The organism is Halopseudomonas salina (genome assembly GCF_008641105.1).
This window is the reverse complement of sequence record NZ_VTTI01000002.1, coordinates 281,721-367,140: the sequence shown is the minus strand read 5'-3', so window position 1 is coordinate 367,140 and position 85,420 is coordinate 281,721. Positions and strand designations below refer to the sequence as shown.

Sequence of the window (85,420 nt, the reverse complement as noted above, 5' to 3'; positions counted from 1 at the left end):
CGATGGTCAGACTGCTCGGCGCACGTTGAATCTGCGGGCGGTCACTGCGCATTGCGTAGGGCGGCGTGTAGATCTCGAAGCTCGGATCACGGCCGTCATAGGGGGCCAGTCCCAGGCCCTGCAGGTCCACAAAGGTCAGGTAGGCGGTGTTGATCGGCGAGTGACCGGCAACCATTACACGACCGTCTTCCATGAGCACGGCTGTGTTGTGATAGGTGCGGGCCCGGTGACCAGTGGCCATCTCTGTCCATGTACCGGTTTCTGGGTCGAAGCGCTCTGCGGTACGGATAGGACCCTCCAGCCCTGGGCCTACTACACCGTCCCGGTCGCCGCCGCTGAATACGGTAACGCTGCCGTCAGGCATTAGCACATTGGTGCCGTACCAGCGTGGCTGATTCAGAGGGCCTGTGAGACGGGACTCATAGTCGATCTGATCACCATTGGTGCTGATGCGATCGATACGACTCTGGGCAGTGGGCAGATAACCGCCCGGGTTGGTCAAAACACCATAACTGGGCACCCCTCCCGCGGTGAGCAGTTCGATGTCGGTGTATTCCCCGTTGGCATTGGGCTTGAGCGGCAGCATGGTGGACGAGGTTGACCCACGCATGCCTCCGGCAATAGCCATCTGCAAGCTTTCGTCAGACACGCCGAGATCCAGACCGTTTTCTATGAGCGTCTCGGGGGCGGAGAGCACATCGCCGAGGAAGGAGGTTGCCTGCGAAAGGGACAGGTTGCTGATGTTCAAGGTGCTGCCGAGCTGGCCCAGGCCGACCTCGTCCAGCCGAAGCGGCAGTCCGGCATAGCCAATGTCCGTCCAGCGCTGCGTGGCGGGGTTATAGCTGGCGGTGATATTCCACAGCGCCTGGTCGTAGCCTTGACCAAAGGGATTGAAGGCCTGGCCGCCGGCGTTGTAGAACACGTGGCCGTTGGGTAGCAGGTGCATCCGTGGATACAGCGGAAACGATCGGTCTGCGGTTGTCGGGTTCAGCGTCCAGGTCCGGGTACACGGATTGTACGTTTCGGTTTGAACGACGTTGCGCCCGCTGTTGATCGGATCTTCCGGGTAGACCGGTTTGAGCAGCTTGGTTACGCCGCTGGCAACGAACACGTTGCCATTGCCCAGTGTCACCAGTGAGGGGTACCAGCGACCGAAGTGCATGTCACCGCTTTGAGTCCAGGTGTTGGTTTCAGGATCAAAAATGCGCGAGTTTTTTATGCCCTCTAGCTCTGCCGCGCCCAGGGGCAGGCCGTCAATGCCTGGCTCTGAATAGTAGTCGGTGCCGCCGACCGCCATGACGTTGCCGTTTGCCAGTCCGATCACGTCGGAGCAGAACAGAGCACCATCGTTGTCGCTGGTGTTGTCAGCGGTATCTATCAGACCGTCAAGAAAGGTGCCGTTTAGCAGGGTGGTGCTGTCGTTTCCATCCGGGTTGGCTCCGGCATCCAGCGGAGAGGGCTTGAGCCAGGAGGGGGTATCGTTATCGTCGAGCGACAGGACGCGGGTCTGGTCATTGACTGACACTTCGCCAAACTCGGCCACGATTGAAAGCTCGACGTTCTCGGTGCCTTCCAGGGCATTGAGATACAACAACCGTCCGTCCTTGAGCAGTGCCATGGTGCCGGCAGCCGGTTTGCATTCATCCATACCATCATTGCGTGTAATACACTTTTCATCCGTTTCGATGACCTGTCCATCCACAATGATGGTCGGCTCGGCAAAGGGGAGGCTGAAGCTACCCTTGGCGCTTGATGCTGCCGGTGTGGTGGACGTGCTGTTGGTGGAATCACTGGATGTGCCCAGAAGGCCGCCAAGCAGGCCGGCACTGACTGCTGCAGGTAGGGCTGCAAGTACCAGCAATGAACCTGTTGCGGTTACTAACCGTCTCGATAGATGGGACATTTGCTTCTCCTGATTTTGTTTTTGTTTGATGCTGTCCGCTGGAGAGGGCGGATCAGGCCCTGCTTCACCAGAGCGGCAAACCGTCTCGCTGTTCGCAACTGTCTCGGACATAAGCCATTACGGGCCGGACGCAGAAAAAGATGCACCGCGGAATAAACGCAATGTATCTTGGCGCTTATGGCGCCTTTTATATGTGTTGATAAGACGATTTATGGGCCATAAGGGATGGCTTGATGGCCTGACGAAGACAGTTGCGTGGAATGATCACTCCCATGTCATGTGGTTTGTAGATACTGAGGATATTTCCCACTTGGGCCTTGCCAGGAGGAAACCATGACAGCATGCAGATCAGGTGTAGCGATTCTGTTGGCGGGCTTATGTGTATTACCGGGTTGTGCCACTCATATCCGGGATCGGGATAGTGTCAACGACCTGAGTCAGCGGCACGCTGGTGTTCAGCTGGGCCCACGTCCGGCCTGGCTGGTGGACGACATGGATGAAGGCCCCCTCAAGGAAAGGCTCGAGCGCTGTGAGGGGAAGGGCCTGAATCGTTCGGATTTTTCCATCGGGCACAGGGGGGCGCCGCTGCAGTTTCCGGAGCACACCATGGAGTCCTATGTGGCAGCTGCTCGGATGGGTGCTGGCATTGTGGAATGCGACGTGGCGTTTACCGCCGACCGCGAGCTGGTCTGCCGCCATGCCCAGAATGACCTGCATACCACTACCAATATTGTCACCATCCCCGAATTGAACGCCAAGTGCACCCAGCCCTTTGTACCCGCGGATCCAGCATCCGGCCTGCCTGCCAAGGCTGAGTGCCGTACCAGTGACATCACTCTGGAGGAGTTCAAATCGCTGGAAGGCAAGATGGACGCCTCCAATGCCATGGCGACCACGCCCGAGGAGTACGTGGGTGGCACCGCCAACTGGCGTACCGATCTTTACGCCAGCCGGGGCAGGCTGTTGAGCCACCGGGAAAGTATCGAACTGTTCAAGACGTTGGGGGTGAAGATGACACCGGAGCTGAAGACGCCGGTGGTCGACATGCCCTACGAGGGCGATTACACGCAGCAGGATTATGCTCGCCAGATGATTCAGGACTATATCGATGCCGACGTCACGCCACGGGACGTGTGGCCGCAGTCGTTTCTGCTGGACGACGTGCTGTTCTGGGTGAACGAGACGCCTGAGTTCGGCCGCCAGGCAGTGTTTCTGGACCAGGAGGCCATTACCCCGGAAACCTCCTCGCTGGCCTATATGGAGAGTCTCAAGGCCCAGGGTGTGAGAATCATCGCCCCGGCCATCTGGAAGCTGCTTACCCTCAATGACCAGCAGGAGATGGTGCCTTCAGAGTACGCCCGGAACGCCCGTGCCGCCGGCCTGGACATGATCGCCTGGACCGTAGAGCGCAGTGGTCCGCTGGAGGAGGGTGGCGGCTGGTACTACCAGAGTGTGACCGACGCCATCAATAATGACGGTGATGTGATGAACGTGATTGACGTTCTGGCTCGGGAGGTGGGTGTGATCGGCATTTTCTCTGACTGGCCGGCTACGACTAGCTATTACGCCAACTGTATGGGTATTCATTAAGCCATACAGAAAACCGTATTTTATCGGGCCTTTACCCTTGTACCACTGCTTCAGGATGCAGCCGTTTGAGTAAATCGATACTTTTGCGATACTGCGAAAAAGCGGGTTCCAGTTCGCGGTAATACAAATGTATGGCGTCCTCGAAACGGTTGCTTTCAGCCGCCTCGAACACAGGTTTTAGCCCTTTCTCGGTTAAAGCCTGCAGGTCAGTGACGACAGTGTTGAGCAATAGCCGCTCTTGGTCGGTCACGGCAGAAGCTGAATAGGCGGTTGTAATCTCATTCAGCTCCTGCAGGTTGCGCTCGAGCTGCGGACGAAGGGATGAAAAGGGTTCGGTAATAAATTGCGCTTCCGAGTTGCTCGGATTGTATTGCACCGCAGCCCGGGCGAGCTCCCGATTCCGATTGGCGAGGTCAAGGAGCTTGTCGATTTGCAAGCGGGGGTCATGGTGCTCCTGACTAACAGAATCTGCCACCGAGCTGCTTGGACGCGCGACGTTCAGCCAGATCAGGCTGATGCCTATTATGCAGACAGCTAAAATCAGCAAAGAGAGTATCAGGCGCTTGTTGAAAGAAGTGTCTGTCGGGGTCATGGTCGGTGCTCGAAATAATGGGCTGATTGCGCCGAGTAGCACTCTGGCTACGTGTAATTGCGGCAGTCTATAAGCGTGGTCTTTGAAAAACCAACACCCAAAAGGGTGACCGGTTTGGGCTCATTACTGTTTTTCCTGGAATAACGAAATCGGTGGGCAAAATCGGGGGGCAGATTGAACATTGATGACGCATGAATTGTCTGCATAGGGTCTTTGACTGAATTTCAGTATCACTCCGCATTGATACATTGCCATTTCCTTCATGGATAGGCGTCAGGTCTTCAGGATAGCTGTCTAGCTCGCGGGCCAGACAGCTCGGCCGCTGCGCTGTTTTGTCACGCATTGGGGAAATATGACCCGTGAGTCAGACTCAAAAATTCTGTGCGGCAACGGCCCCGTTATGTGGATACACTAGCGAGCTTGGTGGGCGAGTAATATCGGCGCGCGATTACAGTCCGCGTCTACTAATAACAACGTACTTAGAAAGGAATTATCCATGAGAGGCACCACTGCCGGAGTAGGGGGAGCCCAAGGCCACTTGGTCGGCTACGGCTCCAAGTCGTACCGCAATTATGTGCTTTTTGCGCTGACACTTATCTATATCTTGAATTTCGTCGACCGCGCCCTGCTAGCGGTTGTAGGCCCCGATCTGGTGCCGGACCTCGGGATTACCGACACTCAGTTTGGCCTTCTCACTGGCTTCGGTTTCGCCTTGCTCTATACCGCCGTGGGCATTCCGCTAGCGCGCTTTGCTGACGTCGCCAATCGTGTGTGGATCATGACCGTCTGCGTGGCCTTGTGGTCGCTGATGACGGCGCTCTGCGGCCTGGCGACGGAAGTCACCATCGGCTCGGTAACCATCGGCGCGTTCTGGATCCTGCTGATGTGTCGCGTCGGCGTGGGTATCGGCGAGGCGGGCTGCACGCCGCCAGCCAACTCCCTGATCGCTGACTATTTTATCCCGCGTGAACGATCCCAGGCGCTGGGCTTCTACGCCATGGGCGTAACACTTGGCACCATGTTCGCCAACCTGATTGGCGGCTGGGTTACCGACATGTTCGACTGGCGCACCGCCTTTTTCGTCGTCGGTTTGCCGGGCTTGCTGGTCGCCCTTGTTTTCAAATTGACGGTCAAGGAGCCGCCACGCGGCTACACCGATCCGGCGCAAGCCGAGCAGAAAGAGCGCGCAAGCCTGGGCGAGGCTATCCACGAGCTGATGGGCAAGCCTGCTTTCTGGCTGATGACCGCCGGCGCCACCATTGCCGCGTTCTGCGGTTACGGTATCTCTTCGTTCCAGTCGCTCTTTCTGGTTCGCACCTACGAGATCACTGCTGGTCAGGCGGCGATATGGATCAACACCCCGGTAGCCCTGTCCGCGGCGGTAGGCACCTTCGCCACCGGTTGGCTAGCGACCAGGATCTACAAGAAGCACCCGGGCGCCATCGCCTGGGTACCGGCGATGGGCCTGACACTGTCGGTTCCTTTCTACATTTTCGCCTTCACCACTGACAACCTGCTCTACGCTGCAATCGGCCTGGTCATCGGCGGCTTTGTGAAGTACGGCTACCTGGCCGCTCAGTACACGATCGGCCAAGGTGTGGTCAGCATGCGCGTGCGCGCCATGGCCACGGCAGTGATGCTGCTTCTCGTCAACCTGCTTGGCTATGGCTTCGGCCCGCTGTTCATTGGTGCCGTCTCCGACATCTTCTTCAACTCCGGCGTCGCAGAGCTCGGGGTCGCGGCTGGCGAACTGGCGCGCAATCAGTGTCACCCCGCCGTGCTAGGTCAGCTCGACCAGAACCTGCAGGACGTTTGTGGCCAGGTCTACGCGCAAAGCCTGCAAACCTCCATGGTCATAATGGCCTGCCTGTATGCTGCCAGCGGTCTGTGCTTCCTGCTGACCTGGACCCGACTGGGCAAGGATATGGTGGACAGACAGGATGTAAAACCGGTCACTCCATAAGTGGCTAACCAGAGGGCGCATCGCGCCCTCTTTTTTTGCGCTCAGGAAAGTTGCGCGGCTGATTAATAGCGCTCTGCCCGTTGCTGGCGAATACCGCTACCGTAGTTACGGTGCTGATCGTTCCGCGGATCCCTTTGATGCTGCTGTTGCCTGGAATTGTCGAGCATGCGGTCGCGGTTACGCTCCCAATTCTCACGCTCCCGGTTACGCTGCTCCTTGTACCGCTCCTGTTGAGCGCGATAATCCGGGCGTTGGTACTGGTCATTACGCCGTTGATCGGGGCGCTGGTGCTGCGACCAGCGATCATTGTGTTGGTCGTACTTGTTGCGATCACGGTGCTGGTTGTACTTGTCGTGCCTGTCGTACCTGTCATGTCGGGGCTGCTGGCCGTGCCTGGGGTGTTGATATTGCTGCGACCACTGCTGAGAGTGCCTCGGCTGCTGACGCTGTGTGCCAGGGTAGTAGTCGTATTGCTGCACTTGACCCTGCTGGCTGTAGATGCGCGACGATTGGCCATAGGCTTGCCGGTTTGGCTGCACGACTATCACCCGTGGCTGCGCGGGGTATACCTGAGCATGTTGCGGGTGCAGGGAGTCGTTCGGGCTGGCATAGGGGTTGTTGGCACAGCCACCAAGCAACAGGCTTGAAATGCCCACAAGGGCGATACTACGAAGTATGTTCATTTGAATTGTCTCGCCTTGGGCAGACCGCATACATACCAGCGTCGGGTGCATCCTGCAGCGCGGGGATTACTCATCAGACAGTAAAATGAACATAAAAACTGCATTGTAAAGGTATCTTTACATACATTTACGCTAGCCATGCCGGTGGCTGGTTGCAGTTTCGAGTGCGGGTCGCAAGACAATACTGGCCCCCGTGTTCAGGGCCGACCGGTCTTGCGGCCGTAAATGTAAATAGCCATCGCGATGATGCCGCCGATGATCATGACGTATCCGGCGCCGCCTCCCATACCGTTCTGATTGCCGCTTGAAGCAAATGTGATGATGGCACCGAGCACTATGCTGATGATACTCATGACAAAAAGCACGATCAGACTCTTGCGTGGCTCTTTTTTTACAACTGTTTTTGGATCTTCCATATCGTCCTCACTCTTTTGCAGTTTCTCAGTCATCCACATCGCTGGGGCGCAGATGCTGTTTAGATGCCGTATTACGACTATTACCCTACTTTAGAGTGGGATTGGCTTGTGGAGTTTCTGGTTGCTGGAAATTTCCATGCCTGGGCGATTGAGTTGCAGCTTTCACTGTTTGCATTAAGATCGACGGCCTGGATTAAGCAAGGTGTCATCAGATCGTCAATCAGCCAAAGTCCATTCTTTTCCCGTCCGAGGTGATCCATGACTGAAGCAAGAATTGCCATTATTGGCGGGGGCCTGGCGGGGCTTTATGCTGCTTACCGTCTGGACCGGCTGGGTGTGGCTTTTGATCTTTTTGAAGCGCGTAATCGGCTTGGCGGTCGCATCCTTGCTACTGAATCGGGTGGCTTTGATCTTGGTCCGTCCTGGTTCTGGCCGGATTTTCAACCACGTATGCACGCCCTGGTGACTGAGTTGGGTTTGCCGGTGTTTGAGCAATACACTGCAGGAGCGACGATGCTGGAGGACCGTGCCGTCGGGGTGGTTCGGCGCGCAGGCTATTTGTCCGGCAATACGTCAATGCGTGTCGAGGGTGGCACCTGTGAACTGGTGGCTGCACTCACGGACCTGTTACCGCCGGCACATCTGCATCTGAGCGCTGCACTGAAGGCCGCGAGTCTGGACGGGCAGGCAATACGCCTCGTGTTTGCTGATACCCCGGACCCATCACAGACATACACGCATATATGGCTGGCGCTGCCGCCTCGGCTGGCAGCCGGTATCCAGTTCAGCCCCTCTCTGCCTGAGCGTGATTTGCAGATGCTTATGGCGGTTCCGACCTGGATGGCTGCTCACGCCAAATATGTTGCTCACTATGGCAAGCCGTTTTGGCGTGAGGCTGGGCTATCGGGTGACGCTTTCAGTCGCATAGGTCCCTTGACCGAGATTCATGATGCCGGAAACGAAAAGGGCGCTGCCTTGTTCGGATTTTTCGGGATCAATGCGGCTCAACGGACAGGCCTGACAGCGTCTGAGGTTAAAGCTGCCTGTCGTGCGCAACTGATGCGGTTATTTGGTGAGCAGGCAGCAGATCCTGTTGAAGATGCTTTTTATGACTGGGCGGCCGACCCCTATACAGCGACCGATCAGGACCGGGTCTCATCTGGCGAGCATGGTGCCCTGGATGCCGGCTTTGTGTTTGCCGCGTTGTGGAGAGACAAGATGCGTTTGATTGGTAGTGAGGCTGCGGTTGAGCAGGGCGGTTATATGGAGGGCGCCTTGGCGGCGGTAGACAGAGTGCTTGCGGAGATGAACCTGGCGGCAGTGGATCAGCCGAGGTAAGACTGCCGAACACTCCGAGGCGTATTATTTACCTTTTGGCCAGATCATCCGCATCAAGGCCCGCCGTCTCGGATCAGGAAAGATGATCGTATTCTCCGATTGCTGTATCGCCAGCACTTCGTCCAGTGATTGGAACAGCTTCAGGTGATCCTGAATGCACCGTGGAATCATTTCATCCCGGAGAAATCCGAGATAGGCATCCAGGCTCTGCTGATCCGTTTGCCCGGCGGCTGTAAAGCCATGCCGATGCAGAGCCTTGACGGCAATGGATTGCCACTCATCCCGGTGGCTCGTTTCAAGTCTTTCGGGGTAGGTGTACAGGTCCTGGATTTCTTTCTCGATGCTGACCACCATCTGGTCAGGCGGAAAGGAAAGCCGCATTGCCAGCAGGTCACGGATGTCGTTTAGATGCAGTTCCACCGATTGTCTGACCAACTCGACTCTGTTCATTGCTGCTCGCTGCCGGAGGCGGTTTTTCGAGCGGCTTTCTGGTCATACATTACCCGGTCGGCGCGCGCCAGCAGTTGGTTGCCGGACTCGTTAGGCAAGGCACTGACTACGCCTATGCTGGGTCCTGCGTAGTCCAGTTCAATGTCTTCGATTTTGAAACGGCCCTGCGTCAGCGATCTCAGGCGATCAGTTATTGCCTGACGCTGGCTTTCACTACTGCCTTGGGCTGTAGCGCAAAAGAACACGAATTCATCACCACCGTAGCGGGCAACAAAGTCACCTTCCCGCAGCCTGTTTGTCAGATTGGCGCTGATTTCAAGCAGAAAGCGGTCGCCGAAATCATGTCCGTAACGGTCGTTGATGGCTTTGAAATCATCCAGATCGATAAAGGCAAGGTGGGTTTGCAGTTGGTTGCGTGAGGCATTTGCCAGAGTGCGGGTGAGCTCCTGCTCCATGGCCCGGCGATTGGGTATTCTGGTCAATGGATCTTGCAGGGCGGCTTTACTGAACCGCTGATTCTCCACTTGCAGCTGGGCTATCAGGCGTTCGCGCTCTATCTGCTGGATCAGTAATCGGCCAAACATGGACAGTAATCGACGACTCCTGCTACTGATCTTGCGCTGTGAACTGCTCGCCCCGCATAGGGTGCCGTAGAGCTCACCGTCGCTGGTGCATAGTGGCTCGCTCAGGTAAGTGACAATCCCCAGCTCTCGACCGATGGCGTTGTCAGGCCATAGCTGATGCGCCGCGTCGGTGTGAATGACGCCATCATCCATGGCCCTTTTGCACAGGGTATCGCACCAGGGATTGATGCGCCCTTCAGGAATCTGCAGGCTGCTGGTGTTGTGGGTGTAAACCAGTGTCAGCTCATTTCGCTGGAGATCGACCGACGTCAGAAAAGTCGACTCCAGGTCGGTAATTTCCTGCAGTATCGCCAAAAGAGGGCGCGCAAGGCTCTCCAGGTCCTGGCTGTCAGTGATTGTAGTCGCGAGCTTATCGAGAAAATTGTCGTGCATCGTATGTCCGCTGCCTTTAAGCACTTGTCTACTATATCCAGTAGGCCAGCTTGCCAGAAATAGCGTGATGTTTATCGTATTTAAAGAATAGATTTAGTTTCGAAAAGAGATAGCAAAAATGCTGCCTCCGTGAGAGGTGGGGTCATAGCTTAGATAGCGCATCCGTGCCTGAGACTGCGTCAAGCGTCGCACGATGTTGTTCCGCCTGTCTGTCAGTTACACCTTTCTTTGACCCTCGATCCCTGATTTCGTTTACTGTATGCATATACAGCATACGTGAAAGGTTATTGAGTATGAGCACCGTCACCATTTTAGGCCCTGTGGGCATCTCCGAGAGTGAGCTGCCTTTTTTTTCCGCTCGCGTTCCGGCCGGCTTCCCGTCCCCGGCCCAGGACCATATGGAGCAGACCCTGTCACTGGATGAGCTGCTGGATATCGATGCACCGCACACCTATCTTGTGCGTGCCGATGGAGACAGCATGACGGGGGCAGGCATTCTGGATGGGGATGTGTTGGTGGTGAGTCGGGCGTTGTCCGGCCGCCATGGCGACGTGGTCATTGCAGCGATCAATGGCGAGACCTTCGTCAAGCGATTAGCCCTGCGCGGGGAGGAGGTCATTCTGCTCTCGGAGAACCCCAAATACCCTCCACGCTATGTACTAGAGGGCGATGACCTGCTGATCTGGGGCGTAGTCACCGACAGCATCCGGAGGCACCGTAGCCATGGTTGAGCAGGTTTTTGCGCTGATTGATTGCAACTCCTTCTACGCGTCCTGCGAGCGAGTATTCCGGCCGGACCTGAATCGGGTACCAATCGTGGTGCTAAGCAACAATGACGGCTGCGTTATTGCGAGGAGTGCAGATGCCAAGCCCTTTGTGAAGATGGGAGAGCCCTATCATCAGATCAAGGGTGCGTTGCAGCGCAACGGTGTTCTGGCCTTCAGTAGCAATTACGCCCTTTATGGCGATATCAGCGAGCGCGTAATGACCGTGATCGAAAGTCTTGTGCCGGCGCTCGAGGTTTATTCGATTGATGAAGCTTTTGCCGATCTGACAGGAATTGATCAGCGGGAGAAGCTGGGCCGTGAGATCCGCGCGCAGGTATTGAAGTTGACGGGTATCCCCACCGGAGTGGGCATTGCGCAAACGAAAACACTGGCCAAGCTGGCGAATGCCGGTGCCAAGCGCTGGCAAAAACAGAATGGCGGTGTGCTGGATATCTGTGATCCGCAGCGGCGCGACAAGCTGTTGAAGGTGATGCCGGTTGACGAAGTATGGGGTGTGGGCCGGCGGATGAATGAGCATTTGACTGCCATGGGGATCAAGACTGCGTGGGATCTGGCGCAGGCGGACGCCTGGTTGCTACGCAAGCAGTTCTCTGTGGTGATCGAAAAGACCGCCAGGGAGCTACGGGGTACGCCGTGCCTGGCGCTGGAAGAAGCTGCGCCCGCCAAGCAGGAAATCTGCAGCAGCCGGGCTTTCGGTCAGCGTTTATACGAAATAGAGCCTATCAGGGAGGCGGTCGCTACCTACGCTGCACGGGCCTGCGAGAAGCTGCGGGCCCAAGGATCGCTGTGTAAGCGGATTCGGGTAGCGATTCGCACCGGCATGTTCAATCCCGAGGAAGCCAAGTTTGCCAGGGGCATTGTCTGTGAATTGCCATACCCCTCCGACGATACCCGGCTGATTGTTCGCGCTGCACTGCAGGGGCTGGACGCGATCTTTCGCGCGGGTCACGCCTACGCCAAGGCCGAGATCATGCTTCTGGACTTGAGACAGCGGGGGGAGTTTACCGATGACCTCTTTGCTGAAGTGCAGCCTGTCGCCGCCGCAAAGGTCATGAGTGTGCTGGATGAAATCAACGGCCGATGGGGCAGGGGCACGCTGCGTCCGGCTCGGGTACCGATCGCGCCAGGCTGGGGTATGAAGCGGGAACTGAAAAGCCCCAGTTACACCACCAGGTGGGACCAGTTATGGTGTGCCAGCTGCAGATGATTGGTGGCTGCGCTCACTAGCCGTTGGCCATCAAGATCTCCGGCGCGTTACTCTGGGCTCTCTGCCCCTTAGGAGCCAAGCCAGTCCATGTCTGATATCCGCGACCCAAAACGCTTTGACCATGCGCAATTCGCTGGTGATACCCGTTCCAACTTGAACATGCTGGCACGAGAGACTATCAAGCATTATCAGCAGAATGCCGAAGACTTTCGCGAGGGTACCAGGGATCACGATGTGAGCCAGAACATTGATGCATTGCTGCGCAATATTCACACACCTGCACCGCTGCAGATTCTGGATTTGGGCTGTGGGCCTGGGCGGGATCTGCGTATTTTCAAGGCGATGGGGCACGTGCCGGTTGGGCTGGATGGTTGCGAGCGCTTCGTCGAGATGGCACGGCAGGACACTGGCTGCGAAGTATGGCTGCAGGATTTTCTTGCTCTGGACCTGCCAGTGCAGTGGTTTGACGGAATTTTCGCGAACGCAACACTATTTCATATTCCCAGCAGGATTTTGCCGGCTGCATTACGCCAGTTACACCAGGCCCTGAAGCCCGGCGGGGTGCTGTTCTGCTCCAACCCTCGGGGCGATGATCAGGAAGGCTGGACGGGGGATAGGTATGCCGCCTATTACCGGCTGGACACCTGGAGGGCATTTTTGCAGGCCGCGGGCTTTATCGAGATTGAGCATTACTACCGGCCGGCTGGCTTGCCGCGCGATCAGCAACCGTGGCTGGCGACGGTCTGGCGGCGCGACTCAGCCTGACAACAGCGTTCCGAGCTCGCTTCACAGGTCGGTTGGGATAAGCAACCCTTTGCGCCGGTACGCATCAATATCAATGCCGAATGCGCCGCTGCTGTGTACTTCCTTGATTCGGCAAGACTTTCCTCCGCTGTCGGTTGTGGTCAGTGCCAGGTCGATGACCACTTCCTTGCAGAGTTCCTTTTTGGTGTTGAGTACGCGTAGTATTTTCGGTCTGAGTTTGTTGCCGGGTGCGCAGCCTATGATGATGCCGACTTCACCATTTGCCAGCTCGACAATTTCGCCCGGCGGGTAGATGCCCATCAGGCGAATGAAGTGGCCGACAATGCCCTCATCGAAATGGCTGTTGGCTGAGTCATGCAGTATTCTCAGTGATTCCAGATTGGACCGTCCCTTGCTGTAGATCCGGTCACTGTTGATGGCGTCGTAAGCGTCAACGACGGCAATGATTTTGGCGAAGTAGGGAATCTTGCCGGCATCCAGGCCGCGCGGATAACCTCTGCCATCCAGGCGTTCATGGTGAGAGTAGGCGACATCGACAGTGGCGGGCGTAATCTGTTCGTTGCTCATCAACAGTCTACGGCCCTCGATGGCGTGGCTTTGCATCACACGCAGCTCTTCGGCGGTGAGGGCGCCGGGCTTGTTGAGTATTTCGCTAGGTACCTTGAGTTTGCCCACATCATGCAGCATGCCGCAGACGCCTATCTGCTCCAACTGATAAGAGGCCAGGCCCAGTTCCTTGCCGAGAGCAATGGCGAGCATGGCAACTCTCAGGGAGTGCTCGGCAGTGTAGTGATCGCTGTTCTTGATGCGGGCCAGCCATAGCATCGCTGCGGGATTGCGCAGAATGCTGTCTACGCATTCCTTGACCACGGCCTTGACCGCCGTGACGTCCAGCTCCTGGCCCAGCCTGACTGATTCGAGGATGCGTAAAGATTCCTCCCGCGCTGTATTCCAGGCGGGTGAGGCCTGTTCAATTTCGTGGCTAAAACTGATTTTGCTAATGATGGGCTGTGTGTCTACGGACTGGGCATGACTTTCGATTGTCTGCTTTTTAACGCCACGGATCCGCCTGGAATCCACCCACACGTATTTGCATATCTGCTGGAGTAAGCGAATTTCTTGCTGCTGACGAATACGGAAACCTTGGAACAGAAAACTGGTCTCTGTCCAGGGACGATCAAGCTCGACCACATACATGCCTATAGTCAGCTCGGCTACGTCGATTTTCATGCGGTCCGTTGGTGCATTATCGGACATCGGTTTTCCTGATCAGCGGCAATAGGTGCTTTTGTTATTATTAGTGATCCGGCCAAATCAGTCCCAACAGGCATTGCTCTGTAGGCGCCGGTTGTACGATTGTATTGTTTGCGCGCTGGATCGCCAAGACCTCTTCCAGGCTCTGAAACAGTTTGTTGTCGAGTTCGACAGAATGAGGGGCCGTTGTCCTCTTGAGCAACTCGGGTCAGGTCTCGGGAATTGCTTGTGCGATCTATCCATGCGCGAACAAAAATAGAGCTGTATTTATATTTGCAAATATAAAAAACCAGAACTAGTATCTGTGAGTACATTTATTTATCGAGTTATTCCATGCAAGCAGCTCCAGCTTTAAACCCCGACAAGACAGCATCGGCCACGGGTCTGCGCACCGCTGTTGCTATCCTCGACAGATGGGGCGCAACCGGGGAGCAGGGTGAGGCAATATTGCGGGTGTCGCATAGCACCTACGCGCGGGCCAAGCGCAAGGATGGCCTGGCGTCCATCAGTCTGGACCGTGACCAACTGACCCGTGTGAGCTTTGTGCTCAACATTCACGCAGCGCTGCGCACGATCTTCGACAACCCCGACAACCTCTACGGTTTTATGCGGATGCCGAACGACAATGCGTTCTTTCTGGGCCGCTCGCCACTGGAAGTCATGGGCGGGGGAGATATTGTCGCTGTATATGAAACCTTCCGCCGCATTGACGTGCTGCGTGGTAGTCAGTGGTAGCGGTACGGGATCTGCCAGTCCTGCCAGCGGGGCTGGTGCGTGGTTATCGCCTGGTGAATTCGAAGTTTCCGCCCATCGCGATATTTGATGATGTGGCCAGCGCCGATGAGTTCGAGGAGCTTTACGCGCTGCAGGCCCTGACCAATCCGCGCCTGGCGAACCAGGCAGGGCGGTTGGAGTTGATCCCCAGGGCCGACATTCCTTTTGGTATTCAGGGCTGCTCCTACGCTGCTGCGCCTTTTACCCATGTAAATCCTGATGGGTCGCGTTTCAGTGATGGATCTTTCGGTGTGCTGTATCTGGCCGACTGCATGGAAACCGCGATAGCCGAGGTGCGTTATCACCAGCAGGTCTATTGGGCGAATGTGCCGGCCCTGCGCTATGAGCGCTTTGTTTTCAGGGGGCTGACCGCGCGGTTTGACGAGGCCGGTACTCTGGATGCGCTGAGTGTTCCGTACACGGATCCGGTGTATTCGCCAACCGCCTACGACGCTGCCCGTATGCTGGGCCGCAGCGCCTTTGCCGCGGGCGCGACCGGCATTCGGTATCACTCGGTCAGGCAGGCTGGCGGCGTGTGCTGGGGTTTGCTGACCCCCAGACAGGTCTCATCTGTGGTGCAAACCGCGCATTACGAAATGATATGGAACGGGGATGTTGTCGGGGTGCACAAATTGTCGACCCGCGTAGGGTAGGCAACAGCCGGCACATTAGCCGGCTGCAGGTTGCTTGTCAGTCCTGTTCTTCGATCTCTATCTCTGAGTTGTCATCCGGGTAATCGCCGCTGTCTTCCTCTGGGCGATCTTCATCACGAACCTCCTCACGCTCGTCACGGATATTGTCCAGACCTGCGCGGTCCTCTTCGGGCTCAAGCAAGTCCCGGGAGTAGCTCTGGGCTTCTGCTTCCGTCATGTTCTCATCCTCTGCAAAGGCCGGTGATGCTATCAGCAGTGCCAGGGCCAATGCCGCAGTGGACAGTAAAGGTGTCGCTGTTTTCATGATGTGACCTCTCTTGAATACATATGAACCAGGGTTGCTGTTCTTCTTGGACAGCTCATCGGCCCGGCAAGTTCGACAAGATGCTTGACCCTAAAGTTGTCTTTAAGGTTATGGTGTAGATGTTGACCTCCAGATAGGAGAAGGATTGATGAAAACATTCAGCATCGGCGAGCTTGCGACTGCCAGCGGAGTGGCGACGCAAACTATCCGTTTCTACGAGCAGCAGGGCTTGATGCCGGAGCCGCGGCGAACCGAATCCAACTATCGGCGCTATCCCCATGAGGCTGCTGATCGCTTGCAGTTCATCGTGCATGCCAAGCAATGGGGTTTCACCCTGGATGAGGTACGTGAGCTGCTGACGCTGCAGGATGCCAACGGTGATCGCGCCGAGGCCAAGCGTATTGCCGCGGAGAAATTGCAGAAGATTCGGAGTCAGATTCAGAGCCTGCGCCGCATAGAAGCGGTGCTGGCAAAAACCGTTGATGAGTGTTCCGGCGAAGGCGCGGTTGCGGGTTGCCCGATTGTCGAAGCCATTGCAGACAATGCCTGATTACGTAGGTGGGAGTTTTTATGAGTGAGAGTATCGAAATCGGCATCAACGGCATGTCCTGCGGCTCGTGTGTGGGCCGCGTGGAACGCGCACTGGCCAGCGAGCCTGGCGTCACCAGCGCCCAGGTTAACCTGGCAACAGCAAAGGCCCAGGTGACTTTTGACGGGCAAACCGATGCGGCGGCAGTGATCCGGGCAATTGAGGGCGCGGGCTACACGCCGGTCACCCAGAGCGTGGATCTCATGGTGCAGGGTATGTCCTGTGGTTCCTGCGTGTCACGGGTCGAGAAGGCCATAGGCCAACTGGCTGGCGTGCTGCAGGCAAGCGTCAATCTCACCACCCAGAAGGCTTCGGTGACCTTTCTGCCCGAGATGGTCACGCTGCATCAATTGCACCAGGCGATACGTGGTGCGGGTTATGAGCCGCAGCAGGCCGAAACGACCGGCTCTGTGGTGGATACCCAGGATCACGAAGGCCGGGAGCTGCGTAACCGGATGCTGTTTGCTGCAGCGTTGACCATCCCCATTGTATTTATCTCCATGGGCAAGATGTTGCCTGGGCTGGATACCTTCTTTACTAGCATCATGTCCCATCGCGGCTGGATGGGGATCGAGTGGCTGTTGACCACGCCGGTGCTCTTTTATGCTGGCGCACGCTTCTTCCGCAGCGGTTTTGCCGAGCTCAAGCATTTCAATCCGGGTATGAACAGCCTGGTAATGATTGGCTCGAGCGCGGCGTATTTCTATTCCGTTGTTGCCTTTCTGGCGCCGGGTATATTCCCGGCCGGCACCGCGGGCAGCTATTTCGAAGCAGCCGCAGTGATCGTGACCCTGATTCTCTTGGGCCGCTATTTCGAGCATATAGCCAAGGGGCGTACTTCCCAAGCCATCAAGAAATTGCTCAGCCTGCAGGCCAAGACAGCCCGGGTAATACGCGACGGTGAGCCGGTGGAAATCGCGATCGAGAGCGTTGTGGCAGGGGATCGGATTCAGGTTCGGCCGGGCGATCGAATCCCGGTAGACGGGGAGGTGGAGGAAGGTCAGTCCTACGTCGATGAATCGATGATCAGTGGTGAGCCGGTGCCCGTATCCAAGGAAGTTGGCTCCGAGGTAGTGGGCGGTACCATCAACAAGAACGGTTCCCTGGTGTTCAGAGTGACGCGGATAGGCGGCGATACCGTCTTGTCGCAGATAGTGAAGATGGTCGAGCAGGCTCAGGCTGACAAGCCACCGATCCAGCAACTGGCTGACAAGATAGCCGGTATTTTTGTACCCATAGTCATCCTGATCGCAATCATCACCTTTGCGGTCTGGTACCTGTTTGGCCCCGAGCCAACGTTGTCGTTTGCCTTTGTGACCGGTGTGAGTGTTCTGCTGATCGCCTGCCCCTGCGCAATGGGGCTGGCAACGCCCACGGCAATTATGGTCAGCACCGGCAAGGGTGCGGAGATGGGTGTGCTGTTCCGACGGGGCGCCGCTCTGGAAACCCTGGCGAAGATGGATACGGTGGTGCTCGATAAAACCGGCACCCTGACCCAGGGACGCCCGGAGCTTACTGATTTCGTAGTGATGGAGGGCGATCACAATGAAGTGCTGAGCTGGGTGGCGGCTGTGGAGGCACAAAGCGAACATCCGATTGGCGAAGCCATTGTCAGCGCTGCGAAGGCTGGCGGCCTGACGCTGCCCAGCGTCTCCGGCTTCAACAACGAGCCGGGCTATGGCATCGAGGCACAGGTGGCCGGACGCCAGATTCATATTGGCGCAGATCGCTATATGGAGCGCCTGGGCATTGGCCTGGCAGCTGCCGAGGAGCAGGCAAGGGCGCTTGCACAACAGGGTAAAACGCCTTTTTATGCAGCAGTGGATCACAGTCTGGCGGTTATCATCGCGGTGGCGGATCCGCTCAAGGAGGGCTCGGTCGAGGCTGTGGCGGAACTCAAGTCCATGGGGCTGGAGGTTGCCATGCTGACGGGCGATAACCGGATTACCGCGGAGGCGATAGCGCGTCAGGTAGGTATCGAGCGTGTGCTCGCCGAAGTGTTGCCCCAGGAAAAAGCGGAGGAAGTGAAGCGTTTGCAGGAACAGGGTAAGCGTGTGGCCTTTGTGGGGGATGGCATCAACGATGCGCCCGCGCTGGCGCAGGCCAATGTGGGGATCGCCATAGGCACGGGTACTGATGTGGCTATCGAGGCGGGTGACGTAGTCCTGATGCGTGGTGATCTGCGCGGCATCGTCAATGCTGCCGCGTTATCGCGACGGACTCGCAGCACCATTCTGGGCAATTTTTTCTGGGCGTACGGCTATAACCTCGCGTTGATACCGGTCGCTGCGGGCGTGCTCTATCCGGTAGCCGGTTTTCTGCTGAATCCGATGCTGGCGGCTGGCGCAATGAGTCTTTCAAGCATCTTCGTGTTGACCAATTCGTTACGTTTGCGGCGATTCAAGCTGGATCAATAAAGTGCAATCGTGCGTCGAACCTTCGAGCGACGTTGGCGTCCCAGATATGCGCTTGAAGATCACTTTCCAGGGGGGGTGAGCTATGAACTGTATCCCCGTTGAAGGTTGTGTTCCTCTTGGGTCAATGGCTAAATTCCAGTATTTGGCTCGCTTGGTATAGATACGGTAGGCGAATGACGGATACACCAAAGGAAGATAAAGCGCAGCCGCCTTCTCCGGGTATTCAGGCTGTAACGGAAGCTGTTTCGGATGCAGGCCCGCAACTGGACCTCTGGAAAGAACTGTCTAGTGGGCGGGGCGAATATCGTCTTCGCAGGGCGTTGGATGTAGAAGCGATTGGTGTCATTTATTTCGACATGAGCGGTCGCATAATCGATGCCAATAATGCGTTTCTGGCGATGTCCCGTTACACCCGTGATGAGCTTCTCGCCGGCGACCTCACCTGGCAGCGTCTTACGCCGTCGGAGTGGATGCTCGATTCAAACAGGGCCTTTGCCGAACTCAAGGCGCGCGGCGAAACCACGCCCTACGAAAAACAATACATTCGTAAGGATGGCACCCGGTGGTGGGCGCTGTTTGCTGCGAAGAAGCTTAATGAAGACCTGGCTTTCGAATTTGTAATCAACGTTTCGGAACGCAAAGTAGCGGAAGAAGCTCTGGGCCAGAGCGAGCGCAGACTCCGTTCTCTTATCGATGCGATTCCCCAGCTGGTCTGGCGCTCTGCTGCACGCGGTAACTGGACCTGGGCCAGCGGCCAGTGGCTGGAGCACACTCAACTTACCCCGGAAAGCAGTATGGGACTGGGTTGGCTGGACGCTTTGCACCCGGATGATCGCAAGGTAGCCATGGAGGGTTGGGGCCATGCCGCATCGGACGGTGCTATCAGTTTTGATTGCCGTGTCTGGAACCCCAGTGATAACTGTTATGAATGGTTTCAAGCACGCGCCACCCCGGTGGAGGGAGATGGCGAGCATCTGATCGAGTGGGTAGGTACTTTTACCAATATCAACGAACAGATACTTGTCCGTGAGGCTTTGAGGCGGGGGCAAACCGAGCTGGAGCAGCGGGTAGCAGAGAGAACAATCGAACTGCAGCAGGCCGTCGAGGCGCTGAATACCGAAGCCTCGGATCGCCGCAAGGCCGAGGAACAGTTACTACAAAGCGAAAAGCTCAAGGCGGTGGGACAGCTCACAGGCGGTATCGCCCACGATTTCAACAATCTTTTGGCGGGTATCAGTGGCAGCCTTGAGGTGATTCACATGCGGGTCAGTTCAGGTCGCACTGAAGGGCTCGAGCGATACAGTGAAATGGCCCTGTCGTCAGTGAAACGGGCTGCGGCATTAACCCATCGGCTGCTGGCTTTTTCCAGGCAACAGTCATTGGCACCGCGCATCATTCAGCCAGCCAGAACCGTAGCCGAGCTGGAGGACCTGATAAGTCGTACTGTGGGTCCGAGTATTCATCTTGAATGTCGCCTGGGGTGCGAGGATACGATTCTTTGTGATCCAGGCCAGTTGGAAAATGCCGTGGTTAATCTGGCGATCAATGCCCGGGATGCGATGCCTGGGGGAGGTGACCTGGTCATCGAGATCAGCCATCACGTCATTGATGGCGAGCTGGCGTTGTTGCGCGATCTTCCGCCAGGCGACTATATCGGGGTTTCGGTTACCGATAACGGTGAAGGCATGGCGCCTGATGTGGCGGCCAGGGCTTTCGACCCGTTTTTTACGACAAAGAACATCAGCGAGGGAACCGGCCTGGGTCTTTCCATGGTCTACGGTTTTACCCAGCAATCTGGGGGGCAGGCAAGAATCCACAGTAAACCTGGGCTTGGCACCACAGTTACTTTGTATTTTCCACGCCAGGCGGGCAAGGAGACGGTGATTGAAGGCAAGCCGGATACCCATGAAACGCCCACGGCCCAGGGGGAAAGCATTCTGGTGGTCGATGATGAGCAGTCAGTGCGGGAACTGATGGTTGAGGTTCTGGAAGACCTGGGATATCAGGTGATAGCAGCCGTTGATGGTGCTGATGGCTTGGCACAGGCGCTGAGCATGGAATCTCTGGACGTGCTGGTAACAGACGTGGGTCTGCCCGGTTCGATGAGTGGCCGTGACCTGGCGGAAAAGCTGCGTTCCCGATTGCCTGAACTCAAGGTATTATTCGTCACCGGGTTTGCTGCGGACAAGAGCCTGGAGCAAGCTACCCGACAACCCCATACCCGTCTGTTGACCAAACCCTTCAGCCTGGATGAACTGAGCCGCCGCGTGCGACTACTTCTGGATCAGAAACACAATCTCTCCTGACCGCCCCCAATCGAGGCCTGTATGGTCGCAAAGCTTTCAGACAACAGCCAGGGCATAGCCTACGGCGTGGGTGCGTACACGATTTGGGGCTGCTTCCCCCTGTTCTTCGCCTTGTTCGAAGGGGTGCCGGCCTTTGAAGTGCTGATCCATCGCATCATCTGGTCCTGCGTATTCCTTGCCGTGGTCATCACCCTCATGCGCCGCTGGCAGCCCGTCAGAGAAGCGCTGTCCCGGCCGGGTCGGTTGGGCCGAGTGCTGGGCTGCGCTGTGCTGATTGCGATCAACTGGGGCGTCTACATCTATGCGGTGGAGACCCACCATGTACTACAGGCCAGCCTGGGTTATTTCCTGACTCCTCTGGTGAACGTCGCCCTTGGCATGCTGATACTGCGCGAGCGAATGGAGCCATTGCAGGGTGTGGCTGTTCTGCTTGCGGGAGCAGCCATACTGCTGCAGCTTGTCGTGCTGGGTACCATGCCCTGGATCAGTCTGATTCTGGCGTTGAGCTTTGGTACCTACGGCCTGCTGCGCAAACAGATACTGCTTGATGGTCTGTCGGGGCTGTTTGTGGAAACGCTGTTATTGCTGCCTTTGGCGTTGCTGGTGCTGGCGGGAATGTTTCAGATGGGGCAGTCGAGCATGGATGGCGATGTGCGCACCACTATGTTGCTGATGGCCAGTGGGGTGATTACCGCGATACCGCTTTTGGCTTTTGCCGGAGCAGCCCGGCGGTTACGGCTGGCAACTGTCGGATTTCTGATGTACATCAATCCGAGCATGCAGTTTCTGATTGCGTTGTTGGTGTTCGGGGAGTCGATTACCGGAATTCAGATAGCCAGTTTTGCGCTGATCTGGCTGGCACTGGGTCTTTACTCCTGGTCAACCTGGCGCACCCTGCAAACGAGCAGGAAGCGCCAGGCTGCTTTATAGGGCTGCCTGGCGTCGAATGAAGTCTGCAGTCACATCTGGTTGGGTAATCGGCAACATATGCCCGCCATCGATCAGCTCCAGCGCGGCATTGGGCGCTGCCGCTGCCATGGCCTCACCCTGCTCGCGGTAGTCCAGGATACGGTCCTGGCGACCATAAAGAACGGCCACCGGCAACGTCATGGTTGCGTATTGCTGCTGCATCATCGGCAGGGCATCGGGCAGGGCGTTCATGTCTTCCGAGGCGGAGATGAATTGGCTCGGACGCAAACCCAGCAAGCCGCCGCCACGTACCGGAAAGTCCTTGGGCACGCTCTCGGGGCCAAAAACAATATCCAGTACCTTTTCCCGCTGCAGGATCGACATCGGTGTGGCCAGCGTCCAGGCCACCAGACGGCGCAGCCAGGGCCAGGTGATAGCCAGCGCAGCAAAAGCCTTTGAGGTCTCCGTTGGCATGTGGGTCAAGGGTGCAACCAGTGCCAGTCGGGAAACCTTTTCGGGATGCCGCAATGCGGTGGCCAGGGCGACTGCGCCGCCAAGTGAATGACCAACAATCAACGGCTTGTCGAGCTTCAGGGCGTCGATCAGACCTGCCACCACGTCAGCCTGGACGGCCAGGGAGGCGGATGACTGTGGATGCCGTACCGAGTAACCACTGCCCGGACGGTCAATGGCAATAACCCGGTGGGTCTTGGCCATCTGACCCATGACGCTGTAGCTGAAGTTCTGCGCTACCCCGCCAAGGCCATGGATCATGAGTATGGGCTGGCCCTTGCCTTGCTCTAGGTAGTGCATGCGGTTGCCCATGATGGTGACAAAGCGGCCCTCCGGAGGAAGACCCATGCGCACACGCATGGCTACAAATAGTGTGAAGAGAAATAATCCACCTAGAAACAGAAAGAGGCAGATCAGGATAAAGCTGAATAGATAATTCACCGTTTAAGTCCTTTCCGAGGTGCAGATGTCAGGGGGCAGAGGGTCATCAGACCTTCTGCGTGGCAAGCCCTGGCAACAAACGCCAGTAGTTGACGGGCATTATGCGTTCAAGCCATGACAGTACTCTTGCGTCGTTACCAACCACCACGCGGGGTTTGTCGCGCTCAATCCCGCGCAGGATGATTTCCGCGGCCTTGGCCGGTGGCATGCGCAGCAGTTTTTCCGCCTGTTTGAGCTTGCGTGCATGCTCGGCCTGATCAACACCCTCAGGTGGGCGTGCACTGGTGGCAATGGCCGTGGCTACACCGCCGGGGTGTACCACTGTCACACCCACAGGGCCAGCCTGCAGCTCCAGGCGCAGGGCATTGGAGAAACCACGTACCGCAAACTTGCTGGCACAATAGGCGGTCTGGCCTGCGGGGGTAATAAAGCCGAACAGGCTGGAAATGTTGACGATACGGGCGGCTGGCCGCTGTTTGAGCAGGGGCAGAAAGGCGCGGGTCATGCACACCACTCCGTCAAAATTGATGCCCATGAGCCAGTCGAAGTCCTCGGTTTTGACTTCGTCAAAATTACCACCCAGGGCGACCCCGGCGTTGTTGATAATCAGGTCTACTTTGCCGTGCTCGGCCATCACCGCCTGGGGCAGGGCGGCCACAGACGCGCGATTGGCGACATCGAGCGGATGTTCACTGACCTTGACGCCGATCGCTCTTGCCTGGGAAGCGGTCTCGGCCAGGGCGGTAGCGTTTACATCGGCCAGGGCCAGATGGCAGCCGCGCTGGGCGAGGGCGATGGCCAGAGCCCGGCCTATTCCACTGCCAGCGCCGGTAAGTACTGCAACACAATCATTAACTTGCATGGCTTTTATTATCCTTTTTATTGGAACTGCATGACGCCGTCGTCAACCCGGCCGTACTGAATAGTGAGCTTGTCCTGGAAGTAATTCTGATGCACCTGCCAGGGCTTGCGGTCACCCTGTTTGGGTAGCATGCCCTCTGCGCGCTGAACATAACCGGAGGTGAAGTTGAGGAAGGGAGCGTCCTGCACATCTGCGCCACGGCGCGGCACGGCCATCTTGTAGCCATGGCGATCCATGTACTGCAGCAGGCGGCAGGTGTAGTTGGAAGTCAGTTCCGCCTTGAGTGTCCAGGAGGCATTGGTATAGCCGAAGGTCAGGATCAGATTGGGAATGTCACTGAGCATCATGCCTTTGTAAGCTGTGTGTTCACCAAAGGCAACGGGCTCGCCGTCCACGCTCACCTGTACATCACCAAGTGCATTCAGCTTGAGGCCGGTGGCAGTAATGATGATGTCGGCCTTGAGTTCCTCACCTGATGCCAGGCGGATGCCGTCCGGAGTAAAGGTGTCGATGGTGTCAGTTACCACCGAGGCGCGCCCAGCGCGAATATCATGGAACAGGTCGCCGTCTGGCACGGCGCAGACCCTCTGGTCCCAGGGCTTATAGGACGGGGTAAAGTGCTTCATATCGAGCTCTGGGCCAACCTGGGTCTTGACCATGTGCAGTAGACGCTGCTTGAACATTTCCGGCTTGTTGCGAGCGATCCGGTAAAAGAATGAGCCCAGCAATACGTTTTTCCAACGGGTCAGGGCGTGTGCCGCGGGCATGGGCACCCATTTCTGCAGGCCGCGGGCAAAGCCGTCTTCCAGCGGACGGGATACAACGTAGCTGGGTGAACGCTGCAGCATGGTGACATGGGCGGCGGTCTGGGCCAGCGCTGGTACCAGGGTTACCGCCGTGGCACCGCTACCGATAACGACCACGCGCTTGCCACTGTAATCCAGGTTTTCAGGCCAGAATTGTGGGTGAATGATCTGGCCCTTGAAGTCGGCCTCATTGGGGAAGTCCGGGCGATAGCCTTCGTCATAGCTGTAATAACCAGCACAGACCGAGAGCAGGCGCGCTTTCACCACTTCCTCATGTTCCTCACCCTGCTGGTCTGTGGCCAGGGCAGTGATGGTCCAGAGTGCTTCATCGCTGGACCAGGCGGCAGAGAGGACCTTGCGCTGGAAGCGGATATTGTTGGTGATACCCGACTCTTCGGCGATCTCTTCAATGTAGCGCTTGATGTCCGGACCATCGGCAATCGACTTGCGGTGGGTCCAGGGTTTATAGCTGTAGCTCAGCGTATACATATCCGAGTCAGAGCGGATGCCGGGGTAGCGGAACAGGTCCCAAGTGCCGCCCATGGCGGCACGGCGCTCGAGGATCTGATAGCGCTTGTCCGGGCATTGATCAGTCAAGGCGCGGGCGGCGCCGATGCCGGAGAGGCCGGCCCCGATGATAAGGACGTCCAGTGGCGAGGGCTGGAATTTTTGTTGTTGTGCTGTGCTCATGGGAATATCCCGACAATGGGTGGTGGTGACAATCTAAATTGTCATATAAGATTTGGCAATCCCTGTTGTCAGAATTCAGTTCATGAATATAACCACAAACCCAGCGCCGGCTGAAAAAAAACCTGAGCCGAAGAGACGCTATCGCGGCTCGGCTGTAGAACAGCGCAAGGCGCAGCGACGCCAACAGCTGATCGATGCGGCCATACGGGTATATGGAGAGAACGGTTACCGCCATTCGGGTGTAAAGCAGGTGTGTGATGCGGCCGGCCTGACCCAGCGTTACTTCTACGAGTCCTTCGCCCATAGCGATGAGCTGCTGATTGCAAGCTACGAGCAAGCCGCACGTTGGATGCGTGAAGACAATATGGCGGCTGCCGAAGCCGCCGGTGCAGATCCTGTGGTACGCAGCAGAGCGATGCTGTTGGCGTATTTTCAGCGGTTGAAGGAAAACCCGACCATTGCACGGTTGCTACTGATCGAGATCCGCGGCATCAGTCCCGCGGTGGACGAGGCAATTGAAAAAGCACTGGAGGCGACCAGCGATGACATCGCCCGCTTACTCGCCCGGCCCGGTCAGCGTTTTAACGGATTGTTGCAGGCGGGCATTCTGGGGGGTGTGATTCATATTGCACTGCACTGGATGGCCAACGGCTACCGCACCCCCGTAGACGTGGTCACCGACACCGCACTCAAGCTGGGCGTCTCTCTACTCGATCAGGGCCGCTAGATTCCGGACCCGGATTTGTCCAGGAACCCTGTGGTTCGTCGTGAAATACGGAGCGGCAGGTCCCAGTCTCTACAGGGTCTGGATTCGTGTGGTGGGCATAGTCTCACTGCTCTGGGTTTCAACGTTTTCATCGTTGAGCATGAGTGCTTTTTGTTGCTGGATGTACTGACGTATCAGGGCTTCGCCCAAGACTCCCGAGACCTCCAATAGCTCACGATTGATTTCAGGCTGCATCTGAATGAGCGCTTTCCCGCCGTTACTCTCAGCGAATACCAGGATCTCGGTAATTTCATCGGCATTCATCTGGCGCATCAATGCTTCATCATCAAATGGTTCGCCTGCCAACTCGGCCTGCAAAAGAGCTTGAAAGAAACGTTGTACACCGTCGTTGGCTGAAAGTTTCTCGAGCTCGACCAGTTGTGAGTAGCTGAGATGGCGCGCGTAGACCTCTGCGAACACCTGTTCGAAATATTCATCGTTGACGCCGGCAAAGGCTCGCTGTGCCAGCTCAGCCATGCCGGGCTCCTCCCTGGCTCGGGTGGCAAGGTCTTCGGCAAGACCTATCAGAGCCAGGTCGCCTGCGCCAATGTTGTGAAGAAAGCCTTTCGCAGCATTGATGTGATTCGGACTTTGCACCTCTCCACCCACCCTCATCGGGTTGTCCAGCTGAATCTGGACGGGTACCGGGGTGCTGCAGGCGGATACGAAAAGAAGGGTAAGAGCACAGATAACGGCAGCTGCAAAGGGGTGCGGCATGGATGAGTCCTTTCGCATGTTAGTCGGAGCAGGCGGTTTATCGGACATCCATGCCGCAAGGGAGGGTGTAGACAAGCGAGCGCGCTATCGCCAAATAATGCCGCAGTTCTGCATAACTGCCAAGAGCCTGGAAGGGGATAACAGGTGCCTCGAGCAAGTGGGTCGAGGTGGCCCTCGACCCTTCCGGATCAGCTCTAGGCCAGCTCAGCCCAGAGGTCGTATTCGTCGGCATCGAATACGGTGACGCTGACAATATCGCCGGGCTGCAGGGTTTGTTCGGTGTTGATATAGACATTGCCGTCGATTTCCGGCGCGTCGGCCATCGAGCGGCCAATGGGACCTTCTTCGTCCACTTCGTCGATCAGCACCTGAATGGTCTTACCGATCTTCTGTTGCAGGCGCTCGGCGCTGATCACCTGTTGGTGAGCCATGAATCGCTCCCAGCGGTCCTCTTTCACCTCTTCCGGCACGGCATCAGGCAGCGCGTTGGCTTGAGCACCTTCAACGTCGGAATACTTGAAGCAGCCCACACGATCGAGCTGGGCTTCGGTCAGCCAGTCGAGCAGATACTGGAAGTCTTCTTCGGTCTCGCCGGGGAAGCCAACGATGAAGGTGGAGCGGATGGTCAGCTCTGGACAGATCTCGCGCCATTTCTTGATGCGCACCAAGGTCTTGTCTTCAAACGCAGGACGTTTCATCGCCTTGAGAATCTTCGGACTGGCGTGCTGGAAGGGGATATCCAGGTACGGCAGGATCTTGCCCTCGGCCATCAGAGGAATCAGTTCATCCACGTGTGGGTAGGGGTAGACGTAATGCAGACGGACCCAGATGCCCAGCTCGCTGAGTGCTTCACACATTTCGGTCATGCGCGATTTGACCGGACGGCCATTCCAGAAGCCGGTGCGGTACTTGATATCCACGCCGTAGGCGCTGGTGTCCTGGGAAATAACCAATAGCTCACGCACGCCGGCCTTGGCCAGGCCTTGCGCTTCGTTGAGCACATCGCCCACCGGGCGACTCACCAGCTTGCCGCGCATGCCGGGGATGATGCAGAAGCTGCAGCTGTGGTTGCAGCCTTCGGAGATTTTCAAATAGGCGTAGTGGCGCGGAGTGAGCTTGACGCCCTGGGGCGGTACCAGATCAAGCAGCGGGTTGTGGTCGGTGCGCGGTGGAATCACTTCATGCACCGCGTTAACTACCTGCTCGTACTGCTGCGGGCCGGTAACTGCCATGACGCTGGGGTGCACATCGCGGATAGCACTTTCCTCTACACCCATGCAGCCTGTGACGATGACCCGGCCGTTGGCGGCGATAGCTTCACCAATCGCATCCAGAGATTCGGCCTTGGCGCTGTCGATAAAGCCGCAGGTGTTGACCACCACTACGTCAGCGTCCTCATAGGTGGGGACCACCTGGTAACCCTCAGTGCGCAGTTGGGTGAGAATGCGTTCGGAGTCTACCAGGGCCTTTGGGCATCCAAGACTGATAAAACCGACTTTGGGACTGGTCGAGGGGACCTGGGACATGCTGAACCTCATGGCTGCGCGGCGTGGGCCGGATACGAAAGCGGAAAGCGGCGTATTCTAGCCGCCTGGGTGGCAGCATGCCATAGCTGAAACCTGCCGCTGGTCTTGCTGTGCCGAGCAGTTTTCAGGCGGAGGCGACCCGCCGGACCGCTGGAGCGGGTCGTCCGAAATAATAACCCTGATAGAAAAGGCAGCCCAGCTGCAGAAGTCGATCGCGCTGCGCCTCGGTTTCCACCCCCTCTGCGATTACCCGCAGATCCAGGCTGTTACCCAAGGCGACGATGGTGCTGACAATGGCCATGTCGTTTGGATCGGTCAACACATCCCTGACAAAGGACTGGTCTATCTTCAGCTGGAATAACGGCAGGCGCTTGAGATACCCGAGTGAGGCGTAGCCGGTACCGAAATCATCCAGAGAAAAGCGCACGCCGCGTTCGCCCAGTATGCGCATCCGTTCTGCAGTGTCCTGTACATCTTCGACCAGGAGGCTCTCTGTGAGCTCGAGCTCCAGTCGCCTTGGATCAAAATGACTCTCATCGAGCAGCGTAAGGACGGTTTGCACAAATCCGGGATGACGGAACTGCTTGGGACTGATATTGACCGCCAGCGTCCTGTCTGCCGTTTCCGGGGATTGTGCCCATTCATCAAGTAGAGTGCAGGCTTCGCGCAGCACCCATTCGCCCAGACTGATAATCAGCCCGCTGGACTCGGCGATAGGGATAAAACTGCCCGGGGGAATAAGGCCTTCGTCAGGGTGGGTCCAGCGCAGCAATGCTTCCATCCCGAGGATCCTGCCTGTGTGGTCCACCTGGGGCTGTACGTGAAGCTGCAACTGATCGAGCTCGATTGCCTTGCGCAGATCAGCCTCTATGCTTGCGCGGCGGCTGGCTTCAGCCTGCATGATTGGATTGAAGAACTGCAGGTTGTTGCGACCCCGCTGTTTTGCCTCATACATGGCCAACTCAGCACGCTTGAGCAGCTCCTCGGGATTGTTCAGACCGTCGCAGAACATCACTATACCGATACTTGCCGTGGCAACATGGCTAGTTCTGCCAATCTGCAGAGGTACACTTATTCGGTCCATGGTGACCTGGGCCAGAATCTTCGCCTGGTCCGCGGCCTCGTTCAGTTGCTGGTGTAACCCCTCAACAAGAAGAACAAACTCATCGCCGCCAAGACGAGCCAGGGAATCGGTAGGGCGCATGCCTTCGCGCAGCCTATCGGCGATCAGCTTGAGCAACTGGTCTCCTTTTTCGTGACCCAGGCTGTCATTGAGGTTCTTGAAGTTATCCAGGTCAATGAACAGCAAGGCCCCCTCAAAACCGGTCTGTTCCTGGTTGGCCAGTGCGTGGCGCACGCGGTCGAGAAACAGACCCCGGTTGGGCAGATCCGTCAGCGGGTCGTAGAAAGCCAACTGGTGGATGGCTTTCTGGATGTTACGGTATTCGGTTATCTCGGTATCGATGCCACATAGGCCGTATACCCGGTCATCGGCGTCGCGCAGGGGGATTTTTACCGAGATGAAGGTGCGTTGGGTGCCTTCGTCGCAGAGCTCGCTTAGCTCCTCATTAGCTGAACGCGCGCCCCGTTCCAGGACAAGTCGGTCGCTGTAATGGCGACGCTCTGCCGTTTCACTTTCGAACAGTTCCCTGTCCGTCTTGCCAAGAACCTCGGTTGGCGTCTTGCCCAGCAGGCCGCAGAGTCGCTGGTTTGCGTACTGGTATCTCAACTCTTCATCCTTGATGTAGATATGCGCCTGAACGCTGTCGAGGATCGTATTCAGCCGTTGTTTACTGGTCTTCAGGTCACGCGTGTGCAGATCGACGCGGTGGCGCAGCAAGAGGTTGAATATGAGCGCGATCACCAGTCCAAGGGCCAGCAGCAGCAAAAGACCGATCATGTAGGGCGGTATCGCCAGCAAACTATTGCGCTGGCTCCAGCGGTGCAGGATCTCATGGTAGGGCGAGTCAGGGTCTGCCTGCCAACGGATAAGGTACGCTTCGATTGCCGCCAGCTCGTTCAGGTGGCGCCCACCTGAGCCGGTATAGAAAAGCCGGGCTGGTTGAAAGATGATCGGTGTCGCCTCGATCCCCATGGTGATTGCCTGCCTGTCTCCATAATGATGATTGCTTACTGCGGCATCCACTTCTCCATTCGCCAGCAGCGCAAAACCCGCTGCATAGTTGCTGACTGACATCCAGGTTACGGTTACACCAAAATTGTCAGCAAGCTGAGTGAGGTAGCGCTCCTGGACCGAGCCGGTCAGCACTGCGACACGCTTGCCATCCAGGTCGGGAATCGCCCGGATCCCTCCACGGGCTCGCTGATAAATTTGCGACCAGCTATGCAGGGCAGGGGTGTCATGAAAGTCCAGTGTCCGAGCCCTGAACTCGCTATGGGCGACATCCGGCATGATGTCGATTGCCCCTGTTTCAAGCAGGTTCAGGCACTGGTCCCATTCGCAGGGCACAGGTGTGATGGTCCAGTCTTCACGACTGGCTATTTCATTGAAAAGATCGCCAAAAATCCCTGACAGTTTGCCTTTGTCATCGAGAAACAGTTTGGGTGGGTTCTGGTATACGCCGATATTCAGCGACTTTTGCGGTGCGGAAATCACCAAGGTAGAAAGCAGACTAATCATGATAGCTAGAATCGTCGCCGCCAGCTTGCGGGTGCGCCATCCGGGAGCAACGGCTGCTCTGGCGTGACGGGTCAGGTACACAAACTTCCCGGATAATCTGATCCTGTCCATAGCCTTGTTTTTTCCTTTACCCTGCAATTTCTACCTACCATTATTCATAGCAGAAAAAAGCACCCTGGTGGATGTTGTTGTGAATTAGAAACACACTCTCGCCCGCAGGGTAGGGCATCGCAAGCGGCGCTGTTGGGAGTGACATGCAAGCGGGCGCGACCTTATGAAGCCTCGCGCCCGCTAAGGTTGCAGCATCGGAATCAACGTTCCTGGATCTGATCCACATCGGACTGTGGGATCTGGTGCATCCGGCCTTCGTTGTCCTTGTAGCGCAGCATTTTGGTGTCTTCATCTATCTCGGGTTTGTCGGATGCCTCGAGGATAGTGCCATCATTGGTAGTGATCAGATAATCGCTGGCGCAGCCGGCCAGGGTCAGAATGCCAAAGCCGCATACCAACGCCATAATCCACTGTTTCATAAGCTTTGTTTCCTTCAGGTTGAGAGTCTTGTTCGCTCATTTGGACTACCGACAGGTGTAGATGTTCAAGGCATAAAAAAACCCCACCGAAGTGGGGTTTTCTGTACTGCGGAGTGCTTACAGCTCAGTGACCGGAATGGACGCTGCGGCTTTCTGGTAGGACTCGATTTCGTTGAAGTTCATGTAGCGGTAGATATCAGCAGACATGCTGTTGAGCTCAGCCGCGTAGCCCATGTATTCCTCAACGGTCGGCAGGCGACCCAGAATCGAAGCAACCGAAGCCAGCTCGGCAGAGGCCAGGTACACATTGGCGCCATCACCCAGGCGGTTCGGGAAGTTCCGCGTGGAGGTGGATACGACTGTGGACTTGGCAGCTACGCGTGCCTGGTTACCCATGCACAGGGAGCAGCCGGGCATTTCCATGCGCGCGCCAGCCTTGCCGTAGATGCCGTAGTAGCCTTCTTCGGTGAGCTGGAACTGATCCATCTTGGTCGGCGGGGCCAGCCACAGACGGGTCGGCAGGGCACCCTTGTTCTTCTCGAGCAGCTTGCCAGCCGCGCGGAAGTGACCGATGTTGGTCATGCACGAGCCGATGAACACTTCGTCGATCTTCTCGCCAGCGACCTGGGACAGCAGACGGGCATCGTCCGGATCGTTCGGAGCACACAGAACCGGCTCTTTCACGTCGGCCAGATCGATCTCGATGATCGCAGCGTACTCGGCGTCCGGATCGGCCTTCATCAGCTTGGGATCGGCCAGCCATGCTTCCATGGCCTGGGCACGACGCTCCAGGGTACGCGGATCCTGATAGCCGTTGGCAATCATCCAGCGCAGCAGGACGATGTTGGACTTCAGGTACTCGGCAACCGACTCTTCGCTCAGGTTGATGGTGCAACCGGCAGCGGAACGCTCTGCAGAGGCGTCGGACAGCTCGAATGCCTGCTCGGCAGTCAGGTGGTCCAGACCTTCGATCTCGAGAATACGGCCGGAGAAGATGTTCTTCTTGCCCTTCTTCTCGACGGTCAGGTGACCTTCCTGGATCGCGTAGTAGGGGATTGCATGGACCAGATCACGCAGGGTGATACCGGGCTGCATTTCGCCCTTGAAGCGCACCAGAACCGATTCCGGCATGTCCAGCGGCATCACGCCGGTGGCAGCGGCAAAGGCTACCAGGCCGGAACCGGCCGGGAAGGAAATGCCCATGGGGAAACGGGTGTGCGAGTCGCCACCGGTACCGACGGTGTCGGGCAGCAGCATGCGGTTCAACCAGCTGTGGATGATGCCGTCGCCAGGACGCAGGGCAACACCACCACGGTTGTGGATGAAGTCAGGCAACGTGTGGTGCGTGGTCACGTCGATGGGCTTGGGGTAAGCCGCGGTGTGACAGAAGGACTGCATCACCAGGTCGGCGGAGAAGCCCAGGCAAGCCAGGTCTTTCAGCTCGTCACGGGTCATCGGGCCAGTGGTGTCCTGGGAGCCAACGGTAGTCATCTTCGGCTCGCAGTAGGTGCCTGGGCGTACGCCCTCAACGTTGCAGGCCTTGCCGACCATCTTCTGCGCCAGGGTGAAACCCTTGGTGCTGGCAGCCGGTACATCGGGCAGGCGGAACAGATCAGCAGCGGGCAGACCCAGTTCGGCGCGAGCCTTGTCGGTCAGACCGCGACCGATGATCAGCGGGATACGGCCGCCGGCGCGTACTTCATCGAGCAGCACCTGAGTCTTCAATTCGAAGGTGGTGATAACTTCATCAGTACCGTGCTTGCAGACCTTGCCGTCATAAACGTAAACGTCGATAACGTCGCCGGTGTTGATTTCGTTGACGTCGAACTCGATCGGCAGGGCGCCGGCATCTTCCATGGTGTTGTAGAAGATAGGCGCGATCTTGTTACCGAAGCAGAAACCACCAGCGCGCTTGTTCGGTACGTAGGGAACGTCGTCGCCGAAGAACCACAGAACCGAGTTGGTAGCTGATTTACGCGAGGAACCGGTACCCACGACGTCGCCTACGTAGGCAACCGGGAAGCCCTTGGATTTGACTTCTTCGATCATCTTCAGCGGGCCGACGGAACCTTGCTCATCAGGCACGATGCCGTCACGGGCCATTTTCAGCATGGCCAGCGCGTGCAACGGGATGTCAGGACGTGACCAGGCATCAGGAGCCGGGGACAGGTCGTCAGTGTTGGTTTCGCCAGGTACCTTGAATACGCTCAGGCTGACTTTTTCGGGAACAGCGGGGCGGTTGGTGAACCACTCGCCATCGGCCCAGGACTGCATGACTTCCTTGGCGTGGGCATTGCCCTTCTTGGCGCGATCAGCGACGTCGTGGAAGGCGTCGAACATCAGCAGGGTGTGCTTGAGTTCCTTGGCAGCAGCAGCGGCCAACTCGTCGTTGTCGAGCAGCTCAACCATGGTGACGATGTTGTAACCGCCCTGCATGGTGCCGAGCAATTCAACGGCGCGCAGTTTGGTCAGCAGCGGGGAGGTGACTTCGCCCTTGGCCACGGCAGCCAGGAAGCCGGCCTTGACGTAGGCGGCTTCATCAACACCCGGGGGTACGCGGTTGGTCAAAAGGTCGAGCAGAAACTCTTCTTCGCCAGCCGGTGGATTCTTCAGCAGGTCAACCAGACCGGCGGTTTGTTCGGCGTTCAACGGCTGGGGCACGATGCCCAAGGCTGCGCGCTCTTCTACATGTTTGCGATAGGCTTCTAGCACAGTTATTACCCTCATCAGTCTGTTCTGCTTGCGGCGGAACGGTCATCCTCACGGACCAGGGAAGCACTGAATAAGCATCTTGCGAAAAGGGAGTTATTCAGTGCTTCCCCTGCATGCCGGACTTAGGGCTGGGGAGCAGGCTCGGCCTGTTGCTACTGGCGGGCAAGCTGGTAACGGATCACGCAGCCCTAACGGCGGGCCGATTCTACAGTAAGCGCCCGGCAAAGTTAAGCTTGAGGGCTCTGTGACCTTCGTATCAGACGCTTATAAAATCGTCAGTGGTGGTTCTGGGGTCAGGAAGACACTTGATTTACCATAGGCCGCCAACGCGGAGCCGGCCATGACAGAAACCTCTTACACCAGCAAAACACCCTGCGTAGGCTTGTGTTCGACAGTCTATGGCGATCTGGTGTGCCGCGGCTGCAAACGCTTCAGCCACGAGATTATCGACTGGAATCGCTACCAGCCTGTGCAGAAAGCTGCGGTCTGGAGCCGCTTGGAACAGTTGCTCGGGCAGATAGTATTGGCGCGGATAGAAGTCGTATCTGCATTGCAACTACGTGAAGCGATGGCAGCCAAGCAGATGCTTTTCAACGAGAGCCAGCCCATGGCGTACCAGGCCTGGCGTCTGTTGAGCCGCGCTGATGCTCCAGCACTTGAAGAATGTGGCATGCGGGCACGACAGGGCTATACGGATCTCACACTGAAGCAGCTACGCGAGGAGATCGACAGGGACTATTTCAGCCTGTCGGAAGCTTATTATCAAAGGTATGCGGCCGGAAACACCTCCGGCTGAGCAGCAAGCCGTAAGCCCAAGCTGCAAGCGACAGGCTACAAGCCAAAGCCAGAGCCAAAACTTCCAGCTTCCTGCTCCGCCCCCTGCTTTTAACTTGCCGCTTGAAGCTTGAAGCTTGCCGCTGCCTTTATTTCTCCAGCAGGTCTTCCAGGTGCGCCATGGTGTCTTCGGGCTTGAGGACCAGGATGTCGCTTTCCAACTGATCAAGAATGACCTCGGCTGTATTGCCGATCAGTGCGCCGGCAATGCCCTTGCGGCCTACAGTACCGATGACGGTAACGCTGGCACCGATCTGCTTGGCTACTTTCGGAATCAATGTGTCAGCCGGACCTTCGTCGATATGCACATGACCATCATCCAGCTGATGACCGCTGATGTAGCGCTCTGACTCGTCGCGGTAACGTGCTGCAATGTTTTCGCGCAGCTGATACACCGGATCCGAGGCGGACATCATTGGCGCCGGGTGAGCGCTGACCAGATGCAGGCTGCCGTTGATCATGTCGACGATATCCGCGGCGTGGCTAACGATGGTGTCATGCAGTACATGGTGCTGGTCGTCATGATTGCCGACGTCTACGGCTGCCAGGACGCTACCTTTCATCCAGGAAGCTGTGGTTTTTACCAGCAGGATCGGAGCAGGGCAGTAACGCAGTAGCTTCCAGTCGTCCGGCGTGAGAAGAGCCTTTTTCAAGGGGCTGTCAGGCAGGTGCTGTTTGACGACCAGGCCGCAACCTTCGGAGGCTGCCACGTGCACGACGGTGTCGGTCAAATTGTTGTGCCACGCCTGAGTCGCTTGTGCCTTGAAACCTTCTGCCTTGAGCTCGGCACAAAGCTTGTCCAGCATAGGCTGGTGGCTGTTGCGGTTCTCGCATACGAGCAGGTGCAAATCCGACTCAATGACCCCCGCGATCAGTTTGGCGCGCATCAACGCCAGCTGTTCGGTTTGTGTCGGATCGATCACAACCAGGATCCGCTTGATTGCTTGCATGGCCTTTCTCCCTGTTTTTTGATTTAACCAGTTTTATTTCTACCACCAATGTAGCCTGTTTTTTCCTGAACGCTGTTGATTTGGATCAAACCTGCTGAGTGCAAGGATCTCGCGAGTCGTGGATAATGCGCTGATTACGCTACATTAACTCCCTATCGTGACCTCCATGACCCTGCCACAAGAACTTATCGATTTCCTTCCCTCGCGAACATCCGGAATGTGGGTGGAACAAGCGCTGGCCCATCCCGCCGAGCTTTTGATTGATCATGCCAATTGCGAGAAAAAGGCAGCTTCAACGGCGCTGAATCTGATGTTCCGGTATGTTGACAAGCCCGAGCTACTACAGAAGATGTCACGTCTCGCCCGTGAAGAGCTTCGACACTTCGAGCAAGTGACCGCAATCATGCAGCGTCGTGGAATCGCTTATCGGGGTCTTTCTGCCAGCCATTATGCCCAACGTCTGCGCCAGCACGTGCGCACGACCGAGCCTGGACGTCTGGTGGATACCCTGATTATCGGCGCCTTTATCGAGGCCCGTTCCTGTGAGCGGTTTGCCTGTCTGGCTCCGCATCTGGATGAGGAACTGGGCGATTTCTACCGCTCATTGCTCAAATCCGAAGCCCGGCATTATCGCGATTACCTTACTCTTGCGCGGCAATATGCCGATGCACCGATCGAGGACCGCATAGCCGAATTCGCTGTGATAGAAGGCCAGGCTATGATCGAAGATGATTCGGAGTTTCGCTTTCACAGCGGTACAGTTGATGGTTCAGCCAAACTCGCCTGAAAAGCCGGTCATGACCCGTCTATAATGGGGGTGAATGCAGCATTCAGGTCTGGACATTTTCAAGGAGTTTCAATGCAACAGCCAATGACCGGAAACCCTATGTTACCCAGAGCCGCAAAGCTGTTTGTTTTGCTCGCGAGTGTCCTGATACCGTCGTTATCCTTTGCTGCGGTTCCGCTTTGCGAGCGGATAGTGGCAACCGGCAACCCCCAGTACCCACCCATTCTCTGGGTCGATCCTGAAGACGATAGCCGGCTGATCGGCGCCGGGGCCGAGCTTCTTGAGCAGGCTCTTGCACAGAGCGATGTCAAGCTGGACATGCTGAATGTCGGGCCCTGGTCACGTGCCCAGGAAGAAGCGCGAAGCGGTCGTGTGGATATGCTCGCCGGTGCGTTTCTTACCCGCCAGCGTCTGGGCTATATGGATTACATCCATCCCGCCTATGCGGACGTGCCCAGTGTCATCTTTGTGCGTTCCGACGGAATCTTTCCATACAGTGGCTGGGAAGACTTGCGTGGCAAGACCGGCAGCACCGTGCTCAACAACAGCTTCGGCAACCAATTTGACCGCTTCGCAGCGGATAATCTGCAGATCGAATCAGTACCTTCGGTGGAGCAATCCTTCCAGAAACTGCTGCGTGGAAGGGCCGATTACGTGATTTACGAGCGTTATCAGGGCCTGGCTATCGCTCAGCAGATGGGCATTGCAGACAAGTTGGATGTGCTCGACGGCTCCCTCATGACTGAGCAACTGTACCTGACCCTGTCGCATAATTCGGCATGCAATTCTTCCGATCTTCGGGCAGCCCTGGCACAGGCCATGTTTGACCTCTCCCGTTCCGGTGTACCCCAACAGTTGCTGGAAAAATACCGCGAGATCTGGGCGCAGCAGCTGGTTACGTCAGGCGCAGTGCCTGGTCCGATAGTCAACGAATAACGGAACAGTTCGTTTCCCGTTGCACTGCTCCCGCACAGTTGCTGTCGCTGGTATGCTGTTGGGGTATTTTTCCCCGCAACTGTATGGTGCTGACCAGATTACCGCTCCATTAAGGTAAAAAGGCATGCAGGAGAACAGTGATGAGCAGCCTTTTATACCAACAGATCGCCCGACAACTGGCCGATGACATACGCAAAGGGTTCTACAAACCCGGTGAGCGAGTTCCCTCGGTGCGGAAATTGAGCACCCAGAAGGGGGTCAGCCACGCCACCGTGTTGCACGCCTATGCCACGCTGGAAGATCAGGGCCTGATAAGGGCCAGGCCCCAGTCTGGCTATTTCGTCCACAATACGCCCGCGCTGACTGCGCCGACACCACCTATCGCACGGGTCGAACAGCCCTATGCGGTGACTCGTAGCGGCATTATCAGCGAGATTTTGCATCAGTCCCGCCGGGAGGGTGTTATTCCACTGGGGGCCGCCGTGCCTTCGAGCCAGTATCTGCCGCTGCGGGCTCTCCACCAACAGATGAGCAAGGTCACGCGGTTTCACAGCCAAAAAGCCTACAGCTACATTTTCAGCCCCGGCTACGAGCCACTGCGTAGACAGATTGCTATTCGCATGCGTGATGCCGGCGCGGTTGTCGATCCGTCCCAGATCGTGATAACCAATGGATGCGTTGAAGCTATTCAGTTGTGCCTGCGCTCGGTTACCAATCCCGGCGATCTGATTGCTACGGAGGCTCCGAGCTATTACGGACTGGTGCAGCTTTGCGATCTGTTGGGGCTGAAGGTGATAGAAATACCGACCGACCCCGATAGCGGCCTGAGCCTTGAATCCCTGGAAAAAGCGGCGGACAAATGGCCAATCAAGGCGCTTGTTCTCACCGCACGTGCGGGCAATCCCATGGGTGCAACCATGCCCGAGGACCGGCAGCGGAAGCTGGTGGCCATGATGGCCAAGCGTTGCTTGCCGATCATTGAAGACGACATCTACGGGGAGCTGATGTTCGAGCCCGGACGTTCCAAGGCGCTAAAGGCCTTTGATTGTTCGGACACCGTGATGTACTGCTCGAGTTTTTCCAAGACCATTTCACCGGGCGTTCGAACGGGCTGGGTCATCGCCGGGCGGCATCAGAGCGCCATCGAAAAGCTCCAGACCTTTACCACGCTGTCAGCCTGCAGTGTGAGTCAGATGTCGGTGGCGGCGTATCTGGAAAATGGCGGTTACGATCGGCATCTGCGCTATTTGCGACAGGAGTACCGTAAAAATCTGAGCAGCTTTCAGCTGGCCGTGCAGCAATATTTCCCCGAGGGTACGCAGATCACCCGACCTGCAGGCGGATTCATTTTATGGATCAGCCTGCCTGGCGATATAGACGCACAAAGACTGTTCGAGCAGGCTTTGGAGCACAACATCAGTATTGCGCCCGGTGCGGTGTTCAGTCATTCGGAACAGTTCAACCACTGTTTGCGATTGAACTGTGGTGTGCCGTGGAATCGGGAAACCGAGGCGGCGGTGATGACGCTAGGTGTTCTGGCTAAGGGGTTATTGAGTAAAAACAAGGTGGTAGAGGCGGTTGATGAGGAGGTGGCTTAAGTAGGGATTGGTGGTTTTCGGACCCTTCCCGGCGGGGCCGCCGGCCCCACTGGCCCCGGCGCGAAAATAGGGCCCGATCCGGACTATCGCGCCGCCAGAATGGCCCGCGCGACCCTTGAGCCATTTTCTCTGCCCAGCACCAAGTTGATGCGCGCACCGGCGTTCACCAGCAGATCGAGATCGATACCGGTCTCGATTCCCATGCCGTTCAGCATGTACAGCACATCTTCGGTCGCCACATTGCCGGTGGCACCCTTGGCATAGGGGCAGCCGCCCAGTCCGGCAACTGAACTGTCGAATACGCTCACCCCCTCCAGCAAGCTGGCATAGATGTTGGCCAACGCCTGGCCGTAGGTATCGTGAAAATGCCCAGCCAGTTGCTCGCGTGGTACGTGCTTGGCTACTGCTTCGATCAGGGCTCGGGTTACACCAGGTGTGCCGGTGCCGATGGTGTCGCCCAGGGATACCTCGTAGCAGCCCATGGCGTGGAGTTCGCGGGCAACACTGGCGACCTGGTCAGCCGGTACTTCACCCTGGTAGGGACAGCCGAGCACGCAGGAGATATAGCCGCGTACCTTTACATCCGCCTTTTGCGCGGCTTCCAGCACGGGTGCGAAACGCTCGATGCTTTCAGCAATCGAGCAATTGATATTGCGCTGGGAGAACGCCTCGGACGCTGCGGCAAATACTGCCACTTCGCGCACACCGGCTTCCAGGGCGGCCTCCAGACCTTTCATGTTCGGCGTCAGGGCGGAATAACTGACGCCGGAATGCTGTTTGATCGCCGCGAATACCTCGGCCGATCCGGCCATCTGTGGCACCCACTTTGGCGATACGAAGCTACCGACTTCGATATGACGTATACCTGCGGCGCTCAGATCGTCTACCAAGCGCACCTTGTCAGTCACGGCGATCGCCTGCGACTCATTCTGCAGACCGTCCCGCGGCCCGACATCGACCAGACGCACGGATTGCGGCATATTCATGGGGTTGCCTCCAGTTCGACCAACAAAGCGCCTTCGTTAACCAGCTCTCCCTCGCTACAAAATATCGCGGTGACGGTGCCGGCATGGGGAGCGCGGATGCTGTGTTCCATTTTCATTGCTTCGACCACCAGCAGTGCCGCTCCGGCCTCCACCTGGTCACCGGTAGTGACCAGCAAACGCACAATGCTGCCATTCATGGGTGCCTGCAAGCCACCCGCATGTTGCTGGGCCTGATCGACGCGGCTGATGGGATCAACCTGTTCGATTTTGAGCCACTCGTTCTGCCATTGCAGAAATAGCGCCTGGCCGCGAACAACGACTGCATGGCGCTGCAAAACACCGTCATGGATAACGGTCAGTTGGCCACTGGCCGGATCAAAGCTGCTGCCGCTTATGTTGACGTTATTCAGCTGACGCTCATCGTTACCGCATTGCAGGTGCAGCCGGCTGGTGGTGGGGAGCCCGCTGCGCCATCCGCTGGGTAAAGTGCTCCAGGGCGATTGGGGGTCGTCCGTGCGCTTTATCTGAGGTAGGCAAAGTAGCCAGGCGGCGCCAGCCAGTTGCCAGAAATCCCCGCTTAGCTCTGTCTTTTCCGGTAGTAGCTGTTCGGCATGGCGGGGGATGAATCCGGTATCCAGTTCTGCGTTGGCAAAGGCAGGGTGATCGATGATGCGACCAAGGAACGTCAGATTGGTCTGTACGCCGGCAATGGCGGTTTCACGGAGCATAGCCAACAGTTTAAGCCGCGCAGCTTCGCGTGTTTCGCCCCAGGCGATGACCTTGGCCAGCATTGGATCGTAAAAGGGTGATACTTCGTCGCCCTCGCAGATACCCCCATCCAGCCGTCTACCCACACCCGGCTGGGATTCGCGATATAGCTCAAGGGTACCACTGGCTGGCAGGAAATCATTCAGCGGATCTTCCGCATAAAGGCGGGCCTCTATCGCATGCCCCTGTAACGGAACCTCGTGCTGCTGCATTGGCAATGGCAGGCCCTGGGCAATGCGCAATTGCCAGGCCACCAGGTCCTGGCCGGTGATGGCTTCGGTAACCGGGTGCTCGACCTGCAGCCGGGTATTCATCTCCATGAAGTAGAAGCGTTCCTGCTCATCGAGCAGAAATTCGACCGTGCCGGCCCCCACGTAATCGATTGCCTTCGCGGCCTGCACAGCCGCCTCACCCATTGCCTGACGAAGTGTTGCTGACAGGCCGGGGGCGGGGGCTTCTTCTATCACTTTCTGGTGCCGGCGCTGGATCGAGCAGTCACGTTCGTTCAGATGGATGCAGTTGCCTTGCTGATCGGCAAATACCTGGATCTCGATATGCCGCGGCTTGCCCAGATACCGCTCGACCAGCATGCGGCTATCGCCAAAGGCGGATTTCGCCTCCCGTTGGGCGGATTCCAGAGCTTCGGCTAGATCGGTCTCACCCTCGACTACCTTCATACCCTTACCGCCACCGCCGGCTACGGCCTTGAGCAGAACCGGGTAGCCGATGCGTTCGGCGGCGGTGCGGAAGGTAGCCAGGTCCTGATCGGCACCGTGATAACCCGGTACCAGGGGGACGCCAGCGGTCTCCATCAATGCCTTGGCGGCGGATTTGCTACCCATGGCATCAATTGCACTGGCCGGCGGACCAATAAAGATCAGGCCCTCAACGGCGCAGGCCCGGGCAAATTCGGCATTTTCTGAAAGAAAACCGTAGCCGGGATGAATCGCTTGGGCGCCGCTCTGCCGGGCGGCAGCCAGCACCAGATCGCTACGCAGATAACTGTCCGCCGGCTTGGCACCGCCAAGGTTGATTGCCATGTCGGCTTCAAGCACGTGCCGCGCATGGCGGTCGATATCGCTATACACCGCCACGGTCCGGATGCCCATGGCTTTTGCAGTACGCATGATCCGGCAGGCGATTTCGCCGCGGTTGGCTACCAGCAGGCAGGTGATGGGGGAAGTTGAAATCTCACGCGGCTTACCCATTTCAGTACTCCTGCCAGGACGGTTTGCGTTTATCGAGAAACGCGGTCAGACCTTCCTGGCCCTCAGGGCTTACCCGTACGCGGGCGATGGCTGCCTCGGTATAACGGCGCAGGGCCGGCGACAGTTCACCATGTTTGACCTCCTGCAGCAGCGCCTTGGTCGCACGCATCGCGGCGGGGCCGTTTTGCAGCAGGTTGGTAGTCCAATCGTTCACCGCCTGGTCCAGCTCTTGAGCGGAATAAGTGGCTGCAAGCAAGCCGAGATGTTGCGCCTGCTTCCCATCAAAACGCTCGGCGGTCAGTGCGTAGCGGCGGGTCGCACGCTCACCGATCGCCTTGACCACGTAAGGGCTGATCACCGCCGGCAGAATGCCGATGCGCACCTCGGAAAGGCTGAACAGACTGTCCTCGGCGCCAATGGCCATGTCGCAGCAACTGATCAGCCCCAGCGCGCCGCCGAAGGCCGCGCCCTGAACGATAGCGAGAGTGGGTAGCTTGAGCTGGAACAGGCTGGCCATCACCTGTGCCAGTTCGCGGGAATCATTGAGGTTGGCGTTGTAATCGAGCTTCGCGCTTTCCTGCATCCAGGCCAGATCGGCACCGGCGGAAAAATGCTTGCCACGGCCACGCAGCAGAAGAAAACGCAACCCGGGCCGGGCTTCGATTTCATCGAATGCCAGCAACAGCTCGCGGATCATCTCGGCGTTGAAAGCATTTTTCTTCTCCGGCCGATTGAGCCACAGTGTGGCCACGTCGTTCGGGGAGAATTCGAGCTGTAGTGTTTTGAAGTCGGGCATTTCGGTCTCTGTTTTCTCGTAAGCCGCAAGCCGCAAGCTTCAAGCGGCAAGCAGGGCGTGCAAATGTATAGTCGTTTGGCTAGGCCTGCTGATTCCCTGCGTTTAGCTCGCAATCAACACGTTCGTGCGAGCCGCTTGAAGCTTGAAGCTCGCGCCGAAGGCGCGCCCTACATCCTAAATACCCCAAACCGTGTCTGTTCAATCGGTGCATTCAACGCGGCTGATATAGCCAGCCCCAGCACATCGCGGGTCTGGGACGGGTCGATGACGCCGTCGTCCCAGAGCCGTGCGCTGGAATAGTAGGGGTGGCCCTGGTGTTCGTACTGGTCGAGTATCGGTTGGCGTAGCGCCTGCTCCTGTTCGGGGCTGAAGGTGTCGCCGCTGCGTTGGGCTTGCTCGTGCTTGACCTGCACCAGCACACCGGCGGCCTGCTCACCACCCATCACCGAGATGCGCGCATTGGGCCACATCCACAGCAGACGAGGCTCGTAGGCGCGGCCGCACATGCCGTAGTTGCCGGCACCGAAGCTGCCGCCAATGATCACGGTAAATTTGGGTACCCGTGCGCAGGCAACTGCGGTGACCAGCTTGGCACCGTGTTTGGCAATGCCGCCGGCTTCATATTTCTGGCCGACCATAAAGCCGGTGATGTTCTGCAGGAAGACCAGCGGGATACCACGCTGGCAGGCCAGCTCGATAAAGTGTGCACCCTTTTGCGCTGACTCGCTGAATAGCACGCCGTTATTGGCGACTATAGCAACGGGATAGCCGTGCAGATGAGCGAAACCACACACCAATGAGCTACCGTACAGCGCCTTGAACTCGTCGAATACCGAATCGTCCACCAGCCGGGCAATGACTTCCCGCACGTCATAGGGCTGTTTTGCGTCAGCCGGCACGATGCCGTACAGATCTGTAGCGGGGTAGCGGGGCGGTAGTGCCGGTTTGCATTGCAGCTCACCCGCCTTGCGCCAGTTCAGGTTGGCAATGCAGCGCCGCGCAATGGCCAGTGCGTGTTCGTCATCCTCGGCGTAATGATCAGCCACGCCTGAGGTCTTGCAGTGCACGTCGGCCCCGCCCAGATCCTCGGCGCTGACGACTTCGCCAGTGGCAGCCTTGACCAGCGGCGGACCGGCGAGAAAAATCGTCGCCTGCTCGCGCACCATGATGGCTTCATCCGCCATCGCCGGCACATAGGCGCCACCGGCCGTGCAGGAGCCCATCACCACCGCGATTTGCGGAATGCCCTTGGCGCTCATATTGGCCTGGTTATAGAAAATGCGGCCGAAGTGCTCGCGGTCAGGAAAGACTTCATCCTGACGGGGCAGGTTGGCGCCGCCGGAGTCGACCAGGTAAATACAAGGCAGGCGATTCTGTTCGGCAATGGTCTGGGCGCGCAGGTGCTTTTTTACCGTGAGCGGATAGTAGGAGCCGCCTTTGACCGTCGCGTCGTTGGCCACGATCAGGCATTCCACTCCCTCCACCCGGCCAATACCCGCAATCAATCCTGCCGCCGGAACGTCTTCGCCATAAACCTCGTGGGCGGCAAGCTGGCCAATCTCGAGAAACGCCGAGCCCGGATCAAGCAGGGCATCGATGCGCTGCCGTGGCAACAGCTTGCCCCGCGACAGATGCCGCTCCTGCGCCTTGGGCCCGCCGCCCTGGCTGATTTGTGTCAGGAGTTGTTGCAGCTCATCGACCAGGTGGCGCATGGCGTTGGTGTTGGCCGCGAAATCGGGGGAGCCGGGGTGTATCTGGGTATTGAGCACGCTCATTGCCCTGACCCCATGCGCAGCGACAAGCTACAAGCTACAAGCCGCAAGCTGCCCGTCGTGGCCCTATCAATAAGCTTCCACACTGACTGCTTGCCGCTTGCAGCTTGAGGCTTGAAGCTGGTTTCAGCGTGTCTCATTAAACAACTCCCGCCCAATCAGCATGCGTCGGATTTCGCTGGTACCCGCGCCGATTTCGTAGAGCTTGGCGTCGCGCAGCAAGCGACCGGCGGGGTAATCGTTGATATAGCCGTTACCACCGAGAATCTGGATGACGTCCAGGGCCATCTGGGTGGCGCGTTCAGCGGTGTAGAGGATTACGCCGGCGGCGTCCTTGCGGGTAGCCTCGCCACGGTCACAGGCTTGCGCCACGGCATACAGGTAGGCACGACTGGCATTGAGCTGCGTGTACATGTCGGCGACCTTGCCCTGGATCAACTGGAATTCGCCGATGCTCTGGCCAAACTGCTTGCGGTCATGAATATAGGGTACGACCTCATCCAGACACGCCTGCATGATGCCCACCGGGCCGCCTGCCAGCACTACGCGCTCGTAATCCAGGCCGCTCATCAGGACCTTAACGCCCAGGTTCAGGCCGCCCAGGATGTTTTCAGCTGGTACTTCTACGTTGTCGAATATCAATTCACAGGTGTTGGAGCCGCGCATGCCCAGCTTGTCCAGCTTCGGGCCTCGGGAAAAGCCTTGCCAGTCACGCTCGACCAGAAACGCGGTAATGCCGTGGGGGCCTTTTTCCGGCTCGGTCTTGGCGTAGATCACGTAGACATGGGCGTCGGGGCCGTTGGTGATCCACATCTTGGTGCCGTTCAGCACGTAGTGGTCACCGCGCTTGTCGGCGCGCAATTTCATGCTGACCACATCGGAGCCGGCGTTCGGTTCACTCATGGCCAGCGCGCCGATATGCTCGCCACTGATCAGTTTGGGCAGATACCGGGCTTTCTGCTCGGCACTGCCGTTGCGGTTGATCTGGTTGACGCACAGGTTCGAGTGCGCGCCATAGGACAGTCCCACAGACGCCGAGGCGCGGCTAATTTCTTCGATGGCCACCACGTGGGCCAGGTAGCCCAGGCCGGCGCCTCCATCCTCTTCAGGCACCGTGACACCGAGCAAGCCGAGATCGCCAAAGCGGCGCCACATTTCATTGGGGAACTGGTTGTCGCTGTCGATGCTGGCTGCGCGCGGGGCGAGTTCCGCACTGCAGAAGGCGCGTACCTGCTCGCGCAGCATGTCGATGGTTTCGCCCAGGGCGAAGTTCAGGGAGGTGTAATGCATGAAATCACCTTTTATTTTTGTAGTAGATGATCAGGCGCTGATCGGGCGTCCGGACAGTGTTCGGGTCAGTGCTGCATGACAGCGTTCCTCAGCGGTATCCAGCTCGATCTGCATTTGTTGGATGTCGAGCATCTGTTGCTCGAGCTGCGCCCGACGCTCGGCGATTTTGCCAAGCATGGTATTGAGCTGTTTCTGGTTGTCGCCCATGGGGTCATACAGGCTTATCAACTCACGGCATTCCGCCAGGGAAAAACCGATGCGTTTGCCGCGCAGAATAAGCTTCAAGCTGACCTTGTCACGGGCGGAATAAACGCGCTCCTGACCACGACGTTCCGGGCTCAGCAACCCTTGTTCTTCATAGAAACGGATTGCGCGGGTGGTGATGTCCAGTTCGCGGGCGAGGTCGGAAATAGAATAGGTGAGGGGCTGCATGGGGAAACCTTCAATTTGACCTTTACGTTAACGTAAAGCTGTTGACGCAGCCTGTCAATGGGAGGTTAAGGTGGGCTAGGGGAAGACCCCGGCACATGAAGCGCCGGGGCTGAAACAGAAATCAGGACGCTGCAAGAGCTGCGTCGCGCTCCTTGTTCATCTTTCGTTCGAGCTGTTGGGACAGCTCGATGATCTGTTCACGCATCCAGCGGTTGGCCGGATCCTGGTCGGTACTCTCGTGCCAGAACAGGTGCGTCTCGATGGGGGGTACGTCATCGATGGGCAGCTCGACGTAATGCAGGTTGTGCCGGCGGGCAAAACGCTCGTGCACGGTCATCACCATATCGGTGGAGTCGAGTACCAGAGGCGCCATCTGGTAATGCTGCGAGCGCAGCACCACGCGACGCTGGATGCCGATCTTGCCCAGGGCCAGGTCCACATGGCCCAGACCGTTGCGACGGCTGGAGATATGGATGTGCGACTGGGCCAGATAGTCATCCAGAGTGATCTTGTTCTTGGTCGCCAGGGGATGATCCTTGCGCATCACACAGACATAGCGGTCCTCGAACAATTTGACGTGACGGACCTGGGTATCGGTATTCAACGGCGCATCGATGGCGAAATCAAGACGGCCGGCCGCCAGTTCCTTGGTGGTTTCGCGGCGCTTGGTGAGAAAGCTGTCAATATTGATATTGACGGCCAGGCGACGGATCCGGGAAGCCAGGTTCGGTAGAATCACCGCCTCGGACAGATCGGTCATGCTAATGCGATAGGTCTTGGTGGCTTCGTCAGGATTGAAGCTGCGACTCTCCTGCACAGAGACCCGCAGCAGTTGCAACGCATGACGGACCGGCGTAATGATGTTCTGCGCCATGGGTGTGGGCACCATGCCCTGGGCAGTGCGTACGAATAACGGATCGTTGAAAGTTTCACGCAGGCGGGCGAGGGCGTTACTCACTGCGGGCTGGGTAATACCCACTATCTGACCGGCGCGGGTCAGGTTGGCTTCGGTATATATGGCGTCGAACACAATGAACAGGTTCAAGTCGACTTTACTGAGGTTCATCGCAACATCATCCTTCATAGGGCGTGGGACGGCGTGACTCAAGACGAGACATCACCGAGGCATCATAAGCGAAGTATATATTGCTTATGAATGTTAATACACGCGGAAAATAGGTTAGATAAATCGATTCGCCTCATCTAGCATCGTTGGTGTCGCTTACACATTGTCACTGAAAAAGGCACGCAACTATGGATTTCGGATACTCCCCCAAGGTTAAAGACTTGCGCGAACGCGTTGATGCATTCATGCAGGAACATGTATTCCCGGCCGAGCATATCTTCCACGAGCAAGTGAACGAAGGCGATCGCTGGCAGCCTACCGCCATCGTTGAAGAGCTTAAAGTCAAGGCTCGCGCTGCTGGCCTGTGGAACCTGTTCCTGCCCGAGTCCGAACTGGGCGCTGGCTTGACCAACCTTGAATACGCACCACTGGCTGAACTGATGGGCCGTTCTGGTCTGGCTTCCGAGGCATTCAACTGCAGCGCGCCTGACACCGGCAACATGGAAACCATCGTGCGCTACGGCAACGAAGAGCAGAAGGAGCGTTGGGTCAAGCCGCTGCTGGCTGGCGAAATCCGTTCCTGCTTTGGCATGACCGAGCCTGGCGTTGCTTCATCTGACGCCACTAATATGCAGGCCAATGCCCGCCGCGAAGGCGATGAGTGGGTTATCAACGGTCGCAAGTGGTGGACTTCAGGCGCTTGCGATCCACGCTGCAAGATCATGATCTTCATGGGTCTGACCAATCCCGATGCGCCTCGTCACCAGCAGCACTCGATGATTCTGGTGCCCATGGACACCCCCGGCGTGAAAGTGATTCGTCCGCTGCCGGTATTCGGCTATGACGATGCGCCACACGGCCATGCTGAAGTTACCCTGGACAACGTTCGCGTTCCCTACGAAAACGTGTTGCTGGGTGAAGGTCGTGGTTTTGAAATCGCTCAGGGTCGCCTCGGGCCAGGTCGTATTCACCACTGCATGCGCTCCATCGGTGCCGCCGAACGCGCACTGGAACTGATGTGCAAGCGTTCAGTAGAGCGTGAGGCATTCGGCAAGCGTCTGGCTCAGTTGGGTGGCAACATCGACCTGATCGCCGAGTCGCGCATCGAGATCAACCAGGCTCGCCTGTTGACTCTGAACGCCGCTTACATGATGGATACCGTGGGCAACAAGATCGCCAAGAGCGAAATTGCCCAGATCAAGGTAGTCGCACCGAACGTTGCGCTACGCGTGATTGACCGTGCTATCCAGATGCACGGTGGTGCAGGTGTGTCGGAAGATACTCCGCTGGCACACATGTATGCCATGCAGCGCACGCTGCGTTTGGCCGACGGTCCGGACGAAGTACACCGCGCCGCGATTGGCAAGATCGAGTTGGGTCAGTACATGAAGCGCTAAGCTTCACCTGGCTCCGGCCGGAAACAAAAAACCGCTCCTTGTGAGCGGTTTTTTTGTGGCTGCGTTCTGATGTGGACAAACAATGTGGATAAACAAGGAATGCGCGCAAGCGAACGCCCACCCGCTTTAACGGGTGCGCATATCAGATCTGGCGTTGGCGTTGGCCGGTTTGGCCGGAACTGCCGGGAGCAGCGCCCCGGATTAACGAGCGCGGTAGGTAATGCGACCCTTGGTCAGGTCGTAGGGCGTCAGTTCGACGCGTACCTTGTCACCGGTCAGGATGCGGATGTAGTTCTTGCGCATCTTGCCTGAAATGTGGGCAGTAACGACGTGACCGTTTTCCAGTTCAACGCGGAACATGGTGTTCGGCAGTGTGTCTACAATGGTGCCTTCCATTTCAATACTGTCTTCTTTCGCCATTAAGCAAAGGCCTCTCAAATTACGGAATATCAGCGGGACACCAATGCAGCGCCCGCAAAAAAGGTGAGCAATTGTGCCTGAAAATCGCCCAACAACCAAGTTTGATCGGCTTTATTTAGCCAGCTGGGCGATTCATCACCGCTTTTGCTGGTGATCAGTAGCTTGGGGAGGCATTTAATTCACACGCATCCAGCGTTGATTGACTAGCATTTCCAGCGGCCGGTACTCGGTCTTGTAGCTCATCTTGCGGCAGTTTTTTATCCAGTAGCCCAGATAAACGCCTTGCAGTCCGGTGCGCCGGGCTTCCGCGACCTGCCAGAGGATGGCAAACCGCCCAAGACTACGACGTGGGTACTGCGGATCAAAAAAAGTGTAAACCGCTGAAAGTCCATTGTGCATATGGTCAGTAACTGCCACGGCCAGCAGTTGCCCATCAAGGCGAAATTCGTAGAAGAGGCTGAAGGGCCAGTCCCGGACGAGAAAGGAGCCGAACTGTTCGCGGGTCGGTGGATACATATCCCCATCTGCATGGCGCGATTCGATATAACGAGCGTACAACTGATATATCTCGTCAGTCACCCTGGGCGGATGAGCTGTTACCTGCAGGTCGGCATTACGTTTGATGATGCGTTTTTGCTGGCGACTTGGTGAAAAGTCTGCGGCCGGTATGCGCGATGCGATGCAGGCACTGCATGCCTGGCAGTGGGGGCGGTAAAGATGATCACCGCTACGCCGGAACCCCAGCTCCGAAAGATGGCTGTAGGTTTCTACGTCAATGGGTGTTTGCGGATCGAGAAAAAGGGTGGTTGCGCGCTCATTTTCCAGATAGCTGCAGGCATGGGGATGCGTGGCGTAAAATTTCAGATGAGCGAGGTTGGTCATGGACGGTTGCTCGACAGTATGTTCGATGCTGCGTATGCGTCAGTATAAGCGTTGCTCGGCCAGCTACAACTCATCAGCGCCCCAGAGTCCGATAGTGGGCGCAGGGCAAAGCAGTTGCAGTTTTGCCAGAAAGGCATTCCGGCTGATAGATTCAGCTCCCAGACTGAACAGGTGTTCGGTTGGCATCTGACAATCAATCAATTGGAAGCCCCATTTTTCGAGCTTTCCGACCAGATATATGAAAGCAGCCTTGGATGTGTTGCTGCGGCGACTGAACATGGACTCGCCAAAGAACACTTTCCCCAGTGCAACCCCATACAGGCCTCCCACAAGGTGGCCCTCTTGCCAGACTTCGACGGAATGGGCGATGCCCAGTTCGTGCAGCCGGCAGTAGGCAAATTGCATCTCCGAGGTGATCCAGGTGCCGTCGGTATAATCTCGCGGTTGTGCACAGGCATGGATCACTTCGGCAAAACTGCGGTCCAAGGTGATCTCGAGGTCAGCTGTGCGCATGAATTTCTGCATACTGCGCGATATATGCAGGTGGGCAGGGCGCAGAATGGTGCGTGGATTGGGAGACCACCACAGCAGCGGTTGGCCGTCCTGGTACCAGGGGAAAATGCCCCGACTGTAGGCTTCTATCAAGCGTTCTGGCGACAGGTCGCCGCCCGCTGCAAGCAATCCGTCAGGTTCGGTCAGTGCCCGGTTGTGGGGCGGAAAAGCCAGGCTGTCGGAGCGCAGCCATGTAAGCTGTGGCATCAGTCAGCACCTTGTTCCGAACGTGGGAGCCACGATCTTGAATGTTTAAACAGTTTATCAAGATACTGATATAAGTTATTGTGATTCATGAATATAATTTCAATATGTGATCCAATACCATCCACCGGTGAGACCCGACGCTTATACTCGTTTCTGAAACCTGACTGCCGCGCGTCCAGGCAGTTGTGAATTCCCCGCCCGGACATCGTACAATGTTCGGCTGAACAACGACGGAAGCCAGTCTTTTGAAGGATACCAAAGCCCGCAAAGCCCCGCCCGTGTGGCGTGAACAGCTGACACTGCGCCTTCGCGAGGGCGCACTGCTGGCGATGATCGCCCTGTGCCTGTACCTGAGCATGGCGCTGTTGAGCTATGACACCTCTGATCCGGGCTGGACACGTAGCGGCGGCACCGGTGAAGTGGGTAACGCTGGCGGTAGCATGGGTGCCTGGATTGCTGATGTGTTGTTGCTCTCCCTGGGCTATCTGGCTTACCTGTTTCCGGTGATTGTGGCGGTGAAAGTCTGGCAGATGTTCCGCCGCCGTCATTTGCCCTTTATCTGGAATGGCTGGCTGTTCTCCTGGCGTCTGATTGGTTTTGTATTGACCTTGTTGGCCGGCACTGCTCTGGCTGCGCTGCATGGTAGTGCGCCAGATAACTTCCCGAATATAGATGGCGGTGGCGGGGGCGGTGTTCTCGGGGAGCTGCTGTCCCAGATGGCCCGACCAATCCTCAATATGCAGGGGAGCACTTTACTTTTTCTGACCCTGTTCCTGTTTGGTCTGACGGTTTTTACCAATCTTTCCTGGTTTCGCGTCATGGAACTGACCGGCAAGATCACCCTGGATCTGCTCGACCTGCTCAAACGTGCCTGGCACAGTTGGCGAGCTCGTCGCGCTTCTGCTGCCGTAGAACGTGATCTGCCGGCGCGACCGACGAAACAGCCCGCCGCACGCAGCGAACCGGTATTCAGTGCGGCCGAACAGCGCGAAGCTGAAGCTTCCCGTGCTCGGCGCCAGGAGTCCCTGGCCAAGCACCAGGCGTCCCGCGATGGTCGCCAGCCGCCTGAGATCGTACCGCCGGATATCAAGCCGGCCCCGTCCAGCGAACGGCTACAGAAGGAAAAACAGTCGAAGCTGTTCAACGATTCTATTGAGCCAGGCTCTCTGCCACCCATTTCACTTCTTGATCCGGCCCTGAAAAAAACCAAGGGGTTTTCTGCTGAGTCGCTGGAGGGTATGTCACGGTTGCTGGAGCTCAAGCTCAAGGATTTCGGCGTGGAAGCCGAGGTTGAGAAAGTCCAGCCCGGACCGGTGATTACTCGGTTCGAGATTCAACCAGCTGCCGGCGTCAAGGTCAGCAAGATTTCCAACCTGGCCAAGGATCTGGCCCGGTCCCTTGCGGTCATCAGCGTAAGGGTGGTCGAGGTCATCCCCGGCAAGACAACGGTTGGTATCGAGATCCCCAACGAGGATCGCGAGATTGTACGCCTGTCCGAGGTGCTACAGACCCGTGAGTTCGACGAGGCCACCTCGCCGGTAACCCTGGCTCTGGGTCACGATATTGGTGGTCATCCGGTAATGGCTGACCTGGCCAAGATGCCGCACCTGCTCGTTGCCGGCACGACCGGCTCGGGTAAGTCAGTGGGCGTGAACGCGATGCTGCTGAGTATCCTGTTCAAGGCACCACCAGAGGAAGTGCGGCTGATCATGATCGATCCGAAGATGCTCGAGCTGTCGATCTACGAGGGTATTCCGCACCTACTCGCGCCGGTTGTTACCGACATGAAGGAAGCTGCGAACGCCCTGCGTTGGTGTGTGGCCGAGATGGAGCGCCGCTACAAGCTCATGGCCGCCATGGGCGTGCGTAATCTGGCGGGCTACAACCGCAAGATAAAAGATGCACAAAAAGCCGGCACGCCGCTGACCGACCCCTTGTTCCGCCGCGAATCCATGGAAGACATCCCGCCCGAACTGGAAACGCTTCCGGTGATTGTGGTGGTGATCGACGAATTCGCCGACATGATGATGATTGTCGGCAAGAAAGTGGAAGAACTGATCGCGCGTATCGCTCAGAAAGCCCGCGCCGCCGGTATTCACCTGATTCTGGCAACCCAGCGTCCATCGGTGGATGTGATTACCGGCCTGATCAAGGCCAATATTCCGACGCGCATGGCCTTCCAGGTATCAAGCAAGATCGATTCGCGCACGATTCTAGACCAGGGTGGGGCAGAACAGCTGCTTGGTCACGGTGACATGCTCTATATGCCGCCGGGCACCAGTCTGCCGGTACGTGTACACGGCGCCTTCGTGTCCGACGATGAGGTGCACCGTCTGGTTGACGCATGGAAACAACGAGGCGAGCCGGATTACATTCAGGACATACTCGACGGCGCAGACGATGGCGCGGGCGGCAGTTTTGACACATCCGGTGGCATGGGTGGCGGTGACAGCGAGGAAGACGCACTGTACGACGAGGCTGTGCGTTTCGTCACTGAAAGTCGCCGGGCCTCTATTTCTGCCGTACAGCGCAAACTCAAAATTGGCTATAACAGAGCCGCTCGCATGATTGAATCCATGGAAATGGCCGGAGTGGTAACATCAATGAACACCAACGGTTCGCGGGAGGTGATTGCCCCGCCTCCAGTACGAGATTGACGCGGTCCACCCTTACTCAGCGGAGAATACTCCTGATCATGATCAAAAACCTTTTGCGCTCAAGCCTTGCGGCGCTTTGCCTGATGACTCTGCCCATTGCAGCCCAGGCCAATGAAGAGGCTGTGGCTGCAGAACGACTTAATACCTTGCTGTCGCGCGCCAATACGATGAGCGCCGACTTTTCCCAGATGACGCTGAGCTCAAACGGCGCCAACCTGCAGGAGGCTACAGGTAGCCTGGTCCTGAAGCGTCCGGGGATGTTCCGCTGGCATACCGCTCCGCCTGCCGAGCAGTTGCTGGTGTCTGATGGCGAGCAGATATGGCTCTACGATCCCGACCTGGAACAGGTGACCATCCAGAAAATGGATAAACGCCTGACTCATACACCGGCGTTGTTGCTGTCAGGCGACGTCAGCAAGCTACAGGAAAACTTTGTCATTACCGTGATCGAGAGCGGCAGTGTCTCCGAGTTCCTGTTGACTCCCAAGGCGAACGACACCCTGTTTGACAATCTGCGCCTATCGTTTCTGGACGGCAAGATCAATGACATGCAGATGAGTGATGCGGTAGGTCAGCGTACCAACATCCTGTTCCGCGATGTGAAGGTCAACGAATCCGTTGAGCAAAGCGATTTCACCTTCGAGATTCCACCGGGAGTCGATGTCATCAGTGAGTGAGGCAGGCCTCTTCCCCGATCGGGGAACGCATCAGCCGCTGGCCGCACGCATGCGGCCAGCGACACTCGACGAATACACCGGCCAGGCGCATCTGCTCGGACCGAGTCGCCCGCTGCGCGTAGCGTTGGAGCAGGGCGCATTGCATTCGATGATCTTCTGGGGACCTCCGGGGGTAGGCAAGACCACCCTGGCGCGTTTGCTTGCCACCCTGGCTGATGCGCACTTTGTGAGTATTTCGGCGGTGCTGGCCGGGGTAAAGGATATCCGTCAGGCGGTAGAAGTGGCTCGTCAGCAGGCTTCGCAAAGCGGCCGGCAGACGATACTGTTTGTTGACGAGGTGCATCGCTTCAACAAGTCGCAGCAGGATGCCTTTTTGCCCTATGTGGAAGATGGCACCCTGTTGTTTATCGGTGCCACCACTGAAAACCCCTCTTTCGAGCTCAATAACGCCTTGTTGTCCCGCGCCCGGGTCTATGTGCTCAAGGCGCTGGATGAAGACTCGCTGTCGATCCTGATCGATCGTGCCTTGACGGATGTCGAGCGCGGCCTGGGGCGGCATGCGCTATCGGTCAGTGACGAGGCCCGGGGCATATTGCTTGATGCGGCCGATGGTGACGCCCGTCGTCTGCTGAACCTGCTTGAAATTGCTGCTGATCTTGTCGATGACGGCGGTACCATCGATACCGCCCTTGTCAGCGATCTGCTCAACGATACCCGGCGCCGCTTCGATAAGGGTGGTGAGGCCTTTTATGACCAGATCTCTGCGCTGCACAAGTCGGTGCGCGGATCCAATCCCGATGCTTCGCTCTACTGGTTCGCCAGAATGATTGACGGCGGAGCCGATCCCCTGTTTGTTGCTCGCCGAGTGGTGCGCATGGCCAGTGAAGAGGTGGGCAATGCGGATCCCCGGGCGCTTACCCTGGCGCTCAATGCCTGGGATGTACAGGAGCGCCTGGGTAGCCCGGAGGGTGAGCTGGCGGTTGCGCAGGCGGTGGTCTATATCGCCTGCGCCCCCAAGAGCAACGCGGTCTACAAGGCGTTCAATGCCGTAATGAAGGATGTCGCCAGCCAGCCGTCCTACGAGCCGCCGCTGCACCTGCGCAATGCGCCGACCAAACTGATGAAGGAATTGGGCTACAGCGAGGGCTATCGCTACGCGCATAATGAACCTCAGGCTTATGCGGCCGGGGAAGATTACTTTCCCGAGGAGTTGGAGCCGAAGCGCTACTACGAGCCGGCTGACCGTGGCCTGGAACTCAAGATCGGGCAGAAATTGGAATATCTGCGCAGCCTGGATGCGGCTAGCGGGACAAAAAGGAGGTAGGTACCCATGGGTGGCAGTTTGTTGGCAATCGCTCTTGGCGGATCGCTCGGCGCATTGAGCCGCTTCGGCATCGCGCAGTGGATCATGCTGACCTGGCCAAAGGCATTTCCGCTGGCAACCTTTGCCGTGAACCTGATCGGCTGCCTGATCATAGGTATACTTTATGGCCTGTGGCTGAGCCGGCCGGAATTTGCGCCGCTCCTGCGCCAGGGACTCTTTATCGGTTTTCTTGGCGCCTTTACTACATTTTCCACGTTCTCCCTCGACGCGCTGCGTTTGATGGAAAACGGCGAGAGCCTGATGGCCCTCGGATACATTCTGCTCAGTGTGTGCGTTTGTCTGCTCGCCACCTGGGCCGGCCTGACGCTGGTGCGATAACCAGTCAGGCTGCCACCCTGCAACCATAAGATGATGACTCATGCTTGATCCTAAACTGGTCCGTAGCCAACCCCAAATGGTCGCCGAGCGCCTTGCCACACGCGGCTTTGTACTCGACGTTGCACAGCTGGAAAGTCTCGAAGCGCGTCGCAAGACAGTTCAGACCCGTACCGAGACCCTGCAGGCGGAGCGTAACAGCCGCTCCAAGTCCATTGGCCAGGCCAAGGCCCGAGGCGAGGATATTCAGCCGCTGCTGGCGGATGTTGAGCGCATGGGCACCGAGCTGAGCGATGCCAAACAGGAGCTTGAGGAAATTCAGGCTGAACTGGATGCGCTGCTGCTGAGCATGCCCAACCTGCCAGAAGAATCCGTGCCGGTGGGCAAGGATGAGGCTGATAACGTTGAACTCCGCCAGTGGGGCACACCCCGCGACTTTGACTTCGATCCGCGTGATCACGTGTCCCTGGGCGAGCAGCACGGTTACCTCGACTTCGAGACTGCAGCAAAGTTGTCTGGGGCCCGTTTTGCATTGATGCGTGGCCCGATTGCGCGTCTGCACCGGGCGCTGGCCCAGTTCATGCTCGACGTGCACGTTAACGAGCACGGCTATGAGGAACTCTATACGCCTTACCTGGTGCAGGCTGATGCGTTGCAGGGTACGGGCCAGCTGCCGAAGTTCGAAGCCGACCTGTTCCGTGTTCCGCGTGGTGAGGAGCAAAGTGATCTGTATCTGATTCCCACCGCGGAGGTCACCCTGACCAATACGGTCAGTCAGAGCATTATCGACGCTGACAAGCTGCCCATGCGCATGACCGCCCACACACCCTGTTTCCGCAGTGAAGCCGGCTCTGCAGGCCGTGATACCCGTGGCATGATTCGCCAGCACCAGTTCGACAAGGTCGAGATGGTACAGATCGTCCGACCTGAGGACTCTGCAAACGCTCTGGAAGAGCTTACCGGCCACGCCGAGAATATTCTCAAGTTGCTGGACCTGCCTTACCGTGTATTGGCGCTGTGTACCGGTGACATGGGCTTTGGTGCGACCAGAACCTACGACCTGGAGGTCTGGATCCCCAGCCAGGGCAAGTACCGGGAAATTTCCTCCTGTTCCAGCTGTGGAGATTTCCAGGCCCGGCGCATGCAGGCCCGCTGGCGGAATCCGGAAACCGGCAAGCCGGAACTGGTGCATACCCTGAACGGTTCCGGTCTGGCCGTTGGTCGTACCCTGGTAGCCATCCTCGAGAATTACCAGCAGGCCGATGGCAGCGTGTTGATCCCCGAAGTCCTCCAGCCCTATATGCCCGGCATTGGACAGATCGGCTGACATGGAATATTTGCCGTTATTCCATAATCTGCAGGGCCGCCTGGTACTGGTTGTCGGCGGCGGCGAGATTGCCCTGCGCAAATCGCGACTGCTCAGCGAGGCCGGAGCGGTGCTACGCGTTGTTGCTCCCGAGATTGAGCAGCAGCTGGCCGAGCTGGTACACAGCGGTGGCGGTGAGTGCATTGAGCGCGGTTATCAACCGGACGATATGAACGGAACCCAACTGGTTATTGCCGCCACGGACGACGAGCCTCTCAACGCTCGGGTGTCGGCTGATGCTCAGACGCGGTTTCTGCCGGTCAATGCTGTAGATGCACCTGATCTGTGCACGGTCATCTTTCCAGCCATAGTCGATCGCTCGCCGCTGATTATTGCCATTTCCAGTGGCAGTCATGCGCCAGTTCTGGCGCGACTGACCCGGGCGCGAATCGAAACGCTGTTTCCCTATACCTACGGCAAGCTGGCCCAACTGGCCAAGCGCTTTCGCAGTCAGGTAAAGGCTGCGTTCCCGGGGATCAATCAGCGCCGCGTTTTCTGGGAGGACGTATTCCAGGGTGACGTGGCTGAGCGCATTTTTGCTGGTCAGGATGAGGCCGCGGAAGAACTGCTGGCGAGTCGACTGGCGGATCAGGCAGGGCAGAACTACCGCGGTGAAGTCTATCTGGTTGGCGCCGGCCCGGGCGATCCGGACCTGCTGACATTCCGCGCATTGCGGCTGATGCAGCAGGCAGACGTGGTCTTGCATGATCGCCTGGTGCCTACCGCGATCATTGACCTGTGCCGCCGTGATGCAGAGCGTATCTATGTTGGCAAGGCCCGTTCCGAACATACTGTCCCTCAGGAACAGATCAACCAGTTACTGGTGCGTCTGGCAGGTGAGGGCAAGCGTGTTCTGCGCCTCAAGGGCGGGGACCCGTTCATTTTCGGACGTGGAGGCGAAGAAATTGAAGAACTCGCCGCCCATGGCGTGCCTTTTCAGGTGGTGCCCGGTATTACCGCCGCCAATGGCTGCTCCGCTTATGCCGGTATACCGCTTACCCATCGTGATTATGCTCAGTCCGTGCGTTTTGTTACCGGGCATCTCAAGGATGGGACCAGTAATCTTGCCTGGCAGAGCCTGGTTGCGCCGGGCCAGACACTGGTGTTCTACATGGGCCTGGTGGGTCTGCCCGAGATTTGCGCGCAACTTATCAAACATGGCCGGGGTGCAGATACCCCGATGGCGCTTGTGCAGCAGGGCACAACCGCCAATCAGAAAGTATTGATCGGAACCTTGAGCACCATGCCTGGCCTGGTGGAAAGCACCAACATCACGCCGCCGACACTTCTGATTGTGGGTGAGGTGGTCCACCTGCACGACAAACTGAAATGGTTCGCGCCCGATGCCGTGGAGATTGATACAAAGGGTGTTTTGCGCTCCAACCAGGAATCGTCAAACCCAACGGACTAGACTAAAGTAGTAGCGAGTAATGAATGGCAGATTGATACTATCCGCAGCCGCCATTCGACGTCGTCGATTGAAGGCATGAAACGGAGTTCGCGTGCAGATAATTGAGGGAGTCCGGCAGCGCAAGTTTCTTTGGGACGCCAGGCGGACGTTGCTGTTCTGTGTGTTTTGCCTTACATATCTGGTCGCTCAGCATGCCCCTGCGCAGACTGAGCTTCTGATAGACAATGAGCCGCACTATTCACTGTCCACGCACTTCTCCGCTCTCCAGCACCATGGTGTCGGGCTTACCCTGGAGCAAGCCATCCAGCTGCAGGCACAGGGTGAATTCAGCAAAGCCGATACGCTATCGGCCTCTGTCACCAACTTCGGTCTAACCCGCGCGCAGGTTTGGCTCTATCAGGGTTTTACCACTGGCAATTCGGTACCCGAGCGCTGGATTCTTGAAGTTGCCCATGCATCACTCGACAGTGTTGACCTGTACATTGCGCCTGAGGGGTCGTCCTACCTTCGTCAGCATGCCGGGGACCTTGTACCCTTTGTCGACAAGCGATTCCCCCATCGGCATCATCTTTTCGAACTGCAGCTTGAGCCGGATACCCGCTACCAGATATTTATCAAAACATCGTCTGCGGGCACCCTGTCAGTGCCAGTAAGCCTTTGGCAGCCTGACGCATTATGGGCAGAGGATCAGTTCAGCTATACGTTTCTCAGTGCCTATTATGGGCTGTTGGGCGGCCTTATGTTTTACAACCTCTTTTTGTTTCTCTCTTTGCGCGACAAGCTGTATCTGATCTATGTGGCTTTTGTCGGCTTCCTGGCTCTGGGGCAAGCCGGTCTTGCCGGCCTGACAGGGCAATTTCTGTGGCCAAGCAACGCCATGTTGACCCACCTGTCTCCTACCGGCGGTGTGGCGCTTGCAGGGTTCTTCGGGACCTTGTTTGCACAGCGATTCCTTGGCTCTACCCCGCGCAGTCTCTACATGCATTGGGTTATGCCACTACTCGGCGTGGTGTTTGCCCTGTGCTTTCTGATTACCCTGTTCGTTTCTTACTTTGCCGGTGCCGTAATCGTTAATGTCACCTCTCTGCTATTTGCTCTGAGCGCACTGATCATCGGCGGAGTCAGTCTGTATCGGGGGCAGCCAGGTGCCCGTTTCTTCGTGCTTGCCTGGGTATCCCTGTTGGTCAGCATACTGGTCATGGCATCGCACAACCTGGGCCTTCTGCCCTCCAACGGCTTTACTTCAAACGCCTTGATGTTTGGTTCCGCCGCCGAGATGCTGCTCCTTTCGCTGGCGCTGGCTGATCGCATAAACAGCATGCAAAGAGCACAGGATCTTGCACAGCAGGAGGCGTTAGCCGTTAATCGCAAGATGGTTGATGCACTGCGCGAAAGTGAACGACGATTGGAAAGTCGGGTTACCGAACGCACGGTCGAACTGAAACAGGCTAATGAAGAGCTGACGCGCAACAAGGTGTTGCTTGAAGAACAGGCAAATCATGATGCGTTGACCGGCCTGGCCAACCGGAAATTGCTCAACGATCGCCTTGAGCAGGCGCAATTGCGTTCCCAGCGAACAGGCCAACGATTTGCTCTGATGGTCGCTGACCTGGACAGGTTCAAGCAGATCAACGATCGATTTGGTCACATGGCCGGTGATCAGGTTCTGGTAGAGGTTGCCCAACGCCTCAAGGCGCATCTGCGTGAAGTTGACACGGTAGCGCGCGTTGGCGGTGACGAGTTTGTACTTCTGCTGGAGTCGGTGGGCAGTAGGGAAGCCATGCAGACTTTGCAGCACAAATTGCTGACTGAGGTTATAAAGCCCTTGCCAATAGGGGGGCATGACATATCAGTCGGTATGAGTATTGGTATGGCGGTGTATCCCGATGATGCCACCAATGCGGAAAATCTTTTCCAGCTTGCCGATAAGCAGATGTATTCTCTCAAGCCGGACGCTGCTTCAAAAGTGGACTGACTCCTGCTTGCGCAGCCTGGGTGGCCGCAAATATCAACCGACACAAGGTAGATCAAATGCCGCGCAAGCTGGTGGTCAAACGTGGGAAAAAGCTCGGCGCGGCGCCTGGCACTCTGGTGCATATCGGTGACCACGCGCAGTTCGAGTGCACTACCTCTGTGGTTGTCTATGACCAAGAGAATCTCCAGATCAGGGAGAACGTTACTCCGCAGACGTGTCATGAGCTGCTCGCGCTACCCGGAGTGAAGTGGTTGGACATGGACGGCGTACACCAAGCTGCAGCGGTGAAGGAGATGGGAGAGCTACTGGGTCTCCATCCGTTGGTACTGGAGGATATTCTCAATACCGACCAGCGACCCAAGGTGGAAGCCTACGACGGCTATCTCTACATTGTTTTGCGCATGCTCCGGTTCGATCAAACCAACCATCAGATCTATTCCGAACAGATCAGCCTGATCCTTGGCAAGGATTACGTGTTCTCGCTGCAGGAATTGCCTGATGACATGTTCGACGGTGTACGCGCACGGCTGCGGGAAGGACGGCGTATTCGTTTCATGCAAGCCGACTATCTGGCATACGCGCTCCTCGACGCAGTAGTCGACCATTACTTTGTGCTGCTGGAAAAACTGGGTGATGAAATCGAGGCGCTTGAAGATCAACTCATTATCGAGCCTCAACCCACTACTCTGCGACGCATACACCATTTCAAGAGGGAAATGCTGATGCTGCGCAAAGCAGTCTGGCCTCTACGAGAGGTGCTGAACCAGCTCTCACGGGATGACTATCCGCTGATCAGCGAGGAAACAAGACTGTTCATGCGCGACGTACAAGACCACAGCGTGCATGTTCTCGACACAATCGACACCATTCGCGAATTGTTGGTCAGCATGCTGGATCTGTATATGTCCAGCATCAATAACCGGATGAACGAGGTGATGAAGGTACTTACCATTATCGCTACGGTGTTCATGCCTCTGACATTTATTGCCGGGGTATACGGCATGAACTTCGAACACATGCCGGAACTCGCCTGGCGATGGGCGTATCCGGCAGTGTGGGTAGTGATGACTGTGGTATCCGCTGGATTACTCTTGGTATTCCGACGAAAAGGCTGGCTCTGACGTCATCAGGTCAGCGTATCGACTATTCCTCCTTCGACGCGCATGGCAGCCCCTGTGGTAGCGGAAGCCTGCTGGGAGCAGACATAGACCACCATGTTGGCGACCTCTTCGGTTGTAGCCGCTCGCTGGATGATTGAAGAGGGACGCTTGGCCTTGACGAACTGGCTCGCGGCTTCTTCGGTGCTGATGCCCTGTTTCTTTGCTGCCGGCTCGATCATCGCCATGACGCCCTCGGAGAGAGTTGGCCCGGGCAAAACCGCATTGACGGTTACGCCAGTGCCAGCCAGGCGCTTGGCCAGACCCCGTGAGACCGACAGGTTGGCCGACTTGGTAAAGCCGTAATGGATCATTTCGGTCGGAATGTTGATACCTGATTCCGAAGACAGGAAAACGATCCGTCCCCAGCCATTCTCGACCATGCCAGGTGCGTAGGCCCGGGATACCCGCACGCCGGAAAGCACATTCACGTTGAAAAAGCGCTGCCAGTCATCATCCGGGATTTCAAAGAAATCCACTGCTTCGAAAATGCCCAGGTTATTCACCAGAATGTCGGCATGGGGTTCGGCGTTGACCAATTTTTCACAGCCGGATGCTGTCGCCAGATCCGCCGCCACGCCGCGCACATTGGCGTCGGGGTAGGCCGCCCGTATCTCTTCTACCGCAGTATGTACGCGGGCCTCGGTGCGGCCATTTACCACTACGCTGGCTCCGGATCGAGCCAGTCCGTGGGCTATGGCCAGGCCGATACCTGCGGTTGAACCGGTAACGATTGCCGTCTTGCCAGTCAGATCGATAAGCATTTTTTACTCCTTCAGTAGGAAACACGTTTCTGTCGCACAGCGTAGCCGCTGTGGTGCCCGCAGACAGCAGCCGATGCTGTCTTGCCGTAGCCGTGTCAGAAGGTTTGGGCGCCTGCTGGTGGCTGCTTGTGGATATTCGTACGTGGACGGGGCGAGCTCGAGGGAGTAGGGTGGCCGTCACCGGAGAGGCTTCCGGCCGCACTATCACGGCGTTTTCGATGCCGACTTTCGCACTATGAGGCTGCCAACCGCAACCTTCATCTCGCTACAGACATAACTAGAAAGATGTTCTGTTTTTGCTTACGTCCTGTGGCTGCCGCTCCGTATGGAATTCTGGTTGCCACGAAGGATGATCGGGCTGCAAAGCCTATGGGTATTCAATGAACAAAGAAAGTTTCTATCAGTTTTCGACGCTGACCGTCCTTGCCTTGCTGGTCGCCTTTTACGGCGGCACCTATCTGCTGACCTTGCTAATCAAGAAGAAAAAAGAAAATACCGACGCCTTCATGGTATCCAACCATCAGATCGGCTTCGGGCTTGGCGCTGCCAGCATGACCGCCACCTGGATTTGGGCCGCCTCGTTCTACGGCGCCGCCACCTCGGGATATACCTACGGCATTTCCGGCCCCCTGCATTACGGGCTGTGGGGCGCGCTGATGATTCTGTTTATCTATCCTTTCGGCCGTCGCTTCAGGGAACTGGCGCCCAACGCACACACCTTGGGTGAGCTGATTCACGCCCGCCATGGGTCCTCGAGCCAGCTGATTCTGGCGTCCTCCAATATCCTGGGCAGTATCATCAGTCTGATGGTCAACTTTACGGCCTCCGGTGCGCTGGTTTCGGTACTTTCTCCATTGTCGTTCCAGGCAGGGGTGGTGATCGCCGGGGTCGGCGTGCTGTCCTATACCTTGTGGTCGGGCTTTCGCGCATCGGTGCTTACCGATTTTGCGCAGTTGATGGCGATGATGGCGGTGGCAATCCTGATTATCCCTGCGGTGCTCTTCGCCCTCGGTGGGCCGGGCACGCTGTCCGATGGCATGAGCCTGCTCACGCCAGAACAGGCCAATCTGTTCTCGATGGACGCGATCCTCAACCAGGGCGCTCCGTTCTTTGTGGCGGTGCTGGCTTACGCGATCGGTAACCAGACCATCTCGCAGCGACTGTTCGCGGTTCGCGAAGACCACATCAAGCCTACATTCATCACCGCAACAATCGGCTACGGTGCGATCGTGATCGGGCTGGGCATGATCGGCCTGATGGCGCTGATGACAGGCATGGAGCCTATTGATGGCGACATGAACAACCTGATCCCGCAAATGGTTTCGATGTACCTGTCGCCGGTGTTTATCGGGCTGTTCTTCATTCTGGTGATCGGCTCGCTGTCCTCGACCGCGGATTCGGATCTATCCGCGATGTCAGCGATCGTAATGGCCGACGTCTACGGCAAGAATATCGCCAAGAACAAGCCAGATCCGACCAAAATGCTGTTTATCGGCAGGTTGACCATGATTGTCGCGACGCTGATCGGTGTGATTCTCGCGAGCTTCTCGATGGATATTCTGATCATGCTGGTATTCGTCGGCGCGCTCTGGGGCGCCATTGTGTTCCCGGTGATCGCCAGTTGCTTCTGGAACCGGGTCACCAATGCAGCTTTTACCTCGGCGGTGATCGCCGGCCTGCTGATGTTCTGCATCGCTCGCTTTGAGTTGTTGCCCATGGTCAGCGTGATTCCGGTGTTATTCGAATTGCTGGCGGCGGTTGGTGGCGGTGTGGTGCTCGGCCTGATGGCTTTCGGTTTCGGTGGGCGCCGTGTGGGCATGATTGTCGCCACGATAGCCGCCATCGCGCTGGCTTTTTTCTGCGTCGGTTTCTTGCGCGACTACACAGTTCTACTCGCATCGCTGATGGCGTATGGCGTCAGCACGATAGTCTGTGTGGTTGTCAGCCTCCTCAGTTCCAGCGAATTTGATTTCACGCAGATCGATCAGAAAGTAATCAATTACGATCCAGTCAAGCCTGGTGTCCAGGCCTGAACCTGATCAGTTTCATACGCTGGTGCGTTTCGGCGCACCGGCCAGACAAAGGAAATCAAGATGCAAACATTCATACTGGGATCATATGTACTGATCTGGCCGCTGGTATCACTGGCTATTCTGGCAGTGATCGGCGTTGCTACATGGAAGGATATTCAAAAAGCGCGACGTGAGAAAACCGAACTGGTCTGAAAATACTCAGACCAGCTCGCTACTGAGGCGGGTGTTGGCTATTTGTCTGCCAGGCCCTTGAGCAACGCTTCATGAAAGCGCTCGGGCGCCTGGATCTGAGGCGAGTGGCCGAGGTCGGGGAATTCGACCAGCGTTGCCTCCGGAATCGCTGCGGCCGCCTGCTCACCCAGAACGTCGTAACGGCCAAGCTCCTTTTGCAGGTCCTTCGGCGCCTGGGCTTTGCCGATAGCGGTGTTGTCTTTTTCACCTATGATCAACAAAGTTGGCACCTGCAGTTTGCCGAATTCATGGACCACCGGCTGGGTAAATACCATGTCGGAGGTCAACGCCTGGTTCCAGGCGACCAGCTCCTTGTCTTCACCGGCGTACATGCCAGCAAGCATATTTACCCAGCGATCATATTCAGGCTCCCAGGTATCCACGTAGTAGGTCGATTTCTGGTAGGCGCGGATGCCTTCGGCGTTCTTGCGCAGCTCGCCCTGGTAATTGTCATCCACGGTCTGATAGGGCACGCCCAGGGCCTTCCAGTCTTCCAGCCCGATCGGGTTGACCAGGACCAGCTGCTCAGTGCTCTCCGGATACATTAGTGCGTACCGGGTCGCCAACATGCCACCCATGGAGTGCCCCATCACGGTGACTTGTTCGATCTCCAGGTTATCCAGGAGAGCGTGCGTGTTATTGGCTAACTGATGAAAAGTGAACTGGTAATGCTCGGGTTTGGATGACTTGCAGAAGCCGACCTGATCTGGCGCGACGACGCGGTAACCCGACTCATGCAATTGGGCGATGGTCGCTTCCCAGGTGCCGGCACAGAAGTTCTTGCCATGCATCAGCACGACCGTCCTGCCGTTGGCCTGGTCAGCCTCGGGCGGAACATCCAGGTAGGCCATTTCCAGCTTTTGACCCTGCGAGTCAAATGTGAAGCGCTCTACCGGATAGGCGTACTCGAAACCGGACAGCTGCGCATCGTAGCTGGGCACATTGTCTTCAGCCTGGATACCGGTACTGCACAGAGCCGCGGCGAACGCGACGGTGGAAAGGCCAGCGGGAAGGGTGACACTCGGGATATAAGAGCCCTTTGATACGGTCAGATCACTGAACATTGCTACACTCCGTGGGAATAAAACTACAGACATCATAGGTGACCAATGAATATCCGACAGCTCATGCCCGTTTTTCTCGCCATTCTACTGGGCGGTTGCGTCAAATTACCCGAGAACGTCAAGCCGGTTTCTGATTTCGAGGCGGATCGCTATCTGGGCACCTGGTACGAGATCGCGCGCCTTGATCATTCTTTCGAAAAGGGGTTGAGCCAGGTTACCGCGCAATACAGCCTGCGGGATGATGGCGGCATCCGCGTTATCAATCGTGGTTATTCGAAGGAAAAGGACGAGTGGCAAGAAGCAGAGGGCAAGGCGTATTTTGTCGAGGACGAGAATACCGGTTATCTGAAGGTGTCGTTCTTCGGGCCTTTTTATGGTGCTTACGGCATCTTCGAACTGGATAAGGAAGATTACAGTTATTCGTGGGTGTCTGGGCCGGATACCGGCTACCTCTGGCTGCTAGCTCGTTCTCCGGAGGTCAGCGAGGAGCTAAAGCAACGTTTTGTAGAGCGGACTGACGAGCTGGGGTTCAATACGGATGAGTTGATCTGGGTCGAACAGGGGAGTCAGGAGTAGGTTGTGTCACTGCTGCTGATGCGCTTTCAACGCGGTCAATAGCAGATTGACAGCTGACTCGACCCGAAAGCGCAACTCCTCTGCCCCGGGAGCAGGACAGCCGTTCATGAGCAAACCGTGGACCAGGCTACCTTTCCACATGCCGATCAACTGCTCAGCGGTATGCATAGGGTTATCTACCCTGATTTCTCCCAGCTCCGCAGCCCGCTCCAGGCACGCCGCCGCGCGGGCCACAAAAGCCCGGGGGCCATCCCGGTAGATCAGCTCGCCATGTTCGCAATGACGGGCGCCGTGGGTGATGACCGTCCGCATGATCCTTACACCCTGGTCACTGGTAAGAAAGGCGAGCAATTGTGTGCCTAACACAATCAATTGCTCGCGAAGATCATCAATCGTGTTGACGGGCAGGGGACCCAACCCGGCCATTTCCTGATGCTGACGTTCGAGCACTGCGCGCAACAACGCTTCTGCGTTATCGAACCTGCGGTAAATAGTGCCTTTCGATACGCCAGCTCGCCTGGCTATACCCTCGATGGTGAAGTGCATGTCGCCGTCTGCGAAACAGTCGAGCACCGCATCGAGTATACGATCCAGCTTTTCTGCATCCACCGGCCTGCCAGGGCTGGCCGATTGCACCTCTTTTTCACCCATTTGCTCACCTCTGCGTAGGGGCGCTGCGATTATCGGGGCATACATTCTGTCGTAATCCTCTGCGACACTCATCACAAGATTAACGGAATACAACCATTTACGGAACGATGGCGTTCTGTAATTATACGCCCAAATAAATTGGCTTCTAAGGTCACTCGGCTATGCGTGCGCTCCTCCTTTCAGTTCTGACAATAACACTGCTTACAGGTTGCGGTGCCGAGCAAGAGAACGAGACAGCAGCATCGGTAGTGAAGGTGCGCGCAGCAGAGATCCAGAGTGCCGAGGAACAGCACTGGACGCTCAGCGGTACCGTGCAATCGCGCCGTGATGCGGCGCTGAGCTTTCTTATTTCCGGCCAGATCAACGAGCGCCTGGCTCAGGCGGGTGAGCAGGTAAAAGCCGGTGATGTCCTGATGAGGCTTGATCCGCGCGACATCCGTCAGCAACTCGCCGCTGCCCGTGCAAACGTCGCGGCTGCACGCGCCCAGGCTGAGAACGCAGAAGCCAATCGTGACCGTCTTGACTTGTTGAGTCAGCAGGGTCTGGTCCCCGCCCAGTCCTTCGAGGACGCCCGGGCCCAGGCTCGCGCCGCCCGCCAGAGCGCCAAAGCAGCCGAGGCGGCCCTCGCTCAGGCTAGCAGTGCCAACGAGTACGGCGAGTTGAGAGCGCCGGCCGACGGAGTTCTATTGGAAGTCAGTGGTGAGGTCGGGCAGGTGGTTACTGCAGGCATGCCGGTCGCAACCCTGGCCTATGACGGCCCCCGGGATATTGAGGTGTTCGTGCCCGAGCGGCGCCGTGAGCAGCTGCCGGAGCAGGCCCAGGTTCAATTGTATGGCAGCAATATGAAAGCCGAGGCAAAACTCAGAGAGGTGGCCGGTTCGGCCGACTCGCAATCGCGCAGTTGGCGCACCCGTTACAGTATCGAAGATAGCCCGGCAGCATGGCCCTTGGGCAGCAGTGCCACACTGATTCTGCCAACCACAACCAATGGCGACAGTTCAGCCTTGCAGCGCGTGCCCGTTGGCGCTCTGATTGATCAAGGTGCAGGTATGGGCGTCTGGGTGCTGGAAAACGGCCAGGTCAATTGGCAGCCAGTTGAACTGGTGCGCATGGATACAGAGCGCGCGTACATCCACAGCGACCTGCCTTCAGGAACGCGTATCATCGCTTTGGGTGCCCACCTGCTGGAGCCGAACCAGAAGGTTGAGGCCCTGCCATGAGTCGGGATCCGTTGCGTTTTAACCTGTCTGCGATCGCGGTGCGTGAGCGCTCGGTCACGCTGTTCTTTCTCTTGCTCATAGCCGTGGCCGGGGTGTACTCCTTTCTCGCCCTTGGCCGTGCCGAAGACCCCGCGTTTTCCGTGCGGGCTATGGTGGTATCAGCCACGTGGCCCGGCGCGACTGCCGAGCAGATGCGCGATCAGGTAGCCGACCCGCTGGAGAAACGGATCCAGGAGGTTGAATGGTTCGAGAAGATCCAGACCACCGCCAGACCCGGCCGGGTCGACATGCTGGTGACTTTCCAGGACTACACCCCCTCGGAAAACCTGCCCGAGGTGTTCTACCAGGTGCGCAAGCGCATGCAGGACGAGGCGCGCGTTTTGCCCCCGGGTGTGCAGGGTCCATTCGTTAATGATGATTTCTCCGATGTGTACTTCTCCCTCTACGCCCTGACCGCACCGGGTCTGCCTCAACGCCATCTGGTACAGGAGGCGGAAAGGCTGCGGGATATTTTCAACCGCATTGAAGGCGTGCAGAAAGTGCGTCTGATCGGCGAACAGCAACAGCGGGTGTTTGTTGATCTGGACTCCTACCGCATGGCTCAACTGGGCATCAATGCGCAGCAGATAGGCCAGGCATTGGACGCCTACAACCGCCTGATGCCGGCAGGCCTGATAGAAACCGAAGGGTCCCGTCTGTATTGGCGTGTCGATGCTGATCTGGCCGATCTGGACGCTATCGAGGATGTGCCGCTGCGCCTGGGCGACCGCCTGATCCGTCTTGGGGATGTGGCTGATGTCACCCGCGGCTACGAAGATCCACCAAGCTATATGGTCCGGGCGTTCGCCGAGGATGCCTTGATGCTCGGCGTGGTGCTGAACAAGGGCGTTGATGGCCTTGAGGTGGGCGATCGCTTGCAGGCCCAATACGAGGAACTGTCTGCGCAGATGCCCCTGGGCCTGCAACTGCGTCAGGTGACCAACCAGGGCGAGGCCATCAGCCGTGCGGTCGAGCTGTTTCAGGTGAAGTTCATGATCGCTGTGCTGGTGGTCATGCTGGTGAGCTTTGTCAGTCTGGGGCTGCGTCCAGGGCTGGTGGTGGGTATCGCCGTGCCGCTCACCTTGGGTCTGACGTTCCTGCTGATGCTGATCCGCGGGATGAACCTGGATCGCATCACGCTCGGCGCCTTGATCATCGCATTGGGCCTGCTGGTGGACGATGCCATTATTGCGATCGAGATGATGCTGGTGAAGATGGAGGAGGGCTGGGAGAAGACCCGCGCCGCCGCCCATGCCTGGACTGCAACCGCTGCGCCGATGCTGTCAGGCACGCTGGTCACCGCCATTGGTTTCGTTCCCATCGGCTTTGCCCGTTCCGGGGTGGGCGAATACACCGGTAATATCTTCTGGGTATTGGCTTTTGCGCTACTGGCCTCGTGGTTGGTCGCCGTGGTCTTTACCCCCTTTCTTGGGGTGATGTTGCTCAAACCCAGCACCAAGCCAGCGCATAGTCATTCAGCGCATTACCAGACGCGTGGCTATCAGCGTTTTCGTAATCTGATAGAAGGCTGCGTGCGTTATCGCAAGACCATCGTGGCGGCCACGGTAGGGCTGTTCATTCTCTCTGTGGTGGGCATGAGCGGGCCGGTCCAGAAGCAGTTTTTCCCGTCATCTGACCGCCCCGAAGTGCTGGTCGAAGTATTCATGCCCGAGGGCAGCAGCATTGCCGCCACCGACGAGGTGACCCGCCGGGTAGAGTCGATTCTGGTCGAGCACGAAGATGTGCGCTCCCTCGCAGCCTATGTGGGTGCCGGCGCGCCACGCTTTTTCATCTCCCTGAATCCCGAGATGCCAAGCCCCGCGTTCGCCAAGGTTATCGCCATTGCCGAAGACGACAAGGGCCGCAATCGCATCATAGAAGACATGCAGGCGCGGGTAGCAGCCGGCGAGTTTCCAGAAGCTCGGGTGCGAGTACATCAACTGGTGTTCGGCCCGCCAGTTGCCTGGCCGGTCAGCTTCCGTGTCATGGGGCCTGATCCGGATGTGTTGCGCAGGGTCTCCAACGACGTCCGGGATGTGATGGCTACCCATCCGCAGATCATCAACGCCAACCTGGACTGGGGCGATCGCGTGCCCGCCGCTCGCCTGCGTCTCGACAACGAAAGGCTGCTGGCGATCGGGCTGACACCGCTGGAGCTGGCGGAACAGCTTCAGGTGCAGTGGGGTGGCCAGCCAGTCACCGTGCTGCGCGAAAATACACGCAGCGTACAACTGATGATCCGTGGTGCGCCGGAGGGCCTGGACAACTTTGCCGATTTGCCGCTGCGCACGGCCGATGGTCGGACCATTACCTTGCAGCAGGCAGGGCTAATCGAATTCGTCAGTGAGGAGCCGGTACTCAAGTATTACAACCGTGAGCCCTACATCATGGTGCAGGCGGATGTGCAGGATGGCCAGCCACCGGACGTCACCATGGCGCTCTGGGGGCAGTTGGAGTCGCTGCGCGAATCGCTTTCACCGGACTATCACATTGAGATCAGTGGCGCGGTTGAACAGTCAGCCAAGGGCCAGGATTCCATCCGCAAGGTGCAGCCCATCATGCTGGGACTGATGATGATCGTGATCATGCTCCAAATGCGCAGTTTCTCAGGCACCTTCATGGTACTGGCAACAGCGCCACTGGGAGTGATCGGCGCCACTTTGGCGCTGCTGGTGGGGAACCAGCCGTTTGGGTTTGTTGCACTACTTGGCCTGATTGGTTTGGCGGGCATTCTTATGCGCAACACGCTGATTCTGACCAAACAGATCGATGACAACCTCGCGGCAGGTATGGATCAGTTCAGCTCGGTAGTTGAAGCCACAGTACACCGGACTCGCCCGGTATTGCTGACCGCACTGGCCGCCGTGTTCGCCTTTGTGCCCCTGACCCTGGATGCGTTCTGGGGCCCGCTGGCGTATGTGCTGATTGGCGGCACCCTGGTGGGTACGCTGATTACCCTGATGTTTCTGCCGGCGCTGTATTCACTTTGGTTCCGGGTTAAACGACCAGAATCCGCTGGCTAACGGTTGAAGCCGGGGCAAGCGGATCTAGGAGGCCCCCGTTATTCCACAATGCATAAACCCGCCCTTTGAACCAATGGTTCTTCGCCTTCGCGAGAATGACGGGGTGAGGGTGAGGGTGAGGGTGAGCGAGGGCGAGGGCGAGGAGAAGTGCCCGCGGGAATGACGAGGTGCGCGGCACTCAAGACGACGAGCTCTGGCTCATCCTCGATGCCACCAGACAGGACTCCGCTCTCTCAGCGAACGTCATCCTCGCGAAGGCGGGGATCCAAGCGGAATTGCGTTTGAACTGATCAGGTGGCGCACAACACACCCCTCGCTTCAGCCCCAAAACCCGTCATTCCCGCGTACGCGGGAACCCATTTTGACTTTGGGTTTATCACTCTCATCAGCCACCACTGCGCAACTTCTTGCACACCTATCCCTTTGATCTGTTTATCTTTTCAGCTCGCCGTTTTGCCGACTGGCTCACGCTTTCGATATTGCTGATCTGCGATAATCTGCGCGCAGCAACTCCAGCACAAGGAACATCGGATGTTCACCCCTGCCAACACGGCCGCTTTCACAGTCGATATCCCCGGCCACGCCCATGACTTCAAGGTGCTGTCCTTCACCGGCACCGAAGCCATCAGCCAGCCCTACCGCTTTCAATTGGAACTGGTCAGCGAACGCCCCGATCTCGACATTGAAGCACTGCTGCAACAGCCCGCGTTTTTTAATTTCGCCGGCCAGGGCAAGGGCATCCACGGACTGATCCACCGCGTCGCCCAGGGCGATGCCGGCAAACGGCTGACCCGTTACCACATCGACCTGGTGCCGCATCTGGCTTACCTGGGCCACCGCACCAACCAACGCATCTTCCAGCATCTGTCCGTACCCGAGATCATTAGCAGGGTATTGAACGACCACGGCATTCAAGCCGACGCCCACCGCTTCCAGCTCAACAGCGAGTACCCGCAGCGGATCTATTGCACCCAGTACGATGAAACCGACCTGCACTTTATCCAGCGCCTGTGCGAAGAAGAAGGCATCCACTATCACTTTGAACACAGCGTCGATAACCACCTGCTGGTGTTCGGCGATGATCAGACCGGATTTCCCAAGCTGGACCGCCCCACGGCCTACATTCAAGACAGCGGCCTGGTCGCCGATGAGCCCGTCATCAAACGCTTTGCCATGCGTATCGAAACCCGCCCCAGCCGCGTCACCCGCCGCGACTACGATTTTGAGAAGCCGCATCTGTTGATGGAGGCTGCGCACAAGGCCGAACAGCGAGCAGAAGGCGAAGAGGCACCCACTCCGCTGCCCGACCTGGAAGACTACGACTACCCCGGCCGCTTCACCGAACGCGCCCGCGGCAAGCAACTGGCCAAGCGCAGCCTGGAACGGCACCGCAGCGATTACCGTCTAGCCGAGGGCAAAAGTGATGTGCCCACTCTGGTCACTGGCCACTTTCTGACGCTGTCAGAGCATCCGCGCACTGAATGGAACGACCTCTGGCTAGTCGTGGGAATCCAGCACGAGGGCAAACAGCCCCAGGTACTGGAAGAATCCGTCACCAGTGATACCAAACAACCAGACGGATTCACCCAGGGCTACCGTAACCAGTTCACCGCCGCACCCTGGGATGTCCACTACCGCCCGCAACTCGATCACCCCAAACCCAAAGTGTTGGGCACCCAGACCGCCGTGGTCACCGGCCCCAAGGGCGAAGAAATCCACTGCGATCAATACGGTCGCATCAAGGTGCAGTTTCACTGGGATCGCGAAGGCCAGGGCGACGAACGTACAAGCTGCTGGCTGCGCGTAGCCTCAGGCTGGGCCGGTAACCAATACGGCGGCATCGCCATTCCAAGGGTCGGCATGGAAGTACTCATCACCTTCCTCGAAGGCGACCCGGACCAACCCCTGGTCACCGGCTGCCTCTACCACAAGACGCATCCAGTCCCCTACGAACTACCCGCCAACAAGACACGCAGCGTGTTCAAGACCCTCAGCTCACCGGGCGGAGGCGGCTACAACGAGCTGCGCATCGAAGACAAGAAGGACCAGGAACAGATCTACATCCACGCCCAGCGCGACTGGGACGAGAACATCGAGAACAACCAGAAAATCCGCGTCGGCAACCAACGCCACGATCGTGTAGAAGCCAACAGCTACACCGAGCTCATGGCAGAAGAGCACCACACCACACATGCCGATCGCAAAACCGAAATAAAGGCCAATGATCACCTGACCGTCGGCTCAACTCAGCATGTCAGTCTTGGCAAAGGTTACATGGTCGCGGCCGGTCGCGAGATCCACCTGAAGGCCGGGCAGAAGATGGTCATCGAAGCGGGCAGTGAAATCACTCTCAAAGCGGGTGGTAGCTTTATCAAGATCGATCCGAGTGGTGTCACTCTGGTCGGGCCCAGTGTGAAGGTGAATTCCGGGGGTAGTCCGGGTAAGGGGAGTGGGGCGGCACCTCTAATTCCAGGTATCGCAAAAGGCGCCGCTACCGATCACGCGGGCGACACCTTGGCTCCGCTACCACGCAGATTAAGTGACTCAGGTATCACTCCTCTGTGTGGCAAGCAAAGCAACGGCGCCTGTAGTCGAGGGGATTGCCCATGCGTGAATTGACAATAGATTCATTTCTGAACCGCCCGCGTAGTGAAATTCAGGAGCTTGGCGCAGGGCATAGTGGAGCGCTGTGTTTCATCATCGACCAAGCTCGTCAGCCGGATGCCTTGGCGCGTCTTTATGGGTTAGGCCAACCGTTGGAACCGACCAATTTATTTATAGGCACAGAATTTGAAGCACTGGCAGAGCAGGGGCCCATTTGGGTTGGTGGTGCGAGTACCCCTGAGTTAAAAGCACTCGCTGCTGATCTGTGTATCGAGCGCAACGCCGGACTCTGCCTAGTCACCAGTGACATGCAGCAAGCACTGACGCACGCGCGTTGGCTGCTGAAAGCCAATGATGGAACCGGTGGTCAGAGCATTTTGAGTTATTGCCGCGCTGAACTTTGGGCTGCTCTGGCCAGCACAGTAGAGATGGCGTCATCGCAGTTGATAGGTCCTTGGAGCGCTGTTTTGAGCCCGGCACCAAAGCACGTGGGCGCGACTTCAAAGCGTTGGATCGCGTGGCGCGCAGGCACGGACAGGCCCTCAGTTCCGCCATCTACACGCTTCAATTTATCGCCCGAGTGTTCCGTGGCACAGCATATGTTTGCTTGGGTGTATTGGGTTGATGAGCACTTCCAGCACTTTGGACGACCACAAGGTGAGAGCCTGCAGCGGATAGTCGCCAACCTCGCTTTTTTATCTGAACACCGGATTAGTCAAGGACGGCATCTGCTCAAGCTAAGCCAGTTAATCTGCGGTTCACTGCTCCAGGCCAGGCCGGATGTTATTGGGGTGCTGGAGTCACAGGGAGCGGCCTATCTCAAGGTGCAGCGACTGGCGGATCTGCCCGTCGTTCCCCTGAATAATGCGGCTAGCGCACAGGATGAATGGAGTCATCATGGAACTTGCTAATCACCTGGTAGTAAGTGGGGAAACGCTAACCAGCATTGCGGCTCAATACGGTACGACGACCAATGAGCTGCAACGGCTTAACCGATTCATTCAGAACGCAGACTACGTCAGGGCTGGTTGGAATCTTAGCGTACCTGCACCCAGCTCTTTTTCTGCTGCATCAGCTGTGAAGACCGCAGCATCGCCTGCCGCAGCGGCGGCGCCCGCTTCAAACGACAGCTCACACAATGCAACTGCGTTCGGTAAGGAGCCGTCGGTGCCGGATAGCTGCAAGGCACCCGGCGAGGAAGCATTGCCGCCCTGCGCCATAACCTACGCGACAGCTATTTACGCCACGAAAGAAAGGCAGTTCTGGCTTCTCCCAGAAAAGCTTTCCGAAGCCATCCAGGAAGCTTTGCAAGAGCTGGCCGACAGCGTCTCCCCAGAAATGTCGCCCGAGGAACGCAAGCGGGGGTTGGATGATTTGGGCTTGCTCGAGTATTTCATGGAGCCAAAGCTCACCAATTTCCTGGAAGGCGAGGATCTACAGCGCGCGCAGGCAATAGAGGCAGAATTTCCGGAAATAGCGAATCGCAGCCGAGCATGGCAGCGCCTCTCTGATGCGCGAGAACTGCCGGATTCTCCCTTTAACCGCCCACCGATGGGCAACCCGTTTACTGCAGAGGGCCGAGCAGCTGCGCGGCATCTCGAGAGAACCTTGGCCGAGGTGCGTCAAGCCACTGCACGGCTGGATGCGCTGCACTATGAATGGCAGCGGCTGGAGGCAAAGGCTCTGTTCCAGGCCAAGAAGGAGGGCTACACCTACGAGAACGGCGCCCTGTTTTCGAAAGAAGCCATGGAAGCCCGCCGGCGTGTGCAGGACTATTTGAGTAAACGCAGCCAGGTGATGAACGAAGGTCAACTGCCGGACTACGATGTGGCCTTGCTGGCTGATACCTTGGCCAAAGCAAAGTCGCGGCACCAGGCAGTGCAGAACTGCACGAAACAGTGCCGCGGCAAGGTCAAGTCCTATAGCGCCTGGCTGCGCGCCTCACGTGGCAAACTCGATTTCATCGACTACGTCGAAAGCATTATAAAAGTGGCCGATTACGGTCTGGCTTTACCCGAGTTCGCCTTGATCCCGGCATCGGAGGAGGATGTAACTGCCGGTGTGACAGTTTTTCGCCAGTATCTGGATGCCCAGCTCAAGCAGCAAGAAGTGAATGACCGCCTGCAAACCAAGTACCGTAACTGGGTAGAATCTACCGGCAGCAACATGCATGCGCCTGCGGGTCTCGTGGCTGCAGAAAGAGCAGAGTGGGAGGCGTTGCAGCAAGTACAGAAGGATCTCAAGCGCCAAGCTGAGCTCAATGTACAAAACGGAGAAACCCAGCGTCATTTGCTGTGGGAGCCTGAACATTTTCAGCCGCAACCGGCAGAGCGACTGGTGCGCGCCGGCTTTCCACTAAGCGAAATGAGCTTGCCTGATAACCCTGAAAGCCCGGTCAGAGCGCTCAGTTTGTTTAACCTTGAAGGCATCGCAGAGCAACTGAAGAAAGACATCAAAACCAAGCCGGTGGACGCCGTTGTAAAAGGTATCCAGCGCATCCCAACTGATACATCAGGCAAACGCTCCAGCGAACAGAGTTTGTTAGAAGCCTGGCTGGAAAATGCGGGTGGGTTCAAGATTGATGACCAGGCAAGCGACTGGTTTGATGAAGACGGCTGGTTTGAGATGGAGAAGTTTTATGCCTATCTCCAGCAGGAAAAGCTCAAGGTTGATTCGCTGGAAGATGCCGCCGTGCGAGCGGATTGGGGACTCAGACTGAAACAGGTTCTGTTTAGTGCCGACATTCGCGATGACATGCGGTTGTTTGATTCCAGTCCTCAGGCGCAACTGGTGCGTTGTCTTACACCGCCGCAAAGCAATATTCACAGCTCAGCCTCAGCAGAAGGCCCGAGTTTCAGTGTTGCAGAAGGAGTCCAGGCATCAGCACAGGCGTCTCTGAGTATCGACCTTGCCCGCGGCGAGGTCGAGATATTCAGCGTTGATTATCCCGCCCGCAGCGCTGCCAAAGAGATTACCGTTCACTATCAAAACCATGCTGGTGAGATGTTGCCGATGAGTTTGGGCCGCTACTCCATGCACCTCTCCGCGCGAGCCTGGGGTTACGCCGGCGCCTCTCTGCTGCTTGTAGCCAAAATAGAGATCACGCCCAACGGCCCGCTGTGGGGGAAAACCGCCCTGAGCGCCGAAGAACCTGCAACGCGCCTCGGCGAAGAGCCTATAACGCGGCCGGACGAAGAACAATCGCCACGCAAGGTATCGCGCGAGAGCACGCATACCAGCGCCCCCGTCGCCACCGGCCGGGGGCCTAGCGTGAATGTGCAAGAGGGCGCACAGGCATCCTTCAATCTTTTTGCCGGAGTGCAAGCGGGCATTCTGCTTACGGGCGCGCTCAATTGGGCGCCACCTACAGGCCTGGCCGCCATGCGTACCATTCCCGGCGGACAAGCCGGTTCTGTTGAAACCAGCGACGCCAATCAATGGCTTAGCATGGCAGACCTCACCGTTGGGGCAGGCGGCGCCATCGGTTTGGGCGCCGAAGCCAACGCCATGCTGTCGTTACATAATGGGCGGCTCGTACTCAAGCTCAAAGCTGCCGCTATGGCCGGTGCTGGTGTAAGTGGCGAGTTCAGCTTCGCGGTCAGCTATCAGGGAATGGTTGAGCTGATCAATATTTATCGCCGCGAACTGCACCGCAATCACGGCCGCCCGCTTGACTGGATTGACCCGGAAGCGGCTGATCTTATTTCCAAGATCAACGTGCTGAGCGCGGTGGGTTTGGATGCCGAGCTGCTGTTGGGGATGTCAATGTGGATGGCCCACCGTCGGGTAATACAGGTGGATATGATTATGTCCCTCTATGAGTCGCTGCTGACACGGCCAGGGCGGGCAGGGAGGATAGCCAGCTCGATTAATCAATACCAAAATGCCGAAGAACTGCGGAAATGGTGTGTCGAGGCGGTGCCCGCTGCGCTAGGGCCTCTGTTGCTGACCCTAGTTAGCGAGCCATTATCATTTGATGCTGTGTTTGATAATTCAGAAGATGCACAACAAAGAAGAAAGGCAAAGCTAGACCAGCAAGGGGCGATTGTTCGTATTCTGGGCTGGGTAGTTGATAACGCTAAAAAAAGCAACAGCGTACCCGCAGCTCAGCACCAGTTTGAAGAGGCTTGTATGCGGATGAATCAGTATGGCGTGCTGCCTAAAAATACCGGGCAGGCGTATTGTGAAAATCGCTTGAGGCTTGATTTGTTTATCGAGTCAGGTCCAGATAGTTCAACATCTCGAGATCATGCAATCGTGCGTTCCAGCTATCAGCGACACTCTAAATTGCTAGGCGCTCAAGCAGATCTCAGTTGCAAAAGACGTGAAAGCTTGCTGTCTTTTGGTAGCCCCTCCGTAAGCTATGAACCTCAGTGAGAAATGGGATATATGAGAGAACGAACAACTAAACCACAGCGTTGGCTGCTCATCCTTATGTGCTTTGCGGTCTGTCCTGTCTGGGCGGAATTAACGCCAGAGCAGCAGGCCGCCAAAGAACATGGCAGCATTCTATATCGTCAGTTCAAAGCGATATCTGCTGAGCCGTATTTGACCATTGCAGCAGAGGCGGGGGATGCGGAGTCGCAATTTCTTCTGGCTGAAGCCCTGCGCAAGAACAATCGTTTTATGACCCCAGAGGCATACCGTTGGTTGGAGGCGTCTGCTGAGCAGGACAATAGCTACGCCATGATTCGTTTAGGCCGCAGTGGTGATGGTCTATGTGCAGTTATGGGCAATTGTTCAGAAGGTACCAAAACCCCAGAGCAATGGCTCGCTGAAGCGCTCCAATTAAATGAAGGCGGGGCCGCGCAAGGCGATCCCGAAGCCATGTATTTAATGTATAAAATTACGCTTGATCGGGAGTGGCTTAAAAAAGCGTCAGAAGCAGGCCATGCATTGGCGCAATACTGGCTAGCTGGGTATACCGAAGATGGCATGGGGCTTTACTTGTGGCCCGGCAGTCGTCAAGAAGCTGTAAAGAAGTGGTACAAGGCTTCTGCGGAAGGTGGGTATCCCCTAAGCATGAAAGATTATGCGACGATACTTCTGATCGAAAAAGACTATAGCGGTTACAGATATTGGATAGAGAAAGTCGCCGAAACGGGTTACGTCTCTGGCGTTTATGAGTACAGCATGATGTTGATTGATCCAAGGTACGACGGCTATAAAAAAGATATGGTGAAAGGATATGGGTTGCTTTTACTTTTTCTCGAGTTAGAAGGTGGTGGGTTTTTAAACAAAGAAACGATTGAGAAAGAGCTTCCGCAATACGCTGAGAAAATGACCGCGGAACAACTTGAACAAGCCCGCGAGTTTGCCGCAGAATGGAAAGCCACCCATCCCCCGCTGTCGTTCTTTCCGCAGAAGCTCGACCCGAGCGATACCCTGTTCTGAAGATCAGTATACAACTGGCTTCCCCCGTTAATAATCTGCTCCGGCCATGTCCAGCCGGACGCCCCGGTTGATACAGATCGTCAACGTCCCTAAATGTGCTGGTGACGTTTGATACGACCATTCATGGTTCCTACTTTGCCGAATGCGGCAAAGCATTGCCCCCTTGCCCACTGAGATCTCTACACAATCCTAGTGCAGAGCGGGTTTACGCGCTAAAACTGGCTGGCCTGATTTATGCAGTTCACCTCAAAGCTTTATCGCAAGTGTGAATAAATCGACAACGTGGCAGGGGGACTCCATGAGCGCTATCAACATTATCGCCAACAATCATCAGGCACCGCTGACCGGCTCCAGTAACAGCAGTCGCAACACCTCTGCAGAGGAATTCCGCCAGGTCATGCAGACAGTGAGCGAAGCAAACGCAAGCGCACAAGCCGAGGTCGAGACCAGTGCAGACGCTGACAACAACGCCGCAGAGGAATTCAGCCGCTACATGGCTATGTCCGTCGCAGACAAGATCAAGCACAGCGTGTTGCAGCAAATGGGGTTAACCGAAGAAGACTATGATGCTCTGCCCCCTGAAGAGAAAACCAATGTAGACGATAAAATCGCCGAGCGCATCGCTGACATGAACAGCACCACGCAGACTATTAGCGACGAGCAGCTTCAACGTCAGGCTAGCCAACGGATGCGTGACACCCTGGAAGGGCTGAACGCAGACAAGAAGAGTTCATCACTTTTTGATATCACCGGATAGCAGGGGGGGTGGGAATTACTTTTTATTAAATGTTCGGACGTCAGAAAGATCCTCTAACAGACAGAAGACAAGCAGGCCCTGGTGTGTTTCATCCGCTACACTGCGGTGATTTGAGTTGAAAAGGCACCGCTATCCATGGCTTCACGAAGGTCTCCTTCTACATTCCTGTTCCTATTCACCAGTCTCCTCCTGAGCTGCCTATTGGTGTCTCCCGCCATGGGGTCGGTTACTGAATTGTTGAATGCGGCCTCTGGCGCAGAACAGGAACAGAGTGCCAGCGAAGAGTCCGATGACGACCGGGAATCCGAGGAGTCGTCAGAGGAACCGCCGCCTGAACCGTCCGCCCATCCGGTCCAGCCAATACTGGAAGAAGAGCCAGAGCAGTATCTGGAGAGCGATCTTCCGACTTCAGAGTCTGCTGATGATCCCCAGCAAATTCAGATTTTGCGCGACGCACTGGAGAACCGCCAGGCTGCATTGGAGGGCTCCCGCCGCCGATTGTCCCACGCTCAGACTTTGCTTGAACGTCTGGACAACGAGTACCGCAGTTTCGAGTTGCGGCTTGAGAAAGCAGGGCTGAACCTGACAGTTGAGTATGCCCGTCTACTGCGTCAACGATTGGATCGGCTCAAAAGCCAGACTATTGCTGTTGAGTTGACTGATGGTATCAGCGCCCGATTGTCAGCCGCCCGTGAAGAACAGCTGCGGCTTGAGGAGTATGAGGCGATCAGCGATAACGATGCTCAAGATGGCGCGCCACAGGTACGCCAGGAGCTGATCACCCAGCTCCACGGCGCGATCACGGAACACATCGATGTCCTCAACGACTACTACAACACCGTGACCGAACTGCGAGAGCGTTTCGGCGCCTATCAGGAGCTGCTGCAACAACGGCTGTTCTGGCTTCCCAGCACGGAGCGGGTAGGGCTTGAGACCGTCAAGGGCTTGTATCAGGGGGCCAGCTGGTTTGTATCGAATTTTCATTTGCAAGCCCTCACCGAGGCGCTGCGTAACTCCTTCGCCGAGCGAGGCATTCGTATACTGGCTGTTTTGGCCGCTCTGATATTCTTGCTGGCCCGTCGCCGGGCCCTGCGGCAGAAGTTGCTGGATAGCGGGCAGGACGTCGGCAACGTCGGCCGCGATCGCATGGCCGCCACTTTCACTGCAGGGGGCGTGAGTTTCATCCTGGCATTACCTGGGGTCCTGGTTTTCTCCCTCGCGGCGCTGATGCTCATGGAAGGCAATAGCTTTTTTTCCGCGTTATCCTCGGGCTTTAGCTCAGCCGCCTTCGTTACATTGCTACTGGAAGCCCTGCGCTCTGTGGCCCGTCGGGGCGGGCTAGGTGAGCGCCACTTCAAATGGAACAGTCCGTCGCTGATGGCGATTCGGCTACAGATCCCGATACTGTTAGCCGTGCTTGTTCCGGTAGTGATCGTCCTGCCGACAATGGGTATTGAGGAAGGCGCCACCTTCGATGACAGCCTTGGGCGACTGCTGTTTATTATTACCTCGGTGGCAATGGCCTGGTTTGCGTGGAGGGTGACGAGAGCTGTATTGCAAGCCGCACTCGACCGCAAATTCCTTAAAGGCGCGCAACTACTCGCCGTAGCTACGCCCCTGGCGCTCGCCGTGGCAGCCCTCGAGGGGTATTACTATACGGCGGTACAGTTACAAGGGCTGATGTTTATCAGCATCTGCTGGGTGGCCTTCACGATCTTGCTGTACTACCTGGGCCTGCGGGGTTTGTCCGTACGCGAGCGACGGATGACCCTCAAACGGCTGCGGGAACAGCGCATCGCCGAACGTAAAATGGCCGAAGCCCGCGAAGCTGCGGAAAATTCCGGGGAGGGCGTACCCATCTCGCTCGACATGCCCGAAATGGATCTGGAAGACATCAGTCAGCAAAGTAAGTCACTGGTACGGATACTGGTCGTGACCCTTGCCGCCTATGTGCTGTGGGGCTTCTGGGCCGACGTCATTCCTGCTCTACAGATATTCGACAACATCACGCTGTGGAGTATTGGCGGCGACACCGAAGGCGAGGGTTCAGTGGCCATCACTCTGGGGGATCTGCTGCTGGGGTTGCTGGCCGGCGTTGGTACCCTCCTGGCCGCTCGCAACCTGCCGGGTACGCTGGAGGTAATGGTGTTGAGCCGGGTCAACCTGGAGCCTGGTGCCGGGTATGCGATCACGACCCTGGTTACCTATATCATCGTTTTCATTGGCGTGGTGGTGGCGCTGGCAGTCATAGGTGTGCAGTGGTCGGAGCTGCAGTGGCTGATTGCTGCCCTGGGTGTGGGCCTGGGGTTCGGGCTTCAGGAGATTGTAGCGAACTTTGTGTCCGGCATCATTCTGCTGTTTGAACGCCCGATTCGCGTAGGCGACACGGTGACTATCGGCGGGACAACGGGCACCGTGTCCCGGATCCGTATCCGGGCTACCACCCTGGTGGATTGGGATCGCAAGGAGCAGATTATTCCAAACAAGACCTTTGTGACCCAGGATCTCACCAACTGGACACTGACAGACCCCATTACACGGGTAATCATTCAAGTGGTTGCCGCCTATGGCTCAGATGTGGACAAGGTCCGGGATCTCCTCCTTGAGGTGGCGGAAAACAACGAAAGGGTCCTGAATGACCCGGCCCCCGCGGTCTTTTGCGTGGGTCTGGGGGAGAGCGGAATCAACTTCGAAGTACGGGTGTTTGTGCAAGACCTCCTGGACTTCATGCCCCTGTCCCATGAGCTGCATTCGGCTGTCACCCGCGCGTTCAAGGAAGCCGATATGGAAATCCCGTTTCCTCAGCGGGACATTCATATTCGTACTGTGCCCTTACCCAAAGCGCGTCCCGAGTAACAAACTGTTGAAACAACTCTAGGCGCTTTCAGTCGGGCACTACACTTATCAATACTTCTGGCTTATCCGACAACGGTAAAGCCAGAATCACCCCTTCATTGGAGGCCGGGAATACGCCCGTCAAGGCCGTTATATTCACCTGGTGGGACACCAGCACCACAGGCAGGCCAGGCTTCAGTGCGTTGACCTGGTCTATGGTCTCTCGGGTTTGCGCTGAACTCTGGTTACGGTTCTGAAAAAACGAATTCAGTGCCGGCCACTCTGTTACGGCACCCACGTCCATCTCTGTGGCTGTATCACGGCTGCGACACCACTGACTGGTGTAGACCCGCGCCTGATTGATGCCGTGCCGGGCGAGGAAGGGGTTCCAGGCTGCAGCCTGCTGGCGGCCGCGGTCGTTGAGATTGCGCTGAGTTGAACAGTCGCCAAGAGTAAAGTGTGAGGGATCGCCGGTTCCGGGGGCGAGGGCATGGCGCAGCATCAGCACGGCCTTGCCCTCGCGCAATGCCTGCCAGGCCTCTGCTTCGTGCTGGGCGTGGACTTGCGTCGCCAGCAGGAGCAGCATCAGGGTAATAACAAGTGATCGTAGTGCGGACATCCATGCAGCCCTTTTTAGACTTACAGTTTAGAACTTGAAGCTTAAAACCATGTTTACCGGGTGCTACGACTACTGCCAAGGCGGCGTTTGTAAGATTGCGTGAGCAGAGCGATGGCGGTACCACCCACAACGCCTGGCAGTATCCAGGGCAGCAACATCATCTGGCCGCTGAACAACTCTTCCATGACCGATGCCGCACCGAACACAAAAAAGGCAGTGTGCGCTGCAATGCCGCTGCCGAGGGTGCTGCGGATATGTTCCAGTAGCCATTCCCCACGCTCCAATGTCGGTTTGAACGCGTACCACAATTGACCGGTGCCAATGAACAGTCCCAGGCCGGCAAACACCAGATACAAGACCGAAGAATCGGCGAGCCCTAACCAGGCCAGGTAAACAGCAGAAATAACTAGGAGCGTCGGCGCGACCAGATGGATCGGACGTTGCAGCAACTGCCGGTCTGCCTTGGCCACCAATGCCAGGGTGGCGCGCTGGGCGGAGGCAATCAACAGAAATGCCAGTAGAAAAAAGAAAGCGGCCCGTTGTTGCGTACTCGCGGCCAGCTCAGAAATCTGCTCGGGGGAAAGGTTCGCTGGTGGCGGGCTGACTGCCAGGGGCACGAAGAACATCATCAGCGCCATGAGCAGCCCCGTCAGTCCGGTTGCCATCATCAGGTTGAGGTACCAGCGACCGATCCGTTTATGGTTCTTGCTTCCTTTCTTTACGATGATCGGGATCCAGAACAGGGCAAGTCCGAGCATGCCTGCACTGGCGTGCAACCAGAGCGTATATTGATAAAGCGTAGTCATATCGTCGACTCCCTTTTTGCAGTGATAGCAGTGCATTGACGGGTTGACGATACTCAGCCTTCCAGGCCTTGCCCCGTGCCGAAAGTCACGACCTGTGACCATGACTTTTGGCAGGGGTCGATAGCCCGCAGGTATGCAATACTTCTGGCATGAAACTGAATGCCTGGCTCGATCACACATTACTCGGTCCGCTGCAATTTGCCGCGTTGCTCACCTGGCTGGTGATCGGCTATTTCACCTTGTTCGTCCAGCAGATCGATAGCCTGGAAGGCGGTGCTCGGCTGTTCGCGGGGCTGGCGCTATTGGGCTTTCTGATCGCGATGTTTACCGCCTGGGCTGTGCCGGCAGGCCGGATAGATCTCGCAGGACTGATCGCTATGCCGGTGGCTCTATTTTTCGCCTGCTGGTTTCAGCCTACGCAGCTGCTGCTGATTTTGATGTGCATTTTTGCCGGCACCTTGCCGTACTTCCTATCAGTTCTAAGATCTCTGGGTGTGGTGGTCGCAGTCCACTTTTTGTTGGTGGCCGTTATCTCCCTGCGCAGCGATTCGAGTGTCTGGCTGTTCTCCCTGACCAATCTGGGCTTTGCCGTCTTCGCACTGTTCTCCAGCCACAGCGTGATGCGGGAGCGGGCCGCCAGGGAAGAGTTGGACTCGGTGCATCAGCAGCTGCTTGCCACTCAACAACTGCTCACAGAAAGGGCGCTGGAGGACGAACGCCTGCGGATATCGCGGGACCTGCACGACTCCCTGGGGCACCACCTCACTGCGCTTTCCCTGCAATTGGAAGTCGCCCGCCACATGACTCAGGACGGCGCGCGGGATCACATCAGCCAGGCCCAGGGGCTGGCGAAGCTGCTT

The 85,420-nt window shown here is 57.2% G+C and carries 70 protein-coding genes (1 of these 70 running past the window's edge); 38 read left to right on the top strand and 32 right to left on the bottom strand.

Translation table 11 applies throughout. From position 1 onward, the window contains the following. The coding region (locus FZF01_RS05080) for a Kelch repeat-containing protein (RefSeq protein ID WP_223825399.1) at positions 1-1,903 on the bottom strand (1,903 nt) is incomplete at its 3' end. Positions 1,904-2,236: 333 nt separating this feature from the next. On the opposite strand from FZF01_RS05080, the gene FZF01_RS05075 reads away from it, so the two are divergent. After that, positions 2,237-3,493 carry a glycerophosphodiester phosphodiesterase family protein gene (locus FZF01_RS05075; protein WP_150277050.1) on the top strand — a complete coding sequence of 419 codons (1,257 nt, stop codon included), beginning with the start codon at positions 2,237-2,239 and terminating at the stop codon, positions 3,491-3,493. Positions 3,494-3,524: 31 nt separating this feature from the next. Here FZF01_RS05075 and FZF01_RS05070 read toward each other — a convergent pair whose 3' ends face one another. Next, the gene (locus tag FZF01_RS05070) at positions 3,525-4,085 is read right to left on the bottom strand and encodes a Tar ligand binding domain-containing protein (protein ID WP_150277049.1); all 561 of its coding nucleotides are present in this window, start codon (positions 4,083-4,085) and stop codon (positions 3,525-3,527) included. Positions 4,086-4,581: 496 nt separating this feature from the next. Here FZF01_RS05070 and FZF01_RS05065 point away from each other — a divergent pair, with 496 nt between their 5' ends. After that, on the top strand, positions 4,582-6,048 hold the full coding sequence (locus tag FZF01_RS05065) for a spinster family MFS transporter (protein ID WP_150277048.1): 1,467 nt from the start codon (positions 4,582-4,584) through the stop codon (positions 6,046-6,048). A gap of 62 nt (positions 6,049-6,110) precedes the next feature. Here the strand turns inward: FZF01_RS05065 and FZF01_RS05060 are convergent, their stop codons facing one another. Next, complete coding sequence (locus tag FZF01_RS05060) at positions 6,111-6,731, bottom strand: hypothetical protein (RefSeq protein WP_150277047.1); 621 nt, start codon at positions 6,729-6,731, stop codon at positions 6,111-6,113. A gap of 197 nt (positions 6,732-6,928) precedes the next feature. Further along, positions 6,929-7,180, bottom strand: a complete 252-nt coding sequence (locus tag FZF01_RS05055; RefSeq protein WP_223825398.1) for a hypothetical protein — start codon at positions 7,178-7,180, stop codon at positions 6,929-6,931. Between the two features lie 225 nt (positions 7,181-7,405). Between FZF01_RS05055 and FZF01_RS05050 the strand changes: the two genes are divergently transcribed. Continuing rightward, positions 7,406-8,485 carry a flavin monoamine oxidase family protein gene (locus FZF01_RS05050; protein WP_150277046.1) on the top strand — a complete coding sequence of 360 codons (1,080 nt, stop codon included), beginning with the start codon at positions 7,406-7,408 and terminating at the stop codon, positions 8,483-8,485. 24 nt (positions 8,486-8,509) lie between these two features. On the opposite strand, the gene FZF01_RS05045 is transcribed toward FZF01_RS05050, so the two are convergent. Then, the gene (locus FZF01_RS05045; protein ID WP_150277045.1) at positions 8,510-8,935 is read right to left on the bottom strand and encodes a hypothetical protein; all 426 of its coding nucleotides are present in this window, start codon (positions 8,933-8,935) and stop codon (positions 8,510-8,512) included. Next, positions 8,932-9,951, bottom strand: coding sequence for a sensor domain-containing diguanylate cyclase (locus FZF01_RS05040; protein WP_150277044.1), 1,020 nt, complete (start codon positions 9,949-9,951; stop codon positions 8,932-8,934). Before FZF01_RS05040 ends, FZF01_RS05045 begins: the two co-directional genes overlap by 4 nt. Positions 9,952-10,244: 293 nt before the next feature. Here FZF01_RS05040 and FZF01_RS05035 point away from each other — a divergent pair, with 293 nt between their 5' ends. From FZF01_RS05035 to FZF01_RS05025, 3 genes are all read left to right on the top strand, one after another. Then, complete coding sequence (locus tag FZF01_RS05035; RefSeq protein ID WP_150277043.1) at positions 10,245-10,682, top strand: LexA family protein; 438 nt, start codon at positions 10,245-10,247, stop codon at positions 10,680-10,682. Next, the gene (gene umuC / locus FZF01_RS05030; protein ID WP_150277042.1) at positions 10,675-11,946 is read left to right on the top strand and encodes a translesion error-prone DNA polymerase V subunit UmuC; all 1,272 of its coding nucleotides are present in this window, start codon (positions 10,675-10,677) and stop codon (positions 11,944-11,946) included. The genes FZF01_RS05035 and umuC overlap by 8 nt, the downstream gene beginning before the upstream one ends. 159 nt (positions 11,947-12,105) lie before the next feature. Next, the gene (locus tag FZF01_RS05025; RefSeq protein ID WP_223825408.1) at positions 12,106-12,711 is read left to right on the top strand and encodes a class I SAM-dependent methyltransferase; all 606 of its coding nucleotides are present in this window, start codon (positions 12,106-12,108) and stop codon (positions 12,709-12,711) included. A 21-nt stretch (positions 12,712-12,732) separates the two neighbouring features. Here FZF01_RS05025 and FZF01_RS05020 read toward each other — a convergent pair whose 3' ends face one another. Beyond that, complete coding sequence (locus FZF01_RS05020; RefSeq protein WP_223825397.1) at positions 12,733-13,968, bottom strand: HD-GYP domain-containing protein; 1,236 nt, start codon at positions 13,966-13,968, stop codon at positions 12,733-12,735. Between the two features lie 330 nt (positions 13,969-14,298). Between FZF01_RS05020 and FZF01_RS05015 the strand changes: the two genes are divergently transcribed. After that, a complete protein-coding gene (locus tag FZF01_RS05015; protein ID WP_150277040.1) occupies positions 14,299-14,700 on the top strand; it encodes an antitoxin Xre/MbcA/ParS toxin-binding domain-containing protein in 402 nt (133 codons plus the stop codon). Beyond that, complete coding sequence (locus FZF01_RS05010) at positions 14,694-15,392, top strand: RES family NAD+ phosphorylase (RefSeq protein WP_150277039.1); 699 nt, start codon at positions 14,694-14,696, stop codon at positions 15,390-15,392. Before FZF01_RS05015 ends, FZF01_RS05010 begins: the two co-directional genes overlap by 7 nt. A 37-nt stretch (positions 15,393-15,429) precedes the next feature. Here the strand turns inward: FZF01_RS05010 and FZF01_RS05005 are convergent, their stop codons facing one another. Further along, on the bottom strand, positions 15,430-15,696 hold the full coding sequence (locus tag FZF01_RS05005; RefSeq protein WP_150277038.1) for a hypothetical protein: 267 nt from the start codon (positions 15,694-15,696) through the stop codon (positions 15,430-15,432). Between the two features lie 148 nt (positions 15,697-15,844). Here FZF01_RS05005 and FZF01_RS05000 point away from each other — a divergent pair, with 148 nt between their 5' ends. From FZF01_RS05000 to rarD, 4 genes are all read left to right on the top strand, one after another. Next, the gene (locus tag FZF01_RS05000) at positions 15,845-16,246 is read left to right on the top strand and encodes a MerR family transcriptional regulator (protein WP_150277037.1); all 402 of its coding nucleotides are present in this window, start codon (positions 15,845-15,847) and stop codon (positions 16,244-16,246) included. Positions 16,247-16,266: 20 nt separating this feature from the next. Then, positions 16,267-18,702, top strand: coding sequence for a heavy metal translocating P-type ATPase (locus FZF01_RS04995; protein ID WP_150277036.1), 2,436 nt, complete (start codon positions 16,267-16,269; stop codon positions 18,700-18,702). A gap of 173 nt (positions 18,703-18,875) precedes the next feature. Further along, positions 18,876-21,008, top strand: coding sequence for a hybrid sensor histidine kinase/response regulator (locus FZF01_RS04990; protein ID WP_150277035.1), 2,133 nt, complete (start codon positions 18,876-18,878; stop codon positions 21,006-21,008). Positions 21,009-21,029: 21 nt separating this feature from the next. After that, positions 21,030-21,938, top strand: coding sequence for an EamA family transporter RarD (rarD, locus tag FZF01_RS04985; protein ID WP_150277034.1), 909 nt, complete (start codon positions 21,030-21,032; stop codon positions 21,936-21,938). Here rarD and FZF01_RS04980 read toward each other — a convergent pair. From FZF01_RS04980 to FZF01_RS04970, 3 genes are read right to left on the bottom strand one after another with little or no spacing between them, the layout of a single operon-like run. Next, a complete protein-coding gene (locus FZF01_RS04980) occupies positions 21,933-22,871 on the bottom strand; it encodes an alpha/beta fold hydrolase (protein ID WP_223825396.1) in 939 nt (312 codons plus the stop codon). The genes rarD and FZF01_RS04980 overlap by 6 nt on opposite strands. A gap of 46 nt (positions 22,872-22,917) precedes the next feature. Then, positions 22,918-23,733: an SDR family NAD(P)-dependent oxidoreductase gene (locus FZF01_RS04975; protein ID WP_150277033.1), complete on the bottom strand. Its 816-nt coding sequence runs from the start codon at positions 23,731-23,733 to the stop codon at positions 22,918-22,920. A gap of 17 nt (positions 23,734-23,750) precedes the next feature. After that, a complete protein-coding gene (locus FZF01_RS04970) occupies positions 23,751-25,229 on the bottom strand; it encodes a flavin-containing monooxygenase (RefSeq protein WP_150277032.1) in 1,479 nt (492 codons plus the stop codon). 82 nt (positions 25,230-25,311) lie between these two features. Between FZF01_RS04970 and FZF01_RS04965 the strand changes: the two genes are divergently transcribed. After that, complete coding sequence (locus tag FZF01_RS04965; protein ID WP_150277031.1) at positions 25,312-25,956, top strand: TetR/AcrR family transcriptional regulator; 645 nt, start codon at positions 25,312-25,314, stop codon at positions 25,954-25,956. A gap of 69 nt (positions 25,957-26,025) precedes the next feature. On the opposite strand, the gene FZF01_RS04960 is transcribed toward FZF01_RS04965, so the two are convergent. The 5 genes from FZF01_RS04960 to acnB form a co-directional block, all read right to left on the bottom strand. Next, positions 26,026-26,712 carry a DUF2059 domain-containing protein gene (locus FZF01_RS04960; RefSeq protein ID WP_150277030.1) on the bottom strand — a complete coding sequence of 229 codons (687 nt, stop codon included), beginning with the start codon at positions 26,710-26,712 and terminating at the stop codon, positions 26,026-26,028. Positions 26,713-26,906: 194 nt separating this feature from the next. Continuing rightward, positions 26,907-28,238, bottom strand: a complete 1,332-nt coding sequence (gene rimO / locus FZF01_RS04955) for a 30S ribosomal protein S12 methylthiotransferase RimO (protein ID WP_150277029.1) — start codon at positions 28,236-28,238, stop codon at positions 26,907-26,909. Between the two features lie 124 nt (positions 28,239-28,362). Beyond that, positions 28,363-30,990, bottom strand: a complete 2,628-nt coding sequence (locus FZF01_RS04950; RefSeq protein ID WP_223825395.1) for an EAL domain-containing protein — start codon at positions 30,988-30,990, stop codon at positions 28,363-28,365. Between the two features lie 200 nt (positions 30,991-31,190). After that, on the bottom strand, positions 31,191-31,409 hold the full coding sequence (locus FZF01_RS04945) for a YgdI/YgdR family lipoprotein (RefSeq protein WP_150277028.1): 219 nt from the start codon (positions 31,407-31,409) through the stop codon (positions 31,191-31,193). Positions 31,410-31,526: 117 nt separating this feature from the next. Further along, positions 31,527-34,136, bottom strand: coding sequence for a bifunctional aconitate hydratase 2/2-methylisocitrate dehydratase (acnB, locus tag FZF01_RS04940; RefSeq protein ID WP_263363752.1), 2,610 nt, complete (start codon positions 34,134-34,136; stop codon positions 31,527-31,529). 325 nt (positions 34,137-34,461) lie between these two features. On the opposite strand from acnB, the gene FZF01_RS04935 reads away from it, so the two are divergent. After that, on the top strand, positions 34,462-34,917 hold the full coding sequence (locus FZF01_RS04935) for a DUF1289 domain-containing protein (RefSeq protein WP_150277027.1): 456 nt from the start codon (positions 34,462-34,464) through the stop codon (positions 34,915-34,917). 127 nt (positions 34,918-35,044) lie between these two features. Here FZF01_RS04935 and FZF01_RS04930 read toward each other — a convergent pair whose 3' ends face one another. Further along, positions 35,045-35,905, bottom strand: a complete 861-nt coding sequence (locus FZF01_RS04930) for a universal stress protein (protein ID WP_150277026.1) — start codon at positions 35,903-35,905, stop codon at positions 35,045-35,047. 166 nt (positions 35,906-36,071) lie between these two features. Here FZF01_RS04930 and miaE point away from each other — a divergent pair, with 166 nt between their 5' ends. The 3 genes from miaE to FZF01_RS04915 all read left to right on the top strand — a co-directional run bounded on the left by miaE (position 36,072) and on the right by FZF01_RS04915 (position 39,226). Beyond that, positions 36,072-36,692, top strand: coding sequence for a tRNA-(ms[2]io[6]A)-hydroxylase (gene miaE, locus FZF01_RS04925; protein ID WP_150277025.1), 621 nt, complete (start codon positions 36,072-36,074; stop codon positions 36,690-36,692). 72 nt (positions 36,693-36,764) lie between these two features. Next, on the top strand, positions 36,765-37,628 hold the full coding sequence (locus FZF01_RS04920) for a substrate-binding periplasmic protein (RefSeq protein ID WP_223825394.1): 864 nt from the start codon (positions 36,765-36,767) through the stop codon (positions 37,626-37,628). A gap of 137 nt (positions 37,629-37,765) precedes the next feature. Next, a complete protein-coding gene (locus FZF01_RS04915) occupies positions 37,766-39,226 on the top strand; it encodes an aminotransferase-like domain-containing protein (protein WP_150277024.1) in 1,461 nt (486 codons plus the stop codon). 83 nt (positions 39,227-39,309) lie between these two features. Here the strand turns inward: FZF01_RS04915 and FZF01_RS04910 are convergent, their stop codons facing one another. The 7 genes from FZF01_RS04910 to FZF01_RS04880 form a co-directional block, all read right to left on the bottom strand. Continuing rightward, a complete protein-coding gene (locus tag FZF01_RS04910) occupies positions 39,310-40,212 on the bottom strand; it encodes a hydroxymethylglutaryl-CoA lyase (protein WP_150277023.1) in 903 nt (300 codons plus the stop codon). Next, on the bottom strand, positions 40,209-42,188 hold the full coding sequence (locus FZF01_RS04905; protein WP_150277022.1) for an acetyl/propionyl/methylcrotonyl-CoA carboxylase subunit alpha: 1,980 nt from the start codon (positions 42,186-42,188) through the stop codon (positions 40,209-40,211). The genes FZF01_RS04910 and FZF01_RS04905 overlap by 4 nt, the downstream gene beginning before the upstream one ends. A 1-nt stretch (position 42,189) precedes the next feature. Beyond that, positions 42,190-42,984, bottom strand: a complete 795-nt coding sequence (locus FZF01_RS04900; protein WP_150277021.1) for a gamma-carboxygeranoyl-CoA hydratase — start codon at positions 42,982-42,984, stop codon at positions 42,190-42,192. A 167-nt stretch (positions 42,985-43,151) separates the two neighbouring features. After that, positions 43,152-44,759 (bottom strand): carboxyl transferase domain-containing protein, encoded by a 1,608-nt coding sequence (locus tag FZF01_RS04895; RefSeq protein WP_150277020.1) that lies wholly within the window; start codon positions 44,757-44,759, stop codon positions 43,152-43,154. A 123-nt stretch (positions 44,760-44,882) separates the two neighbouring features. Then, the gene (locus FZF01_RS04890) at positions 44,883-46,046 is read right to left on the bottom strand and encodes an isovaleryl-CoA dehydrogenase (RefSeq protein WP_150277019.1); all 1,164 of its coding nucleotides are present in this window, start codon (positions 46,044-46,046) and stop codon (positions 44,883-44,885) included. 30 nt (positions 46,047-46,076) lie between these two features. Beyond that, positions 46,077-46,478 carry a MerR family transcriptional regulator gene (locus FZF01_RS04885; protein WP_150277018.1) on the bottom strand — a complete coding sequence of 134 codons (402 nt, stop codon included), beginning with the start codon at positions 46,476-46,478 and terminating at the stop codon, positions 46,077-46,079. A 121-nt stretch (positions 46,479-46,599) separates the two neighbouring features. After that, positions 46,600-47,544: a LysR family transcriptional regulator gene (locus FZF01_RS04880; RefSeq protein WP_150277017.1), complete on the bottom strand. Its 945-nt coding sequence runs from the start codon at positions 47,542-47,544 to the stop codon at positions 46,600-46,602. A 188-nt stretch (positions 47,545-47,732) separates the two neighbouring features. Between FZF01_RS04880 and FZF01_RS04875 the strand changes: the two genes are divergently transcribed. Further along, the gene (locus FZF01_RS04875; protein ID WP_150277016.1) at positions 47,733-48,941 is read left to right on the top strand and encodes an acyl-CoA dehydrogenase; all 1,209 of its coding nucleotides are present in this window, start codon (positions 47,733-47,735) and stop codon (positions 48,939-48,941) included. 201 nt (positions 48,942-49,142) lie between these two features. Here the strand turns inward: FZF01_RS04875 and infA are convergent, their stop codons facing one another. From infA to aat, 3 genes are all read right to left on the bottom strand, one after another. Then, positions 49,143-49,361 (bottom strand): translation initiation factor IF-1, encoded by a 219-nt coding sequence (infA, locus tag FZF01_RS04870; RefSeq protein WP_036989719.1) that lies wholly within the window; start codon positions 49,359-49,361, stop codon positions 49,143-49,145. Between the two features lie 174 nt (positions 49,362-49,535). After that, positions 49,536-50,243, bottom strand: coding sequence for an arginyltransferase (locus FZF01_RS04865; protein WP_150277015.1), 708 nt, complete (start codon positions 50,241-50,243; stop codon positions 49,536-49,538). A 63-nt stretch (positions 50,244-50,306) separates the two neighbouring features. Continuing rightward, positions 50,307-51,002 carry a leucyl/phenylalanyl-tRNA--protein transferase gene (gene aat, locus FZF01_RS04860; protein WP_150277014.1) on the bottom strand — a complete coding sequence of 232 codons (696 nt, stop codon included), beginning with the start codon at positions 51,000-51,002 and terminating at the stop codon, positions 50,307-50,309. A gap of 245 nt (positions 51,003-51,247) precedes the next feature. Here aat and FZF01_RS04855 point away from each other — a divergent pair, with 245 nt between their 5' ends. The 8 genes from FZF01_RS04855 (at position 51,248) to corA (ending at position 61,908) form a co-directional block, all read left to right on the top strand. After that, complete coding sequence (locus FZF01_RS04855) at positions 51,248-53,659, top strand: DNA translocase FtsK (protein WP_150277013.1); 2,412 nt, start codon at positions 51,248-51,250, stop codon at positions 53,657-53,659. Between the two features lie 83 nt (positions 53,660-53,742). Then, a complete protein-coding gene (gene lolA, locus FZF01_RS04850; RefSeq protein ID WP_150277119.1) occupies positions 53,743-54,336 on the top strand; it encodes an outer membrane lipoprotein chaperone LolA in 594 nt (197 codons plus the stop codon). Between the two features lie 49 nt (positions 54,337-54,385). After that, positions 54,386-55,660: a replication-associated recombination protein A gene (locus tag FZF01_RS04845; protein ID WP_223825407.1), complete on the top strand. Its 1,275-nt coding sequence runs from the start codon at positions 54,386-54,388 to the stop codon at positions 55,658-55,660. 6 nt (positions 55,661-55,666) lie between these two features. After that, positions 55,667-56,038: a fluoride efflux transporter CrcB gene (gene crcB, locus FZF01_RS04840; protein ID WP_150277011.1), complete on the top strand. Its 372-nt coding sequence runs from the start codon at positions 55,667-55,669 to the stop codon at positions 56,036-56,038. Positions 56,039-56,078: 40 nt separating this feature from the next. Beyond that, positions 56,079-57,362, top strand: coding sequence for a serine--tRNA ligase (gene serS, locus FZF01_RS04835; protein ID WP_150277010.1), 1,284 nt, complete (start codon positions 56,079-56,081; stop codon positions 57,360-57,362). 1 nt (position 57,363) lies between these two features. Continuing rightward, a complete protein-coding gene (cysG, locus tag FZF01_RS04830) occupies positions 57,364-58,812 on the top strand; it encodes a siroheme synthase CysG (protein ID WP_150277009.1) in 1,449 nt (482 codons plus the stop codon). Between the two features lie 91 nt (positions 58,813-58,903). Next, positions 58,904-60,787, top strand: coding sequence for a diguanylate cyclase (locus FZF01_RS04825; RefSeq protein ID WP_150277008.1), 1,884 nt, complete (start codon positions 58,904-58,906; stop codon positions 60,785-60,787). A 56-nt stretch (positions 60,788-60,843) separates the two neighbouring features. Beyond that, the gene (gene corA / locus FZF01_RS04820; protein WP_150277007.1) at positions 60,844-61,908 is read left to right on the top strand and encodes a magnesium/cobalt transporter CorA; all 1,065 of its coding nucleotides are present in this window, start codon (positions 60,844-60,846) and stop codon (positions 61,906-61,908) included. Between the two features lie 5 nt (positions 61,909-61,913). Here the strand turns inward: corA and FZF01_RS04815 are convergent, their stop codons facing one another. Then, positions 61,914-62,708: an SDR family NAD(P)-dependent oxidoreductase gene (locus FZF01_RS04815; RefSeq protein WP_150277006.1), complete on the bottom strand. Its 795-nt coding sequence runs from the start codon at positions 62,706-62,708 to the stop codon at positions 61,914-61,916. Between the two features lie 380 nt (positions 62,709-63,088). On the opposite strand from FZF01_RS04815, the gene FZF01_RS04810 reads away from it, so the two are divergent. After that, positions 63,089-64,741, top strand: coding sequence for a sodium:solute symporter family protein (locus FZF01_RS04810; protein WP_150277005.1), 1,653 nt, complete (start codon positions 63,089-63,091; stop codon positions 64,739-64,741). A 60-nt stretch (positions 64,742-64,801) separates the two neighbouring features. After that, positions 64,802-64,933, top strand: coding sequence for a putative transporter small subunit (locus FZF01_RS19525; RefSeq protein ID WP_223825393.1), 132 nt, complete (start codon positions 64,802-64,804; stop codon positions 64,931-64,933). Positions 64,934-64,971: 38 nt separating this feature from the next. On the opposite strand, the gene FZF01_RS04805 is transcribed toward FZF01_RS19525, so the two are convergent. After that, a complete protein-coding gene (locus tag FZF01_RS04805) occupies positions 64,972-66,036 on the bottom strand; it encodes an alpha/beta fold hydrolase (RefSeq protein WP_150277004.1) in 1,065 nt (354 codons plus the stop codon). Between the two features lie 45 nt (positions 66,037-66,081). Here FZF01_RS04805 and FZF01_RS04800 point away from each other — a divergent pair, with 45 nt between their 5' ends. After that, positions 66,082-66,612, top strand: a complete 531-nt coding sequence (locus FZF01_RS04800; protein WP_223825392.1) for a lipocalin family protein — start codon at positions 66,082-66,084, stop codon at positions 66,610-66,612. 6 nt (positions 66,613-66,618) lie between these two features. Here FZF01_RS04800 and FZF01_RS04795 read toward each other — a convergent pair whose 3' ends face one another. After that, positions 66,619-67,263 carry a TetR/AcrR family transcriptional regulator gene (locus FZF01_RS04795; RefSeq protein ID WP_188434423.1) on the bottom strand — a complete coding sequence of 215 codons (645 nt, stop codon included), beginning with the start codon at positions 67,261-67,263 and terminating at the stop codon, positions 66,619-66,621. Positions 67,264-67,424: 161 nt separating this feature from the next. Here FZF01_RS04795 and FZF01_RS04790 point away from each other — a divergent pair, with 161 nt between their 5' ends. The 8 genes from FZF01_RS04790 (at position 67,425) to FZF01_RS04755 (ending at position 83,156) form a co-directional block, all read left to right on the top strand. After that, a complete protein-coding gene (locus tag FZF01_RS04790; protein ID WP_150277002.1) occupies positions 67,425-68,483 on the top strand; it encodes an efflux RND transporter periplasmic adaptor subunit in 1,059 nt (352 codons plus the stop codon). Next, complete coding sequence (locus FZF01_RS04785; protein ID WP_150277001.1) at positions 68,480-71,545, top strand: efflux RND transporter permease subunit; 3,066 nt, start codon at positions 68,480-68,482, stop codon at positions 71,543-71,545. The genes FZF01_RS04790 and FZF01_RS04785 overlap by 4 nt, the downstream gene beginning before the upstream one ends. Positions 71,546-72,076: 531 nt before the next feature. After that, on the top strand, positions 72,077-74,164 hold the full coding sequence (gene tssI, locus FZF01_RS04780; protein ID WP_150277000.1) for a type VI secretion system Vgr family protein: 2,088 nt from the start codon (positions 72,077-72,079) through the stop codon (positions 74,162-74,164). Further along, complete coding sequence (locus tag FZF01_RS04775) at positions 74,152-75,060, top strand: DUF4123 domain-containing protein (protein WP_150276999.1); 909 nt, start codon at positions 74,152-74,154, stop codon at positions 75,058-75,060. Before tssI ends, FZF01_RS04775 begins: the two co-directional genes overlap by 13 nt. Next, positions 75,047-78,526 (top strand): LysM peptidoglycan-binding domain-containing protein, encoded by a 3,480-nt coding sequence (locus FZF01_RS04770; protein ID WP_188434425.1) that lies wholly within the window; start codon positions 75,047-75,049, stop codon positions 78,524-78,526. Before FZF01_RS04775 ends, FZF01_RS04770 begins: the two co-directional genes overlap by 14 nt. A 12-nt stretch (positions 78,527-78,538) precedes the next feature. Then, the gene (locus FZF01_RS04765) at positions 78,539-79,543 is read left to right on the top strand and encodes a tetratricopeptide repeat protein (protein WP_223825391.1); all 1,005 of its coding nucleotides are present in this window, start codon (positions 78,539-78,541) and stop codon (positions 79,541-79,543) included. Between the two features lie 298 nt (positions 79,544-79,841). Then, positions 79,842-80,300 (top strand): hypothetical protein, encoded by a 459-nt coding sequence (locus FZF01_RS04760; RefSeq protein WP_150276997.1) that lies wholly within the window; start codon positions 79,842-79,844, stop codon positions 80,298-80,300. A 216-nt stretch (positions 80,301-80,516) separates the two neighbouring features. Continuing rightward, positions 80,517-83,156, top strand: a complete 2,640-nt coding sequence (locus FZF01_RS04755) for a mechanosensitive ion channel domain-containing protein (protein WP_150276996.1) — start codon at positions 80,517-80,519, stop codon at positions 83,154-83,156. A 28-nt stretch (positions 83,157-83,184) separates the two neighbouring features. Here FZF01_RS04755 and FZF01_RS04750 read toward each other — a convergent pair whose 3' ends face one another. Both FZF01_RS04750 and FZF01_RS04745 read right to left on the bottom strand, forming a co-directional pair. Next, a complete protein-coding gene (locus FZF01_RS04750) occupies positions 83,185-83,754 on the bottom strand; it encodes a histidine phosphatase family protein (RefSeq protein WP_150276995.1) in 570 nt (189 codons plus the stop codon). Between the two features lie 53 nt (positions 83,755-83,807). Continuing rightward, positions 83,808-84,560: a hypothetical protein gene (locus FZF01_RS04745; RefSeq protein ID WP_150276994.1), complete on the bottom strand. Its 753-nt coding sequence runs from the start codon at positions 84,558-84,560 to the stop codon at positions 83,808-83,810. Positions 84,561-84,709: 149 nt separating this feature from the next. Here FZF01_RS04745 and FZF01_RS04740 point away from each other — a divergent pair, with 149 nt between their 5' ends. Then, on the top strand, positions 84,710-85,420 hold the 5' portion of the coding sequence (locus FZF01_RS04740) for a sensor histidine kinase (protein ID WP_150276993.1). Its footprint extends 405 nt past the window's final position; 711 of the gene's 1,116 nt are visible here — the first part of the coding sequence; its start codon is at positions 84,710-84,712; the stop codon falls past the right edge of the window.

Coding starts and splice junctions, on each gene's coding strand:
- acnB (WP_263363752.1), bottom strand. CDS start 34,136: ATGAGGGTAATAACTGTGCTAGAAGCCTATCGCAAACATGTAGAAGAG.
- FZF01_RS04895 (WP_150277020.1), bottom strand. CDS start 44,759: ATGAGCGTGCTCAATACCCAGATACACCCCGGCTCCCCCGATTTCGCG.
- FZF01_RS05065 (WP_150277048.1), top strand. CDS start 4,582: ATGAGAGGCACCACTGCCGGAGTAGGGGGAGCCCAAGGCCACTTGGTC.
- serS (WP_150277010.1), top strand. CDS start 56,079: ATGCTTGATCCTAAACTGGTCCGTAGCCAACCCCAAATGGTCGCCGAG.
- FZF01_RS04750 (WP_150276995.1), bottom strand. CDS start 83,754: ATGTCCGCACTACGATCACTTGTTATTACCCTGATGCTGCTCCTGCTG.
- FZF01_RS05070 (WP_150277049.1), bottom strand. CDS start 4,085: ATGACCCCGACAGACACTTCTTTCAACAAGCGCCTGATACTCTCTTTG.
- FZF01_RS04800 (WP_223825392.1), top strand. CDS start 66,082: ATGAATATCCGACAGCTCATGCCCGTTTTTCTCGCCATTCTACTGGGC.
- FZF01_RS04865 (WP_150277015.1), bottom strand. CDS start 50,243: ATGACCAACCTCGCTCATCTGAAATTTTACGCCACGCATCCCCATGCC.
- FZF01_RS04815 (WP_150277006.1), bottom strand. CDS start 62,708: ATGCTTATCGATCTGACTGGCAAGACGGCAATCGTTACCGGTTCAACC.
- FZF01_RS04900 (WP_150277021.1), bottom strand. CDS start 42,984: ATGCCCGACTTCAAAACACTACAGCTCGAATTCTCCCCGAACGACGTG.
- FZF01_RS05015 (WP_150277040.1), top strand. CDS start 14,299: ATGCAAGCAGCTCCAGCTTTAAACCCCGACAAGACAGCATCGGCCACG.
- FZF01_RS04770 (WP_188434425.1), top strand. CDS start 75,047: ATGGAACTTGCTAATCACCTGGTAGTAAGTGGGGAAACGCTAACCAGC.
- FZF01_RS04935 (WP_150277027.1), top strand. CDS start 34,462: ATGACAGAAACCTCTTACACCAGCAAAACACCCTGCGTAGGCTTGTGT.
- FZF01_RS04785 (WP_150277001.1), top strand. CDS start 68,480: ATGAGTCGGGATCCGTTGCGTTTTAACCTGTCTGCGATCGCGGTGCGT.
- FZF01_RS04945 (WP_150277028.1), bottom strand. CDS start 31,409: ATGAAACAGTGGATTATGGCGTTGGTATGCGGCTTTGGCATTCTGACC.
- FZF01_RS04995 (WP_150277036.1), top strand. CDS start 16,267: ATGAGTGAGAGTATCGAAATCGGCATCAACGGCATGTCCTGCGGCTCG.
- FZF01_RS04755 (WP_150276996.1), top strand. CDS start 80,517: ATGGGGTCGGTTACTGAATTGTTGAATGCGGCCTCTGGCGCAGAACAG.
- FZF01_RS05000 (WP_150277037.1), top strand. CDS start 15,845: ATGAAAACATTCAGCATCGGCGAGCTTGCGACTGCCAGCGGAGTGGCG.
- lolA (WP_150277119.1), top strand. CDS start 53,743: ATGACTCTGCCCATTGCAGCCCAGGCCAATGAAGAGGCTGTGGCTGCA.
- FZF01_RS04990 (WP_150277035.1), top strand. CDS start 18,876: ATGACGGATACACCAAAGGAAGATAAAGCGCAGCCGCCTTCTCCGGGT.
- FZF01_RS04970 (WP_150277032.1), bottom strand. CDS start 25,229: ATGAGCACAGCACAACAACAAAAATTCCAGCCCTCGCCACTGGACGTC.
- rarD (WP_150277034.1), top strand. CDS start 21,030: ATGGTCGCAAAGCTTTCAGACAACAGCCAGGGCATAGCCTACGGCGTG.
- FZF01_RS04885 (WP_150277018.1), bottom strand. CDS start 46,478: ATGCAGCCCCTCACCTATTCTATTTCCGACCTCGCCCGCGAACTGGAC.
- FZF01_RS04890 (WP_150277019.1), bottom strand. CDS start 46,046: ATGCATTACACCTCCCTGAACTTCGCCCTGGGCGAAACCATCGACATG.
- FZF01_RS04965 (WP_150277031.1), top strand. CDS start 25,312: ATGAATATAACCACAAACCCAGCGCCGGCTGAAAAAAAACCTGAGCCG.
- FZF01_RS04910 (WP_150277023.1), bottom strand. CDS start 40,212: ATGAATATGCCGCAATCCGTGCGTCTGGTCGATGTCGGGCCGCGGGAC.
- infA (WP_036989719.1), bottom strand. CDS start 49,361: ATGGCGAAAGAAGACAGTATTGAAATGGAAGGCACCATTGTAGACACA.
- FZF01_RS05020 (WP_223825397.1), bottom strand. CDS start 13,968: ATGTCCGATAATGCACCAACGGACCGCATGAAAATCGACGTAGCCGAG.
- FZF01_RS05040 (WP_150277044.1), bottom strand. CDS start 9,951: ATGCACGACAATTTTCTCGATAAGCTCGCGACTACAATCACTGACAGC.
- FZF01_RS04810 (WP_150277005.1), top strand. CDS start 63,089: ATGAACAAAGAAAGTTTCTATCAGTTTTCGACGCTGACCGTCCTTGCC.
- FZF01_RS04805 (WP_150277004.1), bottom strand. CDS start 66,036: ATGTTCAGTGATCTGACCGTATCAAAGGGCTCTTATATCCCGAGTGTC.
- FZF01_RS04745 (WP_150276994.1), bottom strand. CDS start 84,560: ATGACTACGCTTTATCAATATACGCTCTGGTTGCACGCCAGTGCAGGC.
- FZF01_RS05045 (WP_150277045.1), bottom strand. CDS start 8,935: ATGAACAGAGTCGAGTTGGTCAGACAATCGGTGGAACTGCATCTAAAC.
- FZF01_RS04790 (WP_150277002.1), top strand. CDS start 67,425: ATGCGTGCGCTCCTCCTTTCAGTTCTGACAATAACACTGCTTACAGGT.
- aat (WP_150277014.1), bottom strand. CDS start 51,002: ATGCCACAGCTTACATGGCTGCGCTCCGACAGCCTGGCTTTTCCGCCC.
- FZF01_RS04760 (WP_150276997.1), top strand. CDS start 79,842: ATGAGCGCTATCAACATTATCGCCAACAATCATCAGGCACCGCTGACC.
- umuC (WP_150277042.1), top strand. CDS start 10,675: ATGGTTGAGCAGGTTTTTGCGCTGATTGATTGCAACTCCTTCTACGCG.
- FZF01_RS05050 (WP_150277046.1), top strand. CDS start 7,406: ATGACTGAAGCAAGAATTGCCATTATTGGCGGGGGCCTGGCGGGGCTT.
- FZF01_RS04960 (WP_150277030.1), bottom strand. CDS start 26,712: ATGCCGCACCCCTTTGCAGCTGCCGTTATCTGTGCTCTTACCCTTCTT.
- FZF01_RS04920 (WP_223825394.1), top strand. CDS start 36,765: ATGCAACAGCCAATGACCGGAAACCCTATGTTACCCAGAGCCGCAAAG.
- FZF01_RS04950 (WP_223825395.1), bottom strand. CDS start 30,990: ATGGACAGGATCAGATTATCCGGGAAGTTTGTGTACCTGACCCGTCAC.
- FZF01_RS04795 (WP_188434423.1), bottom strand. CDS start 67,263: ATGGGTGAAAAAGAGGTGCAATCGGCCAGCCCTGGCAGGCCGGTGGAT.
- FZF01_RS05005 (WP_150277038.1), bottom strand. CDS start 15,696: ATGAAAACAGCGACACCTTTACTGTCCACTGCGGCATTGGCCCTGGCA.
- FZF01_RS04905 (WP_150277022.1), bottom strand. CDS start 42,188: ATGGGTAAGCCGCGTGAGATTTCAACTTCCCCCATCACCTGCCTGCTG.
- corA (WP_150277007.1), top strand. CDS start 60,844: ATGCCGCGCAAGCTGGTGGTCAAACGTGGGAAAAAGCTCGGCGCGGCG.
- FZF01_RS05025 (WP_223825408.1), top strand. CDS start 12,106: ATGCTGGCACGAGAGACTATCAAGCATTATCAGCAGAATGCCGAAGAC.
- FZF01_RS04775 (WP_150276999.1), top strand. CDS start 74,152: ATGCGTGAATTGACAATAGATTCATTTCTGAACCGCCCGCGTAGTGAA.
- tssI (WP_150277000.1), top strand. CDS start 72,077: ATGTTCACCCCTGCCAACACGGCCGCTTTCACAGTCGATATCCCCGGC.
- FZF01_RS04930 (WP_150277026.1), bottom strand. CDS start 35,905: ATGCAAGCAATCAAGCGGATCCTGGTTGTGATCGATCCGACACAAACC.
- FZF01_RS04845 (WP_223825407.1), top strand. CDS start 54,386: ATGCGGCCAGCGACACTCGACGAATACACCGGCCAGGCGCATCTGCTC.
- FZF01_RS05060 (WP_150277047.1), bottom strand. CDS start 6,731: ATGAACATACTTCGTAGTATCGCCCTTGTGGGCATTTCAAGCCTGTTG.
- miaE (WP_150277025.1), top strand. CDS start 36,072: ATGACCCTGCCACAAGAACTTATCGATTTCCTTCCCTCGCGAACATCC.
- cysG (WP_150277009.1), top strand. CDS start 57,364: ATGGAATATTTGCCGTTATTCCATAATCTGCAGGGCCGCCTGGTACTG.
- FZF01_RS04875 (WP_150277016.1), top strand. CDS start 47,733: ATGGATTTCGGATACTCCCCCAAGGTTAAAGACTTGCGCGAACGCGTT.
- rimO (WP_150277029.1), bottom strand. CDS start 28,238: ATGTCCCAGGTCCCCTCGACCAGTCCCAAAGTCGGTTTTATCAGTCTT.
- FZF01_RS05075 (WP_150277050.1), top strand. CDS start 2,237: ATGACAGCATGCAGATCAGGTGTAGCGATTCTGTTGGCGGGCTTATGT.
- FZF01_RS05035 (WP_150277043.1), top strand. CDS start 10,245: ATGAGCACCGTCACCATTTTAGGCCCTGTGGGCATCTCCGAGAGTGAG.
- FZF01_RS05055 (WP_223825398.1), bottom strand. CDS start 7,180: ATGACTGAGAAACTGCAAAAGAGTGAGGACGATATGGAAGATCCAAAA.
- crcB (WP_150277011.1), top strand. CDS start 55,667: ATGGGTGGCAGTTTGTTGGCAATCGCTCTTGGCGGATCGCTCGGCGCA.
- FZF01_RS19525 (WP_223825393.1), top strand. CDS start 64,802: ATGCAAACATTCATACTGGGATCATATGTACTGATCTGGCCGCTGGTA.
- FZF01_RS04975 (WP_150277033.1), bottom strand. CDS start 23,733: ATGCAAGTTAATGATTGTGTTGCAGTACTTACCGGCGCTGGCAGTGGA.
- FZF01_RS04765 (WP_223825391.1), top strand. CDS start 78,539: ATGAGAGAACGAACAACTAAACCACAGCGTTGGCTGCTCATCCTTATG.
- FZF01_RS04880 (WP_150277017.1), bottom strand. CDS start 47,544: ATGAACCTCAGTAAAGTCGACTTGAACCTGTTCATTGTGTTCGACGCC.